Genomic DNA, 94,281 nt, shown 5'->3' with positions numbered 1-94,281 from the left:
TGAATTAAACTTCGTAATGAATTACGTATGTTCACTCAGAGACTTGGTATTCATTTATTGTCCGAAGACATTAAGAATCCATGTCACTTTGAGTGCCCACACAGATTGTCTGATAAATTGTTAAAGAGCAGTGCCGCTTCGTTTTCGCTGCGGCGCGGGGTGTGCATATTACGCTTTCCCGCTTCAGAGTCAAGCGTTTATTTTCGCTTTTCTCTGCTGACCTGGCGGCGTGTGTGCCGTTGTTCCGTGTCAGTGGAGGCGCATTATAGGGAGTTATTCCGAGGTGACAAGAGGAAATTTAAAAAAAGTTTCCATCCGCGTTTTTTTTCACCAACAGAGGTGAAATCAAGCTACAAATTGTTCTATTTGATGTATCTGCAACCACAATCACATTCGAGGTGGCATAATTATCAGCATGAATCTTTAAGGAATAAAAGCGATGCCATTAAGCGCACAACAGCTGGCCGCCCAAAAAAACCTGTCGTATGTGCTGGCAGAAAAGCTGGCTCAGCGGATTTTAGCGGGTAAATATGCCCCGGGCAGCATCCTGCCGGGTGAAATGGAGCTGGGTGAGCAGTTTGGGGTGAGCCGTACCGCAGTGCGCGAAGCGGTGAAAACCCTGACGGCAAAAGGTATGGTGCTTCCACGTCCTCGTATTGGCACACGCGTGATGCCACAGAGTAACTGGAATTTTCTCGATCAGGAGCTGCTCTCCTGGTGGATGACGGAAGACAACTTTCATCAGGTCGTCGATCACTTTCTGGTGATGCGCAGCAGCCTTGAACCTCAGGCATGTCTGCTTGCCGCCACGCTTGGCACAGCAGAGCAGAAAGCGCAGCTTAACGCGTTGATGGAAGAGATGGTGTTCCTGAAAAAACACTTCAACCGCGAACGCTGGGTTGAGGTCGATATGGCCTGGCATGAACATATCTATATGATGAGCGCCAATCCGTTCCTCACCTCGTTTGCCTCATTATTTCATTCGGTGTATCACACCTACTTTACCTCTATTACACAAAACGACGTGGTAAAACTGGAATTGCATCAGGCGATAGTGGATGCCATTCAGGAAAGCGACGGGCAGCGAGCCCTGAGTGCGTGCCAGGCATTACTGGCTGCGCCAACCCACCAGCAGGTAAATAAATGACAAAGAAAAAAGCGCGCAGCATGGCCGGATTGCCGTGGATTGCAGCCATGGCGTTTTTTATGCAGGCACTGGATGCCACCATCCTCAACACCGCGCTTCCCGCTATTGCGCAAAGCCTTAACCGCTCCCCGCTGGCGATGCAGTCCGCCATCATCAGCTACACCCTGACGGTTGCAATGTTAATTCCAGTTAGCGGCTGGCTGGCTGACCGCTTCGGTACCCGTAGAGTTTTCATGCTGGCCGTGACGCTCTTTACGCTCGGTTCGCTGGCCTGTGCGCTCTCCTCGTCCTTAACGGAACTGGTTATCTTCCGCGTATTACAGGGCATTGGCGGCGCGATGATGATGCCCGTGGCGCGCCTTGCCTTATTACGAGCCTACCCTCGAAGCGAACTGCTTCCCGTGCTCAACTTCGTTACCATGCCGGGACTGGTCGGCCCGATACTGGGCCCGGTACTCGGTGGCGTGTTTGTCACCTGGGCAAGCTGGCACTGGATCTTCCTGATTAATATTCCGATTGGCGTTGCGGGGCTGCTGTATGCCCGCAAATATATGCCGAACTTCACCACGCCAAGACGCAGCTTCGACATGGGTGGCTTTTTCCTGTTTGGCCTGAGCCTGGTACTCTTCTCCAGCGGGATGGAGCTGGTTGGCGAGAAGATCGTCGCGACGTGGATGGCGCTCTCCGTTATCCTCGCCGGCGTGCTGCTGTTCCTTCTTTATATACGTCACGCGCGCCGTCACCCGACGCCGTTAATCTCTCTTGGGCTCTTCAACACCCGAACCTTTTCCGTCGGGATCGCGGGAAACATTGCCTCGCGTCTGGGGACGGGCTGCGTACCGTTCCTGATGCCACTGATGCTGCAGGTGGGTTTCGGCTACCCGGCCCTGATTGCCGGCTGCATGATGGCGCCCACCGCAATGGGCTCGATTCTGGCAAAATCGACCGTGACGCAGGTGCTACGCTGGTTTGGCTATCGTAAGACGCTGGTTGGTGTGACGGTCTTTATCGGTCTGATGATTGCGCAGTTCTCGCTGCAGTCCGCCGCGTTACCCGTCTGGATGCTGATCCTGCCGCTATTTGTACTGGGCATGGCGATGTCGACGCAGTTCACCTCAATGAACACCATCACCCTTGCGGATTTGACCGACGAGAACGCCAGTAGCGGCAACAGCGTGCTGGCGGTAACACAGCAGTTGTCCATCAGTCTGGGTGTGGCCGTGAGCGCGGCGGTACTGCGGTTTTATGAAGGTTTCGACAGCGCGAACACCGTCGAGCAGTTCCACTATACCTTTATCACCATGGGCGCACTCACCGTCGTTTCAGCGCTGGTCTTTATGCTGTTAAAACCGAAAGATGGCCGTAACCTGATTAAAGAACGCCATAAGGCGAAAGCTAAACCGAACCCCGTTCCATCAGAACAGGAGTAAGCTGCAGGCGTTGCTGCTGCAGCGTGGGCTGAGCCATTCGGTGGATCAACACATCGATGGCCAGCTCGCCCAGCTCATCTTTTGGCTGATGAATGGTGGTGAGCGGCGGCGTCATATAGCTGGCCAGCTCGATATCATCGTAGCCGATTACCGCCATATCGTGGGGAACACGCAAACCGGCCTGATATAACGCCTGATAGGCGCCAAACGCCATGGCATCGTTGCCGATAAAAACAGCCTGCGGACGCTGCGGCTGCGCCAGCAGCGTCTGCATCGCTTCAAAACCACCGTGAAACTCAAAATCGCCGGTAATACGGTACCCTTCCGGCACGGAAAGGCCCGCCCGCGCCATCGCGGCGAGATACCCTTCCAGACGCAAACGCGCCGGGGTTTTGTCCAGCGGGCCGGTAATACAGGCGATGCGGGTATAGCCTTTATCGATCAGATACTGAGTGGCCATATCGCCCCCCAGCAGGGAGTTATCCTGAATAAGGTCGCTGGTACCGTCGAACGGCGCCCAGTCCATCATCACTGTGGGAATCGAAGGATAGCGCTGGATGATCTCTTTCGACGGCTGGTGCGTTTCGGTACAAAGCAGCAGTAGCCCGTCGACGCGTTTTTGCATCAGCGTTTCCAGGTTACGATTCATGCGCTGCTCGTCACCTTCGGTATTGCACAGCACCAGGCTGTAGCCACGCTCGAAGCAGCTGCGCTCCACGCCGCGAACCAGTTCTGAATAAAAGGGGTTGGTACTCGCGGTGATCAGCATACCGATGGTGCGCGTCTGGTTGAGCTTAAGGCTGCGCGCCAGCGCAGACGGCGCATAGTTGAGATCTTTTACCGCCGCTTCGACTTTCTCCCGAATCGCCTCGCTGACGAAGCGATCGTTGTTTATAACGTGAGAGACCGTCGAGGTAGAAACGCCCGCCATGCGGGCGACATCTTTCATTGTGGCCAAGCGTTACCCCTGCTGACTTAAGAATTCATCGATCTCTTTACGCCACGGAACGGAAGGCTGGGCGCCCTTGCGCGTCACCGCAATCGCTGCGGCAGCGTGTGCGAAGCGGATAGCGTCATCCATTCTCATACCTTCCAGCAGCGCGGTCACAAGTGCACCATTGAAGGTGTCTCCCGCTGCAATGGTATCAATCGCCTTCACCTTAAAGCCCGGCACGCGACGGCCTTCGCCATTGACGCTTGCCCACACCCCACGGCTACCCAGGGTGATGATCACCGTTCCGATGCCTTTGTCGTGCAGCGCACGCGCGGCTCGCGCGGCATCATCATCGTTTTCAACGCGAATGCCCGTCAGCTTTTCGGCTTCGGTTTCGTTCGGCGTGATGATGTCCACCAGCGCCAGCAGCTCGTCTGATAATACACGGGCAGGGGCCGGATTAAGTACGACAGTGGTATGATTTTCATGCGCAATTTTGGCGGCGGCCAGCACGCTTTCAACCGGCGACTCCAGCTGCATCAGCAGGGCTTCCGCTCCGCCGATGAGTGCACGTTGCGCTTCTACGCGTTCCGTCGTCAGCGCCGCGTTAGCGCCAGCATGAATACCGATGACATTCTCACCTTCTGCGTTGACGAAAATCAGCGCAACGCCGGTAGATTCCCCTGCAACAACGCTGACCGGTGCGATATCGATATTGTCGCTCGCCAGCTGCTTGCGTACGCGCTCACCGGTATCGTCATCACCCGTGCAGGCGATAAACGCAATATTTGCCCCGCTGCGACCGGCAGCAACGGCCTGGTTTGCACCTTTACCGCCAAATGCCACCTGATACTGGTTACCCGTGACGGTTTCGCCCGGTGTCGGGAACGATTCAAGGTTAAGAATGTGATCGGCATTGATACTGCCAAGGACGACGAGGTTACCTGCGGTTTTCATGGTTGGATTGTCCATCAGAGAGCGCCACCGGTGTTACCCGGTGGCGTATGCCACACTTTTCTTTATTGGTGTCCCTCAGGCCGCCGTGACGGCCTGATTCGCCTTTACTGCTTGATGACCAGCTTCAGGTCAACCGGGTATTTGGCCTGAACTTTTTCGCCCTTCAGCACTTTGTCGGCAGTTTCAACGCCAGTGGCGCCAATCTGCTCAGGCAGCTGAGCAATGGTCGCTGCCAGTTTGCCATCGTTTACTGCTTTTTCACCATCCGGCGTGCCGTCAAATCCGACAACCATCACATCAGATTTACCAGCGGTCTGCAGGGCACGCAGCGCGCCCAGCGCCATTTCGTCGTTCTGCGCGAATACTGCCTGCACGTCAGGGTGCGCGGTCAGAAGGTTCTGCATGACGTTCAGACCTTTAGTACGGTCGAAGTCCGCAGGCTGACTGGCCAGTACGTTGAATTTATGCGCTGCAACCGCCTGCTGGAAGCCTTCGCCACGCTCGCGGGCGGCAGACGTACCGGCAATCCCCTGCAGTTCGATAACTTTCGCGCCTTCACCGGCTTTCTTCGCGATGTAATCACCCGCGATTTTACCGCCCAGCACGTTATCAGACGCAATATGGCTCACAACTTCGCCTTTGGTTGCCTGACGGTCCAGGGTGATTACCGGGATCTTCGCCTGGTTTGCCATCTTCACGGCGTTGCCTACGGCATCAGAATCGGTTGGGTTGATCAGCAGAATTTTGGTGCCGCGAACGGTTAAGTCCTGAACGTTAGCCAGCTCTTTCGCCGGGTTGTTCTGTGAATCCAGAACCACCAGGTTGTAGCCCAGTTTGTCCGCTTCTTTCTGCGCGCCATCCTTCAGAGAGACGAAGAACGGGTTGTTCAGGGTAGAGACAACCAGCGCGATGGTGTCTTTCGCCATGGCGTTAGCACTTACGGTTGCGCTCAGCGCGACAGCAGAAACCAGGGTAGCCAGTTTTTTCATGTTCATATCTAAGATGTCCTGTAGTGTCGTCAGTTACTGTTTTTTGTTGTCTACCAGTACCGCCAGCAAAATCACCACTGCCTTAACGATCATCTGGTAATAGGAGGAAACACCTAACAAATTCAAACCATTATTCAGGAAACCGAGGATCAGTGCGCCGATCAATGTCCCAACAATGCGACCTTTACCGCCCGCAAGACTCGTACCGCCCAGAACCACTGCCGCAATGGCGTCCAGCTCATACCCCGTACCCGCCGTTGGCTGCGCGGAGGAGAGGCGCGCCACTTCGATAATGCCTGCCAGTGACGCCAGCAGACCGCACAGGGAGTAAACGATAATTTTGACTTTATTAACGCTGATACCGGACAGGCGCGTTGCCGCTTCGTTACCGCCCAGCGCATAGATATAACGGCCCAGACGAGTGTGATGCAGCATGTACCACGCCGCCAGGAAGACGATAGCCATGATCCATACCGGGGTCGGGACACCCAGCGGGCGACCGATACCGAACCAGCCAAACAGATCGGCGTTATCGGTAAAGCCGGTATTGACCGGGCTGCCGTTGGTATAAACCATGGTCACCCCGCGCAGCAGCAGCATCATCACCAGCGTCGCGATGAACGCCTGAACGCGGCCTTTTGCCACAATCACGCCGGTGACGGCGCCTATCGCCGCACCTGCCGCCAGGGCAGCGGCCACGGCCACCAGCGCGTTGACTTCAATGCCGACAATCGAAGCGGCGATCGCGCCGGTGAGCGCCAGCAGGGAACCGACGGACAGATCGATACCTGAGGTCAGAATCACCAGCGTCATGCCGACCGCCATAATGGCGTTCACCGACGTCTGCTGCAGAATATTGAACAGGTTATTAACGGTGAAGAAATTCGGGCTCATGGTCGACACAATCGCGATCAGCACCAGCAGGGCAATTAGCGATTTTTGCTCCATCAGCCACGCCTTTGTGAAATAGCGGCGACCAGAAACAGCCTGGGTAGTCATCTTCTTACTCCTGATTCACGCGATTAAGCTTGCCCACAGCGGCAGCCATCAGAACTTCCTGGGTGGCCTGCTCGCGAGTGAATTCACCGCCGAGATGCCCTTCATGCATGACGATAATGCGATCGCTCATGCCTAATACTTCTGGCATCTCGGAAGAGACCAGAATGATGCTCAGACCGTCGGCCTTAAACTGGTTAATCAGCTGATAGATCTCTTTCTTCGCCCCCACGTCTACGCCGCGGGTTGGCTCGTCGAGGATCAACACTTTCGGACGCGTCATCAGCCCGCGCGCAATCGCCACTTTCTGCTGATTCCCGCCGGACAACAGGCCAATCGCCTGCTCCATCGACGGGGTTTTGACGTTAAAGAGGCGGATAAAATCGCTCACCGCCTGCTGCTCGTCTTTATGCTTCAGGCTGCCACCGCTGTGGCTGAAATAGCGCAGCGCGGTCAGGGACATGTTCTCTTTTACTGACATCCCCAGCACCAGGCCGTCGCGTTTGCGGTCTTCGGAGATATAGACGATGCCGTTCGCCAGACCATCCTGCGGAGAGCGGGTGACCACTTCATGGCCGTCGAGGGTGACATAACCGCTGGTACGCGGCAGTGCGCCGTACAACACTTTCATCAGCTCGGTACGTCCCGCCCCCATCAGGCCCGCTACGCCCAGGATCTCGCCCTGGCGCAGGGTGAAGGTCACGTCGTTCACACCCGGACCGCAGAGGTTGTCCACCTTCAGGCGGATCTCACCCGGCGCTTTATCCAGATGCGGGTACTGATCTTCGAGCTTACGTCCCACCATCATTTCGATGAGCGTATCTTCAGTCAGCGTCGCCACTTCGCGCTCGGCAATAAACTGCCCGTCGCGGAAAACGGTGACGTCATCGCAGATTTCGAAGATCTCTTTCATACGGTGAGAGATATAGACAATCCCGCGCCCCTGCGATTTCAGCTCGCGGATAACGCGGAACAGGGATTCGGTTTCGGTATCGGTCAGGGCGTCGGTCGGTTCATCCATAATGATGACCTTCGACTCGAAGCTCAGCACCTTCGCGATTTCCACCATCTGCTGATCGCCGATGGAGAGATCGCCCACCAGGCGGTCGCTCTTAAAGCGCAGGTTCAGCTTCGCCAGCAGCTTGTCCGCTTCGGCATACATGGTTTTCCAGTCGATCTTACCGAAGCGGTTCACAAACTCGCGGCCGAGGAAGATGTTTTCCGCAATGGTGAGCTGCGGGATGAGGTTCAGCTCCTGGTGAATAATACCGATGCCCGCTTCCTGAGAGGATTTCGGGCCAGTGAAGGTGGTCTCTTTACCCAACCAAAGGAGTGAACCGGCATCGCGTTGGTAGATACCGGTCAGCACTTTCATCATGGTGGATTTGCCGGCGCCGTTTTCGCCCACCAGCGCCATGACGCGCCCGGGGTAGACGTTCAGCGCCGCGCCGGAGAGGGCTTTTACGCCCGGGAACGACTTATCGATCCCTTTAAGTTGCAGTAATGCGTCCATGATGGCCTCAGAAGGTGACGCCAGCACAGAGAATGATATTCGCATACGGGGAACACTCCCCGCTGCGAATCACCGCCTGACTGTCTGCGGTTTGTTGTTTGAATTGTTCGTGCGTTGTGTAACGAATTTCTATGGTATTTCCCTGGTGTTGTTGCAGCTGCTCAAGGTGGCTGAGCAACGTTTCGTGGAGTTGCGGATTATGTTGTTTGATTTCCGCCGCGAGAATGACCGCCTCAACCTGCATCTCCGCGGTCACCACGTCCAGTACCTGCATAAACGAAGGTACGCCCTGCGTTAACGCCATATCGATACGGGTTGTGCTGCGCGGAACCGGTAAGCCTGCATCGCAAACCACCAGCGTATCGGTATGCCCAAGACGGGAAATAACCGATGAGATTTCTGAGTTGAGTACAGTGCCTTTCTTCATTTTCTTGCTCCACTAGCGAAACGTTTCGCTAAAAGTAGTGTAGCCCCAGAAATGTTCAGAAAACCATCATGACGTAACAGATTTGTGATCGACGTCGAAACGTTTCGCTAAGTGAAATGGCGTGGAGGTAAATGCAAAACGGTAACCCCCTGGTTACCGTTTTTTATGTTTGCGCCCTCTCCCTGTGGGAGAGGGGCGGGGTGAGGGCATCAGGCCGCACAAAGACTTAAATCTCGACCTGCGTTCCCAGCTCAATCACGCGGTTAGGCGGGATCTCAAACTGGTCAGGCGCACGCAGGGCATTACGCTGCAGGATGAGGTATAGCTTGCCGCGCAGGCGCAGATACCACGGGCGCTTGCCGATAATCAGCGACTCGTGCGACATAAAGAACGATGTTTCCATCATCCGACAGCTCAGCCCTTCCAGGCCGCAGCGGTGGAACACCTCTTCCACGTTTGGCGTTTCACGCCAGCCGTAGCTTGCCACTACGCGCCAGAAAGTCGGCGACAGCTGCTCAATCTGCACGCGGCGGACGTTATGAACATACGGCGCATCTTCGGTGCGCAGCGTCAGCAGGATCACGCGCTCGTGCAGCACTTTGTTGTGCTTGAGGTTATGCATCAGCGCGAACGGAATAACATTCAGCGCGCGAGACATGTATACCGCGGTACCCGGCACGCGGACCGGCGGAGATTTCTCCAGAGAAGCGATCATCGCCTCCAGAGAATTCCCGTGCTCGTGCATGCGGCGCAGCAGGCGGAAACGCTCGCTTTTCCAGGTGGTCATGACAATAAACATCACCAGACCCAGCGTCAGCGGCAGCCAGCCTCCGGAGACAATCTTGTCGAGGTTCGCAGAGAACAGCGGCACGTCGATGCACAGGAAGCCCACCAGAATCATCGCCACGAGGAATTTATTCCAGTGCCAGTTTCGGTACGCCACCGTGGTGGAGAGAAGCGACGTCAGCACCATCGTACCGGTTACCGCAATACCGTACGCCGCCGCCAGGTTACTGGAGTGCTCGAAGCTGACGATAACAATGACCACAGCGAAATAGAGCAGCCAGTTAATGAACGGGATGTAGATCTGACCCGACTCCATCTCTGAGGTATGGATGATGCGCATCGGTGACAGATAACCCAGACGCACGGCCTGGCGCGTCAGAGAAAATACGCCGGAAATCACCGCCTGAGAGGCAATGACGGTCGCCAGCGTCGCCAGGATCAGCATCGGTACCAGCGCCCAGTCAGGCGCCAGCAGGAAGAACGGGTTCTTGATCGCTTCCGGGTTTTTAAGCAGCAGCGCCCCCTGACCGAAGTAGTTCAGCACCAGCGACGGGAGCACCACAATAAACCATGCCACGCGGATAGGCAGTTTCCCGAAGTGACCCATGTCAGCATACAGCGCTTCCACACCGGTGATGGAGAGCACTACGGCACCCAGCGCCACAAAGGAAACCACTTTGTATTCGAGGAAGAAATGCACGGCCCAGTAGGGGTTCAGCGCCTGCAGCACTTCCGGGTTCGCGATAATGCTGCGCAAACCAAGCGCCGCCAGGATCAGGAACCAGGCCAGCATAATCGGTGCAAACAGTTTGCCCACCAGCCCGGTACCGTGCTTCTGGATCATGAACAGCAGCGTCAGGACAATAATGGCCAGCGGAACCACCCATGAATCAAGTTGTGGAGCGATAATCTCCAGCCCCTCTATCGCCGACAGCACCGAAATAGCGGGCGTGATAACCACCTCTCCGTAGAAGAAACTGCCCCCAATCAGGCCGATAATGACCAGCACTGAGGTCATTCTGGCCGAGGTATTGCGCCCGGCAAGAGACATCAGGGTCAGGATCCCGCCTTCACCTGCGTTATCAGCACGCATAACGAAGGAGAGATACTTAACGGAAACCACCAGGATCAGCAGCCAGAAAATGAGGGACAGGAAGCCAAACACGGCATCGCGTTCAACACCAAAGCCAAACTGGCCGGACAGACATTCACGAAGCGTATAAAGCGGGCTGGTGCCAATATCACCGTAGACAACCCCGATCGCCGCAAGCGTTATTGCGGGTAATGATTGCTTATTATCAGTGCTCATAGACTAGTCTTTTCGTTTAAATAACAAATGTGTTCCTGGTCCCTTGGCCCACAAAAAGCGCACAGTATGCACGATTCATTGCAAAATCGTACCCCTAAATGCAACCGCATTAATGTAGCGCAAAGAAAATTGCGCCGCACTTCAGTCTATTACCAGCCCTGACTGAAACGTCTATACTCGCTTCAATTGGCCGCCACGACGGCGAAAGGATGCAAAACTATTATGGCTCACTCACATTTATTAGCAGAAAGAATTTCCCGCCTCAGCAGCGCGCTGGAGAAAGGCCTTTTCGAGCGTAGCCACGCCATTCGCCTCTGTTTACTGGCGGCGCTGAGCGGTGAAAGCGTGTTTTTGCTGGGACCGCCGGGCATTGCCAAAAGCCTGATTGCCCGCAGGCTAAAATTTGCTTTTCAGAATGCCCGCGCCTTCGAATATCTCATGACCCGCTTTTCCACCCCTGAAGAAGTGTTTGGCCCCCTCTCTATTCAGGCGCTGAAAGATGAAGGGCGCTATGAGCGTTTGACGGCGGGGTATCTGCCTGAGGCTGAGATTGTCTTTCTCGATGAGATCTGGAAAGCGGGACCGGCCATTCTTAACACCCTGCTCACGGCGATAAACGAACGTCGGTTCCGCAACGGCGCCAGTGAAGAGAAAATCCCGATGCGCCTGCTGGTGGCCGCCTCTAACGAACTGCCCGAGGCCGACAGCAGTCTGGAAGCGCTGTATGACCGTATGCTCATCCGCCTGTGGCTGGACAAAGTGCAGGACAAATCAAACTTCCGCTCCATGCTGGTGAGCCAGCAGGATGAGAGTGAAAACCCGGTATCCGCTTCGCTACAGGTGACGGATGAGGAGTATTACCAGTGGCAGCAGGATATTAGCAAAATCAAACTGCCTGACGCCGTATTCGAGCTGATCTATCTGCTGCGTCAGCAGCTTGATCTCCTCCCTTCTGCACCCTATGTCTCCGATCGTCGCTGGAAAAAAGCGATCCGCCTCCTGCAGGCCAGCGCCCTGTTTAGCGGCCGCGATGCCGTTGCCCCCATCGATCTGATCCTGCTGAAAGATTGCCTGTGGCACGACGCGGAAGGCATGAATCTGATGCAGCAGCAGCTTGACGTTTTGATGACCGGACACGCCTGGGGACAGCAGGCAATGCTCAATCAACTGGGGGCGATTGCCCAGCGGCGCATCCAGCTCCAGCAGCAGCAAAGTGATAAAACCGCGCTGAAAGTGAATCGCCTTGGAGGCATGTTCGCCCGTAAACCGCACTACGAGCTTCCCGCGGATCTGACCGGCGCAACGCTAACGCTGCTGCTCCAGCAGCCGCTCAAGCTGCATGATATGCAGGTGGTACACATTACGATTGAGCGCGAGGCGCTGGCGCAGTGGCTGGATAAGGGCGGAGAGATCCGTGGAAAGCTCAACGGCATCGGTTTCGCACAGCCGCTGAATATGGAAGTGGACAGCAGCCAGCATCTGGTGATCCGCGACGTCAGCCTGCAGGGCTCGCGTCTGGCGCTGCCGGGCACCGCCTCGGACAGCGTACCGGAAGAGATTAAGCAGCAGCTGGAAGCGCTGGATACGGAATGGCACCAGCAGCATACCCGCTTTAGCGAGCAGCAAAAGTGCCTCTTTATTCATAGCGACTGGTTAGGCCGCATTGAAGCCAGCCTGCAGGACGTCAGCGCGCAGATCAAACAGGCGCGTCAATGCTAACCCTGGATACGCTTAACGTTATGCTGGCCGTCAGCGAGGAGGGGTTGATCGAAGAGGTGGTCATAACACTTCTGGCGTCACCGCAGCTGGCAGCCTTCTTTGAAAAATTTCCGAAGCTCAAAAAGGCGATGACGGACGATCTTCCGCGCTGGCGCGAAAATTTGCGTCAGCGGTTCAGGGAGACCGAAGTTCCGCCTGAGTTAACGGAAGAGGTGGCCTGCTATCAGCAGTGCCAGCGGCTCTCCACGCCGCAGTTTATCGTCCATCTTCCGCAAACCTTGACGTTGCTCGACAAGGTCCACTCCCCGTTTGCCAGCCAGGCGCGGGCGCTGGTCACGGATAACGCCACTTTTACCCCGGCGCTGCACACCCTCTTCTTACAGCGCTGGCGCCTCAGCCTGGTGGTGCAGGCCACGACGCTAAACCAGCAGCTGCTGGATGAAGAGCGCGAACAGCTGCTTAGTGAAGTTCAGGAACGAATGACCCTGAGCGGCCAGTTAGAACAGGTGCTGGTGGAGAATGAAAACGCCGCTGGGCGTCTCTGGGATATGAGCGCAGGCCAGCTCAGGCGCGGGGACTATCAGCTGATCGTCAAGTACGGCGATTTTCTGACGCAGCAGCCCGAGCTGATGAAGCTTGCAGAACAGCTGGGACGCTCAAGAGAGGCAAAGTCGGTTCCAAAGAAAGACGCCCCGATGGAAACCTTCCGCACCCTGGTGCGTGAACCGGCCACCGTACCGGAGCAGGTCGACGGGCTCCAGCAGAGCGATGATATTTTGCGTCTGCTGCCCACGGAGCTGAGCACGCTGGGGATGACCGAGCTGGAGTATGAGTTTTACCGTCGGCTGGTGGAAAAACAGCTTCTCACCTACCGGCTGCACGGCGAAGCCTGGCGCGAGAAAATCAGCCAGCGGCCGGTCGTTCATCAGGATTTTGATGAACAGCCGCGCGGGCCCTTCATCGTTTGCGTGGATACGTCCGGATCGATGGGCGGGTTTAACGAGCAGTGTGCAAAAGCTTTTTGTCTGGCGCTGATGCGCGTGGCGCTCGCCGATCGCCGTCGCTGCTTCATCATGCTGTTCTCCAGCGAAGTCGTGGGCTATGAGCTGACGAACCAGCAGGGGATCGAGCAGGCAATCCGCTTCCTGAGCCAGCGTTTTCGCGGCGGCACGGATCTGGCCAGCTGCTTTCGCAGCATTGTGGAGCGTATGCAGGGCGGCGACTGGTACGACGCCGACGCGGTGGTGATTTCCGATTTTATTGCCCAGCGGCTACCGGATGACGTGGTGAATAAGGTGAAGGAGTTACAGCGGGTGCATCAGCACCGTTTTCATGCGGTGGCGATGTCCGCCCATGGAAAACCCGGCATCATGCGCATCTTCGATCATATCTGGCGCTTTGATACCGGGCTGCGTAGCCGCCTGCTCAGACGCTGGCAGCGTTAATTACAGAAGAGAGCCGACGCTTTCACGTACCTGCTGCGGCCAGACGCCACACTGAACCTGACCGATATGGGGTAATTGCAGCAGCAGCATGGTCAGACGGGACTGGCCGATACCACCGCCAATCGTCTGCGGCATTTCACCGCGCAGCAGCGCCTGGTGCCACTCGAGTTTGAGACGATCTTCATCTCCGGTGACCGCCAGCTGGCGCTTCAGCGCGTCAGCATCCACGCGGATCCCCATAGAAGAAAGCTCGAATGCGTCTTCCAGTACCGGGTTCCAGACCAGAATATCGCCGTTCAGCCCGGCAAACTCGCCCTCACCCGCAGTGCTCCAGTCATCATAATCCGGCGCGCGAACGTCGTGGCGTTTGCCATCAGACAGTTTGCCGCCGATCCCAATCAGAAATACCGCGCCCAGCTCTTTAGCAATCGCACGTTCACGGCCTTTGGCATCCAGATCCGGGAAGCGGGCCAGCAATTCCTGGCTGTGCACAAAGTGGATCGTATCCGGCAGGAACGGTGCCAGACCAAACTCTTTGCTCACGGCCGCTTCGGTCGCTTTGATCCCGGCGTAGATCGCCTCAACGGTGGATTTCAGCGTGCCGACGTGGCGCTCGCCGTCACCCATTACGCGCTCCCAGTCCCACTGGTCAACATAGACAGAGTGAATTGGGGTGAGGCGGTCTTCATCGGGGCGAAGGGCTTTCATATGCGTGTAGAGCCCTTCGCCCGCGCTGAAGTCGTGTTGTCCCAGGGTTTGACGCTTCCACTTCGCCAGTGAATGAACCACTTCGAACTGGGCGTCTGGCAGTGTTTTCACTTTCACCTGTACCGCTTTTTCGCATCCAGACAAGTTATCCTGGGTCCCGTCACCCACGCGGCTTAGAATCGGCGCCTGGACTTCAATTAGCCCAAGTTTATCTTCCAGCTGGCGGGAAAAATGGGATTTAACGAAACTGATCTGGCGTTGTTTTGCGATGTAAGCGGTTTTCATTATTTATACTCCTGCGTCCTGTTGATATTGATTAAGCAACAGAAATGGCATCACATTCAATAACTCATCAACAAAAAGCCACCTTCACTTTTGATTCGATAAAATTAAACGCTAGAATAGAGTGATTCATTAATCTTCATAAGAAAAAGCTATGGAAAATTATCAGATCGACAATCTCGACCGCGGCATTCTGGAGGCGTTAATGGCCAATGCCCGTACCGCCTACGCCGAACTGGCGAAACAGTTTGGCGTCAGCCCGGGAACCATTCACGTTCGCGTAGAGAAGATGAAGCAGGCGGGGATCATTACCGGCGCACGCATTGACGTCAGTCCTAAACATCTGGGTTATGACGTCTGCTGCTTCATCGGCATCATTCTTAAAAGCGCCAAAGACTATCCTTCCGCCCTGGCGAGGCTAAACGCGCTGGATGAAGTCACCGAGGCGTATTACACCACCGGGCACTACAGCATCTTTATTAAAGTCATGTGCCGATCCATCGACGCCCTTCAGCAGGTACTTATCAACAAGATCCAAACAATCGATGAAATTCAGTCCACCGAGACCCTGATCTCCCTGCAAAACCCGATCATGCGTACCATCCGTCCGTGATCGGGCAAATTCATTCCCACATTTTCCACAGGTAGATCCCAGCTCGCTCACAGCGTACAATGGCCGTCTCTTTATCCAGGCGAGCGATCAATGGCGGACATTACCCTTATCAGCGGCAGCACCCTTGGTGGTGCGGAATACGTAGCGGAACATCTGGCTGAAAAGCTGGAAGATGCGGGCTTTTCCACGGAAACCCTGCACGGCCCGTTGCTGGAAGATCTCCCGACTGACGGGGTCTGGCTGCTGATCACCTCCACGCACGGCGCGGGCGATCTGCCGGATAACCTGCAACCTTTATATGACGAACTGCTAGAACAGCAGCCCGACCTGTCAAACGTCCGTTTTGGCGCAGTGGGGATCGGCAGTCGCGAATATGACACCTTTTGCGGGGCAATAGAGAAAGTCGAAGCCGCTGTCACCTCCTGCGGAGCAAAACAGCTGGGTGAAACGCTCAAGATCAACATCCTCGATCATGACATTCCGGAGGATCCAGCCGAGATCTGGCTCGCGGAATGGAAAAATTTACTCAAAAACGATTAAAGATCGCGCGAACAGATGTGGATAACTCTGGTTAAAAGCTCGTATTAACCCGTAGTTATCCAAAGAACAACCGTAGCGTCGTTTTTGGCCTGTGCATAAAGTCGCGATCTGATCCCAGCTTATACGGTCCAGGATCACCGATCATTCACAGCAAACGATCCTTTCTAACTGCATGATCTTCTTTATGAGATCGGACTTATCCACACAGGTTCGCGATCCTAATAAGAGATCACAATAGAACAGATCTCTAAATAAAAAGATCTTCTTTTTAATAGCCCAGGATCCCAATGCTTTCTCGAAAGACTAAAGTTGAGTAGAATCCACGGCCCGGGCTTCAATCCATTTTCATACCGCTTTACGCGAGGCAGACCACCATGTTTTATCAGGATCCTTTTGACGTCATCATCATTGGCGGGGGTCACGCAGGCACTGAGGCCGCAATGGCCGCAGCGCGAATGGGTCAGCAGACCCTGCTTTTGACACACAATATCGACACGCTGGGACAAATGTCCTGTAATCCGGCGATTGGCGGCATTGGGAAAGGACACCTGGTAAAAGAAGTGGATGCACTTGGCGGCCTGATGGCGAAAGCGATCGATCAGGCTGGCATCCAGTTTAGGATACTAAACGCGAGTAAAGGCCCCGCTGTCCGTGCGACCCGTGCTCAGGCAGACCGCGTACTTTACCGTCAGGCGGTGCGTACCGCCCTGGAGAACCAGCCGAACCTGATGATCTTCCAGCAGGCGGTTGAAGATCTTATCGTTGAGAACGATCGCGTCGTGGGTGCCGTGACCCAGATGGGCCTCAAATTCCGCGCGAAAGCCGTGGTGCTGACCGTGGGGACATTCCTGGACGGTAAAATTCATATCGGTCTGGATAACTACAGCGGTGGCCGTGCCGGCGATCCGCCGTCTATTCCACTGTCTCGTCGTCTGCGCGAACTGCCACTGCGCGTTAGCCGCCTGAAAACAGGCACGCCGCCGCGTATTGATGCGCGCACCATTGATTTCAGCGTGCTGGCGCAACAGCACGGTGATAACCCAATGCCGGTCTTCTCGTTCATGGGCAATGCGGCACAGCATCCGCAGCAGGTACCGTGCTACATCACGCATACCAACGAGAAAACCCATGACGTGATCCGCAATAACCTCGATCGTAGCCCCATGTATGCTGGCGTGATCGAAGGGATCGGCCCACGCTACTGTCCGTCGATCGAAGACAAAGTGATGCGCTTTGCCGATCGTAACCAGCACCAGATCTTCCTGGAGCCGGAAGGGCTGACCTCGAACGAAATTTACCCGAACGGCATCTCCACCAGCCTGCCGTTTGATGTGCAGATGCAAATTGTTCGCTCAATGCAGGGGATGGAGAATGCGAAAATCGTTCGCCCTGGCTACGCTATTGAGTACGATTTCTTCGATCCGCGTGACCTGAAGCCAACCCTGGAAAGCAAATTCATCCACGGTCTGTTCTTCGCGGGTCAGATTAACGGCACCACCGGCTATGAAGAAGCGGCTGCACAGGGTCTGCTTGCCGGCCTGAACGCCGCGCGCTTCTCTGCTGAGAAAGAGGGCTGGGCACCAGGCCGTTCTCAGGCGTATCTGGGCGTGCTGGTTGACGATCTCTGCACGCTGGGTACCAAAGAACCGTACCGTATGTTTACCTCTCGCGCGGAATATCGCCTGATGCTGCGTGAAGATAACGCCGACCTGCGTCTGACCGAAATGGGCCGTGAACTCGGTCTGGTCGATGACGAACGCTGGGCGCGCTTCAACGAGAAGCTGGAACGCATTGAACAGGAACGTCAGCGCCTGAAAACCACCTGGGTGAATCCGCAGGCGGAAACTGCTGCCGAAGTAAACGCTCACTTAACAGCGCCGCTGTCGCGCGAGGCCTGCGGGGAAGATCTGCTGCGCCGTCCTGAAGTCACCTACGAGAACCTGGTCAAACTGACCGCGTTCGCGCCGGGCCTGGAAGACGCTGAAGCGGCAGAGCAGGTTGAGATCCAGGTGAAGTACGAAGGTTACATCGCGCGTCAGCAGGATGAGATCGAAAAACAGCAGCGTAACGAAAACACGCTGCTGCCGGAAATGCTGGACTACCGCCAGGTGACGGGCCTTTCTAACGAAGTGATCGCCAAGCTGAACGATCACAAACCGGTGTCGATCGGTCAGGCGTCCCGCATCTCGGGGGTTACCCCTGCGGCGATTTCGATCCTGCTGGTCTGGCTGAAAAAGCAAGGTATGCTGCGCCGCAGCGCGTAATTGACATTGCTTTTGGCGGGTGGCGCTTCGCTTACCCGCCCTACTTATTCGTAGGCCCGGTAAGCGGCAGCGCCACCGGGCGAAAAATCTCTAAACAGGTATTCACCGTGCTCAACAAACTCTCTCGTCTGCTGGATCAGGCAGGTATTTCGCTCACCGATCACCAGAAAAATCAGCTGGTGGCCTATGTCGATATGCTGAACAAATGGAACAAAGCGTACAACCTGACGTCTGTTCGCGACCCCAACGAGATGCTCGTCCGCCATATACTCGATAGCATCGTGGTTGCCCCATGGTTGAAAGGTGAGCGCTTTATCGACGTGGGTACGGGTCCAGGTTTACCGGGCGTTCCGCTGTCGATTGTTCGCCCTGAGAGCCATTTCACGCTGCTGGACAGCCTCGGCAAGCGCGTGCGCTTTTTACGTCAGGTACAGCATGAGCTGAAGCTTGAGAACATTACGCCCGTGCAGAGCAGGGTAGAGGAGTTCCCGGCAGAGCCGCCGTTTGACGGGGTTATCAGCCGCGCGTTTGCTTCGCTCAATGACATGGTGAGCTGGTGTAAGCACTTGCCTGCGGAGAACGGCCGCTTTTATGCGCTGAAAGGGCAGTTGCCAGGCGATGAGATTGAACAGCTTCCAGACGGTTTTGCTGTCGAGTCTATTGAGAAATTACAGATTCCTCAGCTCGAAGGTGAACGCCATCTGGTGATAATTAAGCCAAACAATTTTTAAAAAATTAATAAAAAATGTGGAATTCGTGCTGTTCTTATCATGTTAAAAAACAGCACAACTACCAGGGTTTTATCGGGGAGCTTTTAACCTCTACTTCACTAAGGTTTTTCTTCCGGTTAACGTAGCGCCTATTATTCACCGAGAAGATAGTCATCTGTGAAAATATAAGTCTGCTAAAAGTGGAAGGCAGTAACCAGAACGTAATGTTAATTATTTATTAAGAATGTCAATAAAAGGTTTTTATTGTGTACTGGGCTGTTTTGAAAATAGTTGCGACATTTTGTGTTTAATTTCATAAAGATAAATTTTCGTGATTTGCGCCTTTGATAAATACAACCTTATCGCAAATGTGTGTTTTGTGATCTCGTGCACGCTTTATCGACAACGTTTTCGCGCTGTTTGCAGTTTTGGTCGAAGGTTGACGCTTTCAGCGAAAGTTAAAAAATAGCGGTGGGGAAAAATATTTAAACATTTATTCACCTTTTCGCTACTTAATGTTTGAAATCACGGGTGCGCACCGTATAATTTGACCGCTTTTTGATGCTTGACTCTGAGCCTTAAAGGACGTTTTATACGACACGCGGCATACCTCGAAGGGAGCAGGAGTAAAAACGTGATGTCTGTGTCGCTCTTGAGTAGAAACGTTGCTCGTAAGCTTCTGTTCGTTCAGTTTCTGGCTGTGATAGCAAGTGGACTGCTGTTTAGCCTCAAAGACCCCTTCTGGGGCATCTCCGCCGTGTGCGGGGGTTTGGCGGTTGTGCTGCCAAACGTGTTGTTTATGATTTTTGCCTGGCGTCATCAGGCGCATACACCCGCCAAAGGCCGCGTGGCCTGGTCCTTCGCCCTCGGCGAAGTGTGTAAGGTGTTGCTGACCTTTGCTCTACTGGTGATGGCGCTGGCGGTTTTGAAAGTGGTCTTCATGCCGCTGATAGCAACGTGGGTTTTGGTGCTGGTGGTACAAGTTCTGGCTCCAGCTGTAATCAATAACAAAGGGTAAAAGGCATCATGGCTTCAGAAAATATGACGCCGCAGGATTACATAGGTCACCATCTGAATAACCTTCAGCTGGACCTGCGTACATTCTCGCTGGTGGATCCACATAACCCCCCGGCCACCTTCTGGACGATCAACATCGACTCCATGTTCTTCTCGGTGGTTTTGGGTCTTCTGTTCCTGGCCATGTTCCGCGGTGTTGCTAAACGAGCGACCAGCGGTGTACCAGGGAAATTCCAGACCTTCATCGAAATGATCATCGGCTTCGTCCATGGCAGCGTCAAAGACATGTACCATGGCAAGAGCAAGCTGATTGCTCCGCTGGCGCTGACCGTGTTCGTTTGGGTCTTCCTGATGAACCTGATGGACCTGCTGCCAATCGATCTGCTGCCGTTTATCGGCGAGCACATCTTCGGCCTGCCTGCACTGCGTGTTGTACCGTCTGCGGACGTGAACATCACCCTGTCGATGGCGCTGGGCGTGTTTATCCTGATTCTTTTCTACAGCATCAAAATGAAAGGCGTAAGCGGCTTTGTGAAAGAGCTTACCTTGCAGCCGTTCAACCACTGGGCGTTTATTCCGGTCAACCTGATCCTGGAAGGCGTTAGCCTGCTGTCCAAACCTGTTTCACTGGGTCTGCGACTGTTCGGCAACATGTATGCGGGTGAGCTGATTTTCATTCTGATCGCGGGTCTTCTGCCGTGGTGGTCACAGTGGGTTCTGAATGTGCCGTGGGCCATTTTCCACATCCTGATCATTACGCTGCAAGCCTTTATCTTCATGGTTCTGACGATCGTCTATCTGTCGATGGCGTCTGAAGAGCACTGATTTTTTACCAACACTACTACGTTTTAATTGAAACAAACTGGAGACTGTCATGGAAAACCTGAATATGGATCTGCTGTACATGGCTGCCGCTGTGATGATGGGTCTGGCGGCTATCGGTGCTGCGATCGGTATCGGCATCCTCGGGGGCAAATTCCTGGAAGGCGCAGCGCGTCAACCTGATCTGATTCCTCTGCTGCGTACTCAGTTCTTTATCGTTATGGGTCTGGTGGATGCTATCCCAATGATCGCTGTAGGTCTGGGTCTGTACGTGATGTTTGCTGTCGCGTAGTAGTAGTTTTAAAACCCTAAGCCACAGAAATTAAAGAGGTATTGTGCTGTGAACATGAACGCAACAATCCTCGGCCAGGCCATCGCGTTTATTCTCTTTGTCTGGTTCTGCATGAAGTATGTATGGCCGCCTTTAATGGCTGCCATCGAAAAACGTCAGAAAGAAATTGCTGACGGTCTGGCTTCTGCAGAACGCGCTAAGAAAGATTTGGACCTTGCACAGGCCAACGCGACAGACCAGCTGAAAAAAGCGAAAGCGGAAGCTCAGGTAATCATCGAACAGGCTAACAAACGCCGTTCACAGATCCTGGACGAAGCCAAAGCTGAAGCAGAACAGGAACGTACTAAGATCGTGACACAGGCTCAGGCAGAAATTGATGCTGAGCGTAAACGTGCTCGTGAAGAACTGCGTAAGCAGGTTGCGATTCTGGCTGTTGCTGGCGCCGAGAAGATCATCGAACGTTCCGTGGATGAAGCTGCTAACAGCGACATCGTGGACAAACTTGTCGCTGAACTGTAAGGAGGGAGGGGCTGATGTCTGAATTTGTTACGGTAGCTCGCCCCTACGCCAAAGCAGCTTTTGACTTTGCTGTCGAACACCACAATGTCGATCGCTGGCAGGATATGCTGGCGTTTGCCGCTGAGGTGACGAAAAACGAACAAATGGCTGAGTTGCTTTCCGGTGCGTTAGCACCTGAAACTCTCGCCGCGTCGTTTATCGCCGTGTGCGGAGAGCAACTGGATGCCAACGGCCAGAACCTGATTAAGGTGATGGCAGAAAATGGTCGTCTCCGTGTGCTCCCGGATGTTCTCGAGCAGTTTGAGCACTTACGTGCCCTTAGTGAAGCAACCGCTGAAGTTGAAGTGACTTCTGCGACTGAACTGAGTAACGAACAGCTTGCGAAAATCACCGCCGCGATGGAAAAACGTCTGTCACGCAAAGTTAAGCTGAATTGCAAAATCGATAAGTCTGTAATGGCAGGCGTAATCATCCGCTCGGGTGATATGGTCATTGATGGCAGCGTACGCGGCCGTCTTGAACGCCTTGCAGACGTCTTGCAGTCTTAAGGGGACTGGAGCATGCAACTGAATTCCACCGAAATCAGCGAACTGATCAAGCAGCGCATTGCTCAGTTCAGTGTTGTGAGTGAAGCTCACAACGAAGGTACTATTGTTTCTGTAAGTGACGGTGTTATCCGCATTCACGGCCTGGCCGATTGTATGCAGGGTGAGATGATTTCCCTGCCGGGTAACCGTTACGCTATCGCACTGAACCTGGAGCGCGACTCCGTAGGTGCAGTTGTGATGGGTCCATACGCTGACCTCGCCGAAGGCATGAAGGTTAAGTGTACTGGCCGTATTCTGGAAGTACCGGTTGGCCGTGGCCTGCTGGGTCGCGTTGTTAACACCCTGGGTGCGCCAATCGACGGTAAAGGTCCGGTTGAGCACGATGGCTTCTCCCCAATCGAAGTTATCGCACCAGGCGTTATCGACCGTCAGTCCGTAGATCAGCCTGTTCAGACAGGTTATAAGTCCGTTGATGCCATGATTCCAATCGGTCGTGGTCAGCGTGAACTGATCATCGGTGACCGTCAGACCGGTAAAACCGCGATGGCTATCGACGCCATCATCAACCAGCGTGACTCCGGCATCAAATGCGTGTACGTGGCCATCGGCCAGAAAGCGTCCACCATTTCTAACGTGGTTCGTAAACTGGAAGAGCACGGCGCACTGTCTAACACCATCGTTGTGGTAGCAACTGCGTCTGAATCTGCTGCACTGCAATACCTGGCACCATATGCCGGTTGCGCAATGGGCGAATACTTCCGTGACCGCGGTGAAGATGCACTGATCGTATACGATGACCTGTCTAAACAGGCTGTTGCTTATCGTCAGGTTTCCCTGCTGCTCCGTCGTCCACCTGGACGTGAAGCGTTCCCTGGCGACGTATTCTACCTCCACTCTCGTCTGCTGGAGCGTGCTTCCCGCGTTAACGCGGAATACGTCGAGAACTTCACCAAAGGTGAAGTGAAGGGTAAAACGGGCTCTCTGACCGCTCTGCCGATCATTGAAACCCAGGCGGGTGACGTTTCTGCGTTCGTTCCGACCAACGTAATCTCCATTACCGATGGTCAGATCTTCCTGGAAACCAACCTGTTTAACTCCGGTATTCGTCCGGCAGTTAACCCGGGTATCTCCGTATCCCGTGTTGGTGGTGCTGCTCAGACCAAGATCATCAAGAAACTGTCCGGTGGTATCCGTACCGCACTGGCACAGTATCGTGAACTGGCTGCGTTCTCTCAGTTCGCATCCGATCTGGACGAAGCAACCCGTAAACAGCTGAGCCACGGTCAGAAAGTGACCGAGCTGCTGAAGCAGAAACAGTACGCACCAATGTCTGTTGCTCAGCAGGGCCTGGTTCTGTTCGCGGCTGAACGCGGTTACCTCGAAGATGTGGAACTGGCGAAAATCGGTAGCTTCGAAGCCGCTCTGCTGGCTTACGTCGACCGTGATCACGCTCCGCTGATGCAAGAGATCAACCAGACCGGTGGCTATAACGACGAAATCGAAGGCAAGCTGAAAGCTATCCTCGATTCCTTCAAAGCAACCCAATCCTGGTAATCGTCCGGCGGCTTGTCTCAGGACAAGCCGCCTGGCATTGAGGAGAAGCTCATGGCCGGCGCAAAAGAGATACGTAGTAAGATCGCAAGCGTCCAGAACACGCAAAAGATCACTAAAGCGATGGAGATGGTCGCCGCTTCCAAAATGCGTAAATCGCAGGATCGCATGGCGGCCAGCCGTCCTTATGCAGAAACCATGCGCAAAGTGATTGGTCACCTTGCAAACGGTAATCTGGAATATAAGCACCCTTACCTGGAAGAACGCGACGTTAAGCGCGTGGGCTACCTGGTGGTGTCGACCGACCGTGGTCTGTGTGGCGGCTTGAACATTAACCTGTTCAAAAAACTGCTGGCGGATATGAAAGCATGGTCTGAAAAAGGCGTTCAGTGCGATATCGCAATGATCGGCTCTAAAGGCGTCTCTTTCTTTAACTCCGTTGGTGGCAACATTGTCGCTCAGGTGACCGGTATGGGTGATAACCCGTCCCTGTCCGAACTGATCGGCCCGGTTAAAGTGATGTTGCAGGCTTATGATGAAGGCCGTCTGGACAGACTGTACGTTGTCAGCAACAAATTCATTAACACCATGTCTCAGGTTCCAACGCTCACGCAGATGCTGCCGTTACCGGCATCAGAAGATGGCGAGCTGAAGCAAAAAACCTGGGATTACCTGTATGAACCCGATCCGAAACCGCTGCTGGATACCCTGCTGCGTCGTTACGTTGAATCTCAGGTTTATCAGGGCGTTGTAGAAAACCTGGCCAGCGAGCAGGCCGCACGAATGGTGGCGATGAAAGCCGCGACCGATAATGGCGGCAGCCTGATTAAAGAGCTGCAGTTGGTTTACAACAAAGCTCGTCAGGCCAGCATTACTCAGGAACTCACCGAGATCGTCTCGGGGGCCGCCGCGGTTTAACCAGGTTTACGAATTACGTAGAGGATTCAAGATGGCTACTGGAAAGATTGTCCAGGTAATCGGCGCCGTGGTGGACGTCGAGTTCCCTCAGGACGCCGTACCACGCGTGTACGACGCGCTTGAGGTACAGAATGGTAACGAGAGCCTGGTGCTGGAAGTTCAGCAGCAGCTCGGCGGCGGTATCGTGCGTACCATCGCGATGGGTTCTTCCGACGGTCTGCGTCGTGGTCTGGAAGTAAAAGACCTTGAGCACCCGATCGAAGTCCCGGTAGGTAAAGCAACACTGGGTCGTATCATGAACGTATTGGGTCAACCAATCGACATGAAAGGCGACATCGGTGAAGAAGAGCGTTGGGCTATCCACCGCGCGGCACCTTCCTACGAAGAGCTGTCCAGCTCTCAGGAACTGCTGGAAACCGGTATCAAAGTTATCGACCTGATGTGTCCGTTCGCGAAGGGCGGTAAAGTCGGTCTGTTCGGTGGTGCGGGCGTAGGTAAAACCGTAAACATGATGGAGCTGATCCGTAACATCGCGATCGAGCACTCCGGTTACTCTGTGTTTGCGGGCGTAGGTGAACGTACTCGTGAGGGTAACGACTTCTACCACGAAATGACCGACTCCAACGTTCTGGACAAAGTATCCCTGGTTTACGGCCAGATGAACGAGCCACCAGGAAACCGTCTGCGCGTTGCGCTGACCGGTCTGACTATGGCTGAGAAATTCCGTGACGAAGGCCGTGACGTTCTGCTGTTCGTTGATAACATCTATCGTTACACCCTGGCCGGTACGGAAGTATCTGCACTGCTGGGTCGTATGCCTTCAGCGGTAGGTTATCAGCCTACGCTGGCGGAAGAGATGGGTGTTCTTCAGGAACGTATCACCTCTACCAAAACCGGTTCTATCACCTCCGTTCAGGCGGTATACGTACCTGCGGATGACTTGACTGACCCATCACCAGCCACCACCTTTGCGCACTTAGATGCAACCGTGGTACTGAGCCGTCAGATCGCGTCTCTGGGTATCTACCCGGCCGTTGACCCGCTGGACTCCACCAGCCGTCAGCTGGATCCACTGGTTGTTGGTCAGGAACACTACGACACCGCGCGTGGCGTACAGTCCCTGCTGCAGCGTTACCAGGAACTGAAAGACATCATCGCCATCCTGGGTATGGATGAACTGTCTGAAGAAGACAAACTGGTGGTAGCGCGTGCGCGTAAGATCCAGCGCTTCCTGTCCCAGCCATTCTTCGTTGCGGAAGTATTCACCGGTTCTCCGGGTAAATACGTTTCCCTGAAAGACACCATCCGTGGCTTTAAAGGCATCATGGAAGGCGAATACGATCACCTGCCGGAGCAGGCGTTCTACATGGTTGGTTCCATCGACGAAGCCGTGGAAAAAGCCAAAAAACTTTAACGCCTTAATCGGAGGGTGATATGGCAATGACTTACCACCTGGACGTCGTCAGCGCAGAGCAACAAATGTTCTCTGGTCTGGTCGAGAAAATCCAGGTAACGGGTAGTGAAGGTGAACTGGGTATCTTCCCGGGTCACGCACCGCTGCTCACCGCCATTAAGCCTGGTATGATCCGCATCGTTAAACAGTTCGGTCACGAAGAGTTTATCTATCTGTCCGGCGGCATTCTTGAAGTGCAGCCAGGCAGTGTGACCGTTCTGGCCGATACCGCTATCCGTGGCCAGGATCTCGACGAAGCGCGAGCCCTGGAATCGAAGCGTAAGGCTGAAGAGCACATTAGCAGCTCTCATGGTGACGTGGATTACGCTCAGGCGTCTGCGGAGCTGGCCAAAGCGATCGCGAAACTGCGCGTTATCGAGTTGACCAAAAAAGCGATGTAACACCGGCTTGAAAAGCACAAAAGCCAGTCTGGATACCAGGCTGGCTTTTTTTTTCGGCCTTAATTCATGATGAAAAAGATGTAGAATTTTAAGCATCAAACGTTTTTACTTCTCACTCAAACTACCGTCAGGATGCGTATGTCAAACAGTGCGATGAGCGTGGTGATCCTTGCCGCAGGCAAAGGGACCCGCATGTATTCCGATCTGCCTAAGGTGCTCCACACGCTTGCAGGAAAGCCAATGGTGCAGCATGTCATTGATGCAGCGAATGAACTGGGTGCGAGTCAGGTCCACCTGGTCTACGGCCACGGTGGCGATCTGCTTAAAAAGACGCTGAGCGATGACAAGCTCAACTGGGTGCTTCAGGCCGAACAGTTGGGTACAGGCCATGCGATGCAGCAGGCAGCGCCCTTCTTTGCGGATGACGAAGACATTTTGATGCTCTACGGCGATGTCCCGCTGATCTCCGTTGAAACACTGACTCGCCTGCGTGCAGCCAAACCGCAGGGCGGCATCGGTTTGTTGACCGTCGTGCTGGACGATCCGAGCGGTTATGGCCGCATCACCCGTGAAAACGGTAACGTCACGGGTATTGTTGAGCATAAAGATGCCAGCGACGAACAGCGCAAGATTCAGGAGATCAACACCGGTATCCTGATTGCCAATGGCGCGGATATGAAGCGCTGGCTGTCCAAACTCAACAACAACAACGCGCAGGGTGAATACTACATCACCGACATCATTGCGATGGCGTACCACGAAGGGCGTGAAATTGCCGCCGTTCATCCGGCGCGCATCAGCGAAACGGACGGTGTGAACAACCGCCTGCAGCTTTCTCGTCTTGAGCGTATTTATCAGTCCGAGCAGGCTGAAAAACTGCTGCTGGCGGGCGTGATGCTGCGCGATCCGGCGCGTTTCGATCTGCGTGGTTCGTTATCTCACGGGCGTGACGTTGAGATTGATACTAACGTTATCCTCGAGGGTAACGTGACGCTGGGCAACCGCGTCAAAATTGGCACCGGCTGCGTGATTAAAAACAGCGTCATCGGTGACGACTGCGAAATCAGCCCGTTCAGCGTGGTGGAAGATGCCCGTCTGGATGCCGCCTGTACCATCGGCCCGTTTGCACGTCTGCGCCCGGGCGCTGAGCTGCTGGAAGGCGCTCACGTGGGTAACTTCGTGGAAATGAAAAAAGCGCGTTTGGGTAAAGGCTCGAAAGCCGGTCATCTGACCTATCTGGGCGACGCGGAAATTGGCGATAACGTGAATATTGGTGCAGGGACGATTACCTGTAACTATGACGGCGCGAATAAGTTTAAAACCATCATCGGTGATGACGTGTTCGTTGGCTCCGATACGCAGCTGGTGGCGCCTGTTACCGTGGGTAACGGGGTGACCATTGCCGCCGGAACAACCGTCACGCGCGATGTGGCCGAGAACGCGCTGGTGTTAAGCCGCGTTCCGCAGGTCAGCAAGCAGGGCTGGAAACGCCCGGTGAAGAAAAAGTAACGGATTTACCCCTCACCCTAACCCTCTCCCCACAGGGGAGAGGGGATCGTTCGGTGCGGTGTTTTTCTCCCTCGCCCCTTTGGGGAGAGGGCCGGGGTGAGGGGATAATATAATCCTCCCCCCACAAGCAGTACCCATAAAAATAACCCCACTCTCTACAAGGCTCGGGGCGCCCGGAAAGGGCAAATACAGGTCAGCGACAACGCAGGCATAATGCCTAAATTCGGAATCTAAAATTATGTGTGGAATTGTTGGCGCAGTTGCGCAGCGTGATATTGCTGAAATCCTTCTCGAAGGTTTACGTCGTCTGGAATACCGTGGTTACGACTCAGCCGGTCTGGCTGTCGTCGATGCAGAAGGCCATATGACCCGTCTGCGTCGTCTCGGAAAAGTGCAGATGCTGGCCCAGGCTGCGGAAGAACATCCGCTGCACGGTGGTACCGGTATTGCGCACACCCGCTGGGCGACGCACGGTGAACCGTCTGAAGGTAACGCGCACCCGCATGTGTCTGAACACATCGTGGTCGTGCACAACGGCATTATCGAAAACCACGAACCGCTGCGCGAAGAACTGAAAGCGCGCGGCTACACCTTCGTCTCTGAAACTGACACCGAAGTGATTGCTCACCTGGTGCACTGGGAGCTTGAGCAGGGCGGCACACTGCGTGATGCGGTGCTGCGTGCTATCCCTCAGCTGCGCGGTGCGTACGGTACGGTGATCATGGATTCCCGCGACCCGTCCACGCTGCTGGCCGCGCGTTCCGGTAGCCCGATGGTTATCGGTCTGGGCATGGGCGAAAACTTCATCGCTTCTGACCAGCTGGCGCTCCTGCCGGTTACCCGTCGCTTTATCTTCCTCGAAGAGGGTGATATCGCGGAAGTGACTCGCCGCAGCGTGACCGTGTTCGATACCAAAGGCGAGCAGGTGAAACGTCAGGAGATCGAATCGAATCTGCAGTACGACGCGGGCGATAAAGGCGCTTACCGTCACTACATGCAGAAAGAGATTTACGAGCAGCCAAACGCCATCAAAAACACCCTGACCGGGCGCATCAGCCACGGTGAAGTGGATCTGAGCGAGCTGGGCGCAAACGCGAACGAACTGCTCAGCAAGGTTGAGCACATTCAGATCGTGGCCTGCGGCACCTCCTACAACTCCGGTATGGTTTCTCGCTACTGGTTTGAATCCCTGGCGGGCGTGCCGTGCGATGTGGAAATCGCGTCTGAATTCCGCTATCGCAAATCTGCGGTGCGTCGTAACAGCCTGATGATCACCCTTTCCCAGTCTGGCGAAACGGCGGACACGCTGGCCGCGCTGCGTCTCTCTAAAGAGCTGGGTTACCTGGGCTCGCTGGCCATCTGTAACGTTCCTGGCTCTTCTCTGGTGCGTGAATCCGATCTGGCGCTGATGACCAAAGCAGGCACCGAAATCGGCGTGGCCTCCACCAAAGCGTTTACCACGCAGCTGACCGTTCTGCTGATGCTGGTGGCGAAGCTGGCGCGTCTGAAAGGCGAAGATGCTTCCGTTGAGCACGACATCGTTCACGGCCTGCAGGCGCTGCCGAGCCGCATTGAGCAGATGCTGTCTCAGGACAAACGCATTGAAGCGCTGGCGGAAGACTTCTCTGATAAACATCACGCCCTGTTCCTGGGTCGTGGCGATCAGTATCCGATTGCGCTGGAAGGCGCGCTGAAGCTGAAAGAGATCTCCTACATTCACGCTGAAGCCTATGCGGCAGGCGAGCTGAAACACGGCCCGCTGGCGCTGATTGACGCGGATATGCCGGTCATCGTTGTGGCACCAAACAACGAACTGCTGGAAAAACTGAAATCTAACATCGAAGAAGTCCGCGCCCGCGGTGGTGTCCTGTACGTCTTCGCCGACAAAGATGCCGGTTTTGTCAGCAATGACAACATGCACATCATCGAGATGCCGCATGTGGAAGAGGTGATTGCACCCATCTTCTACACCGTTCCGCTGCAGCTGCTGGCCTATCACGTTGCGCTGATCAAAGGCACCGACGTCGACCAGCCGCGTAACCTGGCGAAATCGGTTACCGTAGAATAATCCCTTCAGGCTCCACCTTCGGGTGGAGCTTTTTTATCCTGCCTGGTTTGTTTTTCATCAATCCTTTCTCATTTTTAATAATGACAATTTGTCATCTTCAGCTACTTTTTTCAGTGTCACATAAAGAAAATATTTCTGAAAACGTCTTGTCATAAATGTGGCTAACGCATTGAAAAATAAGCTTTATTTTACTGTTTTTTAAGTGAAGTTTTCATTGTCATAAAACTGTCATAATTCGTACATTTATCTGTCACCTGTTTGTCCTATTTTGCTCATCGTAGCCACTAAACAACGATTTACGAAAATCTTGCAGGAGACATTATGAAAGTTATGCGTACCACTGTCGCAACTGTTGTCGCCGCGACCTTATCTCTGAGCGCGTTCTCTGTATTTGCAGAAGCAAGCCTGACTGGCGCTGGTGCAACCTTCCCTGCGCCGGTGTATGCCAAATGGGCGGATACCTACCAGAAAGAAACCGGTAACAAGGTTAACTATCAGGGTATCGGCTCCTCCGGTGGCGTTAAACAAATTACCGCGAACACGGTTGATTTCGGCGCGTCTGACGCTCCGCTGTCTGATGACAAACTGGCTCAGGAAGGCCTGTTCCAGTTCCCGACCGTGATCGGTGGCGTAGTCCTGGCCATCAACCTGCCGGGCGTGAAGTCGGGCGAGCTGGTGCTGGACGGCAAAACCCTGGGTGACATCTACCTGGGCAAAATCAAAAAATGGGATGACGAAGCGATCGCTAAACTCAACCCAGGCCTGAAGCTGCCTTCTCAGAACATCGCCGTGGTTCGCCGCGCGGATGGTTCTGGTACCTCTTTCGTGTTCACCAGCTACCTGGCAAAAGTGAACGAAGAGTGGAAATCTAAAGTCGGCTCCGGCTCTACCGTTAACTGGCCAACCGGTCTGGGCGGTAAAGGTAACGACGGTATCGCTGCGTTCGTACAGCGTCTGCCTGGCTCCATCGGCTACGTAGAGTATGCGTATGCGAAGCAGAACAACCTGTCCTACACCAAACTGGTTTCAGCCGACGGCAAACCGGTTAGCCCAACCGAAGAGAACTTTGCTAACGCCGCCAAAGGCGCTGACTGGAGCAAATCGTTCGCGCAGGATCTGACTAACCAGAAAGGCGAAGGTGCATGGCCAATCACCTCTACCACCTTCATCCTTGTTCACAAAGAGCAGAAGAAACCTGAGCAGGGCACCGAAGTGCTGAAGTTCTTCGACTGGGCATACAAAAACGGCGGCAAACAGGCTAACGCTCTGGATTACGCCACCCTGCCGGACAACGTGGTTGAGCAGATTCGCGCTGCATGGAAAACCAACGTGAAAGACAGCAGCGGTAAAGCGCTGTACTAACAGGATATATTTAACGAAGATGGCGGGTGGCGCTGCGCTTACCCGCCCTACGGTTTAAGCTGTAGGCCCGGTAAGCGTTAGCGCCACCGGGCATATTCGTAAAAACGTCTCAAACAGAAGAGTAATTTATGGCTGCAACCAAGCCTGCATTTAACCCTCCGGGTAAAAAAGGTGACATGATTTTCAGCGCGCTGGTTAAACTGGCTGCGCTGATTGTGCTATTGCTGCTGGGCGGCATTATCGTGTCTCTGATTTTCTCCTCATGGCCGAGCATCCAGAAATTCGGTTTCTCCTTCCTGTGGACCAAAGAGTGGGACGCGCCGAACGATATCTACGGCGCCCTGGTGCCGATTTACGGCACGCTGATGACCTCGTTCATCGCCCTTCTGATTGCGGTTCCGGTGAGCTTTGGTATTGCCCTGTTCCTGACGGAGCTGGCGCCGGGCTGGCTGCGGCGCCCGCTGGGTATTGCCATCGAACTGCTGGCGGCCATTCCAAGTATCGTCTACGGCATGTGGGGCCTGTTCATCTTTGCACCGCTGTTCGCCACATACTTCCAGGAACCGGTCGGTAACGTTCTTTCTGCCATTCCGTTTGTGGGGGCCCTGTTCTCTGGCCCGGCTTTCGGTATTGGCATTCTGGCGGCAGGTGTGATCCTCGCCATCATGATTATTCCGTACATTGCGGCGGTCATGCGCGATGTCTTCGAACAAACGCCGGTGATGATGAAAGAGTCGGCCTACGGTATCGGCTGCACCACCTGGGAAGTGATCTGGCGCATCGTCCTTCCGTTCACCAAAAATGGGGTGATCGGGGGCGTGATGCTGGGCTTAGGTCGTGCGCTGGGTGAAACCATGGCGGTCACCTTTATCATCGGTAACACCTACCAGCTCGACAGCGCGTCGCTCTACATGCCGGGTAACAGTATTACCTCGGCGCTGGCGAATGAATTTGCGGAAGCGGAATCGGGGCTGCACGTGGCGGCGCTGATGGAGCTGGGTCTGATTCTGTTCGTTATCACCTTCATTGTTCTGGCGATTTCCAAGCTGATGATTATGCGTCTCGCTAAAAATGAGGGGGCACGCTAATGGCTACTCTCGAAATGCAAGCTACCGCTGAACTGGCGGAATCTCGCCGTAAAATGCAGGCCAGACGCCGCATGAAAAACCGCATTGCCCTGACGCTCTCTATGGCGACGATGGCATTCGGCCTGTTCTGGCTGGTCTGGATCCTCTTCTCGACGGTTGTTCGCGGAATTGACGGAATGTCACTGTCGCTGTTCACCGAAATGACGCCGCCGCCGAACACGGCGGGTGGTGGCCTGGCGAATGCCCTGGCGGGCAGCGGACTGCTGATCCTCTGGGCGACGGTCTTCGGCACGCCGCTGGGCATCATGGCGGGCATCTACCTGGCAGAATACGGTCGTAAATCCTGGCTGGCGGAAGTCATTCGCTTCATCAACGACATTCTGCTGTCTGCACCGTCTATCGTCGTGGGTCTGTTTGTTTACACCGTGGTGGTGGCGCAGATGGAACACTTCTCTGGCTGGGCGGGTGTGATTGCACTGGCGCTGCTGCAGGTGCCGATTGTGATTCGAACCACCGAGAACATGCTGAAACTGGTGCCGGACAGCCTGCGTGAAGCGGCTTATGCGCTGGGTACGCCGAAATGGAAGATGATCTCGGCGATTACGCTGAAGGCATCGGTCTCTGGGATCATGACCGGTATCCTGCTGGCGGTGGCGCGTATCGCGGGTGAAACGGCGCCGCTGCTGTTTACGTCCCTCTCCAATCAGTTCTGGAGCACGGACATGATGCAGCCGATCGCCAACCTGCCGGTGACGATCTTTAAATTTGCGATGAGCCCCTTCGCGGAATGGCAGCAGCTGGCCTGGGCCGGGGTGCTGATCATTACCCTTTGCGTACTGTTGCTGAACATTCTGGCGCGCGTCATTTTCGCGAAGAAGAAACACGGTTAATTTTTTACGGCGCGGCAGCTCGCGGCGCCGAATGAGGAAATGAGTCAATGAGTATGGTTGATACTGCCCCGGGTAAGATTCAGGTTCGTGATTTGAACTTCTACTACGGCAAATTCCATGCCCTGAAGAACATCAACCTGGATATCGCCAAGAACCAGGTCACGGCATTTATCGGTCCGTCCGGCTGTGGGAAATCCACGCTGCTGCGTACCTTTAACAAAATGTATTCGCTCTATCCGGAGCAGCGTGCTGAAGGGGAAATCATCCTCGACGGCGAAAACATTCTGACCCAGGCTCAGGATATTGCCCTGCTGCGCGCCAAAGTGGGGATGGTGTTCCAGAAACCCACACCGTTCCCGATGTCCATTTATGACAACATCGCCTTTGGCGTTCGCCTGTTTGAAAAGCTCTCCCGTGCCGATATGGACGAGCGCGTGCAGTGGGCTTTGACCAAGGCCGCATTATGGAACGAAACCAAAGATAAGTTGCACCAGAGCGGTTACTCTCTCTCCGGTGGTCAGCAGCAGCGTCTGTGCATTGCGCGCGGTATTGCGATTCGCCCTGAAGTGTTGCTGCTGGATGAGCCGTGTTCAGCGCTGGACCCGATCTCAACCGGCCGCATTGAAGAGCTGATCACCGAGCTGAAGCAGGATTACACCGTGGTTATCGTGACCCATAACATGCAGCAGGCTGCACGTTGCTCCGATCACACGGCGTTTATGTACCTGGGTGAATTGATTGAGTTCAGTAACACGGACGATCTGTTCACTAAGCCCGCGAAGAAACAAACCGAAGATTACATTACTGGCCGCTACGGTTGATTTGCCTTAGTGCATGTGGAGAAACCATGGACAACCTCAATCTTAATAAACATATTTCAGGCCAGTTCAACGCAGAGCTGGAGAGCATCCGCACTCAGGTAATGACCATGGGTGGCATGGTTGAGCAGCAGCTTTCTGATGCAATTACGGCAATGCACAACCAGGACAGCGAGCTGGCGAAGCGCGTCATTGAAGGCGACAAAAACGTCAACATGATGGAAGTCGCTATCGACGAGGCCTGTGTGCGCATTATCGCGAAGCGTCAGCCGACGGCGAGCGACCTGCGTCTGGTGATGGCGATCATCAAAACCATCGCCGAGCTGGAGCGTATTGGTGACGTGGCGGATAAAATCTGCCGCACCGCGCTGGAGAAGTTCTCTCAGCAGCACCAGCCGCTGCTGGTGAGTCTGGAGTCGCTGGGCCGTCACACCGTGCAGATGCTGCACGACGTGCTGGATGCCTTTGCGCGTATGGACCTGGACGAAGCGGTGCGTATCTACCGTGAAGACAAGAAGGTCGACCAGGAGTATGAAGGCATCGTGCGTCAGCTGATGACCTACATGATGGAAGATTCCCGTACGATCCCAAGCGTACTGACTGCCCTGTTCTGCGCGCGCTCCATCGAGCGTATCGGCGACCGCTGCCAGAACATTTGCGAATACATTTTCTACTTCGTGAAAGGTCAGGACTTCCGTCACGTGGGCGGCGACGAGCTGGACAAGCTGCTGGCGGGTAAAGATCCAAAAGAGTAATGTTTGTGGCGGGTGGCACTAGCGCTTACCCGCCATACTAGCCCTGTAGGCCGGATAAGCGTTAGCGCCATCCGGCTTTGTTTTTTCAGCGAGTAATATCCCACCCGCGCGCCTTCCACAGCGCGGGCAACTGCGCCAGATCGGTGAAGGTCGTGACTTTTGGATGATCGATCGGCTTGTTGTGCGGGTCGGCGCAGAAGTAAAACACCTCCATTCCCGCATCAATCCCCGACTGCGCGCCCGCAGACGAGTCATCCACCAGAATGCAGTTCTCTACGTTGACGCCCATCGCTTTCGCCGCATGGAACATCAGCGCCGGGTCCGGCTTCCAGCGCTGGATATCGTAGCCACTGAACAGTTTTTCCGGGAAGTGGTGCAACATCTCAAGCTTGCCCAGCGAGTGCTGCATTTTGCTGACCGGGCCGTTGGATACCACGCAGATCGGCACCGTCATGGCATCCAGCAGCGCGTTTGCGCCCGGAATCACCTCCAGCTCCGAATCGAACAGGCGTGCAACCTCGGCGCGGTACACCGGTTCCAGAGCCGCTTTCTCCAGAACGACGCCGTGTTCTTCGTTAATGATGTCGATGATCTCGTAGAGCTTCACGCCCTTAAAGCGTTTAAACACCTCTTCGAGTTCCAGCGTAATGCCAAATTCCTGGAACATGGCCACATACGCACGGGAACAAATGACCTCACTGTCGACCAGCGTACCGTCGCAGTCGAAAAATACCGCTTCAATTCCGGACATGCCTTTCCCTTTTAACCAGTTTAACGTTTACGTACGGCAGTTAGCCGAAACGCAATCGTTGCCGTATAAGCAAATTCAATGAAAAAAGTATCACGTAACCGCCACTATTGTCGCATTTTGGTATAGGATAGCGACGAATTTTCCCTCCTTGTTCGGAAATTGATGATGAGTCAACAACACACTACCCAGACGTCTGGTCAGGGTCTGCTTGAGCGCGTTTTCAAACTGCGCGAGCACGGCACAACGGCACGCACCGAAGTGATCGCGGGTTTCACCACCTTCCTGACGATGGTCTATATCGTTTTTGTGAACCCTCAAATTCTGGGCGTTGCTGGCATGGATACCAGCGCCGTCTTTGTAACCACCTGCCTGATCGCCGCCCTTGGCAGCATTCTGATGGGTGTGTTCGCTAACCTGCCGGTTGCGCTGGCACCGGCGATGGGCCTGAATGCGTTCTTCGCATTCGTGGTCGTTCAGGCGATGGGTCTGCCGTGGCAGGTTGGCATGGGCGCCATCTTCTGGGGTGCGGTTGGTCTGCTGCTGCTGACCATTTTCCGCGTGCGTTACTGGATGATTGCGAACATTCCTGTGAGCCTGCGCGTGGGCATCACCAGCGGTATCGGTCTGTTCATCGGTATGATGGGGCTGAAAAACGCCGGCGTTATCGTGGCGAACCCGGATACGCTGGTGAGCATCGGTCACCTGACCTCTCATAACGTGCTGCTGGGCGTGCTGGGCTTCTTTATCATCGCGATCCTGGCTTCCCGCAATATTCACGCGGCGGTGCTGGTGTCTATCGTGGTCACCACCCTGCTGGGCTGGATGCTGGGCGACGTTCACTATAACGGCATCGTTTCCGCGCCACCGAGCATCTCTACCGTTGTTGGTCACGTCGATCTGGCTGGCTCCCTGAACCTGGGCCTGGCGGGCGTGATTTTCTCCTTCATGCTGGTGAACCTGTTCGACTCCTCCGGCACGCTGATTGGCGTGACCGATAAAGCGGGTCTGGCGGATGAAAAAGGGAAATTCCCGCGCATGAAGCAGGCGCTGTTTGTGGACAGCGTCTCCTCTGTGACCGGTGCGTTTATCGGAACCTCGTCTGTTACCGCGTACATTGAATCTTCTTCCGGCGTGTCCGTGGGCGGCCGTACCGGCCTGACGGCGGTGGTCGTGGGTATTCTGTTCCTGCTGGTGATCTTCCTCTCTCCGCTGGCGGGTATGGTTCCACCGTACGCGGCGGCGGGTGCGCTGATCTACGTGGGTGTGCTGATGACCTCCAGCCTGTCACGCGTGAAGTGGGATGATTTAACCGAAGCGGTGCCGGCGTTTATTACCGCCGTGATGATGCCGTTCAGCTTCTCGATTACCGAAGGTATCGCGCTGGGCTTTATCTCTTACTGCGTAATGAAGATCGGTACCGGCCGCTTCCGCGACCTCAGCCCGTGCGTCATCGTTGTGGCGCTGCTGTTTGTACTGAAGATTGTGTTTATTGACGCGCACTAAGGTGCGGTTTGTGGTGTCAGGTGGCGCTTCGCTTACCTGACCTACTGACGAGTGTAGGCCCGGTAAGCGCTAGCGCCACCGGGCTTTTTTATCAGGCTTTAACCCGCTTAATATAATCCCCGAACGCCGTCAGCTGGCCAGAGAGATGGTCGCGCGTGCTCTGATCCACCACCTCACCCGTTTGCGGGTCGACCTTATTCTGAATCACTCCGCCCATAAATTCCGGCTTGTTCATCACCATCGCATCGAGGAATACCAGGATCTGGCGCAGGTGATACTGGCAGCGCGCGCCGCCAATCGCGCCCATGGAGCTGGTCTGGATCAGCACCGGTTTGCCTGACAGCGGCTGCTCAGGTAAACGGGACAGCCAGTCGATGGCATTCTTCAGGCCACCCGGAACCGAGTAGTTATACTCTGGCGTGACGATGACCACGCCGTCGGCCTGGCGGATCTGCTCTGCCAGCACCTCAACGCTCTGCGGGAACCCTTCTTCCTGCTGGACATCCGCATCATACAGCGGAATATCGCCAATAGACGGCAGGGCGCTAATTTCCATACCTGCAGGCGCCAGCTGTGGCAGCGTGCGGGCTACCATCCCGTTAAATGAACCTTTGCGCAGGCTTCCCAGTAAAGTAACGACTTTCAACGTATCAGACATGATTACTCCTGTTTCATCATGATGACCCTGATTGGATCAGCTAAGGGTGAATGCTTTTTCTGCCGGTAAACTGGTTAAACGCATCAGGCGTGCGGCGGGCTCGTTGGCGCGCTCGGGCACATCAGGAAGGCTACGCCATCCCTGTTGGCTGTCAAATTCCCAGATTTTCATGCGTTCGATGGCGGGGGTAACCGCAATGGACCAAATGAGCACATCCTCTGCGTCACTGAGCGCCTCTACCAGCGTGGCCTGAGTGGCACGAAGACGTCCGGAGCCTGGCAGCAGCTGCAGCAGGCTGGCGTCGTCTGAGGCGCATCCACAGAGCTTGCGAATGCTCTGGCGTAAGGTAATGAGCTGGGCTCTGGCTTCGACAGGATCGTTCTGGTTGCGGACCCACAGCTTCTCATTGCTGGAGAGCGGATAGTCTTCATGCGCATTACCGCCATGGAAGCTGCGCGTCGCGCGCTGAAGTTCCATATCGAGCCCACAATCCCCTTCGGTGGTCAGCGCGACGCCAATGATATTGCCCGCGTAGGCAATCGAAAAACGAGGGAGATCCGGGTCGGCAAAGACCGGACGGCCTTCGGGTTGGGTAATGATATCCGGCAGCTCGCTGGTGCCGTACAGCATAAACAGCAGTTCTGCGAGAAGCGCTCTGGACGCTAAAAACCGCGTCCTGCGGTGTTCCGGGAGAGTGAGTGCTTCAGTGTGACACGCTGAAGAAATTCTTGCCGATACGAGACGTCCTTCCGTAAGTATCCCTCTTGCAAAGTGCGTAGCCATTTTTCGCTCCTTGATAATGGTCGTAATCGGTTAAACGATTACATGATTATCGCTTAACTTGACTCCTGTTTTAATCAGTAAATGGGAGTAAGAGAAGCCTTAGGACCGAACTTTACATTTTCTTAGGCAAAAATTGGATCGCTCGCACCGTACAGCGCCTTGATGGTCTCCCGCAGCCAGAGGATTTTTGGATTGTGGCTGTTCCGTTTATGCCAGATCAGCGTGAAGGGAACGGTAAGCTTTTCAGCCTGCGCTTCGTCAATGGGAATAGGAAGCGCGATCAGCTTCCGCTGGTGGAGTTCATTGTAGTGATGGCAGTAGTGCGGAGCCGTGGCGATATAGTTATGGTTGGGCTGCGCCGCCATAAACATCGCCTGTTCAAAGCCCGGCAGGCTCATGGCGATCGTGCGCTCGCGTCCCATCTCCTTTAGCACCTCATCAAGCGCCCAGGTGTCGCTGCGTTCCCAGAAGATGCTGATATGGGGATAGCGCAGGAAGGTCTCCAGATTCCACTCTTGCTGAAGCGCCGGATGATCCTCGCGCAAATAGACGCAGGGGCGATCGCTGAACAGAATTTCGTAGTCGATAAACCACGGCATCAGCTTAAGCAGCTCGCGGGATCGCGGATGCGTTTCACGCCCGGTGAAGCCCAAATCCACCTCGCCACGCGTAATCGCGTCCAGCGAGTCGTAATCCCACTGGCGCATTTTCACCGTAGCCTGCGGATAGCGCTGGTTCACCTGCTCCAGCAGAGTATTGAAGCGAATCAGCATCAGCGGCGTTTCCGCGGCCAGCACGAACGTCAGCCCGCCCGGAGAATCATGGTGGAATTTATCGAGGATTTGGTTGCCGATTTGCATCCAGTCAGCCAGATCCTGCTCAAGACTTACCGTCAGTGGCGTCGGCAGCAGCCCTAGCGGCGTTTTGACAAACAGCGGGTCGTCAAACCAGTCGCGCAGCTTGGCCAGCGATTTGCTCACCGCCGACGGCGTCACGTTCATCCGTTTCGCTGCTTTGGTAACGCTGCGCTCCTGCAGCAAAAGCTGCAGGCAGAGCAACAGGTTAAGATCGAGACTGCTGATGGGCTTCTTCATAGTGCGCCGCGGGCCGGATGACCATAAGTAAGGTAATGCACAGTATGCTACAGCCAATCAGAACCCCGATCAGCATATTCAGCGCGTTAAGCCCGATGACCGCCGCCAGCCAAATCCACAGCGACGAGCCGCAGACCTGCGCGATCCCCAGCACCGAGCTTGCCACGCCTGCCCGCAGCGAGAAGGGGCCAAGCGCCTGGCTCATCGCCACGCCAAAGCCAACCGAGAACCCGGCGCAAATAAGGGTAATACCCACCAGCATCACCGCATGTGAGCTGGTGGCCGCCAGGATCGCGCCTGCCGTGAGGAATAAAACCTGTGAGGTCAGCATCAGCGTGCGCTGGCTGAAAACATTTAGCGCAAACGGGGTGGAGAACGAGACCGCCATACTGACCATGGCGGTTAATGCCATCACCGTTGAATACTCACCGCGATCGAAGCCCATGGTTTCCATCAGTAAAACCGGGGAAACGTTTACATAGGTCAGGATCACCGCCACGCTTAACGTGGTCACGGCCAGACGGCTGAGGAAAAAGCGGTTGAGAAGCTTCTCTGCCGGGTGAATGGTGGCAGTATGGCCGGTATTCTGCGAGCCCGGGTGGGTCTCTTTCAGCACGGCGATGGATAAGGTAAACACCAGCGCGCCCATGGCCGCCATGGTCCAGAACAGGCTCTGCCACGGGAATTTCAGCATGATCAGATATCCCACGACCGGGGCCAGCACCGGGATGATGCAGGTAATACCGTTCAGCATCGAGAGCACCTTAGCGCGACGCTGGGCGCTTAGGGTGTCGCGCAAAATGGCAAACGCCACCACGTAGCAACCGCCAGCGCCAATACCCTGGATAAACCGTCCAGTCAGGAACACGGTGCTGTTCTGCGCCTGCGAGCAGAGAAGAGAAGCCAGGGCAAAAATGATGGCGCCGGTTATGGCGACAGGCTGACGGCCTGCTTTATCCGCTATCTTCCCGGCAAAGACCATCGACGACGCCATCCCCGCGAGGTAGGCCGAAAACGCGATGTGTAGCTGCGCCTCGCTGGCACCCAGATCGCGGGCGATGTGGGGCAATCCCACCAGATACATATCAATACCAGACGGATAAAGCAGAACTAATGCGAAACTACAAAACAGAAAACGCGCCATAAACCCCCCATAGATGCAGGCATGCAGGATAGGGGGTGAAAAGGGATTAGGCGAGTTGCCATTTGGACAATGGTGATTTCCCAGGAGGAAATCACCATTAATTAGCGGGCATTACTTACCAATACAGAAGCTCGAGAAGATCCTTCCCAGCAGATCGTCCGACGTAAACTCCCCGGTGATCTCGCTTAGATTCTGCTGCGCCAGACGCAGTTCTTCCGCCAGCAGTTCACCCGCCCACGCGCCGATCAGCTGTGCTTTACCCTGAACAAGGTGATTTGCTGCCTCTTCCAGCGCCTGCAGGTGACGACGACGCGCCAGGAAGCCGCCTTCCATGCTGGTGTCAAAGCCCATGCTCTGCTTGAGATGGTTACGCAGGTCGTCAACGCCTTCACCGGTCCGCGCCGACAGGCGAATCAGTGAGTGACCATTCACATCGCTGATGCCGAGCGTTTCGCCGGTCACGTCCGCTTTGTTACGCACCACGGTGATCGGCAGCTTAGCCGGTAGACGGGCGATAAAGTCTGGCCAGATCTCAGCCGGGTCAACGGCGTCGGTGGTGGTGCCGTCCACCATAAACAGCACGCGGTCGGCCTGCTCGATCTCCTGCCAGGCGCGTTCGATACCGATGCGCTCCACTTCGTCGCTGGCATCGCGCAGACCGGCTGTGTCGATAATATGTAGCGGCATCCCGTCGATGTGGATATGCTCGCGCAGCACGTCGCGGGTGGTCCCGGCAATGTCGGTCACGATCGCCGCTTCACGGCCCGCCAGGGCGTTCAGCAGGCTCGATTTCCCGGCGTTAGGGCGTCCGGCAATCACCACCTTCATCCCTTCGCGCAGCAGGCTGCCCTGGCGCGCTTCGGCACGGACGGCGTCGAGATCGGCCATTACCTGGTTGAGCTGGGCTTCGATTTTGCCGTCAGAGAGGAAGTCGATCTCCTCATCCGGGAAGTCGATAGCCGCTTCCACGTAGATCCTAAGGTGAGTAAGTGCTTCCACAAGGTGATTCACACGCGCGGAGAATGCCCCCTGCAGCGAGTTCAGGGCGGAGCGGGCCGCCTGTTCGGAACTGGCGTCGATCAGGTCTGCAATGGCCTCCGCCTGCGCCAGGTCGAGCTTGTCGTTGAGGAAGGCACGCTCGGAGAACTCGCCCGGCTTCGCAATGCGCAGGCCCGGCAGGGTCAGAATACGTTTTAACAGCAGGTCGAGGATAACCGGGCCGCCGTGGCCCTGCAGCTCCAGCACGTCTTCGCCGGTAAAGGAGTTCGGGCCGGGGAACCACAGCGCAATGCCCTGGTCCAGCGGCGTGCCGTCGGTGTCCTTAAACGGCAGGTAATCAGCGTAGCGCGGCTTTGGCAGTTTACCCAGCACCGCTTCGGCCACCTCGCGCGCCTTCAGGCCGGAGATACGCAGAATGCCTACACCACCGCGTCCCGGTGGGGTTGCCTGGGCGACGATAGTGTCGTTATGGCTCATGGTTGCTCTCGTTCAATACAAATAAAAAAGGCGGTCAATCGACCGCCCTTATTTTAGCGTTAACTTACCGAATCAGGACTTTTTCTTTTCGCGGCTATGCAGGCCACGTTTTTCCAGACCACGGTAAATCAGCTGCTGCTGGATGATGGTCACCAGGTTGCTGACGATATAGTACAGCACCAGACCTGACGGGAACCACAGGAAGAACACGGTGAAGATGACCGGCATAAAGGTCATGATCTTCTGCTGCATCGGGTCGGTCACGGTGGTCGGCGACATCTTCTGGATGAAGAACATCGTCACGCCCATCAGGATCGGCAGGATGTAGTACGGGTCCTGTGCGGACAGGTCATGGATCCACAGGGCGAACGGCGCGTGGCGCAGCTCAACGGAACCCATCAGCATGTAGTACAGCGCAAGGAAGATTGGCATCTGAATCAGCAGCGGGAAGCAGCCACCCAGTGGGTTCACTTTCTCTGCTTTGTACAGGGCCATCATCTCCTGGCTCTGACGCTGTTTGTCATCGCCCAGACGCTCACGCATTGCCTGAATCTTCGGCTGCAGCATGCGCATCTTCGCCATGGAGGTGTACTGCGCTTTAGTCAGCGGGTACATGATGCCACGAACGATGAAGGTGATAACGATGATGGAGAAGCCCCAGTTACCCAGGAAGCTGTGGATGAACTTCAGCAGCTTAAACAGCGGCTGAGAGATGAACCACAACCAACCGTAATCCACGGTCAGATCCAGGTGCGGCGCAACAGCGGCCATTTTGTCCTGAATTTCCGGGCCGACCCACAGGGTGCTTGCCAGCTTACCGGTTTGACCCGGCTGAACCAGAACCGGCTGAGATTTGTAGCCGATGGCTGCAAGACCGTTACCCAGGTTCGCGGTATAGAAGTTGTTGGTACCGTCGTTATTTGGCACCCACGCAGTAGCGAAATACTGCTGCAGCATTGCCACCCAACCGCCTTTAGCGCTGACGTTCAGGTTTTCGTTATCGGCAATGGTGTCGAATTTGTATTTCTCGTACTTCGCGTCAGGCGTGGAGTACGCCGCGCCACGGAAGGTATGCAGCGCAAAGTTGCTGCTTCCGGTGTCACGGTGTGACGGCAGATTGATGGACTGCTTCAGCTGGCCAAAGGTCGACAGCTCCAGCGGTTTCGCACTGGCGTTCTGTACGCTGTAGCCCACGTTCACCGCATATTCACCGCGCTTCAGGGTGAAGGTTTTGGTGAATGTATTGCCTGCGGCGTCGGTGTACGTCATCGGGATCGCGAGTTCGTTCTGACCATCAGCCAGCACAAAGGTGTCGTTCTCGACGTTATACAGTGGACGCGCACCGTTAGCCGGGTTATCCGGGCCATCACGACCGGTCAGGCCGCTCTGCGCCTGGTAGATAAACTCAGGCGTGGTTTCCAGTAACTGGAACGGTTCGTTAGACTTCAGCTCTTTCGGGTAGGTTAACAGCAGCGCCTGCTCAACATCACCACCACGGGTGTTGATTGTCAGCTCAAGCACATCGGTCTTAACCGTAATCTGTTTCCCCTGGCCACTGGCCGGTACGCCCTGGTCGGCGGCGCTACCCGCTGCGGTGGTCGTAGTCTGCGTGGTCTGCTGCTGGGGTTGAGGATTTTTATCCTGCTCCCATGCCTGCCAGATCATGAAAGACACGAACAACAAAGCGATGATAAGAAGATTGCGTTGCGAATCCATCGTTAGTGTTCTCTGGTATCAAAGGGTCCTGGGGGGACGGGGTCGTCTCCACCTGGGTGTAAAGGGTGGCATTTTAATACGCGTTTCACCGTCAACCAACTGCCTTTTATCACTCCAAACCTGCGCAATGCCTCAATTCCGTAGCTTGAGCATGTTGGTGTGAAACGGCAGTGCGGCCCGAGTAGCGGACTAATCAGGCGTTGATAGACCCGAATGAGGGCTATCAGGACCCGTGAGCCAGGCGACAGTGGCGGCGCCATAATTTTTCCAACGCTTCCGAGAGAGCACGGTTATCGAGGTCGGCAACCCCTTTCTTCGCCACCACCACGAAATCCATTGAAGGCAGTTCGTGCTGACGTAAACGGAAGCTTTCACGCGTCAGACGTTTAATCCGATTGCGTTCATGCGCACGCTTAACATTTTTCTTGGCGACTGTGAGACCGATGCGGGGATGCCCCAGCGAATTTTGGCGGCCGAGGATGGTGATTTGCGGCGTGCCAGCCCGTTGTGGCTGCTGGAAGACGAAAGTGAAATGAGCGGGAGTTAACAAACGTAACTCCCTGGGAAATGCTAGCTTAACCACTCAGGGGTTAGCTTTATTACTTGGAAACGGTCAGACGAGCGCGGCCTTTAGCACGACGACGTGCCAGAACCTGACGACCATTTTTAGTAGCCATACGAGCACGGAAGCCGTGAGAACGGTTGCGCTTCAGTACAGACGGTTGAAAAGTGCGTTTCATGGCGATTTCTACCTAAACTTGAATAAATTCACTGACTTTTGCGTATACCCGAACGAGTTTCGAACGACTAACGCCTCAGCGTGGGTGATTAAAGAGGCCGGATTGTAATAATTGTACACTCCGGAGTCAATTCTCTTTCCTTATTTCCCGCGTATTTCCGCACGTTTTCGCGTGGAAAATGAGCAACGGACGACGCAGGAAGATGAGCATCACGCGCCGGGTCGAGGATTATACGGGCTCAACGATAAAGCGCAAGGATCGTCCCGGATCTTCGTTAGATCATTTAAGCAAAAAATTGTCTGTGCTCATTAATTTTTCCAATATGCGGACTAAATCGTGGGGCACTCCCGTCAGGATCGTTTACACTTACCCGGTTTCGGATCTTCCTGTGGATAAATCGGGAAGAATCTGTGAGAAACAGAAGATCTCTGGCTCAGTTTAGGCTATGATCCGCGGTCCCGATCGGGATCCCAGGATCCTGGTCAGGATAAATTGCAGATAGCAATTCGCACGTCCCCCTTTACACAGGGTCATGTCGATGTGCGCCAACAATCATGAATATTCAATAGTTTTCTTTTATTGTTCGAGTGGAGTCCGCCGTGTCACTTTCGCTTTGGCAGCAGTGTCTTGCCCGATTGCAGGATGAGTTACCAGCCACAGAATTCAGTATGTGGATCCGCCCGTTGCAGGCGGAACTGAGCGATAACACGCTGGCTTTGTATGCGCCAAACCGTTTTGTGCTCGATTGGGTAAGGGACAAGTACCTTAATAACATCAATGGACTGCTGAACGATTTCTGCGGGTCAGATGCCCCACAGCTGCGCTTTGAAGTGGGTACAAAGCCGGTCACCCAAACCGTTCGTGAAACCGTGAACGTCGCAGCGCCTGCTCAGGCCGCTCCTGCTCCGGCCCCTCGCGTCGCCCCCGCTCGTCAGGGCTGGGATAATGTTCCCGCACCGGCTGAGCCAACCTACCGCTCTAACGTTAACGTGAAACACACGTTCGATAACTTCGTTGAAGGTAAGTCGAACCAACTGGCGCGCGCGGCGGCTCGCCAGGTTGCTGATAACCCCGGTGGAGCCTACAACCCGCTGTTCCTGTATGGCGGCACGGGTCTGGGTAAAACGCACCTGCTGCATGCGGTGGGCAACGGCATTATGGCGCGCAAGCCCAATGCCAAAGTGGTGTATATGCACTCCGAGCGCTTCGTTCAGGACATGGTAAAAGCCCTGCAAAACAATGCGATCGAAGAGTTTAAACGCTACTATCGTTCCGTTGACGCGCTGCTGATCGATGACATTCAGTTCTTTGCCAATAAAGAACGATCGCAGGAAGAATTTTTCCACACCTTCAATGCCCTGCTGGAAGGTAATCAGCAGATCATTTTGACCTCGGATCGCTATCCAAAAGAGATCAACGGCGTTGAAGATCGTCTGAAATCCCGCTTCGGCTGGGGCCTGACCGTGGCGATCGAGCCACCGGAGCTGGAAACCCGCGTCGCGATCCTGATGAAGAAAGCCGATGAAAACGACATTCGCCTGCCGGGCGAAGTGGCGTTCTTCATTGCCAAGCGTCTGCGCTCCAACGTGCGTGAGCTGGAGGGGGCACTGAACCGCGTTATCGCCAATGCCAACTTCACCGGTCGTGCGATCACCATCGATTTTGTGCGTGAAGCGCTGCGCGATTTGCTGGCATTGCAGGAAAAACTGGTCACTATCGACAATATTCAAAAGACAGTGGCTGAGTACTACAAGATCAAAGTGGCAGATTTACTGTCTAAACGTCGTTCCCGCTCGGTGGCGCGTCCGCGTCAGATGGCGATGGCGCTGGCAAAGGAGTTAACCAACCACAGTCTGCCGGAAATCGGGGATGCGTTTGGTGGCCGTGACCATACGACCGTGCTGCACGCTTGTCGCAAGATTGAGCAGTTACGCGAAGAAAGCCACGACATAAAAGAAGATTTTTCCAATCTAATCAGAACATTATCATCGTGACGCTATGAAATTTACCGTTGAACGTGAACATTTATTAAAACCGCTGCAACAGGTGAGTGGCCCATTAGGTGGCCGCCCAACGCTGCCTATTCTCGGAAACCTGCTGCTTCAGGTCGCGGACGGTACGCTGTCGCTGACCGGTACAGATCTGGAAATGGAAATGATCGCGCGCGTTACGCTGACGCAGCCGCACGACGCGGGCGCGACCACGGTTCCGGCACGTAAATTCTTTGACATCTGCCGCGGGCTGCCGGAAGGCGCTGAAATTGCCGTGCAGCTGGAAGGCGACCGTATGCTGGTGCGTTCTGGCCGCAGCCGTTTCTCGCTCTCCACGCTGCCTGCTGCGGACTTCCCGAACCTGGACGACTGGCAGAGCGAAGTTGAATTCACCCTGCCACAGGCGACGATGAAGCGTCTGATTGAAGCCACGCAGTTCTCCATGGCGCATCAGGACGTTCGTTACTACTTAAACGGCATGCTGTTCGAAACCGAAGGTGAAGAGCTGCGTACCGTGGCCACCGACGGCCACCGTCTGGCGGTCTGTTCTATGCCGATTGGCGACTCACTGCCAAACCATTCGGTGATCGTGCCGCGTAAAGGGGTGATTGAGCTGATGCGTATGCTCGACGGTGGCGACACGCCGCTGCGCGTGCAGATTGGCAGCAATAACATCCGCGCCCACGTGGGCGATTTTGTCTTCACATCGAAGCTGGTTGACGGTCGTTTCCCGGATTATCGCCGCGTATTGCCGAAGAACCCGGACAAAACGCTGGAAGCAGGCTGCGACAGCCTCAAGCAGGCCTTTGCCCGTGCCGCGATCCTCTCAAACGAGAAATTCCGCGGCGTGCGCCTGTACGTGAGTGAAAACCAGATCAAAATCACCGCTAACAACCCGGAGCAGGAAGAGGCAGAAGAGATTCTGGACGTCACCTACGCCGGGGCTGAGATGGAAATCGGCTTCAACGTCAGCTACGTGCTGGATGTGCTGAACGCGCTGAAATGCGAGAACGTGCGCATCCTGCTGACCGACTCCGTTTCGAGCGTACAGATTGAAGATGCCGCATCACAGTCGGCTGCCTATGTTGTCATGCCAATGAGACTGTAATGTCGCTCACCCGTCTGTTGATCCGCGACTTTCGCAATATCGAAAGCGCGGATCTCGCTTTATCCCCTGGCTTTAACTTCCTGGTTGGCGCGAACGGCAGCGGCAAAACCAGCGTGCTTGAGGCCATCTATACGCTCGGCCACGGCCGGGCGTTTCGCAGTTTGCAGATTGGTCGCGTCATCCGCCACGAACAGGAATCTTTTGTTCTGCACGGGCGTTTGCAGGGGGCGGAGCGGGAGACCGCCATCGGCCTGACCAAAGACAAGCAGGGCGACAGTAAGGTGCGCATCGACGGTACCGACGGCCACAAGGTGGCGGAGCTGGCGCTGCTGATGCCAATGCAGCTGATAACGCCGGAGGGGTTTACTTTACTCAACGGCGGCCCCAAATACAGAAGAGCGTTCCTCGACTGGGGGTGCTTTCACAACGAAGCCGGATTTTTTAACGCCTGGAGCAACCTGAAGCGTCTGCTCAAGCAGCGTAACGCCGCGCTGCGCCAGGTGACGCGCTACGCCCAGCTGCGTCCGTGGGACATGGAGTTAATTCCTCTTGCGGAACAGATCAGCCGCTGGCGTGCCGAATACAGCGCAGGTATCGCCGAAGACATGGCCGACACCTGCAAACAGTTTTTACCCGAATTCTCTCTCACCTTCTCCTTCCAGCGCGGCTGGGAGAAAGAGACGGATTATGCCGAGGTGTTAGAGAGAAACTTCGAGCGCGACCGCATGTTGACCTACACCGCGCACGGCCCGCACAAGGCGGATTTCCGCATTCGTGCCGACGGCGCGCCGGTGGAAGACACGCTGTCGCGCGGGCAGCTCAAGCTCCTGATGTGTGCGCTACGTCTGGCACAGGGGGAGTTTCTCACCCGCGAGAGCGGGCGGCGCTGCCTGTACCTGATAGATGATTTTGCCTCGGAACTTGACGACGCGCGGCGCGGGCTGCTTGCCAGCCGCTTAAAAGCCACGCAGTCGCAGGTTTTCGTCAGCGCCATTAGCGCTGAACACGTTATAGACATGTCGGACGAAAATTCGAAGATGTTTACCGTGGAAAAGGGTAAAATAACGGATTAACCCAAGTTGAAATGAGCGAGAAACGTTGATGTCGAATTCTTATGACTCCTCCAGTATCAAAGTCCTGAAAGGGCTGGATGCGGTGCGTAAGCGCCCGGGTATGTATATCGGCGACACGGATGACGGCACCGGTCTGCACCACATGGTATTCGAGGTGGTAGATAACGCTATCGACGAAGCGCTCGCGGGTCACTGTAAAGACATCGTGGTCACCATCCATGCGGACAACTCCGTCTCCGTCACCGATGACGGTCGTGGCATCCCAACCGGTATTCACCCGGAAGAGGGCGTCTCTGCGGCGGAAGTGATCATGACCGTCCTGCACGCAGGCGGTAAGTTCGACGATAACTCCTATAAAGTTTCCGGCGGCCTGCACGGCGTAGGTGTTTCGGTAGTAAACGCCCTGTCGCAGAAGCTGGAGCTGGTTATCCAGCGCGAAGGCAAAATCCACCGTCAGCTCTATACGCACGGCGTGCCGCAGGCACCGCTGGCCGTCACGGGCGACACCGACAAAACCGGTACCATGGTGCGTTTCTGGCCGAGCCTCGAAACCTTCACCAACGTCACCGAGTTCGAGTACGACATCCTGGCGAAACGCCTGCGTGAACTGTCGTTCCTGAACTCCGGCGTCTCGATTCGCCTGCGCGACAAGCGTGACAACAAAGAAGACCACTTCCACTACGAAGGCGGTATCAAGGCGTTTGTTGAGTATCTGAACAAGAACAAAACGCCAATTCACCCGAATATCTTCTACTTCTCCACCGAAAAAGACGGTATCGGCGTGGAAGTGGCGCTGCAGTGGAACGACGGTTTCCAGGAAAACATCTACTGCTTCACCAACAACATTCCACAGCGTGACGGTGGTACTCACCTTGCGGGCTTCCGTGCGGCGATGACCCGTACCCTGAACGCCTACATGGACAAAGAAGGCTACAGCAAGAAAGCGAAAGTCAGCGCCACCGGTGACGATGCCCGTGAAGGCCTGATTGCCGTTGTCTCCGTGAAGGTACCGGATCCGAAGTTCTCCTCACAGACCAAAGACAAGCTGGTCTCTTCTGAGGTGAAATCGGCGGTTGAGCAGCAGATGAACGAACTGCTGAGCGAATACCTGCTGGAAAACCCGTCCGACGCGAAAATCGTGGTGGGCAAAATTATCGATGCGGCGCGTGCCCGTGAAGCGGCGCGTAAAGCCCGTGAAATGACCCGTCGTAAAGGCGCGCTGGACTTAGCCGGCCTGCCGGGCAAGCTGGCTGACTGCCAGGAACGCGACCCGGCGCTGTCCGAACTGTACCTCGTGGAAGGGGACTCCGCGGGCGGCTCTGCGAAGCAGGGCCGTAACCGTAAGAACCAGGCTATCCTGCCGCTGAAGGGTAAAATCCTCAACGTTGAGAAAGCCCGTTTCGACAAGATGCTCTCTTCTCAGGAAGTGGCGACGCTCATCACTGCGCTGGGCTGCGGCATTGGCCGTGACGAGTACAACCCGGACAAACTGCGCTACCACAGCATCATCATCATGACCGATGCGGACGTCGACGGCTCGCACATTCGTACGCTGCTGTTGACCTTCTTCTATCGTCAGATGCCTGAAATCGTTGAACGTGGCCACGTCTACATTGCCCAGCCGCCGCTGTACAAAGTGAAGAAAGGCAAGCAGGAACAGTACATCAAAGATGACGAAGCGATGGATCAGTACCAAATCGCGATCGCGCTTGATGGCGCGACCCTGCACGCGAACTCGCACGCCCCTGCACTGGCCGGTGAGCCGCTGGAGCGTCTGGTGTCCGAGTTCAACGCCACGCAGAAAATGATCACGCGTATGGAACGCCGTTATCCGAAAACGCTGCTGAAGGAGCTGGTTTATCAGCCAACCCTGACCGAAGCCGATCTGAGCGACGAGCAGACCGTGACCCGCTGGGTGAACGCTCTGGTGACCGATCTGAACGAGAAAGAGCAGCACGGCAGCCAGTGGAAATGCGATGTTCAGCAGAACGCCGATAAGCAGTTCGAGCCTATTATTCGCGTGCGCACCCACGGCGTTGATACCGACTACCCGCTGGAGCACGAGTTTGTCACCGGTCCGGAATACCGTCGTATCTGCACGCTCGGCGAGACGCTGCGCGACCTGATCGAAGACGATGCGTTCATCGAACGTGGCGAACGTCGTCAGCCGGTAGCCAGCTTCGAGCAGGCGCTGGACTGGCTGGTGAAAGAGTCCCGTCGTGGCCTCGCGATCCAGCGCTATAAAGGTCTGGGCGAAATGAACCCGGAGCAGCTGTGGGAAACCACCATGGATCCGGAAAGCCGCCGCATGCTGCGCGTTACCGTTAAAGACGCGATTGCTGCAGACCAGCTGTTCACGACCCTGATGGGTGATGCGGTTGAACCACGTCGTGCGTTCATCGAAGAGAACGCCCTGAAAGCGGCAAATATCGATATTTAATCGGTTTGAAACCGCACGATAACTGGCCGCGCTTTTAGCGCGGCTTTTTTATGGGCGCAGGCATATCCAGCGACATTGCGGACGGTAAACGGCTCGCCAGCGTATCTATCGCCATTCTTACCCTCAGCGGCAGGTGCGGCGTCTGCTGCCACACCGCATGAACGTCGAAATGCACGTCCGGTGCCTGCTTCAGGAGCGGGACGAGTTTACCCTGGTGAATATCTTTAACGACCATCCAGCAGGGCAGCCATGCAATGCCGTGTCCGGCCAGCGCAGCGTCGCAGATCGCCTGCAAATCATCCATGTTGAGCGACGATCGGGGGGTAAAGGTGCGCGACGTTCCTTCGCTATCCATCAGCTGCCAGGGCAATACTCTGCCTGCGCGCAGATAGTTAATAGCCGTATGCTGGGGTAAATCAGCCACGCTTTGCGGTTGGCCTTTCTTCTGCAGATAATCCGGCGCGGCGCATAGCACCATGCGGTGTTCTCCCAGCCTTCTGGCGACCAGCACGCTGCTGTCCTGAAGCGTGCCGTTACGCACCGCCATATCAAACCCTTCCTCGACGAGATCCACCACCCGGTCGCTGAATGACATTTCCAGTTCAAGCCCGGGGTGTTCCTGCGCCAGCGCTATCAGCAGCGGGGCGACACACTGGCGACCAAACAGCACCGGCATGGCAACGCGCAGGCGGCCACTGACCTGCTGTTTCCCTGTTTCAAGCAGCGATTCCGCGCCCCGAATCTCCTCCAGCGCGCGCAGGCAGCGTTCATAAAAAAGAGCGCCGTTATCGGTCAGCCTCTGGCTACGGGTGGTGCGGTGAAAAAGACGTACCCCCAGCCGCTCTTCAAGGCGAGCGATGCTTTTCCCTACCGCCGAGCGTGACAAATGCAGGCGAATTGCGGCCTGAGCGAAACTTCCCGCCTCAACGGCGGCCACAAAAACAGGAATATCCTTCAGCGTATCGGTCATGGATTGTATCGATTATGGCGTCAATAAAGAGAAAACTTATCGCCACTGGTGACCTTTAGTCAACGGTAGACTGTCAGGACTAAAGCTCATCTGATGGCAGGAGAAATAAAATGACAGAGACAATGCAACGCTGGTCCATGGACGCCCTCGGGCGCGAGAACCTCAAGCTGACTCAGGCACCCGTTCCACAGCCCGGCCCGGGTGAAGTGCGCGTACGGGTGAAAGCCGTTGCGCTCAACTATCGCGATAAAATGGTTGTTGAAGGCACAATGCCAATCCCACTTTCCTTCCCGTTTACCCCGGCGTCTGACATGGCGGGCGTCGTAGACAGCGTGGGTGAAGGCGTCACGCGCTTCCAGCCCGGCGCTCGCGTTATCTCAACCTTCTTCCCGGAATGGATCGACGGTAAACCGCAGGCGGACGCGCGCAATTTGCCCTATAAAACGTCCGGTGGATACTTCCAGGGGATGCTGGCCGAGTATGTGATTGTGAAGGAAGACGCGCTGGTGGCCTCCCCGGAGACCCTGGATGACGCCGAGGCCAGTACCTTACCCTGCGCAGGGCTTACCGCCTGGTTTGCGCTGGTGGAACGCGGACAGCTGCGCGCCGGGCAATCGGTGCTGGTGCAGGGCACGGGCGGGGTGGCGATTTTCGCCCTGCAAATTGCAAAAGCGCACGGTGCAGAGGTATTTGTCACGTCCGGGAGCGATGAAAAGCTGGCGCTGGCCAAAAAACTGGGGGCCAGCCAGGGCATCAACCGCCTGAAAGGCGACTGGGCTGAAAATACGCTGGCGCTCACGCAGGATCGCGGCATCGACCATATTATTGAAACCGTGGGGGGCGAGAACCTGAAGCACTCCCTGCGCGCCGTTGCCGTTCACGGACGTATCTCCGTTATTGGCGTGCTGGCCGGGACGGAGATTACCCTCTCTGCTGGCGAGCTGTTGCTGAAATCCCCCGTCATTCAGGGGATCGGCGTGGGACACCGCCGGGCGCTGGAAGATTTCGTCCGCGCTGTTGACGTCACCGGACTGAAACCCGTGATTGAGCATCGCTACCGTTTTAACGAGCTTGAACAGGCGTTTGAACATCTCGATCGCGGCGCGTTCGGTAAAATCGTTCTCACCCGCGAGTAGGTCTTTGTTCCCCGGAATAAGCGTAAAAGGGGGCTTTTGTTGCGCAATGTAGCTCTATTTTTGTGTGCTTAATCGCGTTAGCATGAGGCAGCACTCATTTATCCCGGGGAACTCATGGCTATCAAACTTATTGCAATCGATATGGACGGCACGCTGTTGCTGCCAGACCACACTATCTCTCCAGCCGTTAAGAACGCGATCGCTGCGGCACGCGCAAAGGGCGTGAATGTGGTCCTGACCACGGGGCGTCCGTATGCGGGCGTGCACAGCTACCTGAAAGAGCTGCACATGAATCAGCCTGGCGACTACTGCATCACCTATAACGGTGCGCTGGTGCAGAAAGCCGCGGATGGCAGTACGGTTGCGCAAACCGCGCTGAGCTACGATGACTATCTGTTCCTGGAAAAACTGTCCCGGGAAGTGGGGTCCCACTTCCACGCCCTCGATCGCAATACGCTTTACACCGCCAACCGTGATATAAGCTACTACACGGTGCATGAATCCTACGTTGCGACCATTCCGCTGGTGTTCTGTGAAGCGGAGAAAATGGACCCTGCCACCCAGTTCCTGAAAGTGATGATGATCGACGAGCCGGAGATCCTGGATAAAGCGATTGCACGCATTCCGGCCGAGGTGAAAGAGAAATACACCGTGCTGAAAAGTGCGCCGTACTTCCTCGAAATCCTTGATAAACGCGTCAATAAAGGCACCGGCGTGAAATCGCTCGCTGATGCGCTGGGGATTAAACAGGAAGAGATCATGGCGCTGGGCGACCAGGAAAACGACATCGCGATGATTGAATTCGCGGGCATGGGCGTGGCGATGGATAACGCCATTCCGTCGGTGAAAGAAGTGGCCAACTTCGTGACCAAATCCCACCTCGAAGACGGCGTTGCCTACGCGATCGAGAAGTTTGTGCTGCGGTAACGCTTATTTCTAATCATCGGCCTCGGTTATCAACCGGGGCTTTTTTTTGCGCTGAATTTATCGAATTGTTCTTTTTGTGATCTTGATTGTAGTACAACAATTATTAATTGTACTACATTGTCACCGCAGCAAAGTCGAACGCCCTCACGTTTGTACTGCAAAAGTGAGGTGAAATTCAGCGGTCGCGGTAAAGTAGTGATGGACATACAGAGCACAAGGACTCTCCATGACTCTCAATAAAACCGATCGCATCGTCATTACGCTGGGCACCCAGATTGTGGGTGGCAAATACGTTCCCGGTTCGCCGCTGCCTGCAGAGGCCGAACTGTGTGAGGAGTTTGAAACCTCGCGCAACATCATCCGGGAAGTCTTCCGCTCGCTGATGGCGAAGCGGCTGATTGAAATGAAGCGCTATCGCGGCGCGTTTGTTGCCCCGCGCAACCAGTGGAACTACCTCGATACCGACGTACTGCAGTGGGTGCTGGAAAACGATTACGACCCGCGGCTTATCGGCGCGATGAGCGAAGTCCGAAACCTGGTTGAACCGGCCATCGCCCGCTGGGCGGCGGAGCGCGCAACCTCTGGCGATTTGGCGCAGATTGAGTCGGCTTTAAACGACATGATCGCCAATAACCAGAACCGGGAGGCGTTTAACGAGGCGGATATTCGCTACCACGAAGCGGTGCTGCAGTCGGTGCATAACCCGGTATTACAGCAGCTTAGCGTGGCGATCAGCTCGCTACAGCGAGCAGTATTTGAACGTACCTGGATGGGCGATGAGGCCAACATGCCGAAAACGCTCCAGGAACATAAAGCGCTGTTCGATGCGATACGGCATCAGGACGGCGATGCGGCAGAGCAGGCGGCGCTTACCATGATTGCCAGCTCGACACGAAGGCTGAAGGAAATCACATGACATCTCGCTACATCGCAATTGACTGGGGATCGACCAATCTGCGCGCCTGGCTGTACCAGGGCGAACAGTGCCTGGAGAGCAGGCAATCAGAAGCAGGCGTGACGCGCCTGAACGGTAAATCCCCCGAGGCGGTGTTAGCAGAGGTCACACAAAACTGGCGCGACAGCGCCACGCCGGTGGTCATGGCGGGAATGGTCGGCAGCAACGTTGGCTGGAAAGTTGCGCCATACCTGCCTGTTCCTGCCCATTTCTCCGCGATTGGCGAGCAGTTAACGTCCGTTGGCGACAATATCTGGATAATTCCCGGTTTGTGCGTCTCTCGCGGCGATAACCACAACGTGATGCGCGGCGAAGAGACGCAGCTGCTTGGCGCGCGCACGCTTTCTCCTTCTTCTGTCTACGTCATGCCCGGAACGCACTGCAAGTGGGTCCAGGCTGATGCTGAGCAAATCCACGATTTTCGCACCGTGATGACCGGCGAGCTGCACCATTTGCTGCTCAACCACTCGCTGGTGGGAGCCGGTTTGCCGGAGCAGCAAGCCTCGTCAGAGGCGTTTGCTGCCGGGCTTGAACGTGGGATCGCTTCCCCTGCCGTTTTGCCGCAGCTTTTTGAGGTTCGCGCCTCGCACGTGCTGGGAAATCTCCCGCGCGAGCAGGTCAGCGAGTTTCTCTCCGGCCTGCTGATTGGCGCAGAGGTCGCCAGCATGCGTGATTTCATCGCGCACGAGCAGGCCATCACCATTGTCGCCGGCGCATCGCTGACGTCGCGCTACGAGCAGGCGTTTCGCGCCGTTGGGCGTGATGTTGCAACGGTATCCGGCGACACGGCATTTCAGGCAGGAATAAGGAGCATCGCTCATGCAGTGGCAAACTGATCTTCCCCTTATCGCAATTTTGCGCGGCATCACGCCCGATGAGGCATTAGCCCACGTCGGTGCGGTTATCGACGCCGGATTCGACGCGGTAGAAATCCCGCTCAACTCGCCGGAGTGGGAAAAAAGCATTCCGGCCGTGGTGGAGGCGTTCGGTGAGAAGGCGCTGATTGGCGCAGGCACCGTGCTGCACCCGGAGCAGGTGGATGAACTGGCGAAAATGGGCTGCAAGCTTATCGTCACGCCCAACATTCAGCCTGAGGTGATCCGCCGCGCGGTGGGTTACGGCATGACCGTCTGCCCGGGATGCGCCACCGCCACGGAAGCCTTTACTGCTCTGGATGCGGGCGCACAGTCGCTCAAAATATTCCCGTCATCGGCTTTTGGACCGGACTACATCAAAGCGCTGAAAGCGGTATTGCCTGCCAGCGTGCCGGTCTTTGCCGTGGGCGGCGTAACGCCAGAAAACCTGGGCCAGTGGATGAGCGCGGGCTGTGTGGGCGCGGGGCTGGGCAGCGATCTCTATCGCGCCGGGCAGTCCGTGGAACGTACCGCACAGCAGGCGGCAGCATTTGTGAAAGCGTATCGAGAGGCAGTGAAATGAAAATAACCAAACTCACCACGTACCGTTTACCCCCTCGCTGGATGTTCCTGAAAATCGAAACCGATGAAGGCGTTGTGGGCTGGGGCGAACCGGTGATTGAAGGGCGCGCGCGCACCGTAGAAGCGGCGGTGCACGAGCTGGGTGAATACCTGATTGGTCAGGATCCGGCACGCATCAACGACCTGTGGCAGGTGATGTACCGCGCGGGCTTCTACCGCGGGGGACCGATTCTGATGAGCGCCATCGCCGGTATCGACCAGGCGCTGTGGGATATCAAAGGCAAAGTGCTGAACGCGCCGGTCTGGCAGCTGATGGGCGGCCTGGTGCGCGACAAAATTAAAGCCTACAGCTGGGTCGGCGGTGACCGTCCTGCGGAAGTGATCGACGGCATCACGCAGCTGCGCAACATTGGCTTTGATACCTTCAAGCTCAACGGCTGCGAAGAGATGGGCATTATCGACAACTCGCGCGCGGTGGATCGCGCGGTGAATACTGTCGCGCAAATCCGTGAAGCCTTCGGCAACGAGATCGAATTTGGCCTGGACTTCCATGGCCGCGTTAGCGCGCCGATGGCCAAAGTGCTGATCAAAGAGCTGGAGCCGTATCGTCCGCTGTTTATCGAAGAGCCGGTACTGGCCGAACAGGCCGAGTACTATCCGAAACTGGCTGAACAGACGCACATTCCCATCGCGGCGGGTGAACGCATGTTCTCGCGCTTCGAGTTTAAACGCGTGCTGGAAGCGGGCGGCATTGCCATCCTGCAGCCGGACCTCTCTCACGCGGGCGGCATCACCGAATGCTACAAAATTGCCGGGATGGCCGAAGCCTACGATGTGGCGCTGGCGCCGCACTGTCCGCTTGGACCGATTGCGCTGGCGGCCTGTCTGCACGTCGACTTTGTCTCCCGCAACGCGGTGTTCCAGGAGCAGAGCATGGGGATTCACTATAACAAGGGCGCGGAACTGCTCGATTTTGTGAAAAATAAAGAAGACTTCAGCATGGAAGGCGGTTTCTTTAAACCGTTAACGAAGCCGGGCCTTGGCGTTGAGATTGATGAAGCCAAAGTCATTGAGCTGAGTAAACATGCGCCGGACTGGCGTAATCCACTGTGGCGTCATGAAGACGGTTCCGTAGCCGAGTGGTAACTCTCCGGCTGGCGCTTCGCCACCGGGCAAAAATCGTTAATACAAAAATATAACCCTCTGTAAATTACAGGGCATGGTGAGCGGCTTCGCTATGCCCAAAATCTGGAGACAGATTGCGATGGATATTCCAGTTACCGCTACAAAAACCGGGCGTCGCCGCTACCTGACGCTGATTATGATCTTTATTACCGTGGTCATTTGCTATGTCGACCGCGCCAACCTTGCCGTGGCATCGGCCCATATTCAGGAAGAGTTTGGCATCACCAAAGCGGAAATGGGTTACGTCTTCTCGGCGTTTGCCTGGCTGTATACGCTCTGCCAGATCCCGGGCGGCTGGTTCCTTGACCGCGTGGGTTCACGTTTGACCTACTTTATCGCCATTTTCGGCTGGTCCGTGGCGACACTTTTCCAGGGCTTCGCGACCGGGCTGATGTCGCTGATTGGCCTGCGCGCCATCACCGGGGTTTTCGAAGCGCCCGCGTTTCCCACCAACAACCGCATGGTGACCAGTTGGTTCCCGGAACACGAGCGTGCGTCTGCCGTCGGCTTTTACACCTCCGGGCAGTTCGTTGGCCTGGCGTTCCTGACGCCGCTGCTGATCTGGATCCAGGAGCTGCTGAGCTGGCACTGGGTGTTCATCGTCACAGGGGGGATTGGCATTATCTGGTCGCTGATCTGGTTCAAGGTCTACCAGCCGCCGCGGCTGACCAAAAGCATCACCAAAGCCGAGCTGGACTACATCCGCGACGGCGGTGGCCTGGTGGACGGTGATGCGCCGGTGAAAAAAGAAGCGCGCCAGCCGCTGACCAAAGCGGACTGGAAGCTGGTCTTCCACCGTAAGCTGGTGGGCGTTTATCTGGGCCAGTTCGCGGTGACCTCCACGCTGTGGTTCTTCCTGACCTGGTTCCCGAACTATCTGACCCAGGAAAAGGGCATCACGGCGCTGAAGGCGGGCTTTATGACTACCGTGCCGTTCCTCGCGGCTTTTTTCGGCGTACTGCTCTCCGGGTGGCTGGCCGATAAGCTTGTGAAAAAAGGCTACTCGCTGGGCGTGGCGCGTAAAACGCCGATTATCTGCGGGCTGCTGATCTCCACCTGCATCATGGGGGCCAACTACACCAACGATCCGGTGTGGATTATGGCCCTGATGGCGGTGGCGTTCTTCGGTAACGGTTTCGCCTCTATCACCTGGTCGCTGGTGTCGTCTCTTGCGCCGATGCGGCTGATTGGCCTGACCGGCGGCGTGTTCAACTTTGTCGGCGGGCTGGGCGGGATCACCGTACCGCTGGTCATCGGCTACCTGGCGCAGGACTACGGCTTCGGCCCGGCGCTGGTGTACATCTCCGCCGTGGCGCTGATCGGTGCGCTCTCCTACATCATGCTGGTGGGTGATGTGAAACGAGTAGGCTAATCCCTGCGGATGTTTTACCCTGATGCACTCACCGTGCATCAGGGTATCCTCATGAAACAAATCACCTTCGCTTCCCGCAACCACCAGCTGACCAACATCAATACCTGGACGCCGGACAGCCAGTGGCTGGTCTATGACGTGCGCCCGTCCGGTGCATCGTTCACCGGTGAAACCATCGAGCGGGTCAACGTCGGTACGGGCGAGGTCGACGTGGTTTATCGCGCCACCGATGGCGCGCACGTTGGCGTGGTGACCGTTCATCCCGCGCAGGAGAAATACGTCTTTATCCACGGCCCGAGAAACCCGGATGCAGACTGGCACTACGATTTTCATCATCGTCAGGGGGTGATCGCGCAAAGCGGTCAGGTGAGCAACCTGGACGCGATGGATATCACTTCGCCGTACACCCCTGGGGCGCTGCGCGGCGGCAGCCATGTGCACGTCTTCAGCCCGAACGGGCAGCTCGTCAGCTTCACCTATAACGACCACGTGCTGCACGAGCGCGATCCGAAGCTCGATTTACGCAACGTCGGCGTGGCTGCGCCTTACGGCCCGGTGAACCCGCAGGGGAACCATCCCCGTGAGTATCCGGGAACCTTCTGGAGCGTGCTGGTTAGCCACACGACGCCCAACCCGCAGCCGGGCAGCGACGAGATTAACCGCGCCTATGAAGAGGGCTGGGTGGGCAACACCAGGCTGGCGTTTATCGGCGATACCCTCTCTGCGCAGGGCGAAAAAGTCCCGGAACTGTTTATCGTCGACCTGCCGGAAGACGAGCAGGGCTGGAAGCGTGCGGGCGATGCGCCGCTGCAGGGCACGGCAGAGACCCTGCCAGCTCCGCCTGCCGGGGTGATGCAGCGTCGTCTGACCTTTACGCATCAGAGGGCCTATCCGGGCCTGGTGAACGTGCCGCGTCACTGGGTTCGCAGCAACCCGCAGGGGACGCAGATCGCGTTTCTGATGCGCGACGATAACGGCATTGTGCAGCTGTGGCTGATCTCGCCTGAGGGCGGTGAGCCTCGGCAACTGACGTGTAACGGGAGCGATATTCAGTCTGCGTTTAACTGGCATCCGGCGGGTGACCGACTGGGATTTGTGTTCGAAAACCGGATCGCCTGCTGTGACGCGCAGACCGGAGAGGTGACGTTTTTGACGTCCGATCACGGCAATCCGCCGTCTGCTGATGCCGTCGTGTTTTCCCCGGACGGGCGCTTTATTGCGTGGATGGAAGAGACAGGGGGGTTCCGTCAACTTTGGTTAACGGAAACCGCGCAGAACTAGCGTGGAGGCATCTCTGCGGGCGGGATAACGGCGTTTGTCGCCAGATTCTCCTGCTCGCTTTTTTCTACCCGTGAGCGCACGGAGTTGTCCTTACGAAACATATCCCACGGCAGCAAAAGCGTATCCGCCACAGCCGTAAACGGCATATCCAGGATAACCAGGGATTTGGTGCCCCAGTTTGTATCGTCATCGGAGATCATCGCCGCGCTGGCGCGCGTCCCCGGATATGTTCCTTCTTTACCACCGGTGTGAGACATTACGCTCGAACACCCGCAAAGTAAAACTACCCCGCTGAACGTCGTCAGCTTTATCAGAACATTTTTCATCATCACTCAGTCATCGTTAATGGCACTGCATAGACCTGCAACTCAGGGTTATAACGAGCCTTAACCAAAATGGATAGCCCGATAACCCCGCACTGTGGCAGCCATCGCAATTTAACCCTTTGTGCTGTTGTCCCAGTCTAAGCGAGATGCAGGAAAGTGCAAAAAAAAGTGCAGTCGTCGCGCTTGAAAAGCCCGGTTGCAGACCCATTTTAAGAATACGACCCGATAACGAACTCGCCTGATGGGTGTTCGGGGGGCGCAAAGGCCTGTCCATGGTGGAAGGCTACATTTTCTCGCTGATTTCAGGAGTTTTATTTATGCGTAACTTCGATCTTTCTCCGCTATACCGTTCTGCAATTGGTTTTGACCGCCTGTTTAACCATTTAGAAAATAACCAAAGCCAGAGCAACGGCTACCCTCCATACAATGTTGAGCTGGTTGACGAAAACCACTACCGCATTGCCATTGCCGTCGCCGGTTTTGCAGAAAACGAACTGGAGATCACCGCGCAGGACAACCTGCTGGTGGTGAAAGGTTCCCATACGGCCGAGCAGAAAGAGCGTACTTACCTTTACCAGGGCATCGCCGAGCGCAACTTTGAACGCAAGTTCCAGTTAGCCGAGAACATTCACGTTAAAGGCGCGAACCTGGTCAACGGCCTGCTGTTTATCGAACTGGAACGTGTGATTCCGGAAGAGAAAAAACCGCGTCGTATCGAAATTAACTAATTATGCGGGTCGCGCGAGCGGCCCACCCAGAATTGCTTGCCGTAACGGGAGCATATGCGAATCCATCAGGATTTGCAGGAACAACTGCGCACAAAATTAAACTGTGCCGAACTCGCTTCTCAGAAGGAGATTTAGTATGCGTAACTACGATTTATCCCCCTTACTTCGTCAGTGGATTGGTTTTGACAAACTGGCTAATGCCCTGCAAAACACCGCTGAGCAACAGACGTTCCCGCCGTACAACATCGAAAAAAGCGACGATAACCACTATCGTATTACCCTGGCGCTGGCCGGCTTCCGTCAGGAGGATCTGGATATCCAGCTCGAAGGCACGCGCCTGACCGTGAAAGGTACGCCGGAGAAACAAGAGACCGAGACCAAATGGTTGCATCAGGGGCTGGTTAATCAGCCGTTTAGCCTGAGCTTTACCCTGGCAGACCATATGGAGGTGTCCGGCGCCACGTTTACCAACGGGCTGCTGCATATTGACCTGACCCGCAACGTGCCGGAAACCATCCCGCCGCAGCGTATCGCCATTAGCGACCGGCCGGCGTTAAACAGCTAACAGTGTGCGGGCTGGTGCCCTCACCCCGGCCCTCTCCCACAGGGAGAGGGTGAAAAGATAAAGCCCTGCCCCGGCAGGGCTTTTTTGTGCGCCATCGCCCATACAACCGCCCGCGGCTCTGAGAGAATCCTTAGCATAACTAAGGTTATGCCAAGGAAGTGGATCATGAGTGATATCGCGTTAACCGTCAGCGTGTTGGCCCTGGTCGCTGTTGTTGGCCTGTGGATAGGGAATATCAAAATCCGCGGCGTCGGGTTTGGGATAGGCGGGGTGCTGTTTGGCGGCATTTTTGTCGGCCACTTTGCCGACCAGCTCGGGCTGGTGCTGAGCGCCGAGATGCTCCACTTTACTCAGGAGTTCGGCCTGATCCTCTTCGTCTATACCATCGGGATTCAGGTGGGGCCGGGCTTTTTCGCTTCACTTCGGGTCTCCGGATTACGGCTCAACCTTTTTGCCCTCGGCATTGTGGTGATGGGCGGGCTGGTCACCGCCATACTGCATAAAATCTTTGCTATCCCGCTGCCCGTGGTGCTGGGCATTTTCTCCGGGGCGGTCACCAACACGCCCGCGCTCGGTGCCGGACAGCAAATCCTGCGCGATTTGGGCATCGAACCCGGCATCGTCGATCAGATGGGGATGAGCTACGCCATGGCCTATCCGTTTGGCATTTGCGGCATTCTGCTCTCCATGTGGCTGGTCCGCGTCCTGTTTCGCATTAACGTCGATAAAGAGGCGAAAGACCACGAAACCACGCTCACCAACGGCCATATGCCGATCAAAACCATCAATATTCGGGTCGATAACCCCAACCTGAACAATATGGCGATTCAGGACGTACCGATCCTGAACAGCGCCAATATCATCTGCTCCCGCCTTAAGCGCGACGATATGCTGATGGTGCCCGCGCCTGGCACCATCATTCAGCAGGGCGATCTGCTGCACCTGGTCGGCCAGCCCGGCGATTTAAACAACGCGCGGCTGGTGATTGGTCAGGAAGTGGATACTTCGCTCTCAACCCGCGGCACCGATATGCGCGTGGAACGCGTTGTGGTGACTAACGAGCACGTTCTTGGTAAGAAAATACGCGATCTTCAGGTAAAAGAACGCTACGACGTGGTGATCTCCCGCCTCAACCGTGCGGGTGTCGAGCTGGTCGCCAGCCCCGAGGCCAGCCTGCAGTTCGGGGATATCCTCAACCTGGTCGGGCGCCCGTCATCCATCGACGCCGTGGCGGATATGGTGGGTAACGCGCAGCAGAAACTGCAGCAGGTGCAGATGCTGCCGGTGTTCATCGGTATCGGGCTTGGCGTACTCCTTGGCTCCATCCCGCTGTACGTGCCGGGCTTCCCGGTGGCGCTCAAGCTGGGCCTGGCGGGCGGGCCGCTGATTATGGCGCTGATCCTCGGGCGTATCGGCTGCATCGGTAAGCTCTACTGGTTTATGCCGCCGAGCGCCAACCTGGCGCTGCGCGAGCTGGGCATCGTGCTGTTCCTGGCGGTGGTCGGGCTGAAGTCCGGCGGGGATTTCGTCGACACCCTGATCAAGGGCGAAGGGATGAGCTGGGTCGGCTACGGCATCTTTATCACGGCGATTCCGTTGCTGACGGTGGGCATACTGGCGCGGATGTTCGCCAAAATGAACTACCTGACGCTGTGCGGCATGCTGGCGGGCTCCATGACCGATCCGCCCGCGCTGGCCTTTGCCAACAACCTGCACAGCACCAGCGGCGCGGCAGCGCTCTCCTATGCCACCGTCTACCCGCTGGTGATGTTCCTGCGCATCATTACCCCGCAGCTACTGGCGGTGCTGTTCTGGGGGATGGGCTAGCAGGTCGTCCGGGTGGATGCGCCGCAGATGGTAGTCCACCTGGTAATCACTGGTATTGCGGAACATCACGGAATAATTGAGGAACTCGCCGCTGTCGCTGTAGGAAAGGGAGGTGATACGCAGCAGCGGCGTCTGTTCCGGCAGGTTCATATAACCCGCCAGCTGCTTATCGGCCAGCACCGGCGTCAGGCTCTCGTAGTTGCCGCTGATGGTGATCCCGCACTCCTTCTCGATGTAATCAAACTTTGACCCTTCAAGATGCGCCAGCGACAGATTGCGGAACAGCTTCACCGGCATAAAACTGTCCTCCAGCATCAGCGGCTTTCCGTCCACGTAGCGCACCCGTCGGGAAAAGTAGATCCGCTCATCCACCTGAATCCGCAGCTGGCTGGCGATGGCGGGTGGGGCGGGCATCACTTCGAACTGCAGCACCTTGCTCTGCACCTCTTTTCCCTGCTGGCGCAGCACCTCCACCAGCCCGGTCAGGTTGGTGGTTTCGTGGTGAACGTCTTTACGCGACACAAACGTGCCGCTGCCGTGACGCCGCTCAACCAGCCCCCAGCTCACCAGCAGATCCAGCGCCTTGCGGATGGTCATTCGCGCCACGCCGAACTCCTGCGCCAGCGCTTTTTCGCCGGGCAGCGGGCTGCCGATGTTGTAGTCCGACGAATTCAGCCGCAGCCGCAACCTGTCAGCAATGGATTTGTAGATCACTGGTAGACCTCTCTGCCCTTATCAGGGCGTGGATGGCGTCCTGATATGTCTATATTTACCGCAAAAAGTAGACCTGATTGGTCAAAATAAAACCATGAATGCGATCACGAATCGCAGCGGCACGCCATGTACGCGCATCAGTAAGTTCTTATGCTCACCTCAGGCCAGCAAAAAACCATAAAGGCCTCTACCCCTACAGGTTGTTTCATGAGGATTTAAAAATGCTCAGTCAAATACAACGTTTTGGCGGTGCCATGTTTACCCCGGTGTTGCTGTTTCCGTTCGCCGGGATCGTGGTGGGAATCGCCATCATGCTTCGCAACCCGTTGTTTGTCGGCGAAGCCTTAACGGCCCCCGATCATCTTTTCGCGCAGATTGTTCACATCATTGAAGAGGGCGGCTGGGCGGTGTTCCGCAATATGCCGCTGATTTTTGCCGTCGGCCTGCCGATTGGCCTGGCGAAGCAGGCCCAGGGCCGCGCCTGCCTGGCGGTGCTGATTAGCTTCCTGACCTGGAACTACTTCATCAACGCGATGGGGATGACCTGGGGCCACTTCTTTGGCGTCGACTTCTCCGCCGAACCGACGGCCGGTAGCGGGCTGGCGATGATTGCCGGCATCAAAACGCTCGATACCAGCATCATCGGCGCCATCGTGATTTCAGGCATCGTCACCGCCATCCACAACCGCTATTTTGACAAGCCGCTGCCGGTGTTTCTGGGGATTTTCCAGGGCAGCTCGTTTGTCGTTATCCTCGCGTTCTTCGTCATGATCCCCTGCGCCTGGCTGACGCTGCTGGGCTGGCCGAAAGTGCAGATGGGCATTGAGTCCCTGCAGGCGTTCCTGCGCTCTGCCGGGGCGCTGGGCGTGTGGGTGTATACCTTCCTGGAACGTATTCTGATCCCAACCGGATTGCACCACTTCGTCTACGGTCCGTTCATCTTCGGCCCGGCGGCGGTTGAGGGAGGGATTCAGGTCTACTGGGCGCAGCACCTGCAGGAATTCAGTCAGAGCACCCTGCCGCTGAAAACTCTCTTCCCGGAAGGCGGCTTCGCTCTGCACGGTAACTCAAAAGTGTTTGGTTCGGTCGGGATTGCGCTGGCGATCTGGTACACCGCGTCGCCGGAAAACCGCGTCAAGGTCGCGGGGCTGCTGGTCCCGGCAACGCTCACCGCCGTGCTGGTGGGCATTACTGAACCGCTCGAATTCACCTTCCTGTTTATCTCGCCGCTGCTGTTTGCCGTTCACGCCGTGCTGGCGGCGACCATGGCGACGGTGATGTACACCTTTGGCGTGGTCGGGAACATGGGCGGCGGCCTGCTGGATCAGTTCCTGCCGCAAAACTGGATCCCGATGTTCCATAACCACGCCGCGACGGTCTTCACCCAGATCGGCATTGGCGTCTGCTTCACCGGAATTTACTTCGTGGTCTTCAAAACGCTGATTGCACGTCTGAACCTGAAAACGCCGGGCCGGGAGGAGAGCGAAATCAAGCTCTACAGCAAGGCCGACTATAAGGCGGCGCGTGGGCAAACCACAGCTCCGGCTGCGGCCAGCCAGCAGGTCGGGCAGGCCGCCGGATTCCTGCAGGCGCTGGGCGGTGCGGCCAACATCGAAAGCATCAACAACTGCGCCACCCGCCTGCGCATCGCCCTGGTCGATATGGCGAAAACGCAAAGCGATGACGTCTTCAAAGCCCTCGGCGCCCACGGCGTGGTGCGACGCGGCAACGGCATTCAGGTGATTGTCGGCCTGCACGTTCCTCAGGTGCGCGACCAGCTGGAATCGCTGATGAAAACCCCCTTAACGAATGAACAAACCACCCTGACAGAGGCTATATCATGAAAAAATTCTCAGTTGTCATTGCAGGCGGCGGCAGCACCTTTACGCCTGGTATCGTCCTGATGCTGTTAGCCAACCGTGACCGTTTCCCGCTGCGCGCCCTGAAGTTCTATGACAACGACGGCGCGCGTCAGGAGACCATCGCCGAAGCGTGCAAAATTATCCTTAAGGAACAGGCTCCGGAGATTGAGTTCAGCTACACCACCGACCCGAAAGCGGCCTTTAGCGATGTCGATTTCGTGATGGCACATATCCGCGTGGGTAAATACCCGATGCGCGAAAAAGATGAAAAAATCCCGCTGCGCCACGGCGTGCTGGGTCAGGAAACCTGCGGCCCGGGCGGGATTTCCTACGGCATGCGCTCTATCGGCGGCGTGCTGGAGCTGGTGGATTATATGGAGCAGTACTCTCCGAACGCGTGGATGCTGAACTACTCCAACCCGGCGGCGATTGTCGCGGAAGCCACGCGCCGCCTGCGTCCGAACGCCAAAATCCTCAACATCTGCGATATGCCGATCGGCATTGAAGGGCGCATGGCGCAGATTGTCGGCCTGAAGGACCGCAAAGAGATGCGCGTGCGCTACTACGGCCTGAACCACTTCGGCTGGTGGACGTCGATTGAAGATCTGAACGGCAACGATTTGATGCCGAAACTGCGTGAATACGTGGCGAAAAATGGCTATGTCCCGCCTTCTGACGACGCTCATACCGAAGCGAGCTGGAACGATACGTTCGCTAAAGCAAAAGACGTGCAGGCGCTGGATCCGGACACCATGCCGAACACCTACCTGAAGTATTACCTGTTCCCGGACTACGTGGTCGCGCATTCCAACCCGGAACGCACCCGCGCCAATGAGGTCATGGATCACCGTGAGAAGCACGTGTTCAGTTCCTGCCGGGCGATTATCGAGGCGGGAAAATCCTCTGCCGGTGAATTGGAAATCGACGAACATGCGTCGTACATCGTCGATCTGGCGACGGCAATCGCCTTCAACACCCAGGAGCGGATGCTGCTGATTGTGCCCAACAACGGGGCCATCCATAACTTCGATGCCGACGCGATGGTGGAGATCCCGTGCCTGGTGGGCCATAACGGGCCGGAGCCGCTCACGGTGGGCGATATTCCGCACTTCCAGAAAGGGCTGATGAGCCAGCAGGTGGCGGTGGAAAAACTGGTGGTGGATGCCTGGGAGCAGCGCTCGTACCAGAAACTCTGGCAGGCGATCACCCTGTCGAAAACCGTGCCGAGCGCGTCCGTCGCGAAGGCGATTCTGGATGACCTGATCGAGGCCAATAAGGATTACTGGCCAGAGCTGCACTGATCGTCCTGACCGGCATCGCCCGATGCCGGTCTCCTTGTCCTTGTCGATTTACGCTATGCTGAAGCCTGCCCGTAGCACGACAAGGAACCTTCATGAAAATTTCCCGCCTCGGCGAAGCGCCGGACTACCGCTTCTCGCTGGCTAATGAACGCACGTTTTTAGCGTGGATCCGCACCGCGCTGGGATTCCTTGCCGCCGGGGTGGGGCTCGATCAGCTCGCGCCCGATTTCGCCACGCCGCTGATCCGCGAGGTGCTGGCGCTGCTGCTGTGCCTGTTCGCGGGCGTGCTGGCGATTTACGGCTACCTGCGCTGGCTGCGCAATGAGAAGGCGATGCGTCTGAAGCAGGATCTGCCCTATACGCGTGGGCTGCTTATCATCAGCGCGATTCTGCTGGCGGTGGCGGGCGTAGTGATGGTGCTGGTGTTCTATGGCGGATAGCCGCAAAGCGCGACGCGAAGCGGACCCCGGCCTGCAGCCGGAGCGGACGTCACTCGCCTGGCTGCGCACGCTGCTGGGGTATGGTGCGCTGATTGCCCTCGCGATTAAGCACAACTGGCACCGCACCGGGGTGCCGTTCTGGATCTCGCTTGTCGTGCTGGCGCTGGTGGCGATTATTTTATGGCGCTATACCCGCAGTCGAAACCTGATGGACGTGGCGCAGAACGATTTTGTGCAGCCGAAGGCGGTGAGGGATAAGTTCCTGATTGCCCTGGCTGTACTTTCTCTCTCACTGCTGTTTGCGATGACTCACATTCAGCAAATTGTGAGCTTTTAAAGCCCGGTGGCGGCTACGCCTTACCGGGCCTACGATTAGCGGCCTTTTGCTAAATACTTCGCCATCTCGTCTTCCGGCACCATGCCGCCGCCGGTCGCCCACACCAGGTGGGTAACGCTGGCATCTGAAGGCACGCGCAGCGGCCCGGCCATGCCCGCCAGCGCGGACGGTTCCAGCCGAATGCCTTCCTCATGCGCCAGCCAGCCGAGCATGTCGTACATGCTCTGGTCGGAAAGCGTATAGAACCCGTCAAGCAGGCGCTCCATCGCGCGGCCCACGAAGCCGGACGCACGTCCTACCGCCAGCCCGTCCGCTGCCGTCACGTTATCAATGCCCAGGTCCTGTACGGCAATCTCGTCGTGCAGGCCGGTGTAGACGCCCAGCAGCATGCACGGGGAGTGCGTGGGTTCCGCGAAGAAGCAGTGGACGTTGTCGCCAAAGGCCAGCTTCAGGCCAAACGCCACGCCGCCAGGGCCGCCGCCGACGCCGCACGGCAGATAGACGTACAGCGGATGATCGGCATCCACCACGCGGCCCTGTGCGGCAAACTGCGCCTTTAGCCGCTCGCCTGCCACCGCGTAGCCCAGGAACAGGGTGCGGGAGTTTTCATCGTCAATGAAGAAACAGTTCGGATCGCTTTCTGCCGCCTTGCGTCCCTGCTCCACCGCCACGCCGTAATCCTGCTCATATTCCACGACGATCACGCCGTGGCTGCGCAGTTTGGCTTTCTTCCACTCGCGGGCGTCGGCAGACATATGCACCGTCACCTTAAAGCCGATGCGGGCGCTCATAATGCCGATGGACATCCCGAGGTTGCCGGTTGAGCCGACCGCAATGCTGTACTGGCTGAAGAAGTCCTTAAAGCGCGGCTCCAGCAGAACGCTGTAGTCGTCTTCAACGCTCAGCAATCCGGCCTCCAGCGCCAGTTTTTCCGCGTGGGTCAGCACCTCATAGATACCGCCGCGCGCTTTAATCGAGCCGGAAATCGGTAGATGGCTGTCTTTTTTTAGCAGCAGCGTGCCGGGAACGGATTTGCCAGACTCTTTCTCCAGCCGCGCCTGCATTGCCGGAATGGCGACCAGCTCGGATTCGATAATTCCGCCCGTTGCCGCCGTCTCCGGGAAGGCTTTCGCCAGATACGGCGCGAAGCGTTTCAGGCGAGCGTGCGCGTCGTCCACATCGGCTTTGGTCAGCCCGACATAGGGCAGCCCTTCGGCCAGCGTGGTGGTAAGCGGGTTAAGCCAGGTGGTTTCTTTCAGGGCAATCAGATCCTCAACCAGAGGAAACTGTGCGGTTAAAGTGGTGATAGTTGCGTTTTCCATAATACGTCTCTTCGCGCTCAGATAATGAAAGAAAGCAGGAATGTGCCGCCAAGTGCAAGCACCGAGGCGATAAACGTCGCCGTCGTATAGTATTTGAAGGTCTCATTCAGGGTCGCGCCGCAGTACTGCTTCACCAGCCAGAAGAGGGAATCGGTCACGATCGTGCAGCCAATGGCGCCGGAACCGATGGCAATGGTGATGATCTCAGGGCTGACGTTCGGGTAGAGCGGCAGCATCGGCGCGACGATGGCCGTGGCACCCATCATCGCGACCGTCGCGGAGCCAACGGCGGCATGCAGCACTAGCGCCACCAGCCAGGCGAGCAGAATAGGGTGCATGTGCAGGTTCGAGAGAATATGCGCCAGCGAGTCCGCCAGTCCGCTGGTTTTCAGGATGGCGTTGAACGCGCCGCCCGCGCCGATAATCAGCAAAATGTTGGCGATAGAGCCAAAGCCGTGCTCCGTATGGGTCAGCATCGCGCCCATGCCCATATGCTGGCGGATGCCCAGCAGGTAGTAGGCGACAAACACGGCGATAAACATCGCGGTGATCGGGTTGCCGATAAACTCCAGCAGCGTATACAGCGTGCCGTCTTTTGCCATATTCAGTTCGGCGATGGTCTTCACCAGCATCAGGGCAATCGGCAGCAGCACCGTAAACAGCGTGGCGCCCAGCGACGGCAGAGTATGCTCCTCCCGCACCTTCAGATCTGAAAATTCCGCCGGAACCGGTTTAAACGGCAGACGATTGCCGAGTAGTTTCAGGAACAGCGGGCCGCCGACCAGAGAGGCCATCAGGCCCACCAGCAGGCCGTAGACGATCACCGTCCCGACGTCCGCCCCTAATTTATTGGTCACAAACAGCGCAGCCGGATGCGGCGGCACCACGCAGTGCACCGCCATCAGCGCGGTACAGAGCGGAATGGCCAGCTTAAGCAGCGACGTGTGGGTCTTTTTGGCGATGGAAAACGCCAGAGGGATCAGCAGGACCACGCCCACTTCCACGAACAGCGTAATGCCGCAGATCAGGCCGACCAGCACCATAATCACGTCTGCTGACAGCCAGCGACAGCGCTGCAGGGCGATCCCGATGCGCTCTGCCGCGCCGGAAACCTCCATCATCTTGCCGAGAATGGTCCCAAGACCAATCACGGCCGCCAGGAAGCCCAGCGTGCCGCCAATCCCGCTCTCAATGGCGTTCACCATATCCAGCGGGCTCATCCCCATCATCGCGCCGACGAAAAAGCTCGCCAGCAGCAGCGCGAGGAACGGGTGAAACTTCAGTTTTACGATGGTTAAAACAATCAACACAATGCTGACCAGCAGCGTTGCCACAACCCAGACCTGAGATCCCATATCTCACCTCACCCTTATGTCATCTGAGGGTATTGGACGAAAAATCGGCGTGGGCTGACAAACGATATAAATTGGCGTTCAGGTGAGCCAGATTGGATCAACTGAGTGACTGCGCTCTAAAAAGCACACTTAATTCGTATTAGGTTCACATAAATTCACCCTTAAACGGTATGCTGAGCGCAGCAACCACGCGTGAGAATTGTGATGACCGATGCAAATGAAGCCAGAAACCGGCTGTTAAACGGCTGGCAGCTGTCGAAAATGTACACCTTTGAAGTGGCCGCCCGGCATGAGTCCTTCGCGCTGGCGGCGGAGGAACTGTCGCTTAGCCCCAGCGCGGTGAGCCACCGCATCAACCTGCTGGAAGAGGAGTTGGGCATTCAGCTGTTCGTCCGCTCGCACCGTAAAGTCGAGCTGACGCAGGAGGGAAAGCGCGTCTACTGGACGCTAAAATCGTCCCTCGACACCCTGAATCAGGAGATCCTGGATATCAAAAATCAGGCGCTGTCCGGTACGCTGACGGTCTACTCCCGGCCGTCGATCGCCCAGTGCTGGCTGGTACCCATGCTGGGTGATTTTACCCGCCGCTATCCATCGATTTCGCTCACAATCCTGACCGGCAATGATTACGTCAATATGCAGCGAACGGGTATCGATCTGGCACTTTATTTCGACGATACGCCGCCTAACCATCTCTCTCATCACTTCCTGATGGACGAGGAAATTTTGCCCGTCTGTTCACCACAATATGCCCGTGAGCATGAACTGTTGAAAAACCCCGATAACCTCAGCCACTGCACGCTGCTGCATGACCGTCAGGCCTGGAGCAATGATTCCGGTACGGATGAGTGGCTGAGCTGGGCGCAGCACTTTGCAGTGAACATGCCGCCATCGTCTGGTATTGGTTTCGATCGTTCTGATTTGGCGATTATTGCGGCCATCAACCACGTCGGCGTCGCGATGGGGAGAAAGCGGCTTGTGCAGAAACGGCTGGAACGAGGCGAGCTGATCGCCCCGTTTGGCGAAAAGACCCTGAAATGCCATCAGCACTACTATATTTCGACGCTTTCTGGCCGTCAGTGGCCGAAAATTGACGCCTTTATCGGCTGGCTGAGAGAACTGGCAGGTTGAAGAATTATTACGCTTTCGCTCTACACCAAATATGAAAAAGCGTGCTAAATACAGGTAATGCTTTCGATTTATCCAGGGTAAACCGTGTTAAAGCCTTTTATTGTCTCTGCATTACTGATCTCTTCCGGCTGGGCGATTGCCGCTGAGCCGCCGCTGACGGCTGCCCATTATGCGCAGCAGCTTGGCGTCGGGATGGATGTGGACTGGGCGCGAACCGAGCGCGGCATACGCGAATTCGACCCGCTGGTGGTCCGCGATTTTCGTGCAAAAGGCATTACTCACGTGCGCATCCGCGTGGCCGATGAGCCGACGGAAGCGCGGCTGATTCACCTGCGCAAGCTGGTGGAAGCCTGCGAGCAGTATGGCGTGATCCCGATAATCGCTTATCAGGCTGATGAATATAAAAACGACCCAAAAGCCGATAACGAAATAGAGACGATCAACTGGTGGATTGCCGTGGCGCACTATTTCGGTCAGAGCTACCCGCTGCTGGGTTTTGACCTCATTTATGAGCCGGCCGACAAGCTTAACCACAACCTCGCGTCGCTAAACCGAGTGTATGAAAAAACCATTAAAGCGATCCACGACATGGACCCGCAGCGCATGATCTTTATTGCGCCGCGCCTGCGTGCCGCGCCGGAGGATTTATCGAGCCTGAAGCTGCCTGCGCACAGCCAGAACTACCTGCTGGCGGAGTGGCATATTTTCCCGTGGGGGCCGCTGAAAAATAGCGGTAAATACCCGTGGACGTCCGGCACGGCGGCGGAGAAAGCGGCTATCCATAACCGCATCAACGCCGCGCTGCACTGGCAGCAAAAAACCGGGCACGTTAGCTGGGTCGGGGGCTGGGGCGTGGGAGAATCAAGTCGCTTTACGCCAACCGCTTCGCAGCTGGCCTTCGCCACCTTTATGGCCTGCGAGCTGCAAAAGGCGAAAATCCCGTATGCGCTTAACGCGGATTTCCAGTTTTACGACGGAGAAGAGGGCGCCTGGCGGCCAGCGCCAGAGCCGTTATTGCAGGCGATGATCGCCCCTGTCTGTGAAAAGCCCGGCGAGAAGCCGGGCCATCATGCGGTTAAACCGGCTGCTCGTGATGCGGGACACGCGACGCCAGCGGCAGCCAGCACAGTAAAATCAGAAGCCCCATCAGCGTCATCAGCAGGCCCAAACTAGCCTGCCCGGTCTGCGGCATCATCGCCGAGAGCCAGGCCAGCGCGCCGGAGCCGATATTCTGCAAGCCGCCCACCAGCGCGCCCGCCGTACCTGCGAGGAACGGGAACGGCTCCATCGCGCCGCTGGTGGCGAGCGGGAATAGCATCCCCGCGCCGAAGAAGAACAGCGCTGCCGGGATGAGCAGCGTCCAGACCGACATCACGTCAAACAGCCCCGGGATCCACATCATCAGACCCGCCAGCAGACAGCTGATCACCGACTGCCACATCAGGGTGGAGAAGCGTTTGTTTGGTCGCCCGGCAAACCACGCGCCGAAGAACGCCGCCGGGATCGGCAGAATAAACAGAATACTCACCACCATGCTGCTCAGGCCCAGCCCCGCGCCCAGCAGCACGCCGGAACAGGCTTCGAACACCGCAATGCCCGCCAGGCCGCCGATCAGCATCAGCAGATAGCAGGTAAACGCGCCGTTGCCGAACAGCGTTTTATAGCTGGTGATAAGCTTCGTGCGCGGCGCGTCCTGCGGGCGCGTTTCCGGCATCCAGCGCGCCATGCTGAAGGTGACAATCGCGCAGAGCACCAGCAGGAAGGCGTAGCAGGCGCGCCAGGACCACATCGTGTCCAGCAGGCCGCCGATCAGCGGGGCCAGCAGCGGGCTGACCAGAATACCCATGTTTAACAGGCTGTTGGCATGGCGCAGCTGGGTACCCTGATACATATCGCGCGGTAAGGTACGCGCCATCACCCCGCCGACGCCGGTCCCGACGCCCTGCAGGGCGCTGGCGGCAATCAATACGGTCAGGCTGTGGGTGGTAATGGCAATTACCGTCGCCACCATGAAAATGCTCATGCCCACCAGGATCACCGGGCGACGCCCGACGCGGTCGGACAGCGGGCCGTAGAAGAGCTGCGAAACGCCATAGGTCAGCAGATAGGCTGCCATTACGCTCTGTACCGCGCCCTCGCGGACGTTTAATTCCTTTGCCATGTCGGCAATCGCCGGAATGTAGATGGTTTGCGCCATCTGACCGACGGCCACCAGTAACACCAGCATCAACAATAAGTTAACGTTCCGTTGCTTTTTCATGTCGCTGAATACTTTTGCCAAAAGATAAAAATGAAGAATAAGTGACTGCGCATTCCCATAAATGCGCGAGGAATCTACCACAGCGAGATGACAATTTAAGCATTGTTGTGGTGAATGAAAAAACCGGTAAAGGCAGGATTTGTAAACAAGAACGGCAACTAATGTTGCCAGTGCTTTACGCCAGACGCAGCAGAATGGCGCCGCCAGCAATGCCCAGCGCCGCCGCGATGCGCAGGCCCGCAACCTTCTCTTTTAAAAGCAAAAATGCGATCAGCGCGCCAAAGAGTATGGAAGTTTCCCGCAGCGCCGCGACCACCGCCAGCGGTGCCTGCGTCATTGCCCACAGCGCCAGACCGTAAGAGCCCATGGTGCCAACGCCGCCGAGCAGCCCCTTTTTCCAGTGCAGACGCAGGTAGCCGGATGCCTCGCGTCGACGCGCGAGCATGGCCCAGCCGAGCAGGCAGAAGCCGTTCATAAAGAAGGTCCACAGCGTATAGCCCAGCGCGGTGTCTGACAGCCGCACGCCGGTGCCGTCCACCAGCGTATACCCGGCGATAAAACAGGCATTCAGCAGCGCCAGCCAGATCCCCTTGCGCGACTGCATGCGCCCGTTCATCGCCATCGCCAGAATCGACAGGCAAATTACCCCAATGCCGGACCAGGCGAGCCAGGAGAGACGATCGCCAAGCGCCAGCACGCTGATCAGCGCCACCAGCAGCGGTGCGGTGCCGCGCATCAGCGGATAGGTCTGGCTCATATCGGAGACCTGATAGGTCTTTGCCACCAGCACGGTGTACACCACCTGCAAGGCGCAGGAAACAATCAAAAACGGCCAGCTTGCGGCAGAGGGCTGTGGAGAAAACGGCAGTAAGACCAGAGCGATAACCGTGGCGGAGCCGCTGACGCTAATCGCGGAATAGAGCTTGTCCGTTCCGGCTTTGACAATGGCATTCCAGCTGGCATGCAGCAGGGCGGCGAACAGCAAAATGCAGAATACGGTGATGGTCATGGCATATCGGGTGATGAATTGTCACTCAACTGTAACATTCACGTCCTGAAGCTGCCAGCCGGTTACACCGCACAAAAAAGGCGGTGCGTTACCCGCGGTTCGTCCGAGACCAGCGTAAATCCTGCCCGGCGATAAAACCCGTAGGCAGCGTCCGGCGCATGGGTATTGAGGAAATCAAACCAGATGCTGGCATCGGCCATCACGACGGTTAAAAGCTGCTTGCCAATCCCCAGCCCGCGGCACTTCTCGCTGACGTAGAGATGGCGAATACGTCCGGCGCGCGGCTGCTGGCTGAACGGATCGCGGTTGAGGCCGCACACGCCCACCAGCTTGCCGTTAAGAAACGCACCTAACAGCTTTTCACCCGGCGCGTTAAAGCGGTTCTCACCCCGCTGCCAGCTCTCTTCGAGCCTGCGCAGCATGTTAAAATTCAGTGCAATACTTTCCGCCTTCAGGGCGATATACCCCGGCTCATCCGGTGTGACAGGCTCAATTAACAGACGCGACATAGCATTCCCTCGTTATTAAAGAGGGGCGGTTGCCCGCCCCTCTCAGGTGCGACTTGAACCTGAATTACCGAAGGAATTTCAGGACAGCATCAAGCAGTTGCAGTACAGCAACAATGAGTTTGAGGATAAGTATCACCATATCCACTACGCTCATACGCGTCTCCTTTTGGTTAAAAGGAGCACGATGCTGGCGTACCTTTCCGCCGCCTGTTGCCAGCACCTGGATTGACGTAACACAGTGTGCTCACTTCAGGGGTTAAGGCACTGACGGCACCACCCGTTTCAGCCAGGACTTCGTTGCGCCGGTAGAACTGCGGCCCCCTCGCTCACTGCGAACACCCTCAGTATAGATAAATACTGTATGTATGAACAGTATTTTTTGGACAAAAATCGAAAGGCGATCCATACTCAAAAACGTCAAAATCCGTGCCGGAATTGCGCGTTCGTCTTCGATCGCGTATACTTTTTGCGTTGACGTAACACAGTGTGTTCTGCGGCGACCAACCGCTAAACCCTGATAAAAACCTCGCTCCGGCGGGGTTTTTTGTTTTCAGATGTTAGATGGCGCAACGATGTTTGTTGACACATTGGCAATGCATGGTATTGTTGCCATAATGGCAACGGACGCGGCAGGCATGCAGTATGCATTTAATCTCTATGAAGGCAATTTATGATGCGGTAACTTAGTTTCCGCAGCACAAGGAAGAGCTCCTGTTTTTAGGCCGCACCATCGAAAAGAGCCATTGCCCGACACCTGCTGCGCTGAAAAAACTGTTTCCGACGCTGGATAACTTTAAGTATCTGGATAAGCATTATGTTATTGATATTGCAAACAACAATCTCAGAGTAGTGGCTCTCATCTTCTTTGAAAGCCAAAAGTTTTATGTGCGCCATGTTTTTACTCATAAGGAATATGACCGTTTTACGGAGAAACATCGCACTAAGGGGAAGAAATGATGATCGTCGCTGATGCAATGAAAGCTACGCATGCCCTTGTTGCGGCTGTTCCTTTACTGGGTGAACAGCCGAGCGAGAAAGATTATAAAGATGCGCTTGAGCTGGTTGAGTATCTGCTCATGAACGAGCCCGATAGCCCCTTGCTGGATATTGTGTGCGCCAGGATTAGCCGTTACGAAGCCAACCGGCCAGAGATAGTCGCATTACGCAAGGAGATGGAGTCCGTTCCCGTCGGTGTTGCGGTTTTAAGAACCTTAATGGATCAGTACAACCTGACGATATCGGATTTTCAGGATGAAATTGGCAGTAAATCGATGGTTTCACGGGTTCTGAATGGTCAGAGACAGCTTACGCTGAACCATATTAAAAAGCTGGCGGCCAGATTTGGGGTATCACCTGCGCTGTTTATTGAGTGAGTCAAAGTCGACTTTTTGAGTGTCACCACCCAACAAACGAAACGTGATCCCTGACGCATTTTTGCGCAGATGAAAATATTTCCATTGTCACGCCCGAAAACCTGTGTTTGTATAAATTCAATCAATGATTCCAAACACAGGTCCCCAATGACTTCATCCATCTTCACTTCGACCCTACTAAAAACTGCGCAACCAGCCGCAGTGGTCGTCGTGCGTGTGGTGGTGGTCGTCGGCAATGCGCCGTAGGGACTGGATCAACACACGAATCCAAAACCCCGCCGGCGCAAACCGGGCGGGGTTTTTCGTTTAAGAGCCTCCCCGGAAAGTCGGCCCAGAAGAAAAGGACTGGAGCATGGCAAGTTCGGGCACAACATCCAACAAGACGCGTTTTACTGGCGCGCAGCTGATCGTTCATCTGCTGGAGCGACAGGGCATCACCACGGTTGCGGGCATCCCCGGCGGCACGGTGCTGCCGCTGTACGATGCGTTAAGCCAAAGCACGCAGATCCGCCACGTCCTGGCACGCCACGAGCAGGGGGCAGGCTTTATCGCTCAGGGCATGGCCCGTACCCAGGGTAAACCGGCGGTCTGTATGGCCTGCAGCGGGCCGGGCGCAACCAACCTGGTGACCGCCATCGCCGACGCGCGCCTCGACTCCATTCCGCTGATCTGCATTACCGGCCAGGTGCCGTCCTCGATGATCGGTACCGATGCGTTCCAGGAAGTGGATACCTACGGCATCTCTATCCCCATCACCAAACATAACTATTTAGTTCGCGATATCAGCGAACTTCCTCAGGTTATCAGCGATGCGTTCCGCATTGCGCAGTCCGGCCGCCCGGGCCCGGTGTGGATAGACATTCCTAAGGATGTCCAGACCGCAGAGATCGAGATCGACGTGCTGCCGGAGCCGGGCGACCGTGCCCCCGCGCCAGCATTCAGCGCTGAGAGCGTGCGCGATGCTGCCGCCATGATCAATGCCGCTAAACGTCCGGTGCTCTATCTGGGCGGCGGGGCGATTAACGCTGCGGATGAAATCCGTGAGTTTGCGGAAAAAGCCAACCTGCCGACCACCATGACCCTGATGGCGCTGGGCATGCTGCCTAAAGCGCACCCGCTGTCCCTGGGGATGCTGGGCATGCACGGCGCGCGCAGCACCAACTACATCCTGCAAGAGGCGGATTTGCTGATTGTTATGGGCGCGCGTTTTGATGACCGGGCGATTGGCAAAACCGAGCAGTTCTGCCCGAACGCGAAGATCATTCACGTGGATATCGACCGCGCCGAGCTGGGTAAAATCAAGCAGCCGCACGTGGCGATTCAGGGCGATGTTGCCGAAGTGCTGGCGGAGCTGATCCCGCAGACGGACGCAACCGACCGCGCCGACTGGCGTCAGCTGGTGACCGATCTGCAGCGCGAGTTCCCGGGCGCCATCCCAACCGAAGGCGACCCGCTGAGCCACTATGGTCTTATCAACGCCGTTGCCGCCTGCGTGGACGACAGCGCGATTATCACCACCGACGTGGGCCAGCATCAGATGTGGACCGCTCAGGCCTACCCGCTGAACCGTCCGCGCCAGTGGCTGACCTCCGGCGGTCTGGGCACTATGGGCTTTGGTCTGCCTGCAGCAGTAGGTGCGGCGCTGGCGAATCCGGACCGCAAGGTCATCTGCTTCTCCGGCGACGGCAGCCTGATGATGAACATTCAGGAGATGGCGACCGCGGCCGAAAACCAGTTAGACGTGAAAATCATCCTGATGAACAACGAGGCGCTGGGGCTGGTGCATCAGCAGCAGAGCCTGTTCTACAAGCAGGGCGTGTTTGCGGCGACCTATCCGGGGATGATTAACTTTATGCAGATTGCCGCCGGCTTTGGCCTGCACACCTGCGATCTGAACGCCGAAGAGGATGCCCACGCGGCGCTGCAGGCGGCGATTTCTCGTCCCGGCCCGGCGCTGATCCACGTGCGTATCGACCCTGAACAAAAAGTGTATCCGATGGTGCCGCCGGGTGCGGCAAATACTGAGATGGTGGGAGAATAAGCCATGCAGAAACAACATGATAACGTCATTCTGGAACTCACCGTCCGCAACCACCCTGGCGTCATGACCCACGTCTGCGGGCTGTTTGCCCGCCGGGCGTTTAACGTGGAAGGCATTCTCTGTCTGCCGATTCAGGGCAGCGAGCACAGCCGCATCTGGCTACTGGTCAACGATGACCAGCGTCTGGAGCAGATGATGGCGCAGATCGACAAGCTGGAAGACGTGACCAAAGTGGCGCGTAACCAGTCCGATCCCACCATGTTTAACAAAATTGCGGTGTTTTTCGAATAGATCGCTTAAGGTAAGCGTCTTTCGCTCTTGTAGGCCGGATAAGCGCAGCGCCATCCGGCGTTTTCAGACCGCAGGAAGACACATGACCACCATCGCCCTTATCGACGACCACCTTATCGTCCGCTCTGGCTTTGCCCAGCTTCTCAACCTCGAACCAGATTTCCAGGTCGTGGCCGAGTTTGGCTCCGGTCGCGAGGCGCTGGCGGGCCTGCCGGGGCGCGGGGTGCAGGTCTGTATCTGCGACATTTCGATGCCGGATCTCTCCGGGCTGGAGCTGTTAAGCCAGCTGCCGAAAGGGATGTCGACGATTATGCTGTCTGTCCACGACAGCCCGGCGCTGGTCGAGCAGGCGCTCAACGCGGGTGCGCGCGGGTTCCTCTCCAAACGCTGTAGCCCGGACGAGCTGATTGCCGCGGTGCGCACCGTCTCCACCGGCGGCTGCTATTTAACGCCGGATATCGCCATCAAGCTGGCGGCCGGACGTCAGGATCCGCTCACCAGACGCGAGCGCCAGGTTGCGGAAAAACTCGCGCAGGGAATGTCGGTAAAAGAGATTGCCGCCGAGCTGGAACTGTCCCCGAAAACCGTACACGTTCACCGCGCCAACCTGATGGAAAAACTTAACGTCAGCAACGACGTCGAGCTGGCGCGCCGCATGTTCGACAGCTGGCAATGAGTCCCGTCTTTTCGCGGCTGATCGCCGTCGTTGCCAGCTTTTTTATCTTCTCCGCCGCGTGGTTCTGCTTATGGAGCATCAGCCTGCACCTGGTGGAACGCCCCGAGCTGGCGGTGCTGCTGTTTCCCTTCGGCCTGCGACTGGGGCTCATGCTCCAGTGCCCGCGCGGATACTGGCCGGTTTTGCTGGGCGCAGAGTGGCTGCTGCTGGTCTGGCTGGCGCAGGAAGTCGCTCTGGTGCACCTGCCATTATTGATGACCGGAAGCCTGCTCACGCTGCTCCCTGTTGCCCTCATTTCCCGCTACCGTCACCAGCGCGACTGGCGTACGCTGCTGCGACAGGGGGCGGCGCTGATTGCCGCCGCGCTGCTGCAGTCCCTGCCGTGGGCGGGTGATAAGGAGATGCTCAACGCGCTGCTGCTGACCCTCACCGGCGGCCTGACCCTCGCACCGACCTGCCTCGTCATCTGGCATTACCTCACCAGTACCGTCTGGCAGCCGCTCGGCCCGGGGCTGGTGTCCCAACCGGTGAACTGGCGCGCCCGGCATCTCATCTGGTATCTGCTGCTGTTCGTGGTGAGCCTGTGGCTTCAGCTGGGTCTACCTGCCGAGCTTTCACGCTTTACCCCATTTTGCCTTGCGCTGCCGATTATCGCCCTGGCCTGGCACTACGGCTGGCAGGGAGCGCTGATCGCCACCCTAATGAACGCCATCGCGCTGATCGCCAGCCAGACCTGGCACGACCATCCGGTGGACCTGCTGCTTTCCCTGCTGGCCCAGAGCCTGACCGGGCTGCTGCTCGGCGCGGGCATTCAGCGCCTGCGCGAGCTGAACCAGTCCCTGCAAACCGAGCTGGCGCGCAACCGGCGTCTGGCTGAACGCCTGCTGGAGACCGAAGAGAGCGTGCGGCAGGAGGTCGCCCGCGAGCTGCACGATGATATCGGCCAGACGATCACCGCCATCCGCACCCAGGCGGGCATTGTCCAGCGTCTGGCGGCGGAAAATGCGGGCGTGAAGCAGGGCGGAGCGCATATCGAGCAGCTTTCGCTGGGCGTGTATGACTCGGTGCGACGCCTCCTCGGCAGGCTGCGTCCGCGCCAGCTCGACGACCTGTCGCTGGAGCAGGCGGTGCGTTCCCTGATGCGCGAGATGGAGCTGGAAAGCCGCGGCATTGTCAGCCATCTCGGCTGGCGAATTAACGAATCTGTCCTGAGCGAAGGCCAGCGCGTGACGCTGTTCCGCGTCTGTCAGGAGGGGCTGAACAATATCGTCAAACACGCCAGTGCCAGCGCGGTCACGATCCAGGGCTGGGAGCAGGACGAACGCCTGATGCTGGTAATTGAAGACGACGGCTGCGGCCTGCCGCCGGGCTCCGGCCAGCAGGGCTTTGGCCTGGCGGGCATGCGCGAGCGCGTGAAGGCGCTCGGCGGCACGCTGAACCTCTCCTGCACCCACGGGACGCGCGTCAGCGTCAGCCTGCCGCTAAGGAGCCACCATGTTTAAGACCCCCGCGAACGCCGCACCGATAGGTAACAAAGCGGAAATCGACGCCCGCTACCGCTACTGGCGTCGCCATATTCTGATCGCTATCTGGCTCGGCTACGCGCTCTTCTACTTTACCCGCAAAAGCTTCAACGCCGCCGCGCCGGAGATCCTCGCCAGCGGCGTGATGACGCGCACCGATATCGGCCTGCTGGCGACGCTGTTTTACATCACCTATGGCCTGTCGAAGTTCTTCTCCGGCATCGTCAGCGACCGCTCTAACGCGCGCTATTTTATGGGCGTTGGGCTGATCGCCACCGGCGTGGTCAACATTCTGTTTGGCTTCTCCACTTCGCTCTGGGCCTTCGCCCTGCTGTGGGCACTGAACGCCTTTTTCCAGGGCTGGGGCGCGCCGGTCTGCGCCCGCCTGCTCACCGCCTGGTATTCGCGCAACGAGCGCGGCGGCTGGTGGGCAATCTGGAACACCGCGCATAATGTCGGCGGGGCGCTGATCCCGATGGTGGTGGGTGCCGCAGCGCTGCACTACGGCTGGCGCGCGGGGATGATGATTGCCGGCGGCCTCGCGATTGTCGCCGGGCTGTTCCTCTGCTGGCGCCTGCGCGACAGGCCGCAAACCGTTGGCTTGCCCGCGGTGGGCGACTGGCGGCACGACGAGATGGAAATGGCGCAACAGCAGGAGGGGGCGGGGCTGACGCGCAAAGAGATCCTCACCAAATATGTGCTGAAAAACCCGTATATCTGGCTGCTGTCGCTCTGCTACGTACTGGTGTACGTGGTGCGTGCGGCCATCAACGACTGGGGCAATCTGTACATGTCCGAGACGCTCGGCGTGGACCTGGTGACCGCCAACTCGGCGGTGACGATGTTCGAGCTGGGCGGGTTTATCGGCGCGCTGGTGGCGGGCTGGGGCTCGGACAAGCTGTTCAACGGCAACCGCGGCCCGATGAACCTGATATTCGCCGCCGGGATTTTGCTCTCCGTTGGCTCGCTGTGGCTGATGCCGTTTGCCAGCTACGTGATGCAGGCGGCGTGCTTCTTCACCACCGGCTTCTTCGTGTTCGGCCCGCAGATGCTGATCGGCATGGCGGCGGCAGAGTGCTCGCACAAAGAGGCGGCAGGCGCGGCGACGGGCTTTGTCGGGCTGTTTGCTTACCTTGGCGCATCGCTCTCCGGCTGGCCGCTGGCGCGGGTGATCGACATCTGGCACTGGAGCGGATTCTTCGCGGTGATCGCCATCGCGGCGGGGATCTCCGCCCTGCTGCTGCTGCCGTTTTTGAACGCGCAGGCGCCGCGCGAAGCGTGACGCGCCTCACCTTTTGCTGCCGAGTGGCGCAAAACTAAGAAATTTTCCCGGTTTCACCTGGACGCTGTCTCAGGCATCTCTCCCGGCTGGTTTTTACAATGCTGCAAAAATCAGCTCAGGAGTAACTCAGTCATGCTGGCCTTCTTAAATCAGGTGCGCAAGCCGACCCTGGATCTGCCGCTCGACGTGCGGCGCAAAATGTGGTTCAAACCGTTCATGCAGTCTTATCTGGTGGTCTTCATCGGCTACCTGACCATGTACCTGATCCGCAAAAACTTTAACATCGCGCAGAACGACATGATCTCCACCTACGGGCTGAGCATGACGCAGCTGGGGATGATTGGCCTGGGCTTCTCCATCACCTACGGCGTGGGTAAAACCGTTGTTTCCTACTACGCGGACGGCAAAAACACCAAGCAGTTCCTGCCGTTTATGCTGATTCTCTCCGCCATCTGTATGCTCGGCTTCAGCGCCAGCATGGGCGCAGGGTCCGTTAGCCTGTTCCTGATGATTGCCTTCTACGCCCTGAGCGGTTTCTTCCAGAGTACCGGCGGGTCGTGCAGCTACTCCACCATCACCAAATGGACCCCGCGCCGCAAGCGTGGTTCGTACCTCGGCATGTGGAACATCTCCCACAACCTCGGCGGTGCCGGTGCGGCTGGCGTGGCGCTGTTTGGCGCTAACTACCTGTTCGACGGCCACGTGATCGGGATGTTTATCTTCCCGTCGATTATCGCCCTGATTGTCGGCTTTATCGGCCTGCGCTACGGCAGCGACTCCCCGGAATCGTACGGCCTCGGCAAAGCCGAAGAGCTGTTTGGCGAGGAGATCAGCGAAGAGGACAAAGAGACCGAAGAAAACGAGATGTCCAAATGGCAGATCTTTGTTGAGTATGTGCTGAAAAACAAAGTGATCTGGCTGCTGTGCTTCTCGAACATCTTCCTCTACGTGGTGCGCATCGGCATCGACCAGTGGTCCACCGTGTACGCCTTCCAGGAGCTGAAGCTCTCTAAAGAGGTGGCGATTCAGGGCTTCACCCTGTTCGAAGTGGGCGCGCTGGTTGGTACCCTGCTGTGGGGCTGGCTCTCCGACCTCGCCAACGGCCGTCGCGCGCTGGTGGCCTGCGTCGCGCTGGCACTGATTATCGCCACGCTCGGCGTCTACCAGCACGCCAGCAACCAGTACGTTTACCTGGCGTCACTGTTCGCGCTCGGCTTCCTGGTGTTTGGTCCGCAGCTGCTGATTGGCGTGGCAGCAGTGGGCTTCGTCCCGAAAAAAGCGATCGGCGCCGCCGATGGGATTAAGGGCACCTTCGCCTACCTGATCGGCGACAGCTTCGCCAAGCTGGGTCTGGGGATGATTGCTGACGGCACGCCGATTTTCGGCCTCACCGGCTGGGCGGGCACCTTCGCGGCGCTGGATGCAGCAGCGATTGGCTGTATCGTCCTGATGGCGATGGTCGCGGTGCTGGAAGAACGTAAAATTCGCCGTGAGAATCGTGCGCAGAAATTAAAAACAGCCTGAGTGTGCAGGTAACTTCTTTGCCCGGTGTGTGATGCCGGGCTTTTTTATTAGCTGAGTTAAGACCTACCCCAGAACAAAAATATCCCCTGTTGCCGGGGTAACCGCGTCCGGCAACCACAAATTGCCCCATTTACCCGTACAATGGCAGCCCATTATTTTGTCGGGTTGTAGGCCGTGCAGAAACTGCCTGAGTGCCCAGAGCTTACGCGGTGACGCACAGCGAAGATGGAAACCACCGAAAATTGCATGAATATGGTTGATGCCGGTTATTCTCTGACAGTGACGCACAATATCGATCAGACCTCGGTGCCCACAGCCGATAAAAATGACCAGGCCACGGTCAGATTTATAAATTAGAACCCCTTCATCTTTCACATAATCCACATCCGCATTTTTACTACCGATAACACCGTATGCGTGCGGTTTGGCGACAGGGATCTCCCCTGACCATATAAAGCGCTTCCCAATCTGGAGCGGGGTGCTGCTGTATTCCATGCGATAGTGTGAATAATCATTTTTCAGCGACAACTTTTTTAATCTGGCGGTATACCCTGAAAACTGTATTGCCGAGTAGCGCTCGCAGGCCACGTGGGGATGGCAGACGATCCGGCAATTATCCGGTAACCACGGAACGCCGCCGCAATGGTCATAGTGCCCGTGAGAAAGTACAGCTGCGGTCAGGCAGGTCAAATCGACTCCCATCAGAGCTGCGTTATGTATGAAGCTATCATCCGGACCGGTATCAAACAGAATGGAATCATTTTCATCCTGTATAAACAGGCTGAGTCCTGCTTTAGCTCGCAGTAAATTTTTAGCGCCGGGATTAGGTCTGTTCTCCAGCAGGACACTGATTGTTATGGACATGTTCGCTCTTTCCCTGAAGTGAAGATTCGTTACCGCCAGGCATTGACCATACACCGTGTATATATAATCGTCCCCATAAAAACTAAAACGACTTTCCTGCCGTTTTTCCAGCACTTTTCCATTCACTATTATGCTTCTACCCGCTGTCGACGCCGTGCGTTTCCCGCTATGATGAGCGGCTAGTCTAAGGAGAACGCATGGTCTGGATAATGCTGGCAACGCTTGCCGTGGTGTTTGTGGTGGGATTTCGCGTCCTGACCTCAGATTCCCGCCGCGCCATCAAACGTTTAAGCGAGCGTCTGGGCATCACCCCGATGCCGGTCGAGTCGATGATCGATCAGTTTGGTAAAACGTCGGGCAATGAGTTTATCCGCTACCTTGAGCGCCCGGACGAAGCGCATCTGCAAAACGCGGCGCAGGTGCTGCTCATCTGGCAGGTCTGCATTGTCGACGGTAGTGAAGAGAACCTGCACACGTGGCACCGCCTGCTGCGTAAAGCCCGCCTGGCTGCGCCTATCACCGATGCACAAATTCGTCTCGCGCTTGGCTTTATGCGCGAGATGGAACCCGATCCGCAGGAGCTGAACGCCTTCCAGCTGCGCTATAACCAGCTCTTCCTGCCGGAAGAGGGTGTGTTTTACCTGCACTGATCCCCTGTAAAAACGACAAAAGTTGTCTAAACGTTAAATTCGTCACACTTTTGATGATAAACTGCGCGACTTTTCCGCACGTTTTTATCTTCAGGTGATGCCATGACAGAACATATCCAGCCCACGACCAGACCGCAGACCAACGAGGTTTCACGCCCCAACTGGTCGGCCGTCTTCGCCGTGGCGTTCTGCGTCGCCTGCCTGATTACCGTTGAGTTTCTGCCGGTCAGCCTCCTGACGCCGATGGCGCAGGATCTGGGCATTTCCGAGGGCGTGGCGGGTCAGTCCGTTACCGTCACCGCCTTCGTGGCGATGTTCGCCAGCCTGTTTATCACCCAGGTGATTGGCACCATCGACCGCCGTAAAGTGGTCATCCTGTTCAGCGTGCTACTGACGCTCTCCTGCCTGCTGGTCTCCTTCGCGGAAAGCTTCACCCTGCTGCTGCTCGGGCGCGCCTGTCTGGGGCTGGGATTAGGCGGCTTCTGGGCGATGTCGGCCTCGCTCACCATGCGCCTGGTGCCCGCGCGGACGGTGCCAAAAGCGCTTTCCGTTATCTTCGGTGCGGTTTCTATCGCGCTGGTGATTGCCGCGCCGCTGGGCAGTTTCCTGGGTGGGATCATCGGCTGGCGTAACGTCTTCAACGCGGCGGCAGTGATGGGCCTGCTCTGCATTATCTGGGTGTGGAAGGCGCTGCCGTCCCTGCCGGGCGAAGCGGCGCATCATAAGCAGAACATGTTCAGCCTGCTGAAGCGCCCCGGCGTGCTGGCAGGGATGACCGCGATCTTTATGTCCTTTGCCGGGCAGTTTGCCTTCTTCACCTATATACGCCCGGTGTATATGACCATGGCGGGCTTTGACGTCGACGGCCTGACGCTGGTGCTCCTGAGCTTCGGCATCGCCAGCTTTGTCGGCACGTCGCTGTCGTCTCAGTTCCTGAAGCGCTCCCTGAAGGTGGCGCTGGCGGGTGCGCCGCTGGTGCTGGCAGTGAGCGCCACGGTGCTGGTGCTGTGGGGCAGCGATAAGTGGGTCGCGTCGGCGATTGCGATTATCTGGGGCTTTGCCTTCGCGCTGGTGCCGGTGGGCTGGTCGACGTGGATCACCCGCTCGCTTGCCGATCAGGCGGAAAAAGCCGGGTCGATTCAGGTGGCGGTGATCCAGCTGGCAAACACCTGCGGCGCGGCCATTGGCGGCGTGGCGCTCGACCACCTGGGGCTGACGTCACCGCTGGTGATTTCCGGCACGCTGATGCTGCTGACGGCGCTGCTGGTGGCAAGGAAGGTTAAAGCGAAGTAGTGTTTTTCTCCCTCTCCCGTGGGAGAGGGTTGGGGTGAGGGCATCAGGCTACGCCGATGCCTTAACCCTTCTACGCGAATCCATCGAAATCAGCACCACCGACGACACAATCAGCAGCGTTCCCAGCCAGTCCGGCAGGGTGAACGCCACGCCCAGCAACATCACCGACAGCAACGCGCTGCTCAGCGGTTCGGCGCAGCTCAGAATGCTCGCCTTCGGCCCGCCGATCATCTGCGCGCCTTTCAGGTACAGGCTGAACGTCAGCGCCGTGCCAATCACCACCAGGTAGAAAAACGCCAGCAGCAGGCTGCCGTCAATTACGAAGGTTGTCCCGCGCCCAGCGTAGAACGGCGTCAGCATTAACCCGGCAATCAACATGCTCCAGCCGACAATCGGCAGCGTACCGTAGCGGGCGATAAGCGTTGACGGGTACGTCGTATAAAACGCGGCGGCAAACGCCGAGGCGATACCGAAGAACAGCGCGGCAGGCGAGATGGAGAGCGAGGTTGGGTCGCCGTGGGTCACCAACAGGTAGGTGCCAACAAGCGACGTCATGATGGCCGACAGCACAAACACGCCGGGACGCTTTTTCCGCGCCAGCGCGAACCACGCCACAATGATGGTCGGTGACAGAAACTGCAGCACGGTAGCGGTCGCTGCGTTGGATTTTTCAATCGTCAGCAGGAAGGTGAGCTGCACGGTGAGCGCGCCGACCAGCGAGAAAAACAGCAGGCTGAGGGCGTCTTTGCGATGCTTGATGACCGAGAAAATCTTGTCGCCGTGAACGAAGGAGAGCGTCAGGAGGATCACGCCGGTAAACAGAAGGCGAACCATGGTCAGGTAAGGCGAAGAAATGTGGCTTTTCTCCATAATGTACTGCGCGCAAACGCCGGAACTGCCCCATAAAACGGCGGCGATCAGGACGTTCAGCATCCCTTTACGTGTGGAACCCATTTTCTCCCCTGTTATGTTGGTTTTTTTGTAGCATAACATGGGATCTTGCCGGGTGGCGCTACGCTTACCCGGCCTACAAAACCTTGTAGGCCCGTGCAAGCGCAGCGCCGCCGGGCGAAACAAACGGCGCTCTACTAGAACCACGCCTCCCACATCGCGCCGACGTTGAAGTCGTCGAGCGTCTCGTCTTTGGTGTTATTCACGCGCGCGGTGCGTGCGTTATCCACCTTGCCGCCGGTCACGTAGAAGCGCAGCATCGGACGGAACTCTGGCCCCATGGCGATAGACATGTTCTGCGACAGGGTCAGCTTCCAGCCCTTATTATCGCCGCCGTTGTCGTAATCCACGTGCTGCCAGCCCGCTTCCAGCCAGGTGGAGTGAACGTCGTTCCACCAGTGCATCGGACGCACGATGGCGTTGTAGTTCTTACGGTTGTCGGTCTTATCACGGCTGTTGTCGTAGTCGTGGAAGGCGAGGATGTACTCCACCTGCGTGGCCTGGGTGAATTTGTACAGCCCTTCGAAGCTGGCGTAGACCGTGGTCAGGTCTTCGGTTTTATTGAACACGCTGTTGTCCGAGTTATCGGAGTAGCGGGCAATCACCTTGTTCACGCCGCTGTCGTTGGTGTGGCTCAGCACCACGCCGCCCTGCCAGGCGTTCAGACGCTCATCGCTCTCCACCGCTTTTGAATCAAAGCCGTAGTTGGCGTACAGCTCCAGATCCAGCGGACCGAGCTTCATACCGTGGATTTTAGAGGTGGCCGCGTAGTTACCTTTGTCGCCCGTGCCGGACCCGCCAGTACAGGTGATGCGTGACGGGTTCGCTTCGTCTTCCATCACTTCCGGGCTACAGGATTCCACTGCCGCCACGGCAGCGACGTCAAACTGCACGCCGCCGATATCGAAGTTCTTCACCCCGGCGCCCTGGCCGTCGTGGTTCATCCAGAAGTAATCGTTGATGCCCTGCTGCGGACGCTGGTGGAAGTCGCGACCGGCCCAGAAATAGGCATTCGGGTTGGAGGCCATAATATTGGTCACCCCCGCGTAGGCCTTTTTCAGGTTAACTTCGTCGCCCCAGTGGTCGATCATCACGTTGATGTCCCAGATGGCGCCGTTTTCGCCCTTGAAGGCTTTAGAGAGCTGGAACTCGCCGCCGTTGCCTTCGTTACCCAGACGACCAATTGCGGACGCGCCGTTGTAGGAGCCATCGACCGCCACATATTTCTGATCGGCGGCCTGGAAGTGCGCGCCATAGCGGGCGTAGCCGGTAAATTTAATCCCGAACGGAATCGCCATGTCCGGGGATTGCGCCGCGCTCTGCGGCTCGGTCACCACGTCCGCTTTTTTCGCGACGGCGGCATCCATTTTGGCCTGACGTTCGGCCAGGGCTTTATCCACCGCTTTCGCCACAATGGCGTCGATTTGCTCCTGCGTGAATTCCTGGGCGAGCACGGAAATTGGGCAAAGCGCGGCGATAACCGCCATAGTTAATGGAAGTTTTTTAATCGTATTCATGGTTATCTCAATATAGTTTAATTTTATTCAGACAATAACCATCCCGCTCCGATCTGACAGAATATGTCGCTATCATCAGAACAAGTGGATTTCTAGTTTTAGGTACAGAGGTATTACAGTAATTTATTTCGCCATAGACTATCTCTGATATAAATGAATAATTTCTTCGGATAATTCACGCGCTAATAAGGAGTTCATTAAATGATCCTGCGCGTGCACCATAATTAAGGTCATCGGCTGGCGGGCTTCGCCCGCGTCCTGCTCAATCAGTTTGGTCTGCATCTTGTGCGCCTGACGCGCGTAGCCGTCGGCTTCGCGCAGCAGGCTTTTGGCTTCGTCAATGTTGCCCTGGCGCGCCGCGTGCAGCGCTTCAAAGCACAGGCTGCGGGACTGCCCGGCGTTGACGATAATTTCCATTACGGCTTCTTCTAGTGCGATCATCATCATTACTCTTTATCAAAGCTATTATTTAAGGCGGTGGCGGCAAACCACTCCCCGCTTTTCTTAATGGTGCGCTGCTGCGTCTCCAAATCGAGCTGGATAAATCCGTAGCGATTTTTATAGGCATTACACCACGACCAGTTATCAATAAATGTCCACATATGGTAGCCAAGACAATTACACTCTTCGCTTATGCCTTTATGCAGCCACGTTAAATGCTCAGATATAAAATCAATGCGGTATTGATCGTTAATCTGGCCATTTTCAATAAAACGTTGCTCGTTTTCGACGCCCATGCCGTTTTCAGAAATAAAGCAGCGGGGGTTGCCGTAATTGTCGCGCAGGTTAATCAGAATATCGTAAATACCCGGCGCGTAGATTTCCCAGCCGCGGTAGGGGTTCATCTTGCGGCCCGGCATCTCGTAGCTATCAAAGAACCATTCCGGCATAAACGGCGACTGCGGGTTCACCGCGCTGTCGCGACACTTCACGCGACGCGGCTGATAGTAGTTAATGCCGAGCAGGTCGATTTTCCCTTCCGCAATCAGGAAACCGTCTTCCGGCTTGCAGGCGGGCAGCTGGTCGTAAGATTTCAGCAGCGCCACCAGATCGGCCGGGTATTCGCCGCGCAGGACCGGGTCGAGGAAGCTGCGGTTAAACATCAGATCCGCAACGTGCGCCGCCTTCACGTCTGCCGGGTTCTGCGAACGCGGATACGACGGCGTCAGGTTCAACACGATGCCGATCTCCCCCGCGTAGTGCCCGGCGCGGTAGGCCTGAACCGCCTTCGCATGGGCCAGCACCGTGTGATAAGCCACGGTGGCCGCCCGGCGGAAATCCACTACGTTGGGGTAGTGGAAGTCGTACAGATAACCGCCTTCCACCGGCACGATCGGCTCGTTGAAGGTAAACCAGTGCAGCACGCGGTCGCCGAACAGCTTGAAGCAAATCTGCGCATAGCGGGCGTACGCGTCCACCACTTCACGGTTTTCCCAGCCGCCTATCTCCTGCATCGCCATCGGCATGTCGAAATGGAACAGGGTGATAAACGGCGTGATGCCGTGTTCATTCAGCTCATCAATGACCTGATTATAAAAATCGACCGCGTCCGGGTTCACTTCACCGATACCGTCGGGGATCAGGCGTGCCCAGCTAATCGAGGTGCGAAAGCTGTTGTGGTTCAGCTGTTTCAACAGCTGAATGTCCGTTTTCCAGTACTGATAAAACGTGGAGGTCTGCTGCGGCCCCACGCCGTTGTGAAAACGGTTAGGCTCGCGGGCAAACCAGTAATCCCACGTGGTTTCCCCCTCTCTTGCCCCTTCCGTCTGGAGAGCGGAGCTTGCGCTGCCCCACCAGAAGTTATCGGGAAATGCGTATTTCATGACTCTTCCTCTTTGACTTAATTGCTGGCGGCTTCAGCGTTGCCGACGGTTGCCTGGGCCTTCTGCTCTTCGTTTTTGATGAGCGTACGCTCATAGGCGCGCAGGAACGGCAGGTACATCAGCGCGGACATCACCATGCAGACCAGGCACATCACCACCGGGCTGAGCGCCCAGTTTGCCGCCCATGAGGCGCCAATCGGCGCGGGCGTAGTCCACGGGGTTAACGAGACCACCTGTGCCAGCCAGCCGAGCTTCGTGGCGCCGTACGCCAGGCAGGCGTTGACCAGCGGAACGAACACGAACGGGATAAACAGCATCGGGTTCATGATGATCGGCGCGCCGAACAGAATCGGCTCGTTGATGTTAAAGAAGCTTGGCACCACGCCCATTTTGCCGATGGTGCGCAGGTGGGTAACGCGGCTGCGCAGCAGCAGGAAGGCCAGCGGCAGGGTGGAACCGACGCCGCCAATCAGCAGGTAGTGATCCCAGAAACCTTGTAGATAAACGTGCGGCAGCGCCGCGCCTGCGGCCAGTGCCGCCTGGTTTGCCGAGAGGTTCGCCATCCAGAACGGGTTCATGATGCCGGTAACAATCAGCGAGCCGTGGATACCCGCGAACCAGAAGATCTGGCACAGCAGCACGGAGAGCAGAATGGCGGGCAGGGAGTCAGACGCGGACACCAGCGGCTCCAGCAGGTGCATGATCGCCTGCGGGATAATCATCCCGGTCTGCGCTTCAATGAACAGGTTCAGCGGGTGCAGCGTGCCGATCACCACCATCACCGGGATCAGGATCTCAAACGAACGCGCCACGCCGGTGGGCACTTCCTTTGGCAGGCGGATGGTGACGTTGTTCTGCTTCAGCCAGGCGTACAAGCGGGTTGAGTAAATGGCGGCGATCAGCGCGGTGAAGATGCCCTGGCCGGAGAGGTACTGGGTTGAGATTTTGCCGTCGGCATACGGCGCGGCGACCAGCAGGAAGGCCATAAAGGCCAGCAGGCCGGACATCACCGGGTCGAGGTTAAACTGACGCCCCAGGCTCGCCCCAATCCCTACCGAGATGAAGAAGGTCATCACGCCCATGCTGAGGTTAAACGGCAGCATCAGCTGTTCGCGGTAGGTTTGGGAAAAATCCAGCCAGCCGCGGGCGAAGCTGTTGGTGGTATCCGCCGAGAACGGCGGGAAGATGAACACCAGCATAAACGAGCCGATGATCATAAACGGCAGCGCGGCGGTAAAGCCGTCGCGGATGGCAATCACGTACTTTTGCTGACCGAGCTTCGCGGCCAGCGGGGTAATTGACTGCTCAATCACCGCAACCATGGATTGATATAACGAACTCATGTGAACACCTTTTAGTGTGCCGCTTCGATGAGCGACAGAGCAAAGTCCAGTACTTTATCGCCACGCTGCATGCCGTAGTCCATCATGTCGATGGGCTGCACCGGAATGCCATGCGTCGCCGCCTTGTCTGAGAGTGTCTGTAACATGTATTTCACTTGCGGTCCGAGAAGTACCACCTGGTATTGCGGAAACTGCGTATCAAATTCGGAAACACCGTACGCATCAATCTTCACCGACAAACCACGTTCTTTCGCGACATCGACCATTTTGCTGACCAACAGGCTGGTGGACATCCCGGCAGAGCAGCACAGCATAATCTTGAACATCGACAACCATCCTCTAAATGTAAAAAGTTATTGCGAGGATGATTGGACATGATACGGAAACCGGTTTCCATTCATAAAAGACAGAACTGTGACAACCATCAAGATCCAATACTTATGAGGCTAATTAACCGGATGCAGGTCACATAATTTGGCTGTTTTGACATCATTTGGAGTGGAAACGGAAAATCGGTTTCCATGGAAAACGGAAACGGATATACTCCGCTCTGGCTATAATGTGAGCCGAAGCGGTCATGGAATTTGCAGGCGCGAGGTAAGCCTGCCAGGGGAAAGAGATGTCGACAATCAATGATGTATCACGTCTTGCCGGGGTGTCTAAAGCCACGGTATCGCGAGTGTTGAGTGGGTCGCGTGGCGTAAAGGAAGCCAGCCGTCAGGCCGTTCTGAAGGCAGTGGATGAGCTTAACTACCGGCCTAATGTGATTGCCCAGTCGCTGCTGAGCCAGTCTACGGGCTGTATCGGGGTGATTTGCGCCCAGGAAAACATTAACCAGACCACCGGTTATCTCTACGCGCTGGAAAAACAGCTCAGCCAGCATCAAAAACACCTGCTGCTGCGTTTCGCGCACAGCAAAGCGGAA

92 protein-coding genes and 1 other annotated feature (1 of these 93 running past the window's edge) are annotated in these 94,281 nt (G+C 56.5%); of the genes, 58 read left to right on the top strand and 34 right to left on the bottom strand.

Annotation, left to right across the window (positions count from 1 at the left end):
* The first annotated feature begins 439 nt into the window (after positions 1–439).
* Complete coding sequence (locus AC0TN7_RS06315; RefSeq protein WP_024907901.1) at positions 440–1,147, top strand: FadR/GntR family transcriptional regulator; 708 nt, start codon at positions 440–442, stop codon at positions 1,145–1,147.
* Entirely contained in the window at positions 1,144–2,577 is a 1,434-nt protein-coding gene (gene mdtD / locus AC0TN7_RS06310; RefSeq protein WP_032648599.1) for a multidrug transporter subunit MdtD, read from the top strand. Before AC0TN7_RS06315 ends, mdtD begins: the two co-directional genes overlap by 4 nt.
* Here the strand turns inward: mdtD and rbsR are convergent.
* The 7 genes from rbsR to kup all read right to left on the bottom strand — a co-directional run bounded on the left by rbsR (position 2,543) and on the right by kup (position 10,488).
* Positions 2,543–3,535 carry a ribose operon transcriptional repressor RbsR gene (rbsR, locus tag AC0TN7_RS06305; protein WP_075201549.1) on the bottom strand — a complete coding sequence of 331 codons (993 nt, stop codon included), beginning with the start codon at positions 3,533–3,535 and terminating at the stop codon, positions 2,543–2,545. The genes mdtD and rbsR overlap by 35 nt on opposite strands.
* A 3-nt stretch (positions 3,536–3,538) precedes the next feature.
* Positions 3,539–4,468: a ribokinase gene (rbsK, locus tag AC0TN7_RS06300; protein ID WP_024907898.1), complete on the bottom strand. Its 930-nt coding sequence runs from the start codon at positions 4,466–4,468 to the stop codon at positions 3,539–3,541.
* A 104-nt stretch (positions 4,469–4,572) separates the two neighbouring features.
* A complete protein-coding gene (gene rbsB, locus AC0TN7_RS06295) occupies positions 4,573–5,463 on the bottom strand; it encodes a ribose ABC transporter substrate-binding protein RbsB (protein ID WP_010426610.1) in 891 nt (296 codons plus the stop codon).
* Between the two features lie 27 nt (positions 5,464–5,490).
* Positions 5,491–6,456, bottom strand: coding sequence for a ribose ABC transporter permease (rbsC, locus tag AC0TN7_RS06290; RefSeq protein ID WP_006808742.1), 966 nt, complete (start codon positions 6,454–6,456; stop codon positions 5,491–5,493).
* Positions 6,457–6,460: 4 nt separating this feature from the next.
* The gene (rbsA, locus tag AC0TN7_RS06285) at positions 6,461–7,966 is read right to left on the bottom strand and encodes a ribose ABC transporter ATP-binding protein RbsA (RefSeq protein WP_021242658.1); all 1,506 of its coding nucleotides are present in this window, start codon (positions 7,964–7,966) and stop codon (positions 6,461–6,463) included.
* A 7-nt stretch (positions 7,967–7,973) separates the two neighbouring features.
* Positions 7,974–8,393: a D-ribose pyranase gene (gene rbsD, locus AC0TN7_RS06280; protein WP_024907896.1), complete on the bottom strand. Its 420-nt coding sequence runs from the start codon at positions 8,391–8,393 to the stop codon at positions 7,974–7,976.
* 226 nt (positions 8,394–8,619) lie between these two features.
* Complete coding sequence (gene kup / locus AC0TN7_RS06275) at positions 8,620–10,488, bottom strand: low affinity potassium transporter Kup (RefSeq protein ID WP_024907895.1); 1,869 nt, start codon at positions 10,486–10,488, stop codon at positions 8,620–8,622.
* Positions 10,489–10,710: 222 nt separating this feature from the next.
* On the opposite strand from kup, the gene ravA reads away from it, so the two are divergent.
* Together ravA and viaA are read left to right on the top strand one after the other, a co-directional pair.
* Positions 10,711–12,207 (top strand): ATPase RavA, encoded by a 1,497-nt coding sequence (ravA, locus tag AC0TN7_RS06270; RefSeq protein ID WP_061716269.1) that lies wholly within the window; start codon positions 10,711–10,713, stop codon positions 12,205–12,207.
* Positions 12,201–13,652, top strand: a complete 1,452-nt coding sequence (gene viaA, locus AC0TN7_RS06265; protein WP_024907893.1) for an ATPase RavA stimulator ViaA — start codon at positions 12,201–12,203, stop codon at positions 13,650–13,652. The genes ravA and viaA overlap by 7 nt, the downstream gene beginning before the upstream one ends.
* On the opposite strand, the gene asnA is transcribed toward viaA, so the two are convergent.
* Entirely contained in the window at positions 13,653–14,645 is a 993-nt protein-coding gene (gene asnA / locus AC0TN7_RS06260; protein ID WP_061716268.1) for an aspartate--ammonia ligase, read from the bottom strand.
* Positions 14,646–14,796: 151 nt separating this feature from the next.
* On the opposite strand from asnA, the gene asnC reads away from it, so the two are divergent.
* From asnC to phoU, 20 genes are all read left to right on the top strand, one after another.
* On the top strand, positions 14,797–15,255 hold the full coding sequence (asnC, locus tag AC0TN7_RS06255; RefSeq protein ID WP_024907891.1) for a transcriptional regulator AsnC: 459 nt from the start codon (positions 14,797–14,799) through the stop codon (positions 15,253–15,255).
* A 90-nt stretch (positions 15,256–15,345) separates the two neighbouring features.
* Positions 15,346–15,795 carry an FMN-binding protein MioC gene (gene mioC / locus AC0TN7_RS06250; RefSeq protein WP_023309786.1) on the top strand — a complete coding sequence of 150 codons (450 nt, stop codon included), beginning with the start codon at positions 15,346–15,348 and terminating at the stop codon, positions 15,793–15,795.
* 374 nt (positions 15,796–16,169) lie between these two features.
* Positions 16,170–18,059, top strand: coding sequence for a tRNA uridine-5-carboxymethylaminomethyl(34) synthesis enzyme MnmG (mnmG, locus tag AC0TN7_RS06245; RefSeq protein WP_248166068.1), 1,890 nt, complete (start codon positions 16,170–16,172; stop codon positions 18,057–18,059).
* A 107-nt stretch (positions 18,060–18,166) separates the two neighbouring features.
* Positions 18,167–18,790 carry a 16S rRNA (guanine(527)-N(7))-methyltransferase RsmG gene (gene rsmG, locus AC0TN7_RS06240; protein ID WP_024907888.1) on the top strand — a complete coding sequence of 208 codons (624 nt, stop codon included), beginning with the start codon at positions 18,167–18,169 and terminating at the stop codon, positions 18,788–18,790.
* A gap of 616 nt (positions 18,791–19,406) precedes the next feature.
* Positions 19,407–19,787 (top strand): F0F1 ATP synthase subunit I, encoded by a 381-nt coding sequence (atpI, locus tag AC0TN7_RS06235; protein WP_023333920.1) that lies wholly within the window; start codon positions 19,407–19,409, stop codon positions 19,785–19,787.
* A gap of 8 nt (positions 19,788–19,795) precedes the next feature.
* Complete coding sequence (atpB, locus tag AC0TN7_RS06230) at positions 19,796–20,611, top strand: F0F1 ATP synthase subunit A (protein WP_008500193.1); 816 nt, start codon at positions 19,796–19,798, stop codon at positions 20,609–20,611.
* A gap of 49 nt (positions 20,612–20,660) precedes the next feature.
* On the top strand, positions 20,661–20,900 hold the full coding sequence (gene atpE, locus AC0TN7_RS06225; RefSeq protein WP_000429386.1) for a F0F1 ATP synthase subunit C: 240 nt from the start codon (positions 20,661–20,663) through the stop codon (positions 20,898–20,900).
* 48 nt (positions 20,901–20,948) lie between these two features.
* Positions 20,949–21,419: a F0F1 ATP synthase subunit B gene (atpF, locus tag AC0TN7_RS06220; RefSeq protein WP_014072436.1), complete on the top strand. Its 471-nt coding sequence runs from the start codon at positions 20,949–20,951 to the stop codon at positions 21,417–21,419.
* A 14-nt stretch (positions 21,420–21,433) separates the two neighbouring features.
* The gene (gene atpH, locus AC0TN7_RS06215; protein ID WP_024907887.1) at positions 21,434–21,967 is read left to right on the top strand and encodes a F0F1 ATP synthase subunit delta; all 534 of its coding nucleotides are present in this window, start codon (positions 21,434–21,436) and stop codon (positions 21,965–21,967) included.
* A gap of 12 nt (positions 21,968–21,979) precedes the next feature.
* Positions 21,980–23,521: a F0F1 ATP synthase subunit alpha gene (gene atpA / locus AC0TN7_RS06210; RefSeq protein ID WP_006808751.1), complete on the top strand. Its 1,542-nt coding sequence runs from the start codon at positions 21,980–21,982 to the stop codon at positions 23,519–23,521.
* A 51-nt stretch (positions 23,522–23,572) separates the two neighbouring features.
* On the top strand, positions 23,573–24,436 hold the full coding sequence (gene atpG, locus AC0TN7_RS06205; RefSeq protein WP_024907886.1) for a F0F1 ATP synthase subunit gamma: 864 nt from the start codon (positions 23,573–23,575) through the stop codon (positions 24,434–24,436).
* A 31-nt stretch (positions 24,437–24,467) separates the two neighbouring features.
* A complete protein-coding gene (gene atpD / locus AC0TN7_RS06200; RefSeq protein WP_006177559.1) occupies positions 24,468–25,850 on the top strand; it encodes a F0F1 ATP synthase subunit beta in 1,383 nt (460 codons plus the stop codon).
* A 20-nt stretch (positions 25,851–25,870) separates the two neighbouring features.
* The gene (locus AC0TN7_RS06195) at positions 25,871–26,290 is read left to right on the top strand and encodes a F0F1 ATP synthase subunit epsilon (protein ID WP_006177560.1); all 420 of its coding nucleotides are present in this window, start codon (positions 25,871–25,873) and stop codon (positions 26,288–26,290) included.
* Positions 26,291–26,428: 138 nt separating this feature from the next.
* Positions 26,429–27,799: a bifunctional UDP-N-acetylglucosamine diphosphorylase/glucosamine-1-phosphate N-acetyltransferase GlmU gene (glmU, locus tag AC0TN7_RS06190; protein ID WP_048990819.1), complete on the top strand. Its 1,371-nt coding sequence runs from the start codon at positions 26,429–26,431 to the stop codon at positions 27,797–27,799.
* 238 nt (positions 27,800–28,037) lie between these two features.
* Complete coding sequence (gene glmS / locus AC0TN7_RS06185) at positions 28,038–29,867, top strand: glutamine--fructose-6-phosphate transaminase (isomerizing) (RefSeq protein WP_048990817.1); 1,830 nt, start codon at positions 28,038–28,040, stop codon at positions 29,865–29,867.
* A 321-nt stretch (positions 29,868–30,188) separates the two neighbouring features.
* Entirely contained in the window at positions 30,189–31,229 is a 1,041-nt protein-coding gene (gene pstS / locus AC0TN7_RS06180) for a phosphate ABC transporter substrate-binding protein PstS (protein WP_024907884.1), read from the top strand.
* Between the two features lie 128 nt (positions 31,230–31,357).
* On the top strand, positions 31,358–32,317 hold the full coding sequence (gene pstC, locus AC0TN7_RS06175; RefSeq protein ID WP_024907883.1) for a phosphate ABC transporter permease PstC: 960 nt from the start codon (positions 31,358–31,360) through the stop codon (positions 32,315–32,317).
* Complete coding sequence (gene pstA, locus AC0TN7_RS06170; protein WP_024907882.1) at positions 32,317–33,207, top strand: phosphate ABC transporter permease PstA; 891 nt, start codon at positions 32,317–32,319, stop codon at positions 33,205–33,207. The genes pstC and pstA overlap by 1 nt, the downstream gene beginning before the upstream one ends.
* 47 nt (positions 33,208–33,254) lie before the next feature.
* On the top strand, positions 33,255–34,028 hold the full coding sequence (gene pstB, locus AC0TN7_RS06165) for a phosphate ABC transporter ATP-binding protein PstB (protein ID WP_008500183.1): 774 nt from the start codon (positions 33,255–33,257) through the stop codon (positions 34,026–34,028).
* A 26-nt stretch (positions 34,029–34,054) separates the two neighbouring features.
* Complete coding sequence (phoU, locus tag AC0TN7_RS06160) at positions 34,055–34,780, top strand: phosphate signaling complex protein PhoU (protein ID WP_008500182.1); 726 nt, start codon at positions 34,055–34,057, stop codon at positions 34,778–34,780.
* Between the two features lie 85 nt (positions 34,781–34,865).
* Here phoU and yieH read toward each other — a convergent pair whose 3' ends face one another.
* The gene (yieH, locus tag AC0TN7_RS06155; RefSeq protein WP_267215342.1) at positions 34,866–35,531 is read right to left on the bottom strand and encodes a 6-phosphogluconate phosphatase; all 666 of its coding nucleotides are present in this window, start codon (positions 35,529–35,531) and stop codon (positions 34,866–34,868) included.
* Between the two features lie 165 nt (positions 35,532–35,696).
* Here yieH and adeP point away from each other — a divergent pair, with 165 nt between their 5' ends.
* Entirely contained in the window at positions 35,697–37,034 is a 1,338-nt protein-coding gene (adeP, locus tag AC0TN7_RS06150; protein WP_148769901.1) for an adenine permease AdeP, read from the top strand.
* Between the two features lie 91 nt (positions 37,035–37,125).
* Here adeP and AC0TN7_RS06145 read toward each other — a convergent pair whose 3' ends face one another.
* The 9 genes from AC0TN7_RS06145 to rpmH all read right to left on the bottom strand — a co-directional run bounded on the left by AC0TN7_RS06145 (position 37,126) and on the right by rpmH (position 44,645).
* Positions 37,126–37,692: an NADPH-dependent FMN reductase gene (locus AC0TN7_RS06145; RefSeq protein WP_032648582.1), complete on the bottom strand. Its 567-nt coding sequence runs from the start codon at positions 37,690–37,692 to the stop codon at positions 37,126–37,128.
* A 36-nt stretch (positions 37,693–37,728) separates the two neighbouring features.
* Positions 37,729–38,475, bottom strand: coding sequence for a 4'-phosphopantetheinyl transferase family protein (locus AC0TN7_RS06140; protein WP_024907878.1), 747 nt, complete (start codon positions 38,473–38,475; stop codon positions 37,729–37,731).
* Positions 38,476–38,597: 122 nt separating this feature from the next.
* Positions 38,598–39,569, bottom strand: a complete 972-nt coding sequence (gene yidZ / locus AC0TN7_RS06135) for an HTH-type transcriptional regulator YidZ (RefSeq protein WP_024907877.1) — start codon at positions 39,567–39,569, stop codon at positions 38,598–38,600.
* A complete protein-coding gene (locus AC0TN7_RS06130; protein WP_407820893.1) occupies positions 39,538–40,713 on the bottom strand; it encodes an MFS transporter in 1,176 nt (391 codons plus the stop codon). Before AC0TN7_RS06130 ends, yidZ begins: the two co-directional genes overlap by 32 nt.
* Positions 40,714–40,824: 111 nt before the next feature.
* Positions 40,825–42,189, bottom strand: coding sequence for a tRNA uridine-5-carboxymethylaminomethyl(34) synthesis GTPase MnmE (gene mnmE, locus AC0TN7_RS06125; protein WP_021242672.1), 1,365 nt, complete (start codon positions 42,187–42,189; stop codon positions 40,825–40,827).
* 72 nt (positions 42,190–42,261) lie between these two features.
* On the bottom strand, positions 42,262–43,905 hold the full coding sequence (gene yidC / locus AC0TN7_RS06120) for a membrane protein insertase YidC (RefSeq protein ID WP_248166074.1): 1,644 nt from the start codon (positions 43,903–43,905) through the stop codon (positions 42,262–42,264).
* 2 nt (positions 43,906–43,907) lie between these two features.
* Positions 43,908–44,165, bottom strand: a complete 258-nt coding sequence (yidD, locus tag AC0TN7_RS06115; RefSeq protein WP_001307474.1) for a membrane protein insertion efficiency factor YidD — start codon at positions 44,163–44,165, stop codon at positions 43,908–43,910.
* A complete protein-coding gene (gene rnpA / locus AC0TN7_RS06110) occupies positions 44,129–44,488 on the bottom strand; it encodes a ribonuclease P protein component (protein WP_024907873.1) in 360 nt (119 codons plus the stop codon). The genes yidD and rnpA overlap by 37 nt, the downstream gene beginning before the upstream one ends.
* 16 nt (positions 44,489–44,504) lie before the next feature.
* Positions 44,505–44,645, bottom strand: coding sequence for a 50S ribosomal protein L34 (gene rpmH, locus AC0TN7_RS06105; RefSeq protein WP_000831330.1), 141 nt, complete (start codon positions 44,643–44,645; stop codon positions 44,505–44,507).
* A 599-nt stretch (positions 44,646–45,244) separates the two neighbouring features.
* Here rpmH and dnaA point away from each other — a divergent pair.
* Genes dnaA through gyrB form a run of 4 tightly spaced genes read left to right on the top strand, consistent with a single transcriptional unit; the run spans position 45,245 to position 51,257 of the window.
* On the top strand, positions 45,245–46,639 hold the full coding sequence (gene dnaA / locus AC0TN7_RS06100; RefSeq protein WP_010426558.1) for a chromosomal replication initiator protein DnaA: 1,395 nt from the start codon (positions 45,245–45,247) through the stop codon (positions 46,637–46,639).
* A gap of 4 nt (positions 46,640–46,643) precedes the next feature.
* Positions 46,644–47,744, top strand: a complete 1,101-nt coding sequence (gene dnaN / locus AC0TN7_RS06095; RefSeq protein ID WP_008500170.1) for a DNA polymerase III subunit beta — start codon at positions 46,644–46,646, stop codon at positions 47,742–47,744.
* Positions 47,744–48,817 carry a DNA replication/repair protein RecF gene (recF, locus tag AC0TN7_RS06090; RefSeq protein ID WP_032648574.1) on the top strand — a complete coding sequence of 358 codons (1,074 nt, stop codon included), beginning with the start codon at positions 47,744–47,746 and terminating at the stop codon, positions 48,815–48,817. The genes dnaN and recF overlap by 1 nt, the downstream gene beginning before the upstream one ends.
* 28 nt (positions 48,818–48,845) lie before the next feature.
* On the top strand, positions 48,846–51,257 hold the full coding sequence (gene gyrB / locus AC0TN7_RS06085; protein WP_024907871.1) for a DNA topoisomerase (ATP-hydrolyzing) subunit B: 2,412 nt from the start codon (positions 48,846–48,848) through the stop codon (positions 51,255–51,257).
* A 34-nt stretch (positions 51,258–51,291) separates the two neighbouring features.
* Here gyrB and AC0TN7_RS06080 read toward each other — a convergent pair whose 3' ends face one another.
* Positions 51,292–52,227 (bottom strand): LysR family transcriptional regulator, encoded by a 936-nt coding sequence (locus tag AC0TN7_RS06080; RefSeq protein WP_473701927.1) that lies wholly within the window; start codon positions 52,225–52,227, stop codon positions 51,292–51,294.
* 110 nt (positions 52,228–52,337) lie between these two features.
* Between AC0TN7_RS06080 and AC0TN7_RS06075 the strand changes: the two genes are divergently transcribed.
* The 8 genes from AC0TN7_RS06075 (at position 52,338) to AC0TN7_RS06040 (ending at position 60,519) form a co-directional block, all read left to right on the top strand.
* Positions 52,338–53,363, top strand: coding sequence for a zinc-dependent alcohol dehydrogenase family protein (locus tag AC0TN7_RS06075; protein ID WP_157188396.1), 1,026 nt, complete (start codon positions 52,338–52,340; stop codon positions 53,361–53,363).
* A gap of 114 nt (positions 53,364–53,477) precedes the next feature.
* Positions 53,478–54,290 (top strand): sugar-phosphatase, encoded by an 813-nt coding sequence (gene yidA / locus AC0TN7_RS06070; protein WP_473701926.1) that lies wholly within the window; start codon positions 53,478–53,480, stop codon positions 54,288–54,290.
* Positions 54,291–54,516: 226 nt separating this feature from the next.
* Complete coding sequence (gene dgoR, locus AC0TN7_RS06065; RefSeq protein ID WP_003861109.1) at positions 54,517–55,206, top strand: D-galactonate utilization transcriptional regulator DgoR; 690 nt, start codon at positions 54,517–54,519, stop codon at positions 55,204–55,206.
* A complete protein-coding gene (locus tag AC0TN7_RS06060) occupies positions 55,203–56,081 on the top strand; it encodes a 2-dehydro-3-deoxygalactonokinase (RefSeq protein ID WP_473701925.1) in 879 nt (292 codons plus the stop codon). Before dgoR ends, AC0TN7_RS06060 begins: the two co-directional genes overlap by 4 nt.
* Positions 56,065–56,682 carry a 2-dehydro-3-deoxy-6-phosphogalactonate aldolase gene (locus tag AC0TN7_RS06055; protein ID WP_042714333.1) on the top strand — a complete coding sequence of 206 codons (618 nt, stop codon included), beginning with the start codon at positions 56,065–56,067 and terminating at the stop codon, positions 56,680–56,682. The genes AC0TN7_RS06060 and AC0TN7_RS06055 overlap by 17 nt, the downstream gene beginning before the upstream one ends.
* Positions 56,679–57,827 carry a galactonate dehydratase gene (gene dgoD / locus AC0TN7_RS06050; protein ID WP_119936457.1) on the top strand — a complete coding sequence of 383 codons (1,149 nt, stop codon included), beginning with the start codon at positions 56,679–56,681 and terminating at the stop codon, positions 57,825–57,827. Before AC0TN7_RS06055 ends, dgoD begins: the two co-directional genes overlap by 4 nt.
* A gap of 73 nt (positions 57,828–57,900) precedes the next feature.
* Entirely contained in the window at positions 57,901–59,238 is a 1,338-nt protein-coding gene (locus AC0TN7_RS06045; RefSeq protein ID WP_148769892.1) for an MFS transporter, read from the top strand.
* Positions 59,239–59,289: 51 nt separating this feature from the next.
* Positions 59,290–60,519: a YidR family protein gene (locus tag AC0TN7_RS06040; RefSeq protein WP_267217682.1), complete on the top strand. Its 1,230-nt coding sequence runs from the start codon at positions 59,290–59,292 to the stop codon at positions 60,517–60,519.
* Here AC0TN7_RS06040 and AC0TN7_RS06035 read toward each other — a convergent pair.
* The gene (locus tag AC0TN7_RS06035) at positions 60,516–60,848 is read right to left on the bottom strand and encodes a YceK/YidQ family lipoprotein (protein ID WP_024907391.1); all 333 of its coding nucleotides are present in this window, start codon (positions 60,846–60,848) and stop codon (positions 60,516–60,518) included. The genes AC0TN7_RS06040 and AC0TN7_RS06035 overlap by 4 nt on opposite strands.
* 249 nt (positions 60,849–61,097) lie before the next feature.
* Positions 61,098–61,169 (top strand) — a sequence feature (ROSE (Repression Of Heat Shock gene Expression) occurs in the 5'-region of heat shock genes and acts as an RNA thermometer to modulate expression.).
* Between AC0TN7_RS06035 and ibpA the strand changes: the two genes are divergently transcribed.
* From ibpA to AC0TN7_RS06020, 3 genes are all read left to right on the top strand, one after another.
* Entirely contained in the window at positions 61,163–61,573 is a 411-nt protein-coding gene (gene ibpA / locus AC0TN7_RS06030; RefSeq protein WP_008500162.1) for a small heat shock chaperone IbpA, read from the top strand. Its footprint overlaps the feature before it by 7 nt.
* Positions 61,574–61,709: 136 nt before the next feature.
* On the top strand, positions 61,710–62,138 hold the full coding sequence (gene ibpB, locus AC0TN7_RS06025; RefSeq protein WP_024907389.1) for a small heat shock chaperone IbpB: 429 nt from the start codon (positions 61,710–61,712) through the stop codon (positions 62,136–62,138).
* Between the two features lie 165 nt (positions 62,139–62,303).
* Positions 62,304–63,965: a putative transporter gene (locus AC0TN7_RS06020; protein WP_229226569.1), complete on the top strand. Its 1,662-nt coding sequence runs from the start codon at positions 62,304–62,306 to the stop codon at positions 63,963–63,965.
* Here AC0TN7_RS06020 and AC0TN7_RS06015 read toward each other — a convergent pair.
* Positions 63,933–64,679, bottom strand: a complete 747-nt coding sequence (locus AC0TN7_RS06015; protein WP_023618235.1) for a GntR family transcriptional regulator — start codon at positions 64,677–64,679, stop codon at positions 63,933–63,935. The two genes, AC0TN7_RS06020 and AC0TN7_RS06015, sit on opposite strands and share 33 nt — an antisense overlap.
* A gap of 221 nt (positions 64,680–64,900) precedes the next feature.
* Between AC0TN7_RS06015 and AC0TN7_RS06010 the strand changes: the two genes are divergently transcribed.
* The 4 genes from AC0TN7_RS06010 (at position 64,901) to AC0TN7_RS05995 (ending at position 68,619) form a co-directional block, all read left to right on the top strand.
* Complete coding sequence (locus AC0TN7_RS06010) at positions 64,901–66,523, top strand: alpha-glucoside-specific PTS transporter subunit IIBC (RefSeq protein WP_024907386.1); 1,623 nt, start codon at positions 64,901–64,903, stop codon at positions 66,521–66,523.
* A complete protein-coding gene (locus tag AC0TN7_RS06005) occupies positions 66,520–67,842 on the top strand; it encodes a 6-phospho-alpha-glucosidase (protein WP_208763374.1) in 1,323 nt (440 codons plus the stop codon). The genes AC0TN7_RS06010 and AC0TN7_RS06005 overlap by 4 nt, the downstream gene beginning before the upstream one ends.
* Positions 67,843–67,934: 92 nt before the next feature.
* Positions 67,935–68,282: a YidH family protein gene (locus tag AC0TN7_RS06000; RefSeq protein ID WP_024907384.1), complete on the top strand. Its 348-nt coding sequence runs from the start codon at positions 67,935–67,937 to the stop codon at positions 68,280–68,282.
* Positions 68,272–68,619 carry a DUF202 domain-containing protein gene (locus AC0TN7_RS05995; protein ID WP_248273194.1) on the top strand — a complete coding sequence of 116 codons (348 nt, stop codon included), beginning with the start codon at positions 68,272–68,274 and terminating at the stop codon, positions 68,617–68,619. Before AC0TN7_RS06000 ends, AC0TN7_RS05995 begins: the two co-directional genes overlap by 11 nt.
* A gap of 35 nt (positions 68,620–68,654) precedes the next feature.
* Here AC0TN7_RS05995 and dsdA read toward each other — a convergent pair whose 3' ends face one another.
* Positions 68,655–69,941 (bottom strand): D-serine ammonia-lyase, encoded by a 1,287-nt coding sequence (gene dsdA, locus AC0TN7_RS05990; RefSeq protein WP_473701924.1) that lies wholly within the window; start codon positions 69,939–69,941, stop codon positions 68,655–68,657.
* 17 nt (positions 69,942–69,958) lie between these two features.
* On the bottom strand, positions 69,959–71,296 hold the full coding sequence (gene dsdX, locus AC0TN7_RS05985; protein ID WP_024907381.1) for a D-serine transporter DsdX: 1,338 nt from the start codon (positions 71,294–71,296) through the stop codon (positions 69,959–69,961).
* A gap of 204 nt (positions 71,297–71,500) precedes the next feature.
* Here dsdX and dsdC point away from each other — a divergent pair, with 204 nt between their 5' ends.
* On the top strand, positions 71,501–72,427 hold the full coding sequence (dsdC, locus tag AC0TN7_RS05980) for a DNA-binding transcriptional regulator DsdC (RefSeq protein WP_024907380.1): 927 nt from the start codon (positions 71,501–71,503) through the stop codon (positions 72,425–72,427).
* Between the two features lie 84 nt (positions 72,428–72,511).
* Positions 72,512–73,600 (top strand): cellulase family glycosylhydrolase, encoded by a 1,089-nt coding sequence (locus AC0TN7_RS05975; protein ID WP_048992742.1) that lies wholly within the window; start codon positions 72,512–72,514, stop codon positions 73,598–73,600.
* Here the strand turns inward: AC0TN7_RS05975 and emrD are convergent.
* From emrD to tisB, 4 genes are all read right to left on the bottom strand, one after another.
* The gene (gene emrD / locus AC0TN7_RS05970) at positions 73,503–74,687 is read right to left on the bottom strand and encodes a multidrug efflux MFS transporter EmrD (protein WP_417927972.1); all 1,185 of its coding nucleotides are present in this window, start codon (positions 74,685–74,687) and stop codon (positions 73,503–73,505) included. The two genes, AC0TN7_RS05975 and emrD, sit on opposite strands and share 98 nt — an antisense overlap.
* Positions 74,688–74,862: 175 nt before the next feature.
* A complete protein-coding gene (locus AC0TN7_RS05965) occupies positions 74,863–75,696 on the bottom strand; it encodes an EamA family transporter (protein ID WP_024907377.1) in 834 nt (277 codons plus the stop codon).
* A gap of 62 nt (positions 75,697–75,758) precedes the next feature.
* Positions 75,759–76,205 (bottom strand): GNAT family N-acetyltransferase, encoded by a 447-nt coding sequence (locus tag AC0TN7_RS05960; RefSeq protein ID WP_025910712.1) that lies wholly within the window; start codon positions 76,203–76,205, stop codon positions 75,759–75,761.
* A 64-nt stretch (positions 76,206–76,269) separates the two neighbouring features.
* Positions 76,270–76,359 carry a type I toxin-antitoxin system toxin TisB gene (tisB, locus tag AC0TN7_RS05955; RefSeq protein WP_023309830.1) on the bottom strand — a complete coding sequence of 30 codons (90 nt, stop codon included), beginning with the start codon at positions 76,357–76,359 and terminating at the stop codon, positions 76,270–76,272.
* 557 nt (positions 76,360–76,916) lie between these two features.
* On the opposite strand from tisB, the gene AC0TN7_RS05950 reads away from it, so the two are divergent.
* The 9 genes from AC0TN7_RS05950 to uhpT all read left to right on the top strand — a co-directional run bounded on the left by AC0TN7_RS05950 (position 76,917) and on the right by uhpT (position 84,915).
* Positions 76,917–77,162: a type II toxin-antitoxin system HigB family toxin gene (locus AC0TN7_RS05950; protein ID WP_473701931.1), complete on the top strand. Its 246-nt coding sequence runs from the start codon at positions 76,917–76,919 to the stop codon at positions 77,160–77,162.
* A complete protein-coding gene (locus AC0TN7_RS05945) occupies positions 77,159–77,578 on the top strand; it encodes a helix-turn-helix domain-containing protein (RefSeq protein ID WP_148769206.1) in 420 nt (139 codons plus the stop codon). Before AC0TN7_RS05950 ends, AC0TN7_RS05945 begins: the two co-directional genes overlap by 4 nt.
* A 147-nt stretch (positions 77,579–77,725) precedes the next feature.
* On the top strand, positions 77,726–77,824 hold the full coding sequence (ivbL, locus tag AC0TN7_RS05940; RefSeq protein ID WP_057979964.1) for an ilvB operon leader peptide IvbL: 99 nt from the start codon (positions 77,726–77,728) through the stop codon (positions 77,822–77,824).
* A 106-nt stretch (positions 77,825–77,930) separates the two neighbouring features.
* The gene (gene ilvB / locus AC0TN7_RS05935) at positions 77,931–79,619 is read left to right on the top strand and encodes an acetolactate synthase large subunit (RefSeq protein WP_048992747.1); all 1,689 of its coding nucleotides are present in this window, start codon (positions 77,931–77,933) and stop codon (positions 79,617–79,619) included.
* 3 nt (positions 79,620–79,622) lie between these two features.
* Positions 79,623–79,910 (top strand): acetolactate synthase small subunit, encoded by a 288-nt coding sequence (gene ilvN, locus AC0TN7_RS05930; protein ID WP_010426528.1) that lies wholly within the window; start codon positions 79,623–79,625, stop codon positions 79,908–79,910.
* Between the two features lie 82 nt (positions 79,911–79,992).
* A complete protein-coding gene (gene uhpA / locus AC0TN7_RS05925; RefSeq protein ID WP_024907372.1) occupies positions 79,993–80,586 on the top strand; it encodes a transcriptional regulator UhpA in 594 nt (197 codons plus the stop codon).
* Positions 80,583–82,088: a signal transduction histidine-protein kinase/phosphatase UhpB gene (gene uhpB / locus AC0TN7_RS05920; protein WP_417927974.1), complete on the top strand. Its 1,506-nt coding sequence runs from the start codon at positions 80,583–80,585 to the stop codon at positions 82,086–82,088. The genes uhpA and uhpB overlap by 4 nt, the downstream gene beginning before the upstream one ends.
* On the top strand, positions 82,081–83,391 hold the full coding sequence (gene uhpC / locus AC0TN7_RS05915) for an MFS transporter (RefSeq protein ID WP_248166099.1): 1,311 nt from the start codon (positions 82,081–82,083) through the stop codon (positions 83,389–83,391). The genes uhpB and uhpC overlap by 8 nt, the downstream gene beginning before the upstream one ends.
* Before the next feature lie 132 nt (positions 83,392–83,523).
* Positions 83,524–84,915, top strand: coding sequence for a hexose-6-phosphate:phosphate antiporter (uhpT, locus tag AC0TN7_RS05910; protein ID WP_023309834.1), 1,392 nt, complete (start codon positions 83,524–83,526; stop codon positions 84,913–84,915).
* A gap of 63 nt (positions 84,916–84,978) precedes the next feature.
* On the opposite strand, the gene AC0TN7_RS05905 is transcribed toward uhpT, so the two are convergent.
* Complete coding sequence (locus AC0TN7_RS05905) at positions 84,979–85,779, bottom strand: MBL fold metallo-hydrolase (protein WP_407820905.1); 801 nt, start codon at positions 85,777–85,779, stop codon at positions 84,979–84,981.
* A gap of 197 nt (positions 85,780–85,976) precedes the next feature.
* On the opposite strand from AC0TN7_RS05905, the gene AC0TN7_RS05900 reads away from it, so the two are divergent.
* Both AC0TN7_RS05900 and nepI read left to right on the top strand, forming a co-directional pair.
* Positions 85,977–86,429, top strand: coding sequence for a DUF1198 domain-containing protein (locus tag AC0TN7_RS05900; protein WP_024907368.1), 453 nt, complete (start codon positions 85,977–85,979; stop codon positions 86,427–86,429).
* A 102-nt stretch (positions 86,430–86,531) separates the two neighbouring features.
* The gene (gene nepI, locus AC0TN7_RS05895; RefSeq protein WP_024907367.1) at positions 86,532–87,722 is read left to right on the top strand and encodes a purine ribonucleoside efflux pump NepI; all 1,191 of its coding nucleotides are present in this window, start codon (positions 86,532–86,534) and stop codon (positions 87,720–87,722) included.
* Positions 87,723–87,770: 48 nt separating this feature from the next.
* On the opposite strand, the gene AC0TN7_RS05890 is transcribed toward nepI, so the two are convergent.
* The 6 genes from AC0TN7_RS05890 to AC0TN7_RS05865 form a co-directional block, all read right to left on the bottom strand.
* On the bottom strand, positions 87,771–88,676 hold the full coding sequence (locus tag AC0TN7_RS05890; RefSeq protein ID WP_024907366.1) for an EamA family transporter: 906 nt from the start codon (positions 88,674–88,676) through the stop codon (positions 87,771–87,773).
* A gap of 134 nt (positions 88,677–88,810) precedes the next feature.
* Entirely contained in the window at positions 88,811–90,190 is a 1,380-nt protein-coding gene (locus tag AC0TN7_RS05885; RefSeq protein ID WP_023326394.1) for a carbohydrate porin, read from the bottom strand.
* 138 nt (positions 90,191–90,328) lie between these two features.
* Positions 90,329–90,631, bottom strand: coding sequence for a PTS lactose/cellobiose transporter subunit IIA (locus tag AC0TN7_RS05880; protein WP_008500136.1), 303 nt, complete (start codon positions 90,629–90,631; stop codon positions 90,329–90,331).
* A 5-nt stretch (positions 90,632–90,636) separates the two neighbouring features.
* Positions 90,637–92,013, bottom strand: a complete 1,377-nt coding sequence (locus tag AC0TN7_RS05875) for a glycoside hydrolase family 1 protein (protein ID WP_473701923.1) — start codon at positions 92,011–92,013, stop codon at positions 90,637–90,639.
* Between the two features lie 17 nt (positions 92,014–92,030).
* Positions 92,031–93,356: a PTS sugar transporter subunit IIC gene (locus tag AC0TN7_RS05870; RefSeq protein ID WP_473701922.1), complete on the bottom strand. Its 1,326-nt coding sequence runs from the start codon at positions 93,354–93,356 to the stop codon at positions 92,031–92,033.
* 11 nt (positions 93,357–93,367) lie between these two features.
* The gene (locus tag AC0TN7_RS05865) at positions 93,368–93,682 is read right to left on the bottom strand and encodes a PTS sugar transporter subunit IIB (protein ID WP_021242703.1); all 315 of its coding nucleotides are present in this window, start codon (positions 93,680–93,682) and stop codon (positions 93,368–93,370) included.
* A 293-nt stretch (positions 93,683–93,975) separates the two neighbouring features.
* Between AC0TN7_RS05865 and AC0TN7_RS05860 the strand changes: the two genes are divergently transcribed.
* Positions 93,976–94,281: the 5' end (the start) of a LacI family DNA-binding transcriptional regulator gene (locus AC0TN7_RS05860; protein ID WP_023293714.1), read on the top strand. The gene runs 645 nt beyond the window's last position; the window shows 306 of its 951 coding nt (coding positions 1–306); its start codon is at positions 93,976–93,978; the stop codon falls past the right edge of the window.

The sequence above is a fragment of the Enterobacter sp. PL_is511 genome, from assembly GCF_055816065.1.
Note: the sequence above shows the minus strand (reverse complement) of the source record. Positions and strands in the feature narration are given on the sequence as shown.

Bases quoted from the DNA above. Each gene is read 5' to 3' on its own strand.
- AC0TN7_RS06315 (WP_024907901.1), top strand. From the start codon at position 440: ATGCCATTAAGCGCACAACAGCTGGCCGCCCAAAAAAACCTGTCGTAT.
- mdtD (WP_032648599.1), top strand. From the start codon at position 1,144: ATGACAAAGAAAAAAGCGCGCAGCATGGCCGGATTGCCGTGGATTGCA.
- rbsK (WP_024907898.1), bottom strand. From the start codon at position 4,468: ATGAAAACCGCAGGTAACCTCGTCGTCCTTGGCAGTATCAATGCCGAT.
- rbsB (WP_010426610.1), bottom strand. From the start codon at position 5,463: ATGAACATGAAAAAACTGGCTACCCTGGTTTCTGCTGTCGCGCTGAGC.
- rbsC (WP_006808742.1), bottom strand. From the start codon at position 6,456: ATGACTACCCAGGCTGTTTCTGGTCGCCGCTATTTCACAAAGGCGTGG.
- rbsA (WP_021242658.1), bottom strand. From the start codon at position 7,966: ATGGACGCATTACTGCAACTTAAAGGGATCGATAAGTCGTTCCCGGGC.
- rbsD (WP_024907896.1), bottom strand. From the start codon at position 8,393: ATGAAGAAAGGCACTGTACTCAACTCAGAAATCTCATCGGTTATTTCC.
- kup (WP_024907895.1), bottom strand. From the start codon at position 10,488: ATGAGCACTGATAATAAGCAATCATTACCCGCAATAACGCTTGCGGCG.
- ravA (WP_061716269.1), top strand. From the start codon at position 10,711: ATGGCTCACTCACATTTATTAGCAGAAAGAATTTCCCGCCTCAGCAGC.
- viaA (WP_024907893.1), top strand. From the start codon at position 12,201: ATGCTAACCCTGGATACGCTTAACGTTATGCTGGCCGTCAGCGAGGAG.
- asnA (WP_061716268.1), bottom strand. From the start codon at position 14,645: ATGAAAACCGCTTACATCGCAAAACAACGCCAGATCAGTTTCGTTAAA.
- asnC (WP_024907891.1), top strand. From the start codon at position 14,797: ATGGAAAATTATCAGATCGACAATCTCGACCGCGGCATTCTGGAGGCG.
- mioC (WP_023309786.1), top strand. From the start codon at position 15,346: ATGGCGGACATTACCCTTATCAGCGGCAGCACCCTTGGTGGTGCGGAA.
- mnmG (WP_248166068.1), top strand. From the start codon at position 16,170: ATGTTTTATCAGGATCCTTTTGACGTCATCATCATTGGCGGGGGTCAC.
- atpI (WP_023333920.1), top strand. From the start codon at position 19,407: ATGTCTGTGTCGCTCTTGAGTAGAAACGTTGCTCGTAAGCTTCTGTTC.
- atpB (WP_008500193.1), top strand. From the start codon at position 19,796: ATGGCTTCAGAAAATATGACGCCGCAGGATTACATAGGTCACCATCTG.
- atpE (WP_000429386.1), top strand. From the start codon at position 20,661: ATGGAAAACCTGAATATGGATCTGCTGTACATGGCTGCCGCTGTGATG.
- atpH (WP_024907887.1), top strand. From the start codon at position 21,434: ATGTCTGAATTTGTTACGGTAGCTCGCCCCTACGCCAAAGCAGCTTTT.
- atpA (WP_006808751.1), top strand. From the start codon at position 21,980: ATGCAACTGAATTCCACCGAAATCAGCGAACTGATCAAGCAGCGCATT.
- atpG (WP_024907886.1), top strand. From the start codon at position 23,573: ATGGCCGGCGCAAAAGAGATACGTAGTAAGATCGCAAGCGTCCAGAAC.
- atpD (WP_006177559.1), top strand. From the start codon at position 24,468: ATGGCTACTGGAAAGATTGTCCAGGTAATCGGCGCCGTGGTGGACGTC.
- AC0TN7_RS06195 (WP_006177560.1), top strand. From the start codon at position 25,871: ATGGCAATGACTTACCACCTGGACGTCGTCAGCGCAGAGCAACAAATG.
- glmU (WP_048990819.1), top strand. From the start codon at position 26,429: ATGTCAAACAGTGCGATGAGCGTGGTGATCCTTGCCGCAGGCAAAGGG.
- glmS (WP_048990817.1), top strand. From the start codon at position 28,038: ATGTGTGGAATTGTTGGCGCAGTTGCGCAGCGTGATATTGCTGAAATC.
- pstS (WP_024907884.1), top strand. From the start codon at position 30,189: ATGAAAGTTATGCGTACCACTGTCGCAACTGTTGTCGCCGCGACCTTA.
- pstC (WP_024907883.1), top strand. From the start codon at position 31,358: ATGGCTGCAACCAAGCCTGCATTTAACCCTCCGGGTAAAAAAGGTGAC.
- pstA (WP_024907882.1), top strand. From the start codon at position 32,317: ATGGCTACTCTCGAAATGCAAGCTACCGCTGAACTGGCGGAATCTCGC.
- pstB (WP_008500183.1), top strand. From the start codon at position 33,255: ATGAGTATGGTTGATACTGCCCCGGGTAAGATTCAGGTTCGTGATTTG.
- phoU (WP_008500182.1), top strand. From the start codon at position 34,055: ATGGACAACCTCAATCTTAATAAACATATTTCAGGCCAGTTCAACGCA.
- yieH (WP_267215342.1), bottom strand. From the start codon at position 35,531: ATGTCCGGAATTGAAGCGGTATTTTTCGACTGCGACGGTACGCTGGTC.
- adeP (WP_148769901.1), top strand. From the start codon at position 35,697: ATGAGTCAACAACACACTACCCAGACGTCTGGTCAGGGTCTGCTTGAG.
- AC0TN7_RS06145 (WP_032648582.1), bottom strand. From the start codon at position 37,692: ATGTCTGATACGTTGAAAGTCGTTACTTTACTGGGAAGCCTGCGCAAA.
- AC0TN7_RS06140 (WP_024907878.1), bottom strand. From the start codon at position 38,475: ATGGCTACGCACTTTGCAAGAGGGATACTTACGGAAGGACGTCTCGTA.
- yidZ (WP_024907877.1), bottom strand. From the start codon at position 39,569: ATGAAGAAGCCCATCAGCAGTCTCGATCTTAACCTGTTGCTCTGCCTG.
- AC0TN7_RS06130 (WP_407820893.1), bottom strand. From the start codon at position 40,713: ATGGCGCGTTTTCTGTTTTGTAGTTTCGCATTAGTTCTGCTTTATCCG.
- mnmE (WP_021242672.1), bottom strand. From the start codon at position 42,189: ATGAGCCATAACGACACTATCGTCGCCCAGGCAACCCCACCGGGACGC.
- yidC (WP_248166074.1), bottom strand. From the start codon at position 43,905: ATGGATTCGCAACGCAATCTTCTTATCATCGCTTTGTTGTTCGTGTCT.
- yidD (WP_001307474.1), bottom strand. From the start codon at position 44,165: ATGGCGCCGCCACTGTCGCCTGGCTCACGGGTCCTGATAGCCCTCATT.
- rpmH (WP_000831330.1), bottom strand. From the start codon at position 44,645: ATGAAACGCACTTTTCAACCGTCTGTACTGAAGCGCAACCGTTCTCAC.
- dnaN (WP_008500170.1), top strand. From the start codon at position 46,644: ATGAAATTTACCGTTGAACGTGAACATTTATTAAAACCGCTGCAACAG.
- recF (WP_032648574.1), top strand. From the start codon at position 47,744: ATGTCGCTCACCCGTCTGTTGATCCGCGACTTTCGCAATATCGAAAGC.
- gyrB (WP_024907871.1), top strand. From the start codon at position 48,846: ATGTCGAATTCTTATGACTCCTCCAGTATCAAAGTCCTGAAAGGGCTG.
- AC0TN7_RS06080 (WP_473701927.1), bottom strand. From the start codon at position 52,227: ATGACCGATACGCTGAAGGATATTCCTGTTTTTGTGGCCGCCGTTGAG.
- AC0TN7_RS06075 (WP_157188396.1), top strand. From the start codon at position 52,338: ATGACAGAGACAATGCAACGCTGGTCCATGGACGCCCTCGGGCGCGAG.
- yidA (WP_473701926.1), top strand. From the start codon at position 53,478: ATGGCTATCAAACTTATTGCAATCGATATGGACGGCACGCTGTTGCTG.
- dgoR (WP_003861109.1), top strand. From the start codon at position 54,517: ATGACTCTCAATAAAACCGATCGCATCGTCATTACGCTGGGCACCCAG.
- AC0TN7_RS06060 (WP_473701925.1), top strand. From the start codon at position 55,203: ATGACATCTCGCTACATCGCAATTGACTGGGGATCGACCAATCTGCGC.
- AC0TN7_RS06055 (WP_042714333.1), top strand. From the start codon at position 56,065: ATGCAGTGGCAAACTGATCTTCCCCTTATCGCAATTTTGCGCGGCATC.
- dgoD (WP_119936457.1), top strand. From the start codon at position 56,679: ATGAAAATAACCAAACTCACCACGTACCGTTTACCCCCTCGCTGGATG.
- AC0TN7_RS06045 (WP_148769892.1), top strand. From the start codon at position 57,901: ATGGTGAGCGGCTTCGCTATGCCCAAAATCTGGAGACAGATTGCGATG.
- AC0TN7_RS06040 (WP_267217682.1), top strand. From the start codon at position 59,290: ATGAAACAAATCACCTTCGCTTCCCGCAACCACCAGCTGACCAACATC.
- AC0TN7_RS06035 (WP_024907391.1), bottom strand. From the start codon at position 60,848: ATGATGAAAAATGTTCTGATAAAGCTGACGACGTTCAGCGGGGTAGTT.
- ibpA (WP_008500162.1), top strand. From the start codon at position 61,163: ATGCGTAACTTCGATCTTTCTCCGCTATACCGTTCTGCAATTGGTTTT.
- ibpB (WP_024907389.1), top strand. From the start codon at position 61,710: ATGCGTAACTACGATTTATCCCCCTTACTTCGTCAGTGGATTGGTTTT.
- AC0TN7_RS06020 (WP_229226569.1), top strand. From the start codon at position 62,304: ATGAGTGATATCGCGTTAACCGTCAGCGTGTTGGCCCTGGTCGCTGTT.
- AC0TN7_RS06010 (WP_024907386.1), top strand. From the start codon at position 64,901: ATGCTCAGTCAAATACAACGTTTTGGCGGTGCCATGTTTACCCCGGTG.
- AC0TN7_RS06005 (WP_208763374.1), top strand. From the start codon at position 66,520: ATGAAAAAATTCTCAGTTGTCATTGCAGGCGGCGGCAGCACCTTTACG.
- AC0TN7_RS06000 (WP_024907384.1), top strand. From the start codon at position 67,935: ATGAAAATTTCCCGCCTCGGCGAAGCGCCGGACTACCGCTTCTCGCTG.
- AC0TN7_RS05995 (WP_248273194.1), top strand. From the start codon at position 68,272: ATGGCGGATAGCCGCAAAGCGCGACGCGAAGCGGACCCCGGCCTGCAG.
- dsdA (WP_473701924.1), bottom strand. From the start codon at position 69,941: ATGGAAAACGCAACTATCACCACTTTAACCGCACAGTTTCCTCTGGTT.
- dsdX (WP_024907381.1), bottom strand. From the start codon at position 71,296: ATGGGATCTCAGGTCTGGGTTGTGGCAACGCTGCTGGTCAGCATTGTG.
- dsdC (WP_024907380.1), top strand. From the start codon at position 71,501: ATGACCGATGCAAATGAAGCCAGAAACCGGCTGTTAAACGGCTGGCAG.
- emrD (WP_417927972.1), bottom strand. From the start codon at position 74,687: ATGAAAAAGCAACGGAACGTTAACTTATTGTTGATGCTGGTGTTACTG.
- AC0TN7_RS05965 (WP_024907377.1), bottom strand. From the start codon at position 75,696: ATGACCATCACCGTATTCTGCATTTTGCTGTTCGCCGCCCTGCTGCAT.
- AC0TN7_RS05960 (WP_025910712.1), bottom strand. From the start codon at position 76,205: ATGTCGCGTCTGTTAATTGAGCCTGTCACACCGGATGAGCCGGGGTAT.
- tisB (WP_023309830.1), bottom strand. From the start codon at position 76,359: ATGAGCGTAGTGGATATGGTGATACTTATCCTCAAACTCATTGTTGCT.
- AC0TN7_RS05945 (WP_148769206.1), top strand. From the start codon at position 77,159: ATGATGATCGTCGCTGATGCAATGAAAGCTACGCATGCCCTTGTTGCG.
- ivbL (WP_057979964.1), top strand. From the start codon at position 77,726: ATGACTTCATCCATCTTCACTTCGACCCTACTAAAAACTGCGCAACCA.
- ilvB (WP_048992747.1), top strand. From the start codon at position 77,931: ATGGCAAGTTCGGGCACAACATCCAACAAGACGCGTTTTACTGGCGCG.
- ilvN (WP_010426528.1), top strand. From the start codon at position 79,623: ATGCAGAAACAACATGATAACGTCATTCTGGAACTCACCGTCCGCAAC.
- uhpA (WP_024907372.1), top strand. From the start codon at position 79,993: ATGACCACCATCGCCCTTATCGACGACCACCTTATCGTCCGCTCTGGC.
- uhpB (WP_417927974.1), top strand. From the start codon at position 80,583: ATGAGTCCCGTCTTTTCGCGGCTGATCGCCGTCGTTGCCAGCTTTTTT.
- uhpC (WP_248166099.1), top strand. From the start codon at position 82,081: ATGTTTAAGACCCCCGCGAACGCCGCACCGATAGGTAACAAAGCGGAA.
- uhpT (WP_023309834.1), top strand. From the start codon at position 83,524: ATGCTGGCCTTCTTAAATCAGGTGCGCAAGCCGACCCTGGATCTGCCG.
- AC0TN7_RS05905 (WP_407820905.1), bottom strand. From the start codon at position 85,779: ATGTCCATAACAATCAGTGTCCTGCTGGAGAACAGACCTAATCCCGGC.
- AC0TN7_RS05900 (WP_024907368.1), top strand. From the start codon at position 85,977: ATGGTCTGGATAATGCTGGCAACGCTTGCCGTGGTGTTTGTGGTGGGA.
- nepI (WP_024907367.1), top strand. From the start codon at position 86,532: ATGACAGAACATATCCAGCCCACGACCAGACCGCAGACCAACGAGGTT.
- AC0TN7_RS05890 (WP_024907366.1), bottom strand. From the start codon at position 88,676: ATGGGTTCCACACGTAAAGGGATGCTGAACGTCCTGATCGCCGCCGTT.
- AC0TN7_RS05885 (WP_023326394.1), bottom strand. From the start codon at position 90,190: ATGAATACGATTAAAAAACTTCCATTAACTATGGCGGTTATCGCCGCG.
- AC0TN7_RS05880 (WP_008500136.1), bottom strand. From the start codon at position 90,631: ATGATCGCACTAGAAGAAGCCGTAATGGAAATTATCGTCAACGCCGGG.
- AC0TN7_RS05875 (WP_473701923.1), bottom strand. From the start codon at position 92,013: ATGAAATACGCATTTCCCGATAACTTCTGGTGGGGCAGCGCAAGCTCC.
- AC0TN7_RS05870 (WP_473701922.1), bottom strand. From the start codon at position 93,356: ATGAGTTCGTTATATCAATCCATGGTTGCGGTGATTGAGCAGTCAATT.
- AC0TN7_RS05865 (WP_021242703.1), bottom strand. From the start codon at position 93,682: ATGTTCAAGATTATGCTGTGCTGCTCTGCCGGGATGTCCACCAGCCTG.